Source organism: Amycolatopsis sp. NPDC026612 (assembly GCF_040638285.1).
Classification (GTDB): Bacteria; Actinomycetota; Actinomycetes; order Mycobacteriales; family Pseudonocardiaceae; genus Amycolatopsis.
This window is the reverse complement of sequence record NZ_JBEZYB010000024.1, coordinates 1-113,063: the sequence shown is the minus strand read 5'-3', so window position 1 is coordinate 113,063 and position 113,063 is coordinate 1. Positions and strand designations below refer to the sequence as shown.

83 protein-coding genes and 1 pseudogene are annotated in these 113,063 nt (G+C 72.1%); 50 read left to right on the top strand and 34 right to left on the bottom strand.

Annotation, left to right across the window (positions count from 1 at the left end):
- Positions 1–490: 490 nt before the first annotated feature.
- On the bottom strand, positions 491–3,292 hold the full coding sequence (locus AB0F15_RS22770; RefSeq protein WP_360273538.1) for a glycoside hydrolase family 2 TIM barrel-domain containing protein: 2,802 nt from the start codon (positions 3,290–3,292) through the stop codon (positions 491–493).
- Between the two features lie 119 nt (positions 3,293–3,411).
- On the opposite strand from AB0F15_RS22770, the gene AB0F15_RS22765 reads away from it, so the two are divergent.
- Positions 3,412–5,475, top strand: coding sequence for a PQQ-dependent sugar dehydrogenase (locus tag AB0F15_RS22765; protein ID WP_360273535.1), 2,064 nt, complete (start codon positions 3,412–3,414; stop codon positions 5,473–5,475).
- Positions 5,476–5,480: 5 nt separating this feature from the next.
- On the opposite strand, the gene AB0F15_RS22760 is transcribed toward AB0F15_RS22765, so the two are convergent.
- Both AB0F15_RS22760 and AB0F15_RS22755 read right to left on the bottom strand, forming a co-directional pair.
- Positions 5,481–6,770 carry an FAD-dependent oxidoreductase gene (locus AB0F15_RS22760; protein ID WP_360273544.1) on the bottom strand — a complete coding sequence of 430 codons (1,290 nt, stop codon included), beginning with the start codon at positions 6,768–6,770 and terminating at the stop codon, positions 5,481–5,483.
- 219 nt (positions 6,771–6,989) lie between these two features.
- The gene (locus AB0F15_RS22755) at positions 6,990–8,129 is read right to left on the bottom strand and encodes a mechanosensitive ion channel domain-containing protein (RefSeq protein WP_360273532.1); all 1,140 of its coding nucleotides are present in this window, start codon (positions 8,127–8,129) and stop codon (positions 6,990–6,992) included.
- 263 nt (positions 8,130–8,392) lie between these two features.
- On the opposite strand from AB0F15_RS22755, the gene AB0F15_RS22750 reads away from it, so the two are divergent.
- Positions 8,393–8,962: a hypothetical protein gene (locus AB0F15_RS22750; protein ID WP_360273530.1), complete on the top strand. Its 570-nt coding sequence runs from the start codon at positions 8,393–8,395 to the stop codon at positions 8,960–8,962.
- Positions 8,959–9,651 (top strand): PHB depolymerase family esterase, encoded by a 693-nt coding sequence (locus AB0F15_RS22745; protein ID WP_360273527.1) that lies wholly within the window; start codon positions 8,959–8,961, stop codon positions 9,649–9,651. Before AB0F15_RS22750 ends, AB0F15_RS22745 begins: the two co-directional genes overlap by 4 nt.
- Positions 9,652–9,834: 183 nt before the next feature.
- Here AB0F15_RS22745 and AB0F15_RS22740 read toward each other — a convergent pair whose 3' ends face one another.
- Positions 9,835–12,210, bottom strand: coding sequence for a tetratricopeptide repeat protein (locus AB0F15_RS22740; RefSeq protein ID WP_360273524.1), 2,376 nt, complete (start codon positions 12,208–12,210; stop codon positions 9,835–9,837).
- Between the two features lie 340 nt (positions 12,211–12,550).
- On the opposite strand from AB0F15_RS22740, the gene AB0F15_RS22735 reads away from it, so the two are divergent.
- The 4 genes from AB0F15_RS22735 to AB0F15_RS22720 all read left to right on the top strand — a co-directional run bounded on the left by AB0F15_RS22735 (position 12,551) and on the right by AB0F15_RS22720 (position 16,916).
- The gene (locus AB0F15_RS22735) at positions 12,551–13,018 is read left to right on the top strand and encodes a hypothetical protein (RefSeq protein ID WP_360273521.1); all 468 of its coding nucleotides are present in this window, start codon (positions 12,551–12,553) and stop codon (positions 13,016–13,018) included.
- A gap of 175 nt (positions 13,019–13,193) precedes the next feature.
- Positions 13,194–14,171: a hypothetical protein gene (locus AB0F15_RS22730; RefSeq protein ID WP_360273518.1), complete on the top strand. Its 978-nt coding sequence runs from the start codon at positions 13,194–13,196 to the stop codon at positions 14,169–14,171.
- Positions 14,168–16,321, top strand: a complete 2,154-nt coding sequence (locus AB0F15_RS22725; RefSeq protein ID WP_360273515.1) for a glycoside hydrolase domain-containing protein — start codon at positions 14,168–14,170, stop codon at positions 16,319–16,321. Before AB0F15_RS22730 ends, AB0F15_RS22725 begins: the two co-directional genes overlap by 4 nt.
- A gap of 16 nt (positions 16,322–16,337) precedes the next feature.
- Positions 16,338–16,916, top strand: a complete 579-nt coding sequence (locus AB0F15_RS22720; RefSeq protein ID WP_360273513.1) for a hypothetical protein — start codon at positions 16,338–16,340, stop codon at positions 16,914–16,916.
- Positions 16,917–17,130: 214 nt separating this feature from the next.
- Here the strand turns inward: AB0F15_RS22720 and AB0F15_RS22715 are convergent, their stop codons facing one another.
- A complete protein-coding gene (locus AB0F15_RS22715; protein WP_360273510.1) occupies positions 17,131–17,544 on the bottom strand; it encodes a transposase in 414 nt (137 codons plus the stop codon).
- Positions 17,545–17,566: 22 nt separating this feature from the next.
- Between AB0F15_RS22715 and AB0F15_RS22710 the strand changes: the two genes are divergently transcribed.
- Both AB0F15_RS22710 and AB0F15_RS22705 read left to right on the top strand, forming a co-directional pair.
- A complete protein-coding gene (locus tag AB0F15_RS22710; RefSeq protein ID WP_360273508.1) occupies positions 17,567–17,794 on the top strand; it encodes a hypothetical protein in 228 nt (75 codons plus the stop codon).
- A gap of 9 nt (positions 17,795–17,803) precedes the next feature.
- Positions 17,804–18,829, top strand: a complete 1,026-nt coding sequence (locus tag AB0F15_RS22705) for a hypothetical protein (protein WP_360273506.1) — start codon at positions 17,804–17,806, stop codon at positions 18,827–18,829.
- Here AB0F15_RS22705 and AB0F15_RS22700 read toward each other — a convergent pair.
- Positions 18,794–19,516, bottom strand: coding sequence for a hypothetical protein (locus AB0F15_RS22700; protein WP_360273503.1), 723 nt, complete (start codon positions 19,514–19,516; stop codon positions 18,794–18,796). The genes AB0F15_RS22705 and AB0F15_RS22700 overlap by 36 nt on opposite strands.
- A 731-nt stretch (positions 19,517–20,247) precedes the next feature.
- Between AB0F15_RS22700 and AB0F15_RS22695 the strand changes: the two genes are divergently transcribed.
- The 16 genes from AB0F15_RS22695 (at position 20,248) to AB0F15_RS22620 (ending at position 53,234) form a co-directional block, all read left to right on the top strand.
- The gene (locus tag AB0F15_RS22695) at positions 20,248–21,687 is read left to right on the top strand and encodes an amidase family protein (protein ID WP_360273501.1); all 1,440 of its coding nucleotides are present in this window, start codon (positions 20,248–20,250) and stop codon (positions 21,685–21,687) included.
- Between the two features lie 192 nt (positions 21,688–21,879).
- Entirely contained in the window at positions 21,880–23,223 is a 1,344-nt protein-coding gene (locus AB0F15_RS22690; RefSeq protein ID WP_360273499.1) for a helix-turn-helix domain-containing protein, read from the top strand.
- Complete coding sequence (locus AB0F15_RS22685) at positions 23,220–24,650, top strand: lyase family protein (protein ID WP_360273496.1); 1,431 nt, start codon at positions 23,220–23,222, stop codon at positions 24,648–24,650. The genes AB0F15_RS22690 and AB0F15_RS22685 overlap by 4 nt, the downstream gene beginning before the upstream one ends.
- A complete protein-coding gene (locus AB0F15_RS22680; protein ID WP_360273493.1) occupies positions 24,647–25,879 on the top strand; it encodes an ATP-grasp domain-containing protein in 1,233 nt (410 codons plus the stop codon). The genes AB0F15_RS22685 and AB0F15_RS22680 overlap by 4 nt, the downstream gene beginning before the upstream one ends.
- 234 nt (positions 25,880–26,113) lie before the next feature.
- Positions 26,114–26,485, top strand: a complete 372-nt coding sequence (locus AB0F15_RS22675) for a methylmalonyl-CoA mutase (RefSeq protein WP_360273490.1) — start codon at positions 26,114–26,116, stop codon at positions 26,483–26,485.
- Positions 26,482–28,797 (top strand): amino acid--tRNA ligase-related protein, encoded by a 2,316-nt coding sequence (locus tag AB0F15_RS22670; protein WP_360273487.1) that lies wholly within the window; start codon positions 26,482–26,484, stop codon positions 28,795–28,797. The genes AB0F15_RS22675 and AB0F15_RS22670 overlap by 4 nt, the downstream gene beginning before the upstream one ends.
- A complete protein-coding gene (locus tag AB0F15_RS22665; RefSeq protein ID WP_360273485.1) occupies positions 28,794–30,044 on the top strand; it encodes a glutamate synthase-related protein in 1,251 nt (416 codons plus the stop codon). Before AB0F15_RS22670 ends, AB0F15_RS22665 begins: the two co-directional genes overlap by 4 nt.
- A gap of 35 nt (positions 30,045–30,079) precedes the next feature.
- On the top strand, positions 30,080–31,054 hold the full coding sequence (locus AB0F15_RS22660; RefSeq protein WP_360273482.1) for a kinase: 975 nt from the start codon (positions 30,080–30,082) through the stop codon (positions 31,052–31,054).
- Positions 31,051–32,091, top strand: coding sequence for a pyridoxal-phosphate dependent enzyme (locus tag AB0F15_RS22655; RefSeq protein WP_360273479.1), 1,041 nt, complete (start codon positions 31,051–31,053; stop codon positions 32,089–32,091). Before AB0F15_RS22660 ends, AB0F15_RS22655 begins: the two co-directional genes overlap by 4 nt.
- Complete coding sequence (locus AB0F15_RS22650) at positions 32,088–32,309, top strand: MbtH family protein (RefSeq protein WP_360273476.1); 222 nt, start codon at positions 32,088–32,090, stop codon at positions 32,307–32,309. Before AB0F15_RS22655 ends, AB0F15_RS22650 begins: the two co-directional genes overlap by 4 nt.
- A gap of 23 nt (positions 32,310–32,332) precedes the next feature.
- Complete coding sequence (locus AB0F15_RS22645) at positions 32,333–38,626, top strand: amino acid adenylation domain-containing protein (RefSeq protein WP_360273474.1); 6,294 nt, start codon at positions 32,333–32,335, stop codon at positions 38,624–38,626.
- On the top strand, positions 38,623–49,101 hold the full coding sequence (locus tag AB0F15_RS22640; protein WP_360273471.1) for an amino acid adenylation domain-containing protein: 10,479 nt from the start codon (positions 38,623–38,625) through the stop codon (positions 49,099–49,101). The genes AB0F15_RS22645 and AB0F15_RS22640 overlap by 4 nt, the downstream gene beginning before the upstream one ends.
- Positions 49,098–50,387: an MFS transporter gene (locus tag AB0F15_RS22635; protein ID WP_360273468.1), complete on the top strand. Its 1,290-nt coding sequence runs from the start codon at positions 49,098–49,100 to the stop codon at positions 50,385–50,387. The genes AB0F15_RS22640 and AB0F15_RS22635 overlap by 4 nt, the downstream gene beginning before the upstream one ends.
- A 113-nt stretch (positions 50,388–50,500) precedes the next feature.
- Positions 50,501–51,406, top strand: a complete 906-nt coding sequence (locus AB0F15_RS22630) for an ornithine carbamoyltransferase (protein ID WP_360273465.1) — start codon at positions 50,501–50,503, stop codon at positions 51,404–51,406.
- Between the two features lie 20 nt (positions 51,407–51,426).
- Positions 51,427–52,137 carry a nuclear transport factor 2 family protein gene (locus tag AB0F15_RS22625; RefSeq protein WP_360273463.1) on the top strand — a complete coding sequence of 237 codons (711 nt, stop codon included), beginning with the start codon at positions 51,427–51,429 and terminating at the stop codon, positions 52,135–52,137.
- Positions 52,138–52,160: 23 nt separating this feature from the next.
- On the top strand, positions 52,161–53,234 hold the full coding sequence (locus AB0F15_RS22620) for a branched-chain amino acid aminotransferase (protein ID WP_360273460.1): 1,074 nt from the start codon (positions 52,161–52,163) through the stop codon (positions 53,232–53,234).
- A gap of 272 nt (positions 53,235–53,506) precedes the next feature.
- Here the strand turns inward: AB0F15_RS22620 and AB0F15_RS22615 are convergent, their stop codons facing one another.
- The 5 genes from AB0F15_RS22615 to AB0F15_RS22595 all read right to left on the bottom strand — a co-directional run bounded on the left by AB0F15_RS22615 (position 53,507) and on the right by AB0F15_RS22595 (position 57,472).
- Complete coding sequence (locus AB0F15_RS22615; RefSeq protein ID WP_360273457.1) at positions 53,507–53,974, bottom strand: hypothetical protein; 468 nt, start codon at positions 53,972–53,974, stop codon at positions 53,507–53,509.
- Between the two features lie 181 nt (positions 53,975–54,155).
- The gene (locus AB0F15_RS22610; protein WP_360273455.1) at positions 54,156–54,620 is read right to left on the bottom strand and encodes a hypothetical protein; all 465 of its coding nucleotides are present in this window, start codon (positions 54,618–54,620) and stop codon (positions 54,156–54,158) included.
- Between the two features lie 118 nt (positions 54,621–54,738).
- Positions 54,739–55,719 (bottom strand): trypsin-like serine protease, encoded by a 981-nt coding sequence (locus tag AB0F15_RS22605; protein ID WP_360273453.1) that lies wholly within the window; start codon positions 55,717–55,719, stop codon positions 54,739–54,741.
- Between the two features lie 416 nt (positions 55,720–56,135).
- Positions 56,136–56,576 (bottom strand): hypothetical protein, encoded by a 441-nt coding sequence (locus AB0F15_RS22600; protein ID WP_360273451.1) that lies wholly within the window; start codon positions 56,574–56,576, stop codon positions 56,136–56,138.
- A gap of 248 nt (positions 56,577–56,824) precedes the next feature.
- A complete protein-coding gene (locus tag AB0F15_RS22595) occupies positions 56,825–57,472 on the bottom strand; it encodes a hypothetical protein (RefSeq protein WP_360273449.1) in 648 nt (215 codons plus the stop codon).
- Positions 57,473–58,042: 570 nt separating this feature from the next.
- Between AB0F15_RS22595 and AB0F15_RS22590 the strand changes: the two genes are divergently transcribed.
- Both AB0F15_RS22590 and AB0F15_RS22585 read left to right on the top strand, forming a co-directional pair.
- The gene (locus AB0F15_RS22590; RefSeq protein WP_360273446.1) at positions 58,043–59,056 is read left to right on the top strand and encodes a cytochrome P450; all 1,014 of its coding nucleotides are present in this window, start codon (positions 58,043–58,045) and stop codon (positions 59,054–59,056) included.
- A gap of 217 nt (positions 59,057–59,273) precedes the next feature.
- Positions 59,274–60,344, top strand: coding sequence for a methyltransferase (locus AB0F15_RS22585; protein WP_360273443.1), 1,071 nt, complete (start codon positions 59,274–59,276; stop codon positions 60,342–60,344).
- On the opposite strand, the gene AB0F15_RS22580 is transcribed toward AB0F15_RS22585, so the two are convergent.
- Positions 60,292–60,711 (bottom strand): nuclear transport factor 2 family protein, encoded by a 420-nt coding sequence (locus AB0F15_RS22580; protein WP_360273440.1) that lies wholly within the window; start codon positions 60,709–60,711, stop codon positions 60,292–60,294. The two genes, AB0F15_RS22585 and AB0F15_RS22580, sit on opposite strands and share 53 nt — an antisense overlap.
- Before the next feature lie 85 nt (positions 60,712–60,796).
- On the opposite strand from AB0F15_RS22580, the gene AB0F15_RS22575 reads away from it, so the two are divergent.
- Positions 60,797–61,375 carry a TetR family transcriptional regulator gene (locus tag AB0F15_RS22575; protein ID WP_360273437.1) on the top strand — a complete coding sequence of 193 codons (579 nt, stop codon included), beginning with the start codon at positions 60,797–60,799 and terminating at the stop codon, positions 61,373–61,375.
- Between the two features lie 117 nt (positions 61,376–61,492).
- Here AB0F15_RS22575 and AB0F15_RS22570 read toward each other — a convergent pair whose 3' ends face one another.
- The gene (locus tag AB0F15_RS22570; protein ID WP_360273434.1) at positions 61,493–62,110 is read right to left on the bottom strand and encodes a TetR family transcriptional regulator; all 618 of its coding nucleotides are present in this window, start codon (positions 62,108–62,110) and stop codon (positions 61,493–61,495) included.
- Positions 62,111–62,192: 82 nt separating this feature from the next.
- Here AB0F15_RS22570 and AB0F15_RS22565 point away from each other — a divergent pair, with 82 nt between their 5' ends.
- Positions 62,193–62,663 (top strand): nitroreductase/quinone reductase family protein, encoded by a 471-nt coding sequence (locus AB0F15_RS22565; protein ID WP_360273432.1) that lies wholly within the window; start codon positions 62,193–62,195, stop codon positions 62,661–62,663.
- Here the strand turns inward: AB0F15_RS22565 and AB0F15_RS22560 are convergent.
- Positions 62,660–63,535, bottom strand: coding sequence for a helix-turn-helix domain-containing protein (locus AB0F15_RS22560; RefSeq protein ID WP_360273429.1), 876 nt, complete (start codon positions 63,533–63,535; stop codon positions 62,660–62,662). The genes AB0F15_RS22565 and AB0F15_RS22560 overlap by 4 nt on opposite strands.
- A gap of 64 nt (positions 63,536–63,599) precedes the next feature.
- Between AB0F15_RS22560 and AB0F15_RS22555 the strand changes: the two genes are divergently transcribed.
- From AB0F15_RS22555 to AB0F15_RS22545, 3 genes are read left to right on the top strand one after another with little or no spacing between them, the layout of a single operon-like run.
- Entirely contained in the window at positions 63,600–64,235 is a 636-nt protein-coding gene (locus AB0F15_RS22555) for a DsbA family protein (RefSeq protein ID WP_360273426.1), read from the top strand.
- A 36-nt stretch (positions 64,236–64,271) separates the two neighbouring features.
- The gene (locus AB0F15_RS22550; RefSeq protein WP_360273423.1) at positions 64,272–65,078 is read left to right on the top strand and encodes an MBL fold metallo-hydrolase; all 807 of its coding nucleotides are present in this window, start codon (positions 64,272–64,274) and stop codon (positions 65,076–65,078) included.
- Complete coding sequence (locus tag AB0F15_RS22545; RefSeq protein WP_360273421.1) at positions 65,069–65,482, top strand: nuclear transport factor 2 family protein; 414 nt, start codon at positions 65,069–65,071, stop codon at positions 65,480–65,482. The genes AB0F15_RS22550 and AB0F15_RS22545 overlap by 10 nt, the downstream gene beginning before the upstream one ends.
- Before the next feature lie 58 nt (positions 65,483–65,540).
- On the opposite strand, the gene AB0F15_RS22540 is transcribed toward AB0F15_RS22545, so the two are convergent.
- The 5 genes and pseudogenes from AB0F15_RS22540 to AB0F15_RS22520 all read right to left on the bottom strand — a co-directional run bounded on the left by AB0F15_RS22540 (position 65,541) and on the right by AB0F15_RS22520 (position 68,329).
- On the bottom strand, positions 65,541–65,768 hold the full coding sequence (locus tag AB0F15_RS22540) for a zinc-binding dehydrogenase (protein WP_360273418.1): 228 nt from the start codon (positions 65,766–65,768) through the stop codon (positions 65,541–65,543).
- Positions 65,769–65,793: 25 nt separating this feature from the next.
- Positions 65,794–66,042: pseudogene (locus tag AB0F15_RS22535) on the bottom strand (zinc-binding dehydrogenase); the annotation flags it as partial.
- Between the two features lie 342 nt (positions 66,043–66,384).
- On the bottom strand, positions 66,385–67,152 hold the full coding sequence (locus AB0F15_RS22530; RefSeq protein ID WP_360273416.1) for a glucose 1-dehydrogenase: 768 nt from the start codon (positions 67,150–67,152) through the stop codon (positions 66,385–66,387).
- Positions 67,153–67,167: 15 nt separating this feature from the next.
- The gene (locus AB0F15_RS22525) at positions 67,168–67,509 is read right to left on the bottom strand and encodes a cyclophilin-like fold protein (RefSeq protein WP_360273413.1); all 342 of its coding nucleotides are present in this window, start codon (positions 67,507–67,509) and stop codon (positions 67,168–67,170) included.
- Positions 67,510–67,663: 154 nt separating this feature from the next.
- On the bottom strand, positions 67,664–68,329 hold the full coding sequence (locus AB0F15_RS22520) for an SDR family NAD(P)-dependent oxidoreductase (RefSeq protein ID WP_360273410.1): 666 nt from the start codon (positions 68,327–68,329) through the stop codon (positions 67,664–67,666).
- Positions 68,330–68,457: 128 nt separating this feature from the next.
- On the opposite strand from AB0F15_RS22520, the gene AB0F15_RS22515 reads away from it, so the two are divergent.
- From AB0F15_RS22515 to AB0F15_RS22490, 6 genes are all read left to right on the top strand, one after another.
- A complete protein-coding gene (locus AB0F15_RS22515; protein WP_360273407.1) occupies positions 68,458–69,408 on the top strand; it encodes a helix-turn-helix transcriptional regulator in 951 nt (316 codons plus the stop codon).
- 130 nt (positions 69,409–69,538) lie between these two features.
- Positions 69,539–70,555: a zinc-dependent alcohol dehydrogenase family protein gene (locus tag AB0F15_RS22510; protein ID WP_360273404.1), complete on the top strand. Its 1,017-nt coding sequence runs from the start codon at positions 69,539–69,541 to the stop codon at positions 70,553–70,555.
- A 100-nt stretch (positions 70,556–70,655) separates the two neighbouring features.
- The gene (locus AB0F15_RS22505) at positions 70,656–71,876 is read left to right on the top strand and encodes an MFS transporter (RefSeq protein ID WP_360273401.1); all 1,221 of its coding nucleotides are present in this window, start codon (positions 70,656–70,658) and stop codon (positions 71,874–71,876) included.
- A 110-nt stretch (positions 71,877–71,986) separates the two neighbouring features.
- Positions 71,987–72,631 (top strand): (2Fe-2S)-binding protein, encoded by a 645-nt coding sequence (locus tag AB0F15_RS22500; protein WP_360273398.1) that lies wholly within the window; start codon positions 71,987–71,989, stop codon positions 72,629–72,631.
- A complete protein-coding gene (locus tag AB0F15_RS22495) occupies positions 72,631–73,611 on the top strand; it encodes a xanthine dehydrogenase family protein subunit M (protein ID WP_360273395.1) in 981 nt (326 codons plus the stop codon). Before AB0F15_RS22500 ends, AB0F15_RS22495 begins: the two co-directional genes overlap by 1 nt.
- Positions 73,608–75,803, top strand: coding sequence for a xanthine dehydrogenase family protein molybdopterin-binding subunit (locus tag AB0F15_RS22490; RefSeq protein ID WP_360273392.1), 2,196 nt, complete (start codon positions 73,608–73,610; stop codon positions 75,801–75,803). Before AB0F15_RS22495 ends, AB0F15_RS22490 begins: the two co-directional genes overlap by 4 nt.
- A gap of 215 nt (positions 75,804–76,018) precedes the next feature.
- On the opposite strand, the gene AB0F15_RS22485 is transcribed toward AB0F15_RS22490, so the two are convergent.
- The gene (locus AB0F15_RS22485) at positions 76,019–76,924 is read right to left on the bottom strand and encodes a helix-turn-helix transcriptional regulator (protein WP_360273389.1); all 906 of its coding nucleotides are present in this window, start codon (positions 76,922–76,924) and stop codon (positions 76,019–76,021) included.
- 101 nt (positions 76,925–77,025) lie between these two features.
- Between AB0F15_RS22485 and AB0F15_RS22480 the strand changes: the two genes are divergently transcribed.
- The 4 genes from AB0F15_RS22480 to AB0F15_RS22465 are packed head-to-tail and all read left to right on the top strand — an operon-like array spanning position 77,026 to position 80,224.
- Positions 77,026–78,387 carry an MFS transporter gene (locus AB0F15_RS22480; protein WP_360273386.1) on the top strand — a complete coding sequence of 454 codons (1,362 nt, stop codon included), beginning with the start codon at positions 77,026–77,028 and terminating at the stop codon, positions 78,385–78,387.
- 25 nt (positions 78,388–78,412) lie between these two features.
- Entirely contained in the window at positions 78,413–78,742 is a 330-nt protein-coding gene (locus AB0F15_RS22475; protein WP_360273384.1) for a carboxymuconolactone decarboxylase family protein, read from the top strand.
- 38 nt (positions 78,743–78,780) lie between these two features.
- Positions 78,781–79,188 (top strand): cupin domain-containing protein, encoded by a 408-nt coding sequence (locus AB0F15_RS22470; RefSeq protein WP_360273382.1) that lies wholly within the window; start codon positions 78,781–78,783, stop codon positions 79,186–79,188.
- Between the two features lie 49 nt (positions 79,189–79,237).
- A complete protein-coding gene (locus AB0F15_RS22465; protein ID WP_360273379.1) occupies positions 79,238–80,224 on the top strand; it encodes an aldo/keto reductase in 987 nt (328 codons plus the stop codon).
- 237 nt (positions 80,225–80,461) lie between these two features.
- Here the strand turns inward: AB0F15_RS22465 and AB0F15_RS22460 are convergent, their stop codons facing one another.
- The 4 genes from AB0F15_RS22460 to AB0F15_RS22445 are packed head-to-tail and all read right to left on the bottom strand — an operon-like array spanning position 80,462 to position 86,101.
- Entirely contained in the window at positions 80,462–81,715 is a 1,254-nt protein-coding gene (locus AB0F15_RS22460) for an extracellular solute-binding protein (protein ID WP_360273376.1), read from the bottom strand.
- On the bottom strand, positions 81,712–84,345 hold the full coding sequence (locus AB0F15_RS22455) for a family 78 glycoside hydrolase catalytic domain (RefSeq protein ID WP_360273373.1): 2,634 nt from the start codon (positions 84,343–84,345) through the stop codon (positions 81,712–81,714). Before AB0F15_RS22455 ends, AB0F15_RS22460 begins: the two co-directional genes overlap by 4 nt.
- Positions 84,342–85,163 carry a carbohydrate ABC transporter permease gene (locus AB0F15_RS22450; RefSeq protein WP_360273371.1) on the bottom strand — a complete coding sequence of 274 codons (822 nt, stop codon included), beginning with the start codon at positions 85,161–85,163 and terminating at the stop codon, positions 84,342–84,344. The genes AB0F15_RS22455 and AB0F15_RS22450 overlap by 4 nt, the downstream gene beginning before the upstream one ends.
- Entirely contained in the window at positions 85,160–86,101 is a 942-nt protein-coding gene (locus AB0F15_RS22445; protein WP_360273369.1) for a sugar ABC transporter permease, read from the bottom strand. Before AB0F15_RS22445 ends, AB0F15_RS22450 begins: the two co-directional genes overlap by 4 nt.
- 169 nt (positions 86,102–86,270) lie before the next feature.
- Between AB0F15_RS22445 and AB0F15_RS22440 the strand changes: the two genes are divergently transcribed.
- Positions 86,271–87,308, top strand: coding sequence for a LacI family DNA-binding transcriptional regulator (locus AB0F15_RS22440; RefSeq protein ID WP_360273367.1), 1,038 nt, complete (start codon positions 86,271–86,273; stop codon positions 87,306–87,308).
- Between the two features lie 10 nt (positions 87,309–87,318).
- Here the strand turns inward: AB0F15_RS22440 and AB0F15_RS22435 are convergent, their stop codons facing one another.
- From AB0F15_RS22435 to AB0F15_RS22405, 7 genes are all read right to left on the bottom strand, one after another.
- The gene (locus AB0F15_RS22435; protein ID WP_360273541.1) at positions 87,319–88,335 is read right to left on the bottom strand and encodes a LacI family DNA-binding transcriptional regulator; all 1,017 of its coding nucleotides are present in this window, start codon (positions 88,333–88,335) and stop codon (positions 87,319–87,321) included.
- Between the two features lie 75 nt (positions 88,336–88,410).
- Complete coding sequence (locus tag AB0F15_RS22430) at positions 88,411–90,963, bottom strand: glycoside hydrolase family 3 C-terminal domain-containing protein (RefSeq protein ID WP_360273365.1); 2,553 nt, start codon at positions 90,961–90,963, stop codon at positions 88,411–88,413.
- A 43-nt stretch (positions 90,964–91,006) separates the two neighbouring features.
- Positions 91,007–92,614 carry a carboxylesterase family protein gene (locus AB0F15_RS22425; protein WP_360273362.1) on the bottom strand — a complete coding sequence of 536 codons (1,608 nt, stop codon included), beginning with the start codon at positions 92,612–92,614 and terminating at the stop codon, positions 91,007–91,009.
- Between the two features lie 25 nt (positions 92,615–92,639).
- Positions 92,640–95,354, bottom strand: coding sequence for a family 78 glycoside hydrolase catalytic domain (locus AB0F15_RS22420; protein ID WP_360273359.1), 2,715 nt, complete (start codon positions 95,352–95,354; stop codon positions 92,640–92,642).
- A 788-nt stretch (positions 95,355–96,142) separates the two neighbouring features.
- Positions 96,143–96,691, bottom strand: coding sequence for a DUF4142 domain-containing protein (locus AB0F15_RS22415; RefSeq protein ID WP_360273357.1), 549 nt, complete (start codon positions 96,689–96,691; stop codon positions 96,143–96,145).
- 163 nt (positions 96,692–96,854) lie between these two features.
- The gene (locus tag AB0F15_RS22410) at positions 96,855–97,922 is read right to left on the bottom strand and encodes an alpha/beta hydrolase family protein (RefSeq protein WP_360273354.1); all 1,068 of its coding nucleotides are present in this window, start codon (positions 97,920–97,922) and stop codon (positions 96,855–96,857) included.
- A gap of 315 nt (positions 97,923–98,237) precedes the next feature.
- Positions 98,238–99,866 carry an AMP-binding protein gene (locus AB0F15_RS22405; RefSeq protein WP_360273351.1) on the bottom strand — a complete coding sequence of 543 codons (1,629 nt, stop codon included), beginning with the start codon at positions 99,864–99,866 and terminating at the stop codon, positions 98,238–98,240.
- 189 nt (positions 99,867–100,055) lie between these two features.
- Between AB0F15_RS22405 and AB0F15_RS22400 the strand changes: the two genes are divergently transcribed.
- The 7 genes from AB0F15_RS22400 (at position 100,056) to AB0F15_RS22370 (ending at position 110,183) form a co-directional block, all read left to right on the top strand.
- A complete protein-coding gene (locus AB0F15_RS22400) occupies positions 100,056–100,847 on the top strand; it encodes a helix-turn-helix transcriptional regulator (protein WP_360273349.1) in 792 nt (263 codons plus the stop codon).
- A gap of 126 nt (positions 100,848–100,973) precedes the next feature.
- A complete protein-coding gene (locus AB0F15_RS22395; RefSeq protein WP_360273346.1) occupies positions 100,974–101,546 on the top strand; it encodes a TetR/AcrR family transcriptional regulator in 573 nt (190 codons plus the stop codon).
- 270 nt (positions 101,547–101,816) lie between these two features.
- Positions 101,817–103,682, top strand: coding sequence for a CocE/NonD family hydrolase (locus AB0F15_RS22390; RefSeq protein ID WP_360273344.1), 1,866 nt, complete (start codon positions 101,817–101,819; stop codon positions 103,680–103,682).
- A gap of 33 nt (positions 103,683–103,715) precedes the next feature.
- The gene (locus AB0F15_RS22385; protein WP_360273341.1) at positions 103,716–105,278 is read left to right on the top strand and encodes an ABC transporter substrate-binding protein; all 1,563 of its coding nucleotides are present in this window, start codon (positions 103,716–103,718) and stop codon (positions 105,276–105,278) included.
- Entirely contained in the window at positions 105,278–106,642 is a 1,365-nt protein-coding gene (locus AB0F15_RS22380; protein WP_360273338.1) for a GH1 family beta-glucosidase, read from the top strand. The genes AB0F15_RS22385 and AB0F15_RS22380 overlap by 1 nt, the downstream gene beginning before the upstream one ends.
- A complete protein-coding gene (locus tag AB0F15_RS22375) occupies positions 106,630–107,571 on the top strand; it encodes an ABC transporter permease (protein ID WP_360273335.1) in 942 nt (313 codons plus the stop codon). Before AB0F15_RS22380 ends, AB0F15_RS22375 begins: the two co-directional genes overlap by 13 nt.
- The gene (locus AB0F15_RS22370) at positions 107,568–110,183 is read left to right on the top strand and encodes a dipeptide ABC transporter ATP-binding protein (protein WP_360273333.1); all 2,616 of its coding nucleotides are present in this window, start codon (positions 107,568–107,570) and stop codon (positions 110,181–110,183) included. The genes AB0F15_RS22375 and AB0F15_RS22370 overlap by 4 nt, the downstream gene beginning before the upstream one ends.
- Here AB0F15_RS22370 and AB0F15_RS22365 read toward each other — a convergent pair.
- Genes AB0F15_RS22365 through AB0F15_RS22355 form a run of 3 tightly spaced genes read right to left on the bottom strand, consistent with a single transcriptional unit; the run spans position 110,176 to position 112,914 of the window.
- Positions 110,176–111,450: a nucleotide disphospho-sugar-binding domain-containing protein gene (locus tag AB0F15_RS22365; RefSeq protein ID WP_360273331.1), complete on the bottom strand. Its 1,275-nt coding sequence runs from the start codon at positions 111,448–111,450 to the stop codon at positions 110,176–110,178. The genes AB0F15_RS22370 and AB0F15_RS22365 overlap by 8 nt on opposite strands.
- A 13-nt stretch (positions 111,451–111,463) precedes the next feature.
- Positions 111,464–112,660 carry a hypothetical protein gene (locus AB0F15_RS22360; protein WP_360273328.1) on the bottom strand — a complete coding sequence of 399 codons (1,197 nt, stop codon included), beginning with the start codon at positions 112,658–112,660 and terminating at the stop codon, positions 111,464–111,466.
- Positions 112,651–112,914 carry a hypothetical protein gene (locus tag AB0F15_RS22355; protein ID WP_360273325.1) on the bottom strand — a complete coding sequence of 88 codons (264 nt, stop codon included), beginning with the start codon at positions 112,912–112,914 and terminating at the stop codon, positions 112,651–112,653. The genes AB0F15_RS22360 and AB0F15_RS22355 overlap by 10 nt, the downstream gene beginning before the upstream one ends.
- Between the last annotated feature and the right edge of the window lie 149 nt (positions 112,915–113,063).

The window sequence follows — 113,063 nt, the reverse complement described above, 5'->3', positions numbered from 1 at the left end:
GTTCGAGCGACGAACTGCTCGTCGAAGCGTTGCGCGGCGGCGACATCCTCGCCGGCCTGGCCCCCGAGGCCGGCCGCGGCGATGGTGGTCACTCCGGCGAGGAATCTCCGTGTGAACGCCATTTCTGTTCCTCTCCCCGTCAAGCTCCGGTCGTTTCCGCAGCCCGTCGGAAGGAACTCGCCTTGCTCCAGCACGCGGTTGAGGCGGAGGGCACCGATTCACCCGAACGCCGCAACACGTGAGTCGTGCGCAGGTCGGCGTCGAAGTCACGGGCGGACCCGCCGGACAGGCGGCGACGACCCCGCCTCTGCGGGCGTCGGTGAGCCGGCGGGGGGACGATCGAGCCGGCCACCCCGGCGGGTGAGCTTTACCTGCTGATCGACCGCAAGGGGTTCATGGAGTCCACCCGCTGTGGGCCGAGGCGATCGAGGACTGGCGGGCCGGGAGGCCGAGTCGACAGAGCCCTCGCCGCTGTCCCGGCGAGGCTCGGTCACCCGTCGAAACGGAAGTACACAGTCCGGTGGTAGTCGCCGGTCGCGGCGTTCGGCCTGCTCTCCGGGCCCAGTGCCGCGGCGCCGTGGAACTTGTTCCCGATCGGCGCGATGCCGTCGAGGAGCGAGACGTTGCCCGCCGGGTAGGTGACCACGGCGTTCTGCGGGTCCGGGCCCACCGCCGGGGTGAACAACCGCAGGAACAAGCCCTCTTCCGCGGCGACCACCGTCACCGCGCCTTCGGTGGTGTCCAGCACCGCCCAGCAGGTCCGCGCGTGGTAGCCCTTGAACTCCGGGTAGGCGAACCCGCTCGCCCCGGTCGCCGTGTCGTTGTAGGGCTTGCGCCAGACGTCGGGCTGCACCCCGCGGAGCCGGTTCTTGTAGACGCGGTACGGCCCGTCGCCGAGCCACGTCAGGCCCCGGACGTTCGCCTCCGGGTAGTCGAAGTTCACGCCGAGGTGGTCGTGGTCGCCGGTGGCGCGGTAGCGGTACTCCAGCCGCAGCCAGCCGTTGGCGTCCAGGCGCCAGCGCACCGACGTCAGGTCGCCGCTGTAGTCGCACTGCACGACCCAGCCGGTGCCGTCGCGGAAGTGGCTCAAGCCGGTCAGGGCAGCCGTCCCGCCGGCCGGGGCCGGCCCGTTGGCCAGCGACACCGGCGTGCTGCCGCGGCGCACGCCGGTCAGCCGTCCGTCGGACTTGCCGATGGTGACCCGGGTGGCGCCGGCGACGAGCGTGACGCCGGTGGCCGTTTCGATCGCGGTGACGCTGCCCGTGGCCGCCGGTTTGACCAGGCTCGCCGCGAAGTCCGGCGCCTTGCGGATGCGCCACGTCCAGCTGCCGACGTCCCGGCCGGTCGGGTCCGTCACGCTCAGCCGCAGCGCGTCGGCGCCGCTCCAGCCGGCGGGCAGGCCGAGCGTCACCGCGCCGGTGGCTCCCGGGGCGACGTCCGGCGCGGCCGCCTGGCCTTGGGCGAGGACCTGGTGCCCGGTTCCTGCGCCGGGCGCGGGGAACGCGAGCAGCTGCCAGCCGAACCGGCACGCCCGGAGGTTCGTGAAGTCGTACCGGTTGACGAGCTTCACGGTCTGGTCGAACGACGCCGGGAAGACCGAGTCGTAGTAGGCCGGGCTGGCCAGCTGGACCGGGGACCAGATGTCCTTGATGGTGAAGAAGCTGCCTTCCTTTTCGCGGTACGGGCCGAGGATGCCGTCGGGCGCGCGGCTGCCGTTGGTGTCGAGGGCCCCGCCGCGGTCGTCCCGCACGACGCTTTCGTCGACGAGCGCCCAGATGAACCCGCCCGCCGAGCGCTGGGTGCCACCCATGAGCTTCCAGTAGTCGTTCAGCCCGGCCCCGGCGCCGCCGTCGTAGAGCCCGTGCAGGAACTCGGTCGGCAGGAAGATCGTGGTGCCGGCGACCTTGCTCGCGGTGCTGCTGTAGGTCTGGTAGTGGCTGGTGTCGACGCCGCTGAACGTCGTCCACGGGTGCAGCACCGGCCGCCGCTGCGGGTCGTACCGGTCGAAGTCGTCGTCCAGCGCGGTGTTCCAGCCGCCTTCGTTCCCGTTGTCCCAGAACAGGATCGACGGGTGGTTGACGTCGCGCTGCACCAGCGCTTCGACCAGCGGGGCCCCGGCACCCTCGTCGTAATGACGCTGCCAGCCGGTCAGCTCGTCCAGGACGTAGAGCCCGAGCTCGTCGCAGAGGTCGAGGAAGTACGCGTCCGGCGGGTAGTGCGACATCCGGACGGCGTTCATGTTCATGTCCTTCATCAGCCCGATGTCCAGCCGGGCGAGGCGCGGGCTCGAGGCCCGGCCGGAGGTCGGCCAGAACGTGTGCCGGTTCGCTCCTTTGAGGACGATCCGCTTCCCGTTGACGTAGATGCCGTCCCCGGCCCGGACTTCGATCGTGCGGAACCCGAAGCGCTCGACGGTGCTGTGCAGCGGCACCCCGGTGGCGCTCGTGAGCGTCAGCTCGACCTGGTGGAGGTTCGGTGTTTCGGCCGTCCACGATGCGGGCTGGGACGCGGTGGTGGTCAGGGTCGTGTCCGTGGCCCCGCTCGCCACGGCGACCGAGAAGGGGCCCCCGACGGCCGAGCCGTCGAGCCGGCTCAGCTGCGCGGTCAGGCGGGCCGCCGCGGGCACCCCGGCGAGCGCGACGTGAGCAGCGAAGGTCCCGTCCGCGCGGGCGTCGATGGCGACGCGGTCGATCCGGGCGGCCGGGTACGCCTGCAGCGACACCGGCCGGAAGATCCCGCCGAAGTTCCAGAAGTCGCCGCGACGCTCGGCGTCGTTCACCGAGTTGTCGGCCGATTCCTTGCTCACGGTCGCCTCGAGCAGGTTCGCCTCGCCGAGCCGCAGCAGCGACGTCACGTCGTAGCGGAAGCGGTAGAAGCCGCCCTGGTGCACCGGCCCGGCCGAGACGCCGTTGACCCGGACGTCGGCGTCCGTCATGGCCGCCTCGAACACGAGGAAGATCCGGCGGCCGGCCCAGGACGCCGGTGGCGTGAACGAGTGCCGGTAGTGGCCCTTCTCCGCCGGGACGAGGTCGCCGCCGTAGTGGTAGCTGCCGAAGCCGTGGCACTCCCAGTTCGACGGCGTCGGGATCGTGGCCCACTCCCCCGCGCGCCGGCCGGCCGTCACCTGGAAGTCCCAGTCGACGGTGTGGTCGGCGTCGCTGCCGGTGAGGAGCATCGTTTCGGTCACCGGGCCGCCGGTTCCGGCCGCCGAAGCGGCTCCGGACAACGGCCATCCCGCGGCGGCCGCGCCGGCCGCGCTGATCACCAGAGCCTGACGACGGGAAAGGTCCACCAGGCCTCCTGAGGTGCGATCTGATATATGACACACCGTACAACGGCAAGGCTCAACCGAGCGGACAAGCAGCCGGACAAGTCTTGACGCCGGGTCGCGGCCCTGCGAAAGGTAGGAGCATGGTCTTCTCGAACGTCCGCCGGCGTGCGCGCTTCGGCTTCCTGACCGCGGTGATCGCTGTCGCCACAGTGGTCGCGCCCGCGAGCGCCGCCACCGGCTCGACCGTGGTCGGCGTGGCGTCCGGGCGGTGCCTGGACGTCGTCGGCAACAGCACCGCGGCGAAGACGCGCGTCAACATCTACGACTGCCTCGGGCAAGCGAACCAGGCCTGGACGTACACGGCGGCCGGCGAGCTGCGGGTGTACGACGGCGCGATGTGCCTCGACGTGGCGGGCGCGAGCACCACCTCCCCGGCCGACGCGCAGATCTACCCCTGCAACAACGGCGCCAACCAGAAGTGGCGCATCAACGCCGATGGCACCATCACCGGGGTGCAGTCGGGCCTCTGCCTGGACGTCAGCGGGGCGGGCACCGCGAACAGCACCCTGGTCGGGCTGTACACCTGCACCGGCGGGGAAAACCAGAAGTGGCGGACCGCCCTCGGCGACACCCAGCCGCCGAGCGTGCCGGCCAACCCGCGGGTGAGCGACCTCGTCTGCGACGCCGTGACGTTCGCGTGGAACGCCGCCACCGACAACGTGGGCGTCGCGTTCTACGACGTCTACCACGACGGGCAGCTGATGAAGTCGGTGAGCGGAAGCACCCTGTCGACGAGCCTCACTGTCGTCGCCGGCGCGACCTGGGGCCTGTACGTCAACGCGCGCGACGCCGCGGGCAACGTCTCGCAGGCCAGCGCCACGGTGCCGGTCACGCCGCCGCCGTGCCAGCCGGACACCCAGGCGCCGACCGCGCCCACGAGGCTCACCGCCACCGCTTCCGGCACGACGGTCACCCTGAACTGGTCCGCGGCCACCGACAACATCGGCGTCCGGGCCTACGACGTCTACCGCGGCGGCGCGAAGGTCGGCGCCGTCACCGGGACCGCGACCACGCCGCCCGCGACGACTTTCGTCGACAGCGGGCTTGCGGCGAACACGAGCTACTCGTACTACGTCGTCGCGCGGGACGCCCAGGCGAACGTCTCGGCACCCAGCGCGGCCACGACCGTCACCACCGGCGCGGCCTGCGGTGCCTCCGTCTGCGCGGTGACGCAGCTGGCGACCGACACCGACATCCCGTGGGGCCTGGTGACGCTGCCGGACGGCACGATCCTCTACACCCGGCGCGACGCCCACGACATCGTCCACCTGAACCCCGCCACCGGGGCCAAGACCAGCGTCGGCACGGTTCCCGGCGTCGACAACACCGACGGTGAAGGCGGCCTGCTCGGTCTGGCCATCGCGACCGGGTTCGCCGGCGACCACTGGCTCTACATCATGCACACCTCGCCGTCCGACAACCGGATCGTGCGGATCAAGCTGGAGAACGACAAACTCGACACGGCGTCGGAACAGGTACTGCTCAGCGGGTTGCTGCGCAACAAGTTCCACAACGGCGGCCGCTTGCGCTTCGGGCCCGACGGCAAGCTCTACGCCAGCACCGGTGACGCCCAGAACGGTGACAACGCGCAGAACAAGGCCAGCCTCAACGGCAAGGTCCTGCGCCTGAACCCGGACGGCAGCGTGCCCTCGGACAACCCGTTCGGCAACCCGGTGTGGAGCTACGGCCACCGCAACCCGCAGGGGCTCGCGTTCGACTCCCAGGGCCGGTTGTGGGAGCAGGAGTTCGGCAACTCCACCATGGACGAGACCAACCTGATCACCAAGGGCGGCAACTACGGCTGGCCGGCGTGTGAAGGCACCTCCGGAACGTGCGGCACGGCCGGGTTCATCGCACCGAAGCGGACGTACCCGACGGCGGACGGTTCCTGTTCCGGCATCGCCATCGTCCGCGACGTGCTCTACGTCGCCTGCGAGCGCGGCACCCGGATGTACCGGGAAGTGATCAGTGGCAGCGACCTGACCGACGTCCAGGCGTACTTCAACGGCACCTACGGGCGGTTGCGCACGGTCGAACCCGCGCCGGACGGCGGCCTGTGGCTCACGACGACCAACAACGGCGACAAGGACAGCGTCCCCGACAACAGCAACGAGAAGATCTTCCACGTCGCGCTGGGTGGATGAGCGGGTCACGGTATGGGCAGCGGCCCTCCGTCGGACTGCTCTTCCGGCATGACCTGACGCCGGGCGGAAAGCGGTGCTCGCTCCGGACGCAACCCGACGCCGACGAGATACACCGCCAGCGTCCGCAGCACCGGCACCCACTGGGCCGCGCTCAGGAGCCGGCCCGCCGGCCCCGCCTGCCGCCCGGACACGAGGGGGCCGGCGAGGTCGGCGTGCATGAGCCGTTGCAGGACCTGCACCAGCAGCAGCGACGGCAACCGGCGCCGCCGGACCCGGGCGAGTTCGGCCCCGCTCACCGCACCCCGCCGCAGCGGGCCGGCCAGCAGGGTCGCGGTCGCGACGGCATCCTGGACGGCGAGGTTGATGCCGACGCCGCCGACCGGCGACATGGCGTGCGCGGCGTCCCCGAGGCACAGCAAGCCCTCGACGTGCCACCGGCGCAGCCGGTTGAGCCGGACATCGAGCAGTTTGACGTCGTCCATCGAAACCAGCTCGCCGACTCGGTCGGCGTACTCCGGGAGGAGTTCGGCGACATCGCGCCGGAACGCGTCGATGCCGCGGGCACGCAGCCGGCTGTCGGTGCCCTTGCGCGCGACGTACCCGATCTGGAAGTAGCCCTCCCGGGGGATGACGATCGCGAACCGTCCCGGGCCCGGCCGCCGGGTCAGCTGGCCGACCTGTTCGCCTTCACGACGTGAGAGCCGGAACCACCAGGTGTCGAACGGAACGTCGAGCTCGGTCACGGCCAACCCGGCCGCCGCGGGCAGGGCCGAATCCCGGCCGTCGCACGCGACCGTGAGGGTGGCCCGGAGCTCGCCTTCGACCTCCTCGCCGCCGGGCCCGGTCGTGCGGTAGCGGACCCCGGCGACCCGGCCGCCCTCGTGGACGAGCGAGGTCGCCGCGGTCCCCAGTTCGAGCCGGAACGCCGGTTCCGCCCGCGCGGCGCCGGCGAGCAGGTCCAGCAGGTCCCACTGGGGAACGATCGCCACGTACGGGTGCCGCACTCCCCACCGGCGCAACGCCCCGAAATCACCGATCCGCCGGACCCCGCCGTCCCCGTCGGGCAGGACCACGTCGGTGATCCGGGTCTGGGGCAGCCGCGCGAACCGCTCCCCCAGTCCCAGCTCGTCGAGCAGCTGCAAGGTCGCCGGGTGCACGGTGTCACCGCGGAAGTCGTGCAGGAAGTCCTCGTGCTTCTCGAGCACCGTGACCTCGACCCCGGCCCTCGCGAGCAGCAGCCCCAGCACCATGCCCGCCGGCCCGCCCCCCACGACGCAACACGTCGTCCGCTCCACCGCGCCCCGTTCCCCGTCGATCACCGGCAGGCCGATGCCCCCTCCCCACCTTCTACACCGGACGTGACGACAACCTGGAGACGGTGGCACGAACGAGAGTCTTCAGGGCAGCTTTGCCGCACGAACGACGGCGAATCGGCGCAGCGACACCGGTGCGCGACCGTCTCGCTCCACGGCGGGCCGCACCCGCTCCACCGGGAGTGGTGTCGAGAAGCCGCGTCACCGGCCGTTGAAGGTCCGCTCCCGCGTTCGGCCGTCGGCGCTGTCGCCGAAGAGGCGGGAGCCCTGGCCCGGGGCGGGATCTGCCGGCTTCGGGGCCGGGGAGGCCGGCAGGTGTTCCGTGCGCAGCCGGGGCAGGGCGGACGGATGGGTGCGGCGGACCCACTGCACCAGCTGTTCGCGGACCAGGCAGCGCAGGTCGAACAACGTCGGCGCGTCGGCCGCGCTCACCAGCGCACGGACCCGGACCAGGGTGTGCACCGCGTCGGTCACCTGCAGCACGCTGACCCGGCCGTCCCAGAGTTCGGTGTCCTCCAGGATCCGGCGCAGCTCCTCGCGCATCTGCTCCACCGGCACCGACCAGTCCAGATCCAGCTCGACCGTGCCGAGAAGCGCCGCTTCGCGCCGGGTCCAGTTCTCGAACGGGTGGGACATGAAGTAGGACGTGGGCATCACGAGCCGGCGGTCGTCCCACAGGTGGATCACCAGGTAGGTCAACGTGATGTCCTCGATGCGGCCCCACTCGTTCTCGACGATCACCACGTCGTCGAGGCGGATGGCGTCGCTGAAGGCGATCTGCATCCCGGCGAACACGTTGCCGAGCAGGGACTGCGCGGCCAGCGCGGCCACCGCGCCGACGACGCCGGCCGAGGCGAGCAGGCTGGTGCCCGCGGCACGAGCGGCCGGGAAAGTCATCAGCATCGCCCCGAACGCGATCACCGCGACACCCGCGACGGTGATCCGGCGGACCAGGGTGACCTGCGTCTGCAAGCGGCGGGCGTGCCGGTTGTCCGGCACGTCGACCCGCAGCCGCGACAACGCAGCCCGCTCGATCGACGTCAGGGTCCCGGCCACGAGCCACGCCCCGGCCCCGATCAACGCCAGCCCCAGCCCGTGGCTCACCCGCTCCCGCCACGGCCCGTCCGGAAGGCCGAAGGTGCCGGCGCCGCGCAACGCGATCACCGCGGCGAACCACAGGAGCGGCCGGTGGGCGTGCACGGTCAGCTCGGCCAGCACCGCGGACCGCCGGCTTAGCCGCCGGACCACCCGGCGGAAGAGGTGCTCGAGCACGAGGAAGAGCCCGAACGCCGCCGCCGCGCCGACCACCGCGGGCACCAGCCGCCCCCACCCGTCGAACACTCGCAGCCTCCCGTAGTCGCACGTCCCGTGGGGCGTACCCAGCCCGGCCGGGTGCCGACACGGTGGCTGTTCTCACAGCGCGCGCCCGAGGTTCCCGGTGACCGGGAACTGGCTCAGGAAGCCCTGGCACCCGATCCCGGTGACGTGGACAACGGGCCGGGCGCCGTCGAAAATGGTTCACACACCAGCACCCGCACACGCGACTCGGGTCCGACGAGGCCTCGCCCGGTCTTCCGCACGGAGACCCCTACGGAGGAGTTCGCATGGACAAGGCTCTTGGCATGGACACGGTCTTCAGCCGCCGGACCGCGCTGGTCACCGGCGCGGGCCTCTCCGCCGGCCTCGCGTTGCCCGGCGTCGCCCTGGCCACCGGCGAAGACAGCGTGGGTTTCACCCTCGACGCCGAGACGCTCGACGGCGGGGAACAGATCACCTCGATCACCCTCGGCACCGCCCGGATCGGACCGATCGACCCCGCGAGCCTGACCACCGGCACCTTCCGCGTGCACGCGAAGGCCACCAGCCCGATCGACACCGGCGGCCCGGACGTCGGCTACGACCTCGACCGGCCCGTCACGGCCGCGCGGCTAGACCCGCACGGGAACATCGTGCTCGAGCTGAGCCACGGGGAGGGCCAGACCGGCGCCGGCACCCTCGGCTACCTCGCCGGCAAGAGCCGCAACGTCCGGCTCGACCTCGTCTACACCGTCACGCAGACCGCGCCCGTCCGCCCGCGGCACGGCCGGCCGGTCACGTTCACCCGTTCACGCAAGGCAGGCCGGCCAACCCCGAGGTCGACGCCTTCAGCCACCACACGTCCCGCTCCGGGATGAAGTACCGGCTCTACTCCCCCGCCTCGCAGCACGGCCGGCGGCCCTTGATCGTCTGGCTCCACGGCGCCGGCGAAGGCGCTTCGCTGCCCGATGGCTACTACGACAACGAAACCACGTTGCGCGCCAACCGCGGCGCACTCGGCATCGCCACCCGCGAAGCGCAAACGATCTTCGACGGCGCTCACGTGGTGGTCCCGCAGAGCACGTCCGTCTGGATGGACGACGGCCCCCGCTTCGCCCCGCTCATCCACGAGATCATCCGGGAGGTGCAGCGCACGCGGCCGGTCGACCCCGGACGTGTCCACGTCGCCGGCTGCAGCAACGGCGGCTACATGACACTGAAGATGACGACGACCTACCCCACCGCGTTCGCCGCGTCGGTCCCGGTCTGCGGTGTCGTCACCGCCCGGAAGGAGGGCGACCCACCGCTGGTCCCCGACGCCGCATTGGCCGCGATCGGCACCCCCACCTGGCTGGTCGCCTCCCGCGACGACGACACGGTGGACCCGCTGGCCAACACCGTCCACGCGCACGAGCTGATCCCCCGCTCGACGCTGACGCTCTACGACCACGTCGTCCGGAACGGGTACCGGTTCCCCGGTCACTGGTCGTGGATCTACGTGGCCCGCAACGACCCGGGCACCGGCGGCACCCACCTCTGGCAGTGGATGGCGCGCCAACGCCGCTGAACTTCGCCCGCGGCGGGCGTCGGTTGAAGTACTCGCGGGTGAGGGGCGAGCGGGCGCCGACGCGACGGGCAGCCAGCGCGGCGGTGATGACCGCTTGGGCGCACCGTCGCAACCACCACCCCGGCCGCGATTCGTCCAGTCACACACCGTCCGGCCGGCCGGGGATGGATCGCCTGGGCCCGATCACCCGCCCCCCGGTAGGCGTTCGCGAGGGTGTTGCGGCAGGCCGGAGTGGTGAAGTGGTCCGTACCGAGCACGCGCCGGCGGTCGGCGGCGACGGTCGTCGGGGTCGTGGAGCCTGGCACGGACTTGCTCTGCGTCGGGGTGGTGGAGCTCGTCGAGGATGGTGAGTGCCTGCTGCCATGTTGCATGGGCGGCGTGGTGGTTGCCGAAGGTCTGGTAGGCCTCGGCGAAGTGGGAAAGGGTGTCGGCTTCCAGATAGCGGTCTCCGGCCTCACGGAACAGGGCGAGTGCACGCTGGTAACAGGTGATCGCTTGCTGGTGTTGGCCGAGGTGATGGTAGGCGTAGCCGAGGCTGTCCCAGGTCGAGGCTTCGCAGTGACCGTCGTCAAAGCGCCGGACCAACGCGAGGGCGTCGTGACAGTAGCCGAGAGCCTGCTCGTAGTCGCCGAGCCGGGCGTGCAGCCAGCCGATCCCGTTCAGTATTTGAGCCTGCCCTGACTGGTGACCGGCTGCGGCGAACAGGCTGAAAGCTTGGTGAGCGTGGTGGAGGGCGGCGGCGGAGTGGCCCTGTCGGCCGAGTACGTAGCTGAGACTGTCGTGAGCGCGTGCTTGCCCGATGGGATCGCCGAGTGCTCGATAGAGGCCGAGGGCGTGCCGCAGGTGGGTGTGGGCGTCGTCGTAGCGGCACTGTTTGAGGTAACCGCGGGCGAGCGCGTGGTGTGCACCAGCCGCGGCGGCCTGGTCGCACAGCCGCTGCGCGGCGACGAGGGCGCATTGTTGCGCGGTGGTGTGCTCGTGCCAGAGCCCTTGCCGGGTCGCGAAGGTGCTGAAGGTCCACGCCAGACGCCAGGTGTGACTGTCGAATCCATTGTGGACGGACTGTCGGACGATGGCCGTCAGTGCCGGGTGTTCGGTGGTGAACCAGGCCAGTGCCTGCGCCTTGTCCGCCGGGTCGGCCAGCGTGACCCCCGGCCGGCACGGAAGCAGCGTGATGGGTTCTCGGGTCGGTTCGAGTAGCCGAGCGGCGCTGTGTGCGGTGTGCAGGTAGTGGTCGAGGACCCGGCGCAGCGCGGCACGGCGTTCGGGAGCCGGGTCGTGAGTGCGGGTCAGTTCGGTGGCGTAGGTGCGCAGCAGGTCGTGGAGGCTGTATCGGCCGGCGATGTGTTCGGTGATCAGGTGCGTACGGGTCAGCTCGGACAGCGGCGGCCGTATGTGCGCTGGCGGGACTGCCAGCAGGTTGGCTGCGGCCACGCAGGTGATGTCCGGGCCAGGGTGCAGGCTCAGCAGCCGGAACAGCCGCGCGGACATGTCGTGGAGGGCGCGGTAGGACCAGGACAAGATCTTCCGCACGTCGATCTCGGCGTCGGCGGTGAATGGATCCAGGTTGTCGTGGGGCGCACGCAGCTCCTCGGCAAGCGCAGCCAGGGACAGGGGGACGCGGAGGCTGGCGCGGGCAGCCAGGACGGCCAGGGCGAGGGGCAGCCGCGCGGACAGCGCGATGAGGTCGTCAACCGCGTCGGATTCGGCGAGCGCACGTTCGGATCCGAGCCGGTGTGCCAGGAACTGCCTGGCTTCGCTCGCGGTGAACAGGTCCAGCGGGAGCAAGCGGGCCTCGTGGGTTGCGACGACGCCGGTGAGCTGGGTGCGGCTGGTGACCATGACGAGGCAGCCCGGAGAGCCCGGGATCAGCGGGTACACCTGCGTGAGGTCGCTCGCGTTGTCGAGGACGACCAAGACTCGTTTGTCAGCCAGCAAACTGCGGTAGAGACCGGCCTGTGCTTGAGGATCAGCGGGGACGCGGCCCGGAGGCACGTCCAGTGCGGCGAGAAACGCGCGGATGGCCTCTTCCGGGCTCTTGACCGCGCCGGCGGGGCCGAAGCCACCCAGGTTCATGAACAATTGGCCGTCGCCGAACCGTTCGGCCACCCGGTGGGCCCAGTGCACGGCGAGCGTGGTTTTGCCGACGCCGGCGGGGCCGGTGACGACCACGACCGCTGGTCCCCCGCGGTGCTCCGCGAACGCGGTGAGCCGCCGTAGGCTGTCGCCCCGGCCGGTGAAACCGGCCATGTCAGCCGGCAGCTGAGCAGGTCTGGGCCACCGGGGTAGCCGGCCGGCCGGGAAATCGGTGGCATCCGCTTCAGCGGCGGCAGGACCGCTGCCCGGGTCGGCGAGGGCAGCCTGGTGGAAGGAGTCGCGTTCCGTCCCGCACAGGGCGAACGCGTCCGCAAGCAGCCGGACCGTGCCGGGGCGAGGCCTGGCGATCCGACCGGCCTCGATGTTGCGAATACTGCGCTCGCTCACGCCGGTCTTGCCGGCCAACTCGGCCTGGGTGATGCCGAGCCGCTGCCGGTGAGAGCGCACGATCTGGCCGAACACCCCATCCTCCCCGGCTGGGTATCTGGTCTTCGGTACGGCGACAAGGGTGCCACCTCACGGTCCATGATCGGTACCTGCCAACCGGTCGCAAGTTGCCGGTCAACTGCCGGTGTACGACCTCGTGACGTGGTGGAGGGCGCTGCCACAGTGAGAATCTGTTGCGCAAGCCATTCATCCGCAACACGGACCCGGCCGAGCAAGCAAACCAAGCGATCATGGACCAGGCGTCGGAACGGAATGGACAAACCTGCGCCCCGAATGGCATCGCCACCGCCGCTCGGACATCGTGCTCCCATTTCCGGAGGGAAATATGAGAAAACCACTGACCCCGCTCCGCACCGTGGCCGCTATCACGCTCGGACGTGCCACACTGACGTTGATCTGCGCAATCGCGCTCATCGCAGCATCGGTCCTCACCGGGGCGATGCCGGCCCAGGCCACGACAAGCGCCGTCAGCGCGGCCGAGAAGAACGCCAAGGCCCACTCGCCGTCGACCGCGCACGCCGCCGCCGTCACCTGCAACAATTTCTGGAACGGGTACGACTCCGCCGGCGCGGTGTTCAACCGCAGCGACGCCGCGGTCCGGACTGGCGCCAGTACGTCCTGCACCGCAGTCGGCCGGATCTACAACCAGTACACAGTCTGGTACGACTGCTTCACCGAAGGTCAGAACCCCGGCACGGGCTGGTCGACCTGGACCCACCTGCACTACTGGCTGAACAATGCTTGGCACAACGGATGGGTCAACGACGGCCTGTTGCCGTATCAGAACGGCACTCAGGGCAGCACGTGGGACTGCCTGCAGTAAGCAGGCAAGCGAAACAGCAGCCTGCCGCCGGAATGAGTGCTTTCGAGATTGTGACCTGGTGCACCGCAATGAGGCCACGGTGCGGCGTTCGGCCCACATGGAACGGTCCGCCGGGCCGGCGCGCCCGCGCGACCCCATCAGACGGAAAACCCACCGATCCACTCGGGAGACGAAAATGACCCCCCAGAATCGCGGCCTCACCATCGCTGCCGTCCTGGTCACGGCGTCCGGCCTGATCGCCGGGGCGGCCGAGGCGTCGGCGGAGCCTGATGCCGCAACCGAGTTCGCGGCCGCAGTGCTGCCCGCGGCACAGGCCGCCTTCGCCGACGCAACGCTGGTGCACACCGATCACGAGGTGCTTCCCGGTCAACTGCCGGGCACCACGGTGGACCTCACCGCCGCGATGTTCAAAACCGGGCCGCGGGGCTCGGCGTTGGTCACGCGTCAGGTGGGCGGGGTCACTGCGGTGAACACCACCGGCCGGGACGCACAGGTGTCGCGCACCGCAGGCGGCGAGATGACGAGTCTGCGCTGGACCGAGCGGGCCGGTGTGAACTACCAGGTCACCGTACGCGGCGAAGTGCAGCCGGAGACACTACGTACGCTGGCTCGTGCGCTGCCGGCGGATCACAGCACGCCGTCGGCCGGCGAGGCGGTCGCTCCCGCGACCGACATGATTCCGGCGGGTACGGGCGACGGCTTCGTCGCCGGCGCCGGAGCATGGACCGACGACCTGGACGACGAGGCGGACCTGTCCCGGACCTCGTCGTACCGGCACAGCAACTATGTCGGTGTCTGGCAGATGATCCTCCAGGTCGACGCGCCCCACCTCCCGCCAACGGAGGTCGACTGCGACTTCGGCCCAACCACCGAGCAATACACAAAGTACTGGCAGAACTGGCAGAACATCGGTCCGTCCGGCGCACTGGACGCCAGCACCCGGAAGCGGGCCCAGCGGTTCCTCGCCCTTGAGTACACGGTGTCCGATGGCAGCGACTACGGCTACTACCTCGGCCTCGAGTCCAACATCTTCATTCACCGGCACGGGCCGAACATCTCGCCGGCATACCGCTGGGACGTCCAAAGCGTGAACCACAACGACTGGCACGGCGCGGCGTACGGCTACGCCAACTTCCTCGGTTGCAGAGCATGACCCTCACCATTCAGCCCCGCTCGGCCTGGGGGCAGTACGTATCGCTCGACAGCGATCTCTACGAGATGGCCAACCATCCGCCGAGGCCGAGTCTCAATCCGGACTGGAGTCCCGTGATGGGGGTGTTCATCCACCACCGCGGGCCCGGGTCGGCCGACCTCCCGGACGAGACCGCCTGCCGGCTGGACATCGCCATCGTGTTCCTCGCCCATGCTCAGGGGTCCGACTACTTCGGCGACATCGCCTACAACTGGCTGATCTGCCCGCACGGAAACGTGTACACCGGCCGCGGATACGAGCGTGGGGAGGCCAACTACGGCAAGGGCCCGAAGATCGAAGGGTACGGCCGCAACGAGGGCTTCTACTCGATCTGCGCCCTGATGCGGTCGGACAACACCGCCACCGTGGAGATGCTCCAAGCCTACCGTGACCTCATTCACCACCTGCGGTTCGTGGGGGACAACGGGTCCCGGCTGACCGGCGACCGGATCTACCCGCACCAATACGAGTATCCCGAAACGGAGTGCCCCGGCAACCTGCTGATGTACGCCCAGCCGGGCTCCACCATCGACCCGGCCGCGCCCTGGACCGGCCTGGCCGACATCGACGTCTTCGCCGCCCAGCGATGGGTCAACGCCACGTACACCGGGGTCGCGGACGGCTACGTCCGGTGCCCGGAGAACGGCCGGACCGGGTGGCCCACCGTGTTCTCACTGACCCAGGGCCTGCAGCACGAGCTGGGCATCTCCCCCACCGTGCAGAACTTCGGCCCGGGCACGTTCGCCGCGGTCAAGAACCGCGGCCGGCTCCCGTCCGTGGAGACCAACGAGAACCTCCTCCGGATCTTCAACGGCGCCTTGTGGTGCAAGGGCTATTTCGCCTCGCCGGACCAGCGCTACTGGAGCGTGAGATCCCAGTCGTCGCTGATTCAGCTCTACGCCGACGCCGGGTTGTCCTACGAGTCGATGTCGTTGACCATGTGGCCGCACGTGTGCCGGGGACTGCTGCGCATGGACCAGTTCCGGCTCATCCCGCAGGGCGACGTCACGATCCAGCGGGTCCAGCAGCGCCTCAACTCACGGTACGTGGCCGGTGTCGGCATCCCGGCGATGATTCTCGTGCCCTGCGACGGCGTCTACACCCGCGACGTGCAGCAGGGCTTCATGATGGGCCTGCAGTACGAACTGGGGTTGGCGGTCAGCTCGATCAACGGCAACTTCGGGCCGGCCACGCAGGCCGCTCTCAAGGGCCGGGGCTCCGGCCGGCTCGTCGGCGACCTGCGTTACTTGTTCCGGGCGGCGTGCTACTTCAACTCGCCGACGCCAGGCCCGAACGGGCAGCTCATCTACCGCCCGGACGACATCGGCACGGACGACGACACCGCCAGTCACCGCGGCTGGCTGCGTGCCTTCCAGACCTTCTGCCAGCTGCCGGCGACCGTCACCAACGACTACGGCACCTGGGCGCAGCTGCTGATCTCGACCGGCGACGCGGAGCGGACGGTGGCCGGTTGCGACTGCGTCAAGGAGATCACCGCTGTCCGCGGGCAGGCGCTGAGGTCGGCCGGGTACCAGATCGTCGGGCGGTACCTGGACGAGGACGTGCCGGCCGACGACCCGCGCTATCTGGGCAAGGCGCTGAAACCGAGCGAACCGCAGACCATCCTGGACGCCGGGCTGCGGTTCTTCCCGCTCTTCCAGTACTACGGCCGGGTGCTGTCCAACTTCACGTACGCGAAAGGCCTTTCCCACGGCCAGATCGCCACCGACAAGGCGGCTGGCTACCGCATCCCGGCCGGCTCGTGCCTCTATTTCGCGGTCGACTACGACGCGCTGGACGTCGACATCGACAGCAACATCAAGCCGTACTTCCAGGGCGTCAGGGAGGGGATCCGGCAACGCGGCGACCGCTACCGGTACGGCGTGTACGGCTCGCGTCACGTGTGCAGCCGCATTTCTCACGAGGTCGACGCCCAGTACTCGATGGTAGCCGCCATGTCCTGGGGTTACTCGGGCAATCTCGGTTTCCCGATGCCGGAAAACTGGTCGTTCAACCAGGTCAAGGAGTTCGACTTCCAGAGCGGCTGGGGGCTCGACAACAACGTCTGGCGCGACGCCGGCGACCTCGGCGTGTCCTCCCTGTCCGGCTGACCAGCGGGAGCCGAAGATGATCAACAGACGCAGCCTCCTCATCGCCGCGGCCGGCGCCGGGACACTTCTTCTCGTGCCGGGCGTTCCGGCGTTCGCCGAGGACAAACGGCCAACGGCGGATCCGGGCGCGATCGGCACGCACCGGATCGAAGGGTCCTCAGCCTCGGTGGCGGTGCGCAGCGGCGCGGCGGCGATCGTGCTCCTGCACATCGCCCGCCGGTGGCACTACGAGATCGGCCCGCTCGGCACGGGCGAGGGAACCGTGTCGAGCTTCCCCTCGGGCACAGCGATCGCGTTGTACCCGAACGCGTACCCAGCCGGGGGCACCGAGCGGCTCCGGCCGCACGAGGAACTGATCGTGCGCGACATCCTCGCCGACTGCGCGGGGATCGTGACGTGGGGTGGTGACCTCGACCCGGCCGCGCCGTCACATTTCCGCCTCGCGGTGGGCCCGGCCGATGCGGCGCTCGCTCATGTGGCCGGCCGACTCGACCCGAACCGACCGCCGGAGCACCGTTCGCAGCTCCCGGGCATGGTCGCCGACCCGGCGGACCCGGCCCGGCGGGCGCTGGTGCAGCAGGTCCGGAGGCGGTGAGGCGTCACGGATCTCTGTCTGCGTCCTCGATGAATGTGCAAGGCCGCCGAACCCCGGTTGCGCTGAGTAGCTGAGAGCGGCAGTTGTCCCTTCGACGCCAGGCGGCATGAGGTGCGTGCCCCCAGCGGTGGTGGCGTTCGCGGCGTGGGGCGGCGAGGACGTCAGGGTGGCGTGCGTTGTCACTGTTCCGAAGTGGTGACCACGGGGGCTCAGGTCAGTCAGGAGCCGCCCACGAATGTCCTCCCGAGCCTGCCGCTACGCGCTCGGCGTCGCGGGGCATCCGGCGACAGACGACAGCCGGCGTTTCAGGCACCGCATCGCTTGCATCCTGGTCTTGCCCTCTGCCAGCCTCCGCTGGTAGCAGGCGCGACCGGGGTGTCGTGAGGGCGCTGGACAATGGCCGGTGCCGACGACGATCACCAGACGATGCCCCCGACGGCGCTGTGCCGTTCCAGGGCGGGAACCGCCCCTTGTCGGCGAACCGGCCGACATCACCGATGTCACCCCGGAGACGAGCAGCGCCCGGCGGGCCGATTGCGAACAGCTCCAGGCGGCCGCGGTGGCCGCGGCTCGCGGCTGAGTCCGAAGGCGGCCGTCTCCCGGACTGCCCGCCCTTGCCGATCGCCATATCCGGGTCGGATACTGCTTCGATGAGACGCGGCGGCCAGCGACGAACGCTGCTGCGCCTTGTGCTCGCGATGATGACGTCCGACTCGAATCACCTGAGCCGCGGCGGGACGAACGGCAACCGCTACCTGTACCGGTGCCCGAAAGGACACGAGCAACGCCTGCGCCACCACAAGACCGAAGCGCCGCGCTGCCGGGTGAGGGGATGCGGCCAGCAGATGGAGTACATCCCGGCGTCGGATCGGCCGTAGGAGGCGGGCATGCTCAACGAGCTGGGCCAGCAGGTGGCCAAGCTGTTCGGTGGCCGGTTCAGCCTCACCAACCTGCTGCCGGTGACGGTCCTGGCCGCGCTCGTGAGCCTGCTCGTCGCAGCCGGCGCGTACACCGATCATCCGGCCGACGTCGTCGCTGTGGTGGTCCGGTTGGGGAAGCACCCCGTTCAGGCCGGTCTCGTGGTGTTCGGCGTCGTCCTAGCCGGGGTGCTGTTGCGGCCGTTCCAGGTGGCGCTGGTCCAGTTCCTGGAGGGGTACTGGCGCACCCGCGCGCTCACCCTGCTGAACGAGGTGGCGACCGAGCAGCACCGGCGCCGGCGGCACAGCGCGGAAATCGTGTCCCGCTTCGAGGGAACGGACCCGGAGAGCGGCTCCTTCGAAGCAGTCGTCGCGCAGGCGCACCGGAACTGGCGCCTGGAACGCGCAGCCGAGCGCGCGGAACAAATTTTCCGCAGATATCCGAAGGAAGAAGGTCGGCTGATGCCGACACACATCGGCAACGTCCTGCGGGCGGGCGAGGACGCCGCGGGAGCCCGCTACGGCCTGCAGCTCAACGCGATCACCGAACGCCTGTGGCCGTCGTTGTCATCGAGGATGAGTGGCTCGATCTCCCGCAACCTCGACACGATCGACACGATGTGCGCGCTCTGCGTCGCGCTGGCGGCCGCGACGGTCGCAGCGCTGCCGACACTGCGGCACCCGAGCGGCTGGACGTGGATCCCGCTGTTCACCGCGATCACGGCGGCCGTCGCCTACCGAGCGGCACTGCGCGCGGCCACCGGTCATGCGCGGTTGCTGGCCGCCGCGGTCGACCTGCACCGGTTCGACATGCTCACCGCACTGCACCTCCCGCTTCCGTTTTCGCCCGTCGAGGAAATCCGGTTCAACAAGGCGTTGTCGGCCTTCCTTGGCGAGACGGACGGCACGCAGCCGCAGGTTTTTCCCGGAATGCTCGTTCCGTATGAGCACCCGGCGCCATCAGTGCCCGCGCCGAATTCCGACGAATCCGCCTAGCCCCTGCAGATTGAGCACCACCCGCCGATCGACACGTTTGTCCAGCGCTTCGAGAGCGCCGTCGTACTGCATTCGCCGGGCGAGTTCCACCCGGCCCGCTTGCACCTGCCAGCCTGCTGGAACAGCGAGCGTGACCCGGCCGAACCACACCGTGATGTCCACGACGATGCCCCCGCTGTCGACCGGGTATTCCGCTGCGGACAGGTCGATGTGGACTGTACCCCCGAAAATGGCTCGCACCGCGCATTTTCCCGGTGCTTCGTCGAAGATCCGCAGCTCTCTCTTGCTCAGCAGGACGGCGCTGCGGCGGCGGATGATCGCGTCGAGTTCGTGGTGCACGCGGCGGCGGGACAACGCCAAAACCAGGCCACCTCCCGTCACCGCGAACGCCGCGGTACCGGTCAGGTTAGCCGTATTCACCCACCCGAACACCAGGGCCGCCGCGAACAGTCCCCCACCGGCGAGCACTAGCAGCATCACGGGTCCGGCGACGGTACCGGCCGGCATCGCCGCCCGCACCACCATGACGACGGCGACCACGACGAACATGGCCGGGAGGACGATCAGGGCGAGCCGGCCGAGCCGGAGGATCTGGTCCCAGCTGCCGACCGACCAAGTCGTCCCAGCCACGGCGACGAGCAACCCGGCCGCCACCCTGTTCCGGCTGAGCACCGGCCCGTTGTCCATGCCTGTTGAGATAACACAACGTGGCGGTGCGGGCGCACACGGGCCCACCGGAAGCGTCATACCTTCACCAGACCCGTGTCCTCTCCGCCAGCGCCGCCGGCCCCTCGCGCGCCCGCGCTTCGTGCGCCGGACTCAGTGTCGGCCCTCAGCGCGTCGCCGCGGGAAGAGAAGGCTTCAAGGCGAGAGCGTCGCAGAAAGGCTCGAGACACGGCGGCAAAGTTTCACCGGGGAGCCGGAAGTCTTCGCGGTTTCGGTGCCCCCGCCGTGGTGATCAACCGCACGTGAGCACTCGGCCCGCGGCCGGTTCCCGGTCGGTGCAGCACGTCACTGTCCGCGCCCGCACGAACATCCCGTCACGGGCTCGAGGTACGCGCGGTCCAGACCTCCGGGCCGCGTTGTCGACGGATTGCAAACGGCCTGTGCGACCGTGGCCCGGTCCGCACACACCGGCTCCGGCGCGTCCGGCGGCCCGAGTGAAGGGGAGCCGCGTTGCCCGACGTCTTCCGGCCGCCCGAGGTGGGCTGCCCCGGTTCGAGGACCCGCCCGCGGAACGCCGCGCCGGCGGGGGCTCCGGCCGGGGCAGTTCGCGAGGGCGAAGCCGCCTCGATTCTGCCTCCGCGCGTTCCCGAGCGCCCCGGAACGGACGCTTATCGTCTGCGCATGTGCTGTGGTGAAAAGGATTTTCGGGCCATTGGGGGTATCCGGTGACGGCCGGACGGCGGTGGCCGAGCTTGCCGGCACTGCGCCGTTCGCTCGATGACCGGCAGCAGACCAGCGTGGCTCTCGTGCGGCGGTGCCTCGACCGCATCGCGGCCGTCGACCCGCTCGTCCACGCCATCATCGCCGTCGACGAGGGCGCCCTCGACACCGCCGCCGAGGCCGATCGGCGCGCGGCCGCCGGGGAGGCCGCCGGTCCGCTGCACGGAATTCCCGTCCTGGTGAAGGACAACATCGACACCGCGGGCCTGGCCAGCACGGCGGGTTCGCGGCTGCTGGCCCGCACGCCGCCGGAGCGGGACGCCGCGGTGGTGAGCCGGCTGCGCGCCGCGGGCGCCGTCGTGGTCGGCAAGACCAACCTCTCGGAATGGGCGAACCTCCGCTCGGTCGACGGGATCGAAGGCTGGTCGGCCGTCGGCGGGCAGACCCGCAACGCCCACCTGCCCGGCCACAGCCCGTGGGGGTCGTCCGCCGGTTCGGCCGTGGCGGTCGCGACCGGGATGGCCCCCCTCGCGCTCGGCACCGAAACCGACGGCTCCATCGTCTGCCCCGCCGCCGTCAACGGCGTGGTGGGCGTCAAACCGGAACCGGGCCTGCTCCCGCTCGACGGGATCGTGCCGGGATCGGCCGACCAGGACAGCGTCGGGGTGCTCGCCACGCGCGTGGGCGACGCCGCGACCTGCCTCGACGTGCTCGCCGGCGGCGGTCTGCTCGGCGAGCCGGTGCCGCTCGCCGGACGCCGGCTGGGGCGCTGGCGGCCACCCGGCATGGACGCGGCCGCCGAGCGGGTCGCCGACGACCTCTGCGCGCGCCTGTCCGCCGCCGGTGCCGTCATGGTGCCGGTCGACCTGCCTCTCGACGCGGACCTGCTCGAGGACGGGATGACCGCGCTGATCGCCGAGCTGCGTCCCGGGCTCGAGGCCTACCTGCGCTCGCGCCGTGACGTCCCGGCGACGCTGCCGGAGCTGATCGCGGCCCACCGCGCCGACCCGGTGGAGCTGAGCCTGTTCGGCCAGGACCTCTTCGAGGCGGCCGCCGCGGTCTCACCCGCGGACCGGATGGTGGCCCGGGTGCTGCGGGAGCGCAGCCGGCGCCGGGCCCGCGCGCTGATCGACGGCCTGCTCGCCGACCACCGGCTCGACGCCGTGCTCGCCCCGACCGGGCCGCCGTCGTGGCCGCTCGACCACCACTCCGGCGACCCGCGGGTGCGCGGCAGCTCCACCCCGGCCGCGCTGGCCGGCTACCCGGCCGTGTCCGTGCCCGCCGGCTACGCCGGCGCGCGGCCGGTGGGCGTCTCGGTGTTCGGGCCCGCCGGGACGGCCCGCACGCTGGCGCTGGCCGGGGCCGTCGAACGCGCGGCCGCGCCGCGCACGGGCGCGCGTCCGCGAGAGGAGCGCGCTCCACGCCCCGACACCGCGAACCGGGTGAATTCGGCCCGTTCTTTTCGCGATTAATCGCGAAGAATTTGATCTCCACTCACCGAGTTTTCCGCCGTCCGTGCCTTTTTCGGCGGTTTTTCCGTGATTCGCCGGCGGCTGCGGGTGCAATTACCGTCGTCGTCGCTCAGGCCCTCTGGCAACGTCGGCGGGCCACTTCTGCCATGGTCCTCATGATTTCGGACCAGACATCGATGACGGGGGAACAGCATGTCGGGACCGGTCACCCCGCACTCGCGGAGAGCGAGTGAGGAGCCGCGCGAAACACCGCACTTCGGCGAACTGCTCCGGTGGCACCGGATGCGCCGGGGCGCGACCCAGCGCCAGCTGGCCGATCTGTCGACGGTCAGCGTGCGGGCGATCCGCGACCTGGAGCTCGGCAAGGCCCGGCCGCGCCGCGACACCGTGCACCTGATCGCCGACGGGCTCGGGCTGACCGGGCAGGAGCGGACCCACTTCGAGAAGGCGGCCGGAGGGGCCGGCCAGGAGCTGAAGCTGAGCTACGACGCCGGGCCGGTGCCCCCACCGGCCCCGATGGACACCCTCGTCGGCCGGGAAGCCGAGGTGTCGATGCTCGGCGACCTGCTCGGCGCCGGCAACCTGCGGCTGGTCACCGTGACCGGCCTGCCCGGGGTCGGCAAGTCCCGGATCGCCCTGGAGATAGCCGGGGTCCTGCACCGGGAACACCGGCTGCCGGTGCTGTGGAGCTCGGCGTCCGACCAGTCCGCGGCGACCCGGGACACCGGCTCGGACCCGGTGTCGGCGCTGGTCGCCCTGGCCCTCGGCCGCCCGGCCGTGGCGGCGGCGGGCACCGCGCTGGCCGAACTGCGGGGACTCGTGGGCGACCGGCTGACGCTGCTGGTCATGGACGGCTACGAGCAAGCCGACGTGGACGCCGACGCGTTGTCCGGCCTGCTCCGGCACTGCGGCCGCCTGCGGGTGCTGATCACCGCCCGGACGCCGTTCCAGCTGCCCGGCGAGCGCGAATTCCCGCTGGAGCCGCTGGCGGTACCGCACCGGCGGGCCGACCGCGATCCGGCCGAGCTGGCCCAGGTCGGCTCGGTGCAGCTGCTCACCCGCTGCATCGGCAGGACCGGCTTCCAGCTGACCGCCGTCAACTCCCCGGCCGTCGCCGAATTGTGCCGCCGGCTCGACGGCATCCCGGCCCCGCTGCAGGTCGCCGCGTCCTGGTTCATGGTGTGCTCCCCGGAAACCCTGCTGCAGTACCTGCGGGACGACCCGTTCGCGTTCGTCGGGCCGGAGCTCGGCGACGCCGGGCGCTCGGAGCTGAGCGCGCTGGCCGACGACGAACGGGCCCTGCTGGACCGGCTGTGCGCGGTCGAGGGGTGCTGGTCGATCGCCGACGCCGTGGGGCTCGGCAGCCTGGCGCCGGCCGCCTGCGCCCGGCTGGTCCGCCGGCTGCTGATGCGCGGAGTGGTCCGGACCTCGACCGAGCCCGGCTCGGGCGGCTTCGCCGTGCTGGAACTGGTCAAACTGCTCCACGCCGGCCGCCCGGCCGGCGTGTCGTACCTGCGCGACGAGGCCACCGTATGACCGCCACCGGCCGGCTCCGGCGCGGCCTGCGCCCGCGCACCGCGCGGATGGTGTTCGGCTCGGCCCCCGGCGAACTCGCCGAGGAGCTCCGGCTGACCTCGCAGGTCGACCTGGCGCACGTCGTGATGCTGCACCGGTGCGGGCTGCTCGGCCCGGCGCCGTCGGCCGCCCTGCTCCGCGGCATCCTCGCCCTGCGCGCCGACGACTTCGCCGAGCTGCACGGGGTGCCTGCCCCGCGCGGGACGTACCTGATGTACGAAGGCCAGCTGGCCGAGCGGCTCGGCGAGGCCGTGGGGGGCGCCCTGCACACGGGCCGGTCCCGCAACGACCTGAAGGCGACGATGACGATGCTGCGGATCCGGACGTGGCTGGCCGGGTTCCTGTCGGAGGCGATGCGGCTCGAAGCGGTCCTGCTCGGCCGCGCCCGCGCCCACCGCGACGTCGTCATGCCGGTCCACACGCACTTCCAGGCCGCGATGCCGGTGACCTACGGGCACTACCTGCTCGGCGTCGCGATCGCGCTGGGCCGGGACCTCGACGCCGTCGCCGCGGCCGCCGCCGGGCTGGACCGCTGTCCCATGGGTGCGGGCGCGGTCGCCGGCACCGACCTGCCGCTGGACCCGGACCTGGTCGCGGTCCTGCTCGGGTTCGAACGCGGCCCGGCCCACGCGATCGACGCGGTGGCGAGCCGGGACGTGCTGCTGCGGCTCCTGGCCGCCGTCGCCGGGCTCGGGATCACGCTGTCCCGGCTGGCCACGGACCTGCAGCTGTGGAGTTCGGCCGAGTTCGGCTTCGTGGTGCTCCCCGACCACCTCGTCGGCGGCAGTTCGGCGATGCCGCAGAAACGCAACGCCTTCCTCTTCGAGCACGTCAAGGCCAAGGCCGGGGCCGCGATCGGCGCGTGGACGGCCGCCGCGTCGATGACGAAGTCCACCCCGTTCACCAACACCATCGAGGTCGGCACCGAAGCCGTCGCGGCGGCCTGGCCGGGACTGCACGCCGTGGCCGACGCGGTGCTGCTGAGCCAGGTGCTGGCCGGGGGAACCGCGCCGGTGCCCGCGCGCATGCGCCGGCGCGCGGAAGAAGGCTTCACCGTGGCCACCGCGGCCGCCAACCGGATGGTCCGCCGCGGTGTGCCGTTCCGGCGCGCCCACCACGAGGTGGGGGCCGCGGTGCGGGCCGCGATCGAGGGTGGGGAGACCACTTTGGACGGTGCGGGACTCGACGTCGCCGCGGTGGCCGCGGCCACCGCGACCGGCGGCGGTCCCGGTGCGTTCGCGGCGACGTTCGCCGAGGCGCACCGGGCCGCGGCACGGCGGGCCGCACGGTGCCGCGAGCGGCGCGACCACCTGCGGGCGGCCGCCGACGGGCTCGACCGGGCGGTCGGGGAGGTCCTGGAGCGGTCCGGCCGGGACTCCGCGTCGTGACGGCGTACCCGTGGTTCGTCCTGGTCGAGAGCAACACCACCGGTTCCGGCCGCCGGTTCTGCGCCGTGGCGCGCACTCGCGGCCTGCGTCCGGTCGTGCTGGCCGCGGATCCCGGCCGGTACCCGTACCTGACCGGCGACGGCGTCGACCACCTGACCGTCGACACGGGTGACCAGGACGCCGTCGACGGAGCCTGTGCCCGCCTCGCCCGCGACGGCGTTGCCGGTGTCACGTCCAGTTCGGAGTACTTCATCGCCGCCGCGGCGGCCGCGGCCGCCGGGCTGGGGTTGCCGGGCCCGTCCGCGACGGCCGTGCGGGACTGCCGCGCCAAGGACCGGCAGCGGGCCCTGCTGGTGGCCGGCGGCGTCGCGGTTCCCGCGTTCCGCGTGGTGGACGGCGCCGCCGGGGCCGCCGACGCGGCGGCCGCGCTCGGGCTCCCGGTGGTCGTGAAGCCGGTCGCGGGATCGGGGTCGACCGGGGTCCGGTTGTGCGCCACCGCCGCCGAGACGGCCGACGCGGTCGCGGGCCTGCTGGCCGGCGCCGACGAGCGGGGCACCCCGCGCGAACGGCGGGTGCTGGTCGAGGAATACGCGCGCGGGCCCGAATATTCGGTGGAAACGATCGGCGACGCGGTCGTCGGGGTGACCCGCAAGCACCTCGGGCCGGCCCCGTTCTTCGTCGAGACGGGGCACGACTTCCCGGCGCCACTGGCCGAGGCGGAGCGGACCGCGGTGGAACGGACCACCCTGCGGGCGTTGCACGCGCTGGGGCTCGGCTGGGGCGCCGCGCACACCGAACTGCGGGTGACACCGCGGGGACCCGTGCTGATCGAGGTCAACCCCCGCCTCGCCGGGGGCATGATCACCGCCGTCGTCGAAGAGGCGACCGGGATCGACCTCGTCGCCTGCTGCGTCGACCTGGCCTGCGGGCGGCCCCCCTCGCTCGCCCCGGCCCGCGCGGCGGCCGCCTCGATCCGCTTCCTGGTGGCCGAGCGGGCCGGGGCGGTCACCGCCGTGCGGGGAATCCCTGCCGCGCAACGGATGCCGGGCGTCCGCGCGGTGGCCGTCACCGTCGAGCCGGGAACGCGGATCGGCGAGCTCACGCAGTCCTTCCGCGACCGGCTGGGCCACGTCATCACCACCGCCGGAGACGTCGCGCGGGCGGCTTCGGTAGCCGAGTCGGCACGGGCCGCGATCGTCGTCGAGCAGTCGCCGTCCGCTGCCGGGTGACCGCCGCCGTCCTGCCGCCGCAACTGCCTTCACCGGCGTCGCGCGCGGCCTAGGTTCTTGTTTCATCGACGTTACCGAGGCGTCGGAGGAAATCACCGGCACGACTCGGACGGCGGACGTTCTTCCTCGTCCGCCGATCGCCCGCCTCCATCGAGAACGACGCGAGAGCCCTCAATGAGATCCTTTTTCCCTGGTCCACCGATCGTGGTCAGCAGCACCATTTCCGACTCTCACATGTGGAATCTCGTCTTCCTCCAGTTGCTCATCGAAGAACTGGGCCACCGGGTGCACAACCTCGGCGCCTGCGTGTCCGAAGCGCTGCTGGTCGAGGAATGCCGCGACGTGCGGCCCGGCCTGATCGTCGTCAGCAGCGTCAACGGCCACGGCGTGAACGACGGCGTGCGGCTGGCCCCGCTCGTGCGGGACTGCCCGGAACTCGCGCGGACGCCGCTGGTGATCGGCGGGAAGCTCGGCGTCGACGGCGCGGGCAACGGCAGCGGCCGGGCCGCGCTGGAACGGGCCGGGTTCGACCGCGTCTTCGACGAATCGGACGTCCCGGCGTTCCGCGACTACCTGGCCGCGCTGCCGGCCATGGCGATGTCGTGACGCGGCAGCCGTCGTTCGGGGCGTTCGTGGCGCGGGCGCACGCGGCGGGCAGGCTGGTCGTGCAGCCGCGGATGGGGTTCGCCGCCCCGGACCGGATGCGCGCCGGGCTGGCCGCCACCCGGCGGGTCTCGGCGACCACCGTCGGCACGGTGACCCTCGACAGCTACACGCGGCTCAACGAACTCGCCGCGGCCGAGCGGGCGCTGGCCGAGGGCGTCCCGCTCAACGGCTACCCGATCCTCGCCCACGGCCGCGCCACCACCCGGGCGGTGCTCGACGGCATCCAGGACGCCCAGTTCCCGGTCCAGGTCCGCCACGGCGCGGCCCGGCCGCAGCACATCATCCGCGCGCTGATCGACTCCGGCCTCGACGCCACCGAAGGCGGTCCCGTCTCCTACTGCCTGCCCTACAGCCGGATACCGCTGCGCGAGTCCGTGGAGCACTGGGCGCGCTCGTGCGAGCTGCTGGCCGCCCTCCGGGACTCCGGTGCGGCCCCGCACGTCGAGACGTTCGGCGGTTGCATGCTGGGGCAGCTGTGCCCCCCGAGCATGCTGGTGGCGATCAGCGTGCTGGAGGGGCTGTTCTTCGCCCAGCACGGGCTTCGCAGCCTCTCGTTGAGCTACGCCCAGCAAACCGACCCCGAGCAGGACGAGGAGGCCATCCACGCGCTGCGCCGGCTGGCCGGGGAGCTGCTGCCCGGGATCGACCTGCACGTGGTGGTCTACGCGCACATGGGGATGTACCCGCGCACCGCGGGCGGGGCCCGGCGGCTGCTCGCGGACGCCGCCCGGCTGGCCGTGCGCTCGGGGGCCGCCCGGCTGATCGTGAAGACCGTCTCCGAGGCCCACCGCATCCCCACGATCGAGGAGAACGTCACCGCGCTCGAGCTCGCCGGCCGCGTCGCCGCGGCGACGACCTGGGCGTCCCCGCGGCCCGACCCGGCCGACACCGTGGTCTACACCGAGGCCCGCAGCCTCGTCGAAGCGGTGCTCGACCTCGACGACCGGCTGCGGGTCGCGCTGCCGCGGGCGTTCGAGCTGGGCCGCCTCGACATCCCGTACTGCCTGCACCCCGACAACCCGCGCCGCGCGACCTGCGCGATCGACCGGACCGGGCGGCTGCGGTGGGCCGACGTGGGCTCGCTGCCGCTCCCCCGGCCGCCGGGCGCCGCCGCGAAGACCCGGCCCACCTCCGCCGGGTTGCTGGCGTCGCTGTCCTACGTGCAACGCAAGTTCGACCTCGAAGCCGGTCCACGGGCAGCGTCCCCGGCCGGCCCCCAGTCGCCGCCAAGATCGGACGGAGCCGTCATGGAGCCCAGCCCGCACACCACCCCGCGCTACCTCCCGCCGCCGCCGTCGGAGCACCTGGCCTCGGCGGTCACCCGGACGGCCCTGCGGGTGCAGCAGCAGATCCTCGTCGCGGCGCGGGCCTTCCTGCACGGCGACGGCTTCACCGAGCTGCTCCCGCCGGTCATCGGCCCGGTCACCGATCCCGGCATCCGCGGCTCCAAGCAGCTCGACGTCGACTTCTACGGGCACCGGTACAAGCTGATGACCAGCGGGATCCTCTACAAGCAGGCCTCGCTGCTGGCGTTCGACAAGCTGTTCTTCATCGCGCCGAACGTGCGCGCCGAACCGCCGGAAACCAGTTCCACCAGCCGGCACCTCGTCGAGTTCCACCAGATCGACGTCGAGATCTCCGGCGGCACCCGTGCCGACGCCCGGCGCGTCGCCGAACGGCTGCTGGTCCACATCGTGCGGCACGTGCTCGAAACCGTCCCCGACGAGCTCGCGAGCCTCGGCCGGGACCCGATGGTGTTCACCGAACTGCTCTCGGAGCCCTTCGAGGTGCGGACCCACGCCGAGGCCGTCGCCGCGCTGCACGACTTCCAGCACCCGCAGAACCCGGACGCCGAAATCGACTGGCAGGGTGAGGAGCTGTTGTCGCACAAGGCGCAGCGGCCGTTCTTCATCACCGACTACCCGAAGGGTTCGCGCGGCTTCTACGACCGGGAAAGCACGACGCGGCCCGGCGTGCTGCGCAACTTCGACCTGATCGCCCCCGGCGGCTACGGCGAGCTGGTCAGCGGCAGCGAACGCGAATCCGACTACGCCACGATCGTCACCCGGATGCGGGAAACCGGCGAGAACCCGGCCAAGTACGGCTGGTACCTGGACATGGTCCGCGCGGGCATCCCGGCCAGCGCCGGCTTCGGCATGGGGCTGGAGCGGCTCACCCGGTACCTGACCGGGCTCGACTCGGTGTGGCAGGTCAGCGCGTACCCGAAGATCCCGGGCCTGGTGTCCCCGTGACCGGCCTGCGTGCCGACGGCTTCCCGGAAGCGGAGGTGCGGTACCGGGCCCGCACCGGCCCCGAAGCCGCCTTTCCCGCGCTGAAGTCCTACGGCCACGAAGTCTTCGGTGCGAGCGCGACCGCGGACGCGGACGGCGACCTGATCGACCGCGCGCGGCTGGTGCCGCCGGTGTTCGTGCCGCGGCGGCTGGAGAAGCTGATCGAGCTCGGCCGGGAGCCCTTGTTCTCCGATGTCGACCTGCGCACCGAGATCGGCGGGTTCGCCTCGGCCCTGCCGGTCTACCTGTCCGGGTTCGGCTCGACCGAGCTCGGCAGCACCGAACTCGGGGTGGCCGCCGCGCGCCAGGCCGGCGCGCTCGGGATCCCGATGGTGATCGGCGAGAACGTCGTCCCGGCCAACGGCTACGGGCGTGGGCCGTCCACCGCGCAGCCGGCCCTGCTGACCCGGGTCCGGGCCTACCTCGACGCCGGGACCGGGAGCGAGGGCGGTGTGGTCGTGCAGCAGAGCACCGAGGACGCCGACGCCGAGGTGTGGAACCTCGTGTACAGCGACCCCGGCGTGGCGCCGCTGCTGGCCACCGGCCGGCTCGGGTTCGAGCTGAAACTGGGCCAGGGCGCCAAACCCGGGCTCGGCGGGATGACGGTCGTCGACACGGCGAGCTCCGCCCGGTTGCGCGACCGGTACGCGATGAGCGACGTCTTCGACGGCGAATCCGGGCGCGTGCTGCGGTCGGCCAGCCCGGGGACGTTCACCGGCGAGATCCTCCGGCAGCAGGTCCACTTGATGCGCAACAACTTCCCGCGCGCCCGGGTGTGGGTGAAGCTGCCGCCCGGCCGGGACGTCGGCGCGGCGGCCGCCGTCGCCTGGGCGGCCGGGGCCGACGCGGTGACCGTCGACGGCGCCGAAGCGGGCACCGGCTGGGCGCCACTGTCCTTTCTGGACCACGTGGGGCTGCCGCTGGCCGAGTGCCTGCGGCGCGTCGGCCCACCGGCGGGCTGCCTGCTCGCCAGCGGCCGGATGTGGGCCGGCGCCCGCGCGGTCAAGTGCCTGGCGCTGGGAGCGCGCGCGGTCGGCCTCGGGCGGGCGGCGCTCGTGGCCGTCGACGAGGACCCGGGCCACGGCCTCCACCGGCTCGTCGACGCCCTGGCGTTCGAGGCGCGGCTGCTGATCAGCGCCCTCGGCAAGTACGCGGCAGGCGACCTCGGCGCGGAGGACGTCTGGCAGGACGGCGGGACCGGCCGGTGACCGGACGGACGACAGCGAACATCGGAGACCACGAAATGGGTGAGCAGCGGGAAGCCGTCGTGGACGGCTGGAGGGAACCGGTGGCCGCCGGCGTCGCGCTCGGCGTCGTCGAGCCGGTTCGGACCGCCACCGCCACGACGACCAGCCACCACGGCGAAATCCTGCAGGGCGTCTTCGCCGACGCCGACGGCAGGCTCCGGCGCGGCCTGCTGTCGATGCCGTGCCACCTGCACTCCGCGCGGGCGAGCTTCACCCCCGCCCCGGGTGCCCCGCTGGTCGTCGAGCCCGCGGGCAAGCTGAAGGCCCGGCGGGCCGCGGAAGCGACCCTGGAACTGCTCGGGCACGGCGACGTCGGCGGCTACCTGGAGCTGGCGGGCACGGTGCCGGCTTCCCGCGGGTTCGGCTCGTCGACCTGCGACGTGCTGGTGGCCGTGCGGGCGGTGCAGGGCGCGTTCGGCCGTGAGCTGCCCAGCGCGGTGATCGCCCGGCTGGCCGTCCAGGCGGAGATCGCGTCGGATCCGCTCATGTTCGGCGGGAACCCGGTGCTGTTCGCGCAGCGGGACGGCATCGTGCTGGAGGACTTCGGCTGCCGCCTGCCGCGGCTGGCCGCCATCGGGTTCGGCACCAGCGCCACCGGCACCGGGATCGACACGCTGTCCCTGCCGCCGGCCGAGTACACCCCCTCGGACGTCGCCCGCTTCCGCGACCTGCGCGACCAGCTGCGCGGCGCGCTGAGCGGCGGTGACCCCGCCGCGCTCGGCGCGGTCGCCACGGCCAGCGCCGAGCTCAACCAGCGGAACCTGCCCATCCCGGGGCTCGACCGGATCACCGCGCTGATCCGCCGGACCGGCGCGGCCGGGCTGCAGATCGCGCACAGCGGCGACGTGGCGTCCCTGCTCTTCGACGCCCGGCAGCCGGACGTCGAACGGCAGCGGGAACGCGCCCGGCTGCTGCTGGCCGACCTCGGCATCAAGGACGTCTGGCGCTTCACGGTGGGGGGTCCGCGATGACCCGGCAGATCGGCCGCGCGTTCGCGTCGGTGGTCGAGGCGAACGAACTGCCCCGGATCGTCCGGCTGGAGGAGAACCTCTACGCCGCGGTGTTCACCCTGATGAAGCTGCTGCCCGCGCGGTACATCGTCGACCGGGCGCGGAGCAGCGGCGAGCTGGCGCCGGGCGCGACGGTGATCGAGACGTCCTCGGGCACGTTCGGGCTCGGGCTGGCGCTGGTCTGCCGGCTGCGGGGGCACCCGCTGATCGTCGTCGGCGACCCGGCGATCGACCGGAACCTGCGGACCCGGCTGGAGTTCCTCGGCGCGCGGGTCGAGCTCGTCGACGCCTTCGACGCCCCCGGCGGGATCCAGGGCGCGCGGCTGGCCCGCGTCGCGGAACTGCACCGGGCGCACCCGGGCAGCTACGTGCCCGACCAGTACGAGAACCCGGACAACCCGGGCGCCTACGGGATGGTGGCCGACCAGCTGCTCGGCACGCTGGGCCCGATCGGCAGGCTGGTCGGCCCGGTCGGCTCCGGCGGCTCCACCGGCGGCCTGGCCGCCGCACTGCGACGGTCGGGCGGCGACACCCGGCTGACCGGGGTGGACACGCCCGGCAGCGTCATCTTCGGCCACCACAACGGGAAACGGCTGCTGCGCGGGCTCGGCAGCAGCATCCACGCCGGCAACGTCCGGCACACCGCCTACGACGACGTGCACTGGGTCGGCGCGGCACCGGCGTTCTGGACCACCCGTGAGCTCTACGCCGAGCGGGCGATCTTCGCCGGGCCGACGAGCGGCGCGTCCTTCCTCGCCGCGCGGTGGCACGCCCGCCAGGAGCCGGATTCGGTGACGGTCGCGCTGTTCCCGGACGACGGCTACCGCTACCTCGACACCGTCTACTCCGACGACTGGCTGCGCGAACAGGGCGTCGACCGGCTCCCGCCGCCCGCCGAGCCCAAGCCGGTCACCGCCCCCGACGACCTCGACGAACACTGGTCGCACCTCGTGTGGGGGCGGCGGCCGCTCACCGAAGCAAGGAGATTCCCGTCATGAGCAACCCCTTCGACGACGACACCGCCGCGTTCCTGGTGCTGGTCAACGCCGAGAACCAGCACTCGCTGTGGCCGGCGGCGATCGAGGTGCCCGCCGGCTGGACGGTCACGCTCGGGCCGGAGCCCCGCCAGGTGTGCCTCGACCACGTCGACCGCCACTGGACGGACCTGCGCCCGGCCAGCCTGATCGCGGCCATGGGCGAGTCCGGCCGTTCCTGATGTCCGTCCCGAGGGTGGGTTCCGTGTTTCCTCTGTCATTCGCGCAGCAACGGTTGTGGTTCCTCGATGAGCTCGAAGGGCCGAGTTCGACGTACACCGTGACGCTGTCGGTCCGGCTGCGGGGGCCGGTCGGCCGCGGGGCGCTCGCCGCGGCCTTCGACGACGTCGCCGAGCGGCACGAGCCGCTGCGGACCGTGTTCCCGGCGGAGGACGGTGTCCCCCGCCAGCACGTGCGGTCCGGGGTGTCGGTTCCGGTGTCCTTTGTGGATACCGAGGACGTCGAGGCCGGTCTCGCGGCCGCCGCCAAGCACGTCTTCGACCTGGCGGCGGAACTGCCGGTGCGCGCCTGGCTCTTCTCGGCGACGGCGGCGGACCACGCGCTGCTGATCAGCGTGCACCACATCGCCTGCGACGGCTGGTCGCTCGACCCGCTGCTGCGCGACCTCGGCACCGCCTACGCGGCGCGGCTGGCCGGCGCGGCGCCGCAGTGGGCCCCGCTCCCGGTCCGGTACCGGGACTACACGCTGTGGCAACGGGAACTGCTCAGCCGGGAGGACGACGACCAGAGCACCATCGCGACCCAGCTGGCGTTCTGGCGGGAGACGCTCGCCGGGCTGCCGGCCGAGCTGGCGCTGCCGCTGGACCGGCCGCGGCCGGCCACGGCGGCCCACGCCGGCGGCACCGTCGCGGAGCCGATCCCGCCCGCGCTGCTCGACGCGCTGACGGCCCTCGCCGAGGAGCACGAGGTCACGCTGTTCATGGTGCTGCAGGCGGCGGTGGCCGTGCTCTACACCCGGCTCGGGATGGGCACCGACATCCCGCTCGGCACGCCGGTCGCCGGCCGCACCGACGACGCGCTCGACGAGCTGGTCGGCTTCTTCGTCAACACGCTGGTGCTGCGGACCAGCACCGCGGGCAACCCGTCGTTCCGCACCCTGCTGGAGCGCGTGCGCGAGACCGACCTGGCCGCGTTCGCCCACCAGGAACTGCCCTTCGAACGGCTCGTGGAGGTCCTCAACCCCGCGCGCTCGAGCGCGCGGCATCCGCTGTTCCAGACCATGCTCACCCTGCAGAACACCGCCCCCGTCGAGCCCCGCTTCGCCGGGCTGACCGCGACCCTGGAGCACCGCGACGCGGGCACGGCGAAGTTCGATCTGCACTTCGAAGTGAAGCCGGCCCCCGCCGGCGACCGCGGGCTCGTCCTCTCGGCCGACTACGCGAGCGCGCTGTTCGACGCGGAAACCGTGCGGGCCCTGGTGCGCCGGCTGCTGCTCGTCCTGCGGCAGGCGTGCGCGGACCCGGCGCGGCCGCTCGACCGCGTCGACGTCCTGCTGCCCGGCGAACACCACGAACTCGTCGTCGCCTACAACGACGTCGCCGCCACCGAGGCGCCCGCCGCCCTCGGCGAGCTGTTCGAGCGGCAGGCACGGCGGACGCCGGAAGCCACCGCCGTGGTGTGCGGGGCGGAGGAGCTGACCTACCGGGAGCTGGCGGCCCGCGCCGCCGGGTTCGCCGGCGCACTGGCCGGCGCCGGGGCGACCGGATCGGTCGCGGTGCTCCTGCGCCGCGGGGCCGACCAGGTCGCCGTGCTGCTCGCACTGGCCCGGCTCGGCGCGGTCTACGTTCCGCTGACCGCCGGCTTCCCGGCCGGGCGGACGGCCGCCTTCCTGGCCGCCACGGACGCGCGGGTGCTGGTCACCGACGCCGCGCACCGGTCGGACGAGACGGTCGCGCACTTCCCCGGAGCCGTGTTGTACGCCGAGGACTTGCCCCGGACCGGATCGGCGCCCGCGCCGGCCGTCCACCCCGGCTCGCTCGCGTACGTGATGTTCACGTCGGGTTCGACCGGCCGCCCGAAGGGGGTGGCGGTTTCCCACGCCAACGTCGCCGCCCTCGTCCGGGAACGCTGCTGGGCCGGCGGGAACCACCGCCGGGTGCTGCACCACTCGGCACTGGGGTTCGACGCGACCGTGTACGAGGCCTGGGTGCCGCTGCTGTCCGGCGGGACCATGGTGATCGTGCCGGACGCGCGGGTCGGCACCGCGACGCTGGCCCGGGCGATCGTCGAAGGCGGGGCCACCGCGGCGTACCTGACGACAGCGCTGTTCGCCGCGATGGCGCAGAGCGAGCCGGCCGCGCTGCGGCACCTGCGCGAGATCTGGACCGGCGGTGACGTCCTGCCGGCGGCATCGCTGCGGCAGGTGCTGGACGCGTGCCCGGAGCTGACCGTCGCGCACGTGTACGGGCCCACCGAGACGACGGTGTTCTGCAGCCACGAGACCTTCGGCCCCGGACGCCCGTTCGCCGGGAACCTGTCCCTCGGCCGCCCGATGGCCGGCACCGGGATGTACGTGCTGGACGACGCGCTCCGGCCGGTCCCGGTCGGCGGCACCGGCGAGCTGTACGTCTCCGGCTCGCACGTCGCCCACGGCTACCTGGGGCAGAGCGGCCTGACCGCGACCCGGTTCGTCGCCTGCCCGTTCGGCACCGGCGAGCGGATGTACCGCACCGGCGACCTCGCGCGCTGGCGCGCCCCGGGCGTGCCGGAGTTCGCCGGGCGGGTCGACGGGCAGGTCAAGATCCGCGGCTTCCGCATCGAAACCGCCGAGGTCGAACGCGCGCTGACGGCCTGCACCGGAGCGCAGGCCGTGGTGGTGGCCCGGGAGGACCGGCCCGGCGACAAGCGGCTGGTGGCCTACCTCGCCACCGGCCGTGCCCCCGACCGGCGGGCCCTGCGCGAGGAACTCACCACGATGCTGCCGGAGTACATGATCCCGGCCGCCGTCGTGGTGCTGGACCGGCTGCCCCGCACCGGCAACGGCAAGCTGGACCGGGCGGCCCTGCCCGCGCCGGAGTTCCACGGCGAAGGCGGCCGCGACCCGCGCACGGTCCGGGAAGAGCTCCTGTGCGGCTTGTTCGCCGAGGTGCTCGGCGCGTCCGCGGTGGGTCCCGACGACGACTTCTTCGCTCTCGGCGGGCATTCCCTGCTGGCGACCCGGCTGATCAGCCGGGTCCGCACGGTGCTCGACGCGGAGCTGGGCATCCGCGACCTGTTCGCCGCACCGACCCCGGCCGGGATCGACCGGCGGCTCGGCGGCCCCGGCCCGCGGCGCCCGCCGGTGGTGCCGTCGGACCGGCCCGGGCCGCTGCCCCTGTCCTACGCCCAGCAACGGCTGTGGTTCCAGCACGAGCTGGAGGGGGCGAGCGCGACCTACAACATCCCGCTGGCCCTGTGGCTCTCGGGCGAACTGGACCGGGACGCGCTGCGGCTCGCCGTGGCGGACCTGCTGGAGCGCCACGAAACCCTGCGCACGGTGTTCCCCGCCCGGGACGGTGTGCCGTTCCAGCGAGTGGTGGACCGGCCGCCGGTGCCGCTCACCTTCGAGGACGTCCCGGGCATCGGGGACGGCGAACTGGACGGGCGGCTCGCGGCCGCCTCCCGGTACGCGTTCGACCCGACCGGTGAGGTTCCGCTGCGGATCCACGCGTTCAGCACGTCGGCCCGGCGGCACGTCGTGCTCGTCCTGGTGCACCACATCGCCTGCGACGGCTGGTCGCTGCGGCCGCTGCTGGCCGACCTGAGCACCGCCTACACCGCCCGGCGGGGCGGCCAGGCTCCACAGTGGACACCGCTGGGCCTGCGGTACGCCGACTACACCTGGTGGCAGCGGGATCTGCTGGGCGCGGAGGACGAGCCGGGCAGCCTGCTCGCCGAGCAGTCCGCGTACTGGACGAAGGCGCTGGCCGGTCTGCCCGGGGAACTGGTCCTGCCCACCGACCGGCCCCGGCCCGCGGTGCTGTCCCACCGCGGCGACGTGGTGACGTGCGAGATCGACGCCGCCCTGCACCGGAAACTCGGGGAGCTGGGCCGGGCCCACGGCGCCACCCTCTTCATGGTCCTCCAGACCGCCCTCGCTGTCCTCTACACCAAACTCGGCGCCGGCACCGACATCCCCCTCGGCACCCCCATCGCCGGCCGCACCGACGAAGCCCTCGACGACCTCGTCGGGTTCTTCGTCAACACGCTCGTCCTCCGCACCGACACCACCGGCAACCCCACCTTCACCGAACTGCTCACCCAGGTCCGCGAAACCGACCTCGCCGCCTACGACCACCAGGACCTGCCCTTCGAACGGCTCGTGGAGCTCCTCAACCCCGAACGCTCCACGACCCGGCACCCCGTCTTCCAGACGATGCTCGTCCTCCAGAACGCCACCCCCGCCGGCTTCTCCTTCGCCGGGCTCGAGACCACGCTGGAGTCCCGCGACGCGGGCACGGCGAAGTTCGACCTCACCTTCGCGGCCGCCGAGACCGCCTCGGGGGCGCTGGCGCTGACCGTGGAGTACAGCACCGACCTGTTCGACCGGGCGACGGCCGAACAGCTCGGCCACCGGCTCGTGCGGGTGCTCGCCTCCGCCGCCGAGGACCCCGCCCGCCGCCTGGCCGACCTCGACGTCCTCGGCCGGGCCGAACGCGAAACCGTGCTGCGCGGCTGGAACGACACGGGCACGCCCCACGCGGCCACCACGGTGGACCGGCTCTTCGCGGAGCAGGCCGCCCGGACCCCGGCGGCCACCGCGCTCGTCTTCGGCGATCGGACGATGGGGTACGCCGAGCTCGACGGCCGGGTGAACCGGCTCGCCCACCACCTCGTGGCCCGGGGCGCCGGCCGCGGCCGGATCACCGCGATCCACCTCGAGCGCGGCCCGGACCTGGTGGTGGCGCTGCTCGCCGTCCTCAAGGCCGGCGGCGCGTACACCCTGCTCGACCCGGACCACCCGCCCGCGGCGACCCGGGCGGTGCTGGCCGAGGTCGGCAGCGCGGTCGTGGTCGGCCGGTCGGCGGCGGCCGCGCGGATCCGGGACGACGGGCTCACCGTGGTCTGCCTCGACGAGGAGGCGACGGCGATCGCGGCCCGGCCGGACACCCCGCCACCGCCCACCGCCGGCCCGGACGACCTGGCCTGCGTCATGTTCACCTCCGGCTCGACCGGCCGCCCCAAGGGCGTCGCCACCCCGCACCGGGCGCTGGCCGGCACCATGGTGGGCCAGGACTTCGCCGGCTTCGGCGTCGACGAGGTCGTCCTGCAGTGCTCGCCGATCTCGTGGGACGCGTTCGCGCTGGAACTGTTCGGCGCGCTCCTGCACGGGGCGGCGTGCGTGCTCCAGCCGGGTCAGCGCACCGAGCCGGCGGTGATCGCCGAGCTGACCGCCCGGCACCGGATCACGACGATGTACCTGTCGTCGAGCCTGTTCAACCTCATGCTCGACGAGTACCCCGAGACCTTCCGCGCGGTGCGGCAGGTGATGACCGGCGGCGAGGCGCTGTCGGTGCCCTACATCGCGAAGGCGATGGCCGCGTACCCGGGGCTGCGGATCGTCAACGGCTACAGCCCGCTGGAGAACACGATCTTCACCGTCTGCCACACCGTGACGCCCGAAGACCTCGCACGACCGTCGATCCCGGTCGGCCGGCCGATCGCCGGCAAGTCGGTCTACGTGCTCGACCCGATGCTCCGGCCGGTGGCGCCCGGGGCACCCGGTGAGCTGTACATGGCCGGGCTGGGCCTGGCCCGCGGCTACCACGGCCGCGCCGCGCTCACCGCCGGCCGGTTCGTCGCGTGCCCGTTCGGCCCGGCCGGCGCCAGGATGTACCGCACCGGCGATCTCGTGCGCTGGGCCGCCGACGGCAGGCTGGAGTTCCTCGGCCGGGTCGACGACCAGGTCAAGCTGCGCGGCTTCCGGATCGAGCCCGCCGAGGTCGAACTGGCGCTGACCCGCTGCCCCGGCGTCGGCCGGGCCGCGGTCGTCGTCCGGGAAGACCGGCCGGGTGACAAGCGGCTCGTCGCCTACCTGGTCGCCGACGGCGAGCCGGACGTCGACGGGATCCGCGAGTCGCTGGCCGCCGCCGTGGCGGACCACCTCGTGCCCGCCGCGTTCGTCGTGCTCGACGCGCTGCCGATCACGGCCAACGGCAAGCTCGACCGCCGGGCGCTGCCCGCGCCCGACTACGCGGCGGACGCCGGCGGCCGCGAGCCGCGGACCCCGCAGGAGGAAGTCCTCTGTGGACTGTTCGCCGAAGTGCTCGGGCTGCCCGGGGTCGGCATCGACGGCCACTTCTTCAAGCTGGGCGGGCATTCGCTGCTGGCGACCCGCCTGATCAGCCGGGTCCGCACGGCACTGGGAGTCGAATTGAGCATCCGGGACCTGTTCGCCCACCCCACGGTCGCCGGGATCGTGCCGTTGCTGGCCGGCCTCGGCCGGGCCCGCCCCGCCCTGCGCCGGCGCGTGCTGACCGAGCCGGGTGAGCTGTCGTGACCGGCGCGTCCGCGATCCCGCTGTCCTTCGCCCAGCGGCGCCTCTGGTTCCACGACGAGCTGGAAGGAGCGAGCTCGACCTACACCGTGACCGTTTCCCTCCGGCTCGAAGGGGAGCTGGACCGGACGGCGCTCGAACGGTCGTTCGCGGACGTCTGCGAACGGCACGAAGTGCTGCGCACGGTGTTCCCGGTGACCGGCGGCGTTCCCGCGCAGCGCGTCCTCGAGCCCGCCGCGGCCGCCGTCCCCGTCCACCTCGAGGACGTCGCCGAAGCCGACCTCGAAGAGACGCTCGCCGCCCGCGCCCGGCACGTGTTCGACCTCACCACCGAGCTCCCGCTGCGGGTGTCGTTGCTCGCGCTCGGCCCGGCCGTGCACGTCCTGCTGGTCGTCGTCCACCACATCGCCTGCGACGGCTGGTCGCTCGGACCGCTGCTGCGGGACCTGGCGACCGCCTACCGGGCCCGCTGCGCCGGCGGGGCGCCGGCGTGGCCACCGCTTCCCGTGCAGTACGCGGACTACACCGTGTGGCAACGCGACCTGCTCGGCGGCGAAGACGACCCGGACAGCGTCCTGTCCGCCCAGCTGGACTTCTGGCGCGAACAGCTGCGACACCTGCCCGAGGAGATCCGCCTGCCGCGCGACCGGCCGCGGCCCGCCGTCGCCTCGTTCCGCGGTGACGTCGTCCCGATCGCCCTCGGCGCCGCCCTCCACCGCGGGTTGCTGGCCCGGGCCGCGGCCCGGGACGCGACCGTGTTCATGGTGCTGCAGGCCGCGCTGGCGGCTCTGTACACCAAGCTCGGTGCGGGCACCGACATCCCGCTCGGGGCGGCACTGGCCGGCCGGACCGACGAGGCGCTCGAAGACCTCGTCGGGTTCTTCGTCAACACCGTCGTGCTGCGCACGAGCACCGCGGGGAACCCGGCGTTCGAGGAACTGCTCGACCGCGTCCGGGAGACGAACCTGGCCGCGCACGCCCACCAGGACGTCCCGTTCGAGCGGCTGGTCGAGGTGCTCAACCCGGCCCGGTCCGCGGCGCGCCACCCGCTGTTCCAGACCCTGCTCACGCTGCAGAACACCGGCGGGGCCGCGGCGGAGCTGCCCGGACTGGCGGTCACCGCCCTCCCGGTGGCGGTGCCGGTGGCGAAGTTCGACCTCACGATCGCGTTCGCCGAAGTCACCGGGGCCGACGGCACGCCGCTGGGCATCGAGGGCGGCATCGAGTACGCCACCGACCTGTTCGACCGCGCCACCGTCGTCACCCTGCTCGGCCGGCTCGTGCGCCTGCTGGAGCAGGTCGTCGCCGACCCGGGGACACGGCTGGACCGGCTCGACCTGTTCGACGGCCCGGAACGCGCGGCCCTGCTGACGGCCTACAACGACACCCCGCCCGGCCCGCCGGTGCGGCTGGGCCTCGGTGAGGCGTTCGACCGGCAGGTGGCGGCCACCCCGGACGCGATCGCGCTGCACCACGAGCAGACCCAGCTGACCTACGCCGAGACCGGCGCGCGCACCGACCGGCTGGCCCGGCACCTGCGCACCCTCGGCGCCGGGCCCGGCCGGTGCGTCGCGCTCGCCGTGCCGCGCTCGCCCGACGCGGTGATCGCCCTGCTCGCCGTCATCAAGACCGGGGCGGCGTACGTGCCCCTCAGCCTGGGCGACCCCGCGGCCCGGCTGGCCCACGTGCTGGCGGTGACCACGCCCCGGGTGATCGTGACCACCTCGGCCGCCGCCGTGCTGCTGCCGCCGGCCACGGTGCCGAAGTGCGTCCTGGACGACGTCGTGCTGCCCGCCGAGGGTCCCGCCCCCGGTGCCGCCACGGTCGCCGTACCCCCCGCGGCCCCCGCCTACGTCATGTTCACCTCCGGCTCCACGGGACGGCCCAAGGGCGTCGCGGTGACCCACGCCAACGTCCTGTCCCTGGCCGGGGACCCGGGCTGGGACGGCGGCCACCACGACCGGGTGCTGCACTACTCGGTGCAGGGTTTCGACGCCTGCGTCTACGAGATCTGGGTGCCGCTGCTGCGCGGCGGGACCGTGGTGATCGCGCCCGACTGCCGGGTCGACACCGACCTGCTGGCCCGGACGATCCGGGCGGGCGCGCCGTCGGCCGTGTACCTGACGACCGCCCTGTTCGCCGCGATGGCCCAGGACGAACCCGCGGCGCTCGGCCGGTTGCGCGAAGTGTGGACCGGCGGTGACGTCCTGGCGCCCGCGGTGCTGGCGCGGGCGCTGCGGGAGTGTCCGGAGCTGACGGTCACGCACGTGTACGGGCCGACCGAGACGACGGTCTTCTGCAGCTACGAGACGTTCGGCCCGGACCGCCCGCTCGACGGCGGCCTGTCGCTCGGGCGGCCGATGGCCGGCACGGCGATGTACCTGCTGGACGAGCACCTGCGGCCGGTCCCCGTCGGAGCAGCCGGCGAGCTCTACGTCTCGGGCGCCCACGTGGCCCAGGGCTACGTGGGCCAAGGCGGCCTGACCGCCACCCGCTTCGTCGCCTGCCCGTTCGGCCCGGGCCGGATGTACCGCACCGGGGACCTGGCCCGGTGGCGCGCCGAAGGCGTGCTGGAGTTCCTCGGCCGGGTGGACGGCCAGGTGAAGCTGCGCGGGTTCCGGATCGAGACCGGCGAAGTCGAGCGGGCGCTCACCGCGTGCCCGGGCGTCGGCCAGGCCGCGGTGGTCGTGCGCGAGGACCGGCCGGGCGACAAGCGGCTGGTGGCCTACCTCGTCGCCGCGTCCGGGCTCGACCTCACCGCGGTCCGGGACCGGATCACCGAGGTGCTGCCCGGGTACATGGTGCCGTCGGCCTTCGTCGTGGTGGCCGCCCTGCCGCGGACCGGCAACGGGAAGCTGGACCGGGCGGCCCTGCCCGCCCCGGAGGTCCGGGGCGGGGGCCGGGCCCCGCGCACGGCCCGGGAAGAGCTCCTGTGCGGCCTGTTCACCGAGGTGCTCGGGGTGCCCGGCGTGGGTCCCGACGACGACTTCTTCGCCCTCGGCGGGCATTCCCTGCTGGCGACCCGGCTGATCAGCCGCATCCGCACGGTGCTCGACGCGGAACTGGGCATCCGCGACCTGTTCACCGCGCCGACCCCCGCCGGGATCGCCCGCCGGCTCGACCGGGGCCGGGCCGCCCGGCCGAAACCGCGGGCCCGGCCTCGGCCCGCGCGGCTGCCGCTGTCCCCCGCCCAGCAGCGGCTGTACTTCCTGGACGAGTGGGAGGACGCGAGCGGGGCCTACAACGTCGCGACGGCCCTGCGGATCTCCGGCGAGTTCGACGCCGGCGCCGTGGTCGCGGCGATCCACGACGTCGTCGACCGGCACGAGGTGCTGCGGACCGTCATCGACCACGACGGCCCCGGCCAGGTCGTGCTGAGCGCCGGCACGGCGGTCCCGGTGACCGTGCGGAGCGTCGCGGCGGCCGGGATCGACGCGGCGGTGGCCGCCGTGACGAACCCGGCGTTCACCCTGACCGGCGAAATCCCGGTCCGTGCGGCGGTGTTCGCCGTCTCGCCGGCCGACCACGTGCTGGTGCTCGTGGTGCACCACATCGCCTGCGACGGCTGGTCGATGGGGCCGCTGCTGGCCGACCTGGCCACGGCCTACCGCGCGCGCCGGGCCGGTGCCGCGCCACAGTGGACACCGCTGCCGGTGCAGTACGCGGACTACACGCTGTGGCAGCAGGAACTGCTCGGCGCCGAGGACGATCCCACCAGTGTCCTCAGTGGACAGATCGCCTTCTGGACGGCGGCGCTGGACGGGCTGCCGGCCGAGCTGGCCCTGCCCCGCGACCGGCCGCGCCCGGCGACGTCGACGTCCGGCGGCGCGGTGCTCCCGGTCGAGATCGACGCTTCGCTGCACCAGGGCCTCCTGGAGCTGGGCCGGGCCCACGGCGCCACCCTCTTCATGGTCCTGCAGACCGCTCTCGCTGTCCTCTACACGAAACTCGGCGCCGGGAACGACATCCCCCTCGGCTCGCCCATCGCCGGGCGGACCGACGAAGCCCTCGACGACCTCGTCGGCTTCTTCGTCAACACCCTCGTCCTGCGCACCGACACCGCCGGCAATCCCACCTTCACCGAGCTACTGCACCGGGTGCGGGAAACCGACCTCGCCGCCTACGACCACCAAGACGTCCCCTTCGAAAAGCTCGTCGAACTCCTCAACCCCGAACGCTCCACCGCGCGGCACCCCCTCTTCCAGACCATGCTGGTGCTCCAGAACACCAGCCCCGCCGACTTCTCCTTCGCCGGCGGGGAAACCGAACTGCTGCCGCTGCCCGCCCAGACGGCCAAGTTCGACCTGTCACTGGCCTTCGCGGAGACGCTCGACGGCGACGGCAAGCCGGCCGGCCTCAGCGGCGGCGTCGAATACGCCACCGGGCTGTTCGACCGGGCCACCGTCGAAGCGATCTTCGCGCGATTCCTGCGGGTGCTGGCCCAGGCCGTCGACCGGCCGCGGACCACCGTCGGCGAGTTCGACGTGCTGAGCGCGGACGAGCGCCGGATCCTGCTGCTGGAGAACAACGACACCGCGGCGGACTTCCCCGACGTGACCCTGCCGGAGGTGTTCGAGGACCGGGCCGCCCGGATGCCGGACGCGGTCGCGCTGGTCTTCCGGGACACCGTGCTGACCTATGCCGAGCTCAACGGCCGGGCCAACCGGCTGGCGCGCCACCTGGTGGCCCAGGGCGCCGGCCCCGAACAGCCGGTCGCGCTGGCGCTGCCCCGCTCGGCCGAGACGGTCGTCGCCCTGCTGGCGATCCTCAAGGCCGGCGCGGTCTACCTGCCGGTCGACCCGGACCTGCCGCCGGACCGGCTCACCTACCTGCTGACCGACGCGAACCCGCTGCTGATGCTGGAAAAGCCGGTCGGCGAAGAGGTCCTCGCCCGGTACCCCGCCACGAACCTGGCCGATACGGACCGGACGGCCCCGCTGCGGCCGTCGAACGGCGCCTACATCATCTACACCTCCGGCTCGACGGGACGGCCCAAGGGTGTCCTGGTGGAGCACCGGGCCCTGACCAACCTGCTGCTCAACCACCGCGGCGGCCACGTCGTCGGCGACCCGGGACAGCGGCTGCGGGTCGGCCTGAGCGCCGTCTTCCCGTTCGACACCTCGCTGGAGGGCCCGCTGCTCATGGCCGAGGGCCACGAACTGCACGTGCTCGACGACGAAACCCGCCAGGACCCCCGCGCGACCATCGACTACGTGGAACGCAACCGGATGGACCTGCTGCACACCACCCCGTCCTACGCGCAGCAGCTCGTCACGGCCGGGCTGCTGGCCGGCACCGGGCCCCGGCGGAAGATCGGGCTCAGCGCGAAGTTCTCCTTCGACACCTCGCTCGAAGGCCCGCTGCTCATGGTCGAAGGGCACGAACTGCACCTGCTCGACGACGAAACCCGGCGGGACCCGCGGGCCATGGTCGACTACGTGGACCGCCACGGCGTCGACTTCCTCGACCTCACCCCGACGTACGCGCAGCAGCTGATCACGGCCGGGCTGCTGACCGGGGGACGGCACCACCCCCGGATCCTGATGCTCGGTGGCGAAGCCGTGCCGCAGGCGCTGTGGGACGCGGTCGCCGAGGCCCCCGGCGTCACCGGTTACAACGTCTACGGCCCGACCGAGTGCACGGTCGACGCCCTGTCCCGGCGCATCGACGGCGGGGGCCGCCCGTCGCTGGGGCTGCCGCTGCGCAACCTGCGGGTTTACGTGCTCGACGACGACCTCCGTCCGGTGCCGCCCGGTGTGCCCGGCGAGCTGTACCTGGCCGGCCGTCAGCTCGCGCGCGGTTACGCCGGCAAGGCGGCGCTCACCGCGTCGAGGTTCGTGGCCTGCCCGTTCGGCGCGGCCGGGACCAGGATGTACCGCACCGGCGACCTAGTCCGCTGGCTGCCGGACGCGACGCTCGAGTACCTCGGCCGCACCGACCACCAGGTCAAGGTGCGCGGCTTCCGGATCGAGCCGGGCGAGATCGAGCACGTCCTCGGCGAACAGCCCGGCGTCGCCGAGACGGTGGTGGTCGTCCGGGAGGACCGGCCCGGGGACCGGCGCCTGGTCGCCTACGTCGTCGCCGAGGACGGCGCGGACCTCGACCCGGCGGCCCTGCGGCGCACCCTGTCGGCGTCGTTGCCGGACTACCTCGTACCGTCGGCCTTCCAGCAGCTCGACGCGCTTCCGCTGACGGCGCACGGGAAACTGGACCGGCGGGCACTGCCGGCGCCGGACTACGGGACGGCCGCGGGAGCCCGGGAAGCCCGTTCACCGCGGGAGGAGATCGTCCGCGGGTTGTTCGCCGAGGTGCTCGGCCTGGCCGCGGTCGGCACCGAGGCCGACTTCTTCGCCCTCGGCGGGCATTCGCTGCTGGCCACCCGGCTGATCAGCCGGATCCGCACGGTGCTCGGCGTGGAACTGGGCCTGCGGGACCTGTTCGCGGCGCCCACCCCGGCGGGCCTCGACCGGCGGCTCGGCGAAAGCGCGGCCGCCCGGCCGCCGCTGCGGCCGCTCCCCCGGCCCGGACGGCTGCCCCTGTCCCCCGCGCAGCAGCGGTTGTGGTTCCTGACCGAGCTCGACGGGCCGGACGCGGGCTACACCATCTCGACGGCGCTGCGGCTGACCGGCGAGTTCGACCCGGCGGCCCTGTGCGCGGCGCTCGACGACGTCGTCGACCGGCACGAAGTGCTGCGCACGGTCTTCGTGGCCGACGACGGCAGCCCGCGCCAGGAGGTGACGGCGCTCGGCGCGGACGTGCGGGTGCTCGACGTGTCCGCCGAAGACGTCGGCGCCCGGGTGGCGGGCGCGGTCCGCGCCCGGTTCGACCTGGCCTCGGAGATCCCCCTGCGCGCCTGGGTGTTCGCCGTTTCGCCGGTCGAGCACGTCCTGGTGCTGCTCGTGCACCACATCGCGTGCGACGGCTGGTCGATGGGCCCGCTGCTGGGCGACTTGGCCGAGGCCTACGGCGCCCGCTCGGCCGGCCGGCCTCCCCAGTGGACGCCGTTGCCGGTGCAGTACGCGGACTACACGCTGTGGCAGCGCGAACTGCTGGGCTCAGCGCACGATCCGGCCAGCGTCGTCGCCGGGCAGGTCGAGTTCTGGACGCGGACCCTGGCGGACCTCCCGGCGGAGCTGGCCCTGCCGCTCGACCGGCCCCGGACGTCGCCGCGGTCCCCCCGCGGCGGAGTGCTGCCGGTGGCCTTGGACGCGGCGCTGCATGAGGAACTGCTCGCACTGGCCCGCGCCCAGGGCGCGACGCTGTTCATGGTGCTGCAGGCCGCCCTCGCGGCGCTGTTGACCAAGCTGGGGGCCGGCACCGACATTCCCCTCGGCACCCCCGTCGCCGGCCGCACCGACGAAGCCCTCGACCACCTCGTCGGCTTCTTCGTCAACACCCTTGTCCTCCGCACCGACACCGCAGGAGACCCGACCTTCACCGAACTGCTGCACCGCGTCCGGGAAACCGACCTCGCCGCCTACGACCACCAAGACGTCCCCTTCGAAAAGCTCGTCGAACTCCTCAACCCCGAACGCTCCACCGCCCGCCACCCCCTCTTCCAGACCATGCTGGTGCTCCAGAACACCGACGCCGGCGAGCTGGCCTTCCCCGGCGTCGAAGCCACCCCGCTCCCCCTGCCCGCCGAGACCTCGGCGTTCGACCTCTCGCTGGCGTTCGCCGAGAACCGCGACGCCGACGGCCGGGCGGCCGGGATCACCGGCGGCATCGAGTACGCGGCGGACCTGTTCGACCGCGGCACCGTCCAGGCCGTGGCCGACCGCTTCCGCCGGGTGCTGGAGCAGGTCGTGCGCCGCCCTTCGGTCACGGTGTCGCGGCTGGACGTGCTCAGCGCGGCGGAACGCCACGACCTGCTGGTGGACCGCGCCGGCACCGGCACCGCGTTCGCCGGGCTGACGTTCGCCGAGACCTTCGAGCGCCAGGCGGCCCGCACGCCGGAGGCGGTCGCGCTCGTCTTCCGGGACACCGCCGTCACGTTCGGGGAACTGAACGCGCGGGCCAACCGGCTGGCCCGGTACCTGGCCGGCCGGGGCGCCGGCCCGGAAGCGGTCGTCGCGCTGGTCCTGCCCCGGTCGGCCGAAGTCGTCGTCGCGGTGCTCGCGATCTTCAAGGCCGGCGCGGTCTACCTGCCGGTGGACCCGGACCTGCCGCCGGACCGCCGCGCCTTCATGCTGCGCGACGCCCGCCCGGCCGTGGTCCTGGACCGCCCGGTCGACGAGGCGGACCTGGCCGGGCTGTCGCCGGCCGACCTGACCGACGGCGACCGGACGGCCCCGCTGCACCCGGCGCACGGCGCCTACCTCTGCTACACCTCCGGTTCGACCGGCCGCCCCAAGGGCGTCCTGATCGAGCAGCGGGCGCTGGCCAACCTGCTGGCCAACCACCTCGGCGGGCACGTCGTCGGCGGCAAGGACCGGCGGCTGCGGGCCGGGCTCAGCGCCGCCTTCTCCTTCGACACCTCGTTCGAGGGCCTGATCCTGCTGGCCGAGGGCCACGAGCTCCACCTGCTCGACGACGACACCCGCCACGATCCCGACGTGCTGGTGGACTACGTCGCCCGGCACGCGCTGGACATCCTGGACCTCACCCCGTCGTTCGCGCGGCAGCTGCTCACCGCCGGGCTGCTGGGCGAAGGCCACCACCGGCCGGGGATCGTGCTGCTGGGCGGCGAGGCGGCGCCGCCGTCGTTGTGGGAGGAGATCGCGCGCACCTCCGGTGTCACCGGGTACAACATCTACGGCCCCACCGAGTGCACGGTCGACGCGCTGTCGTGCCGGCTCCGGGCCGCCGAGCCACCGGGGATCGGGCTGCCGCTGCGCAACGTGCGGGCCTACGTCCTCGACGACGCACTGGGCCCGGTGCCGCCCGGCGTCCCCGGGGAGCTCTACCTCGCCGGGGCCCAGCTGGCCCGCGGCTACGCGGGGCGGGCCGCGCTGACCGCGTCGCGGTTCGTCGCGTGCCCGTTCGGCGACCCCGAAGACACAGCAGCGCGCAGCGCTTCCATGGGGGGTGGTGGCCGGGCGACGGGTGAGAGGATGTACCGCACCGGGGACCTGGTCCGGTGGTCACCGTCCGGCACCGTCGAGTACCTCGGCCGGACCGACGACCAGGTCAAGCTCCGCGGGTTCCGCATCGAACCGGGCGAGATCACCGAGGTCCTGCTCGGCAGGCCCGAGGTGGCGCAGGCCGCGGTGGTGCTGCGGGAGGACCACGGCGACCGGCGGCTCGTCGGCTACTTCGTGCCGGTGGGCGAGGCCGATCCGGCCGCGCTCCGGCGCGAGCTGACCGCGGTGCTGCCCGCCTACATGGTGCCGTCGGCGCTGGTCCCGCTGCCCGCACTCCCGCTGACCAGCAGCGGAAAGCTCGACCAGCGGGCCCTGCCGCTGCCGGAGGCACCGGCGGCCGCGACCGGGCGGGAACCACGGACACCGCAGGAGCGGGCGCTGTGCGAGCTGTTCGCCGACGTGCTGGGTCTGCCGCGGGTCGGCGTGGACGACGGCTTCTTCGACCTCGGCGGCCATTCGCTGCTGGCGACGCGGGTGGTGAGCCGGGCCCGCGCGGGCATCGGCCTCGACCTGAGCGTGCGGCTGCTGTTCCAGGAGCCGACCGTGGCCGGGCTGTGCGCCCGGCTCGGCGGCGAGCACGGCGGCCTCGAAACGCTGCTGCCGCTGCGGCCGCGGGGCACCGGCTCCCCGCTCTTCTGCGTCCACCCGGCCATGGGCATGAGCTGGTGCTACGCCGGGCTGCTCCGCCACCTGCACCCCGAGACGCCAGTGTACGGCCTGCAGACACCGGTCCTGACCGATCCGGGGCGCCTGCCCGGCAGCGTCGGGGAAATCGCCGACGAGTACGTCCGGGTGATCCGCGCGGTCCGGCCGCACGGGCCGTACCACCTGCTCGGCTGGTCGTTCGGCGGCGTGGTCGCCCAGGCGATCGCGACCCGGCTCCAGCGGGACGGCGAGACCGTCGGCCTGCTCGCGCTGATGGACGCCTACCCCACGGCATCGGGAACCGCGGATTCGCCGGCCGAGCTGCTCGACGTCCTGCTCGGCGACGTGGACCGCGCCTTCCTGGCCGGCCTGCCGATCGACACCGTCGCCGACGTGGTGACCGCGGCCCGCCGGGGCAACCCGGTGCTCGGGTTCCTCGAACAGCACGAGGTCGAGGCGCTCGCGGCCGCCGCGGCCCGGCACTCGGCCGTGGCCCTCGCCCACGAACCCGCCCGGTTCCACGGCGACGTCCTGCACTTCACGGCCGTCGCGGGCGCCGGCGGAAGCCGCCCGGACGCCGACCGCTGGGCCCGCTACACCGCGGGCGAGGTCGAAGTGCGCGAGCTCGACTGCCACCACCTGGAGATGACCAGACCGGAACCGCTGGCGCTGATCGCCGACGCCGTGCGCGACCGGATCCACCCGCCGGCGCCGATCCCGGCCCCAGCCACGCAGGAAGTGCGGAGATGACGAATACGGTGCGGAGCGGCGAACAGAACACGCCGGCGGAGGTGGCCCCGCCGCTGTGGCGGGACCGATCGACCCTGGGCTGGGCCTTCGCGAGAGGCGTGTCCGAGGTCGGTGACGAGATCTGGTTCGTGGCACTGGCCTTCAGCGCCGCCCAGCTCGGCAACGCGGGGCTGGCGGGGCTCGTGCTGGCCTGCGCCACCATCCCGCGGGCCCTGCTGATGCTGGTCGGCGGCGCGCTCACCGACCGGTTCGACGCCCGGCGGATGATGATCTTCTCCGACGTCGCCCGGATCGTGGTGCTCGGCGTCTCGCTGGCCGTCTTCGCCGCGGAAGGCGTCTCGGCGACGTTGCTGATCGCCATCGGGTTCCTCTTCGGCGTCGCGGACGCCTTCTACGGCCCGGCCGCCAGTGCCTTCCCCCGGCAGCTGGTACCCCGCCGGGAACTGGGCAGGCTGGCCGCCCTGCGACAGCTCATCGGCCGGTTCGCCGGGGTGGTCGGTGCCCCGCTCGGCGGTCTGCTCGTCGCCGGCTACGGGCTCGGCGGCGCGATCACGACGAACGCGCTGTCGTTCGCGGTCGTGCTCCTGGTGCTGATCGCGGTGCGCCCGCGCTGGCCGCGGGCGAAGTCCACCGGTGCGTCGGTGCGCGCGGACGTCAAGGACGGGCTCGTCTACCTGAAGCGGACGCCCCGCGTCCGCGATCTGATCATCGCGCTGTCGGGCCTGAACATCTTCGTTTCGCCGGTGCTGTCGATCGGGCTCGCGCTGCACGCGACCCGCAGCGGCTGGGGCGCGACCGGGCTCGGCTGGCTCACCGGCAGCATCGGGGTGGGCGCGGCGCTCGGCACCCTGGTCGCCATGCGCTGGCGGCCGGCCTACCCGGTGCGGACCGCGCTGCTCCTGTTGTTCGTCCAGGCCGCGTCGCTGGCCATGGTCGGGTTCGCGCCCTTCGGGCTGACGCTGGCCGCGATGATTTCGGTCGGGGTGGTGGCCGGGCTGGCGTCGCCGATGCTCTCCGGCGCCTTCCAGGCCACGGTGGACGACGAGTACCAGGGCCGGGCGAGCGCGGTGCTGAGCATCGCCGACGACGGCCTCGCTCCCCTGGCGATGGGCGGCTTCGGCGCGCTCGCCGCGCTGACCGGGCTCGCCACCGCGTCGATCGGCTTCGGCCTGGGCTTCGCGGCTCTGCTGGCCTTCTCGCTCTCCCGTCCCCACGTGCGGGCCATGCGGCTGGACGGCTCGACCGACGCCGAGGGCGCGCCCGGCGCACCGGAAGAGCGGCCGTGAGAACTGCCGCCGTTCTGCCCCAGCAGGCGCCGTCCGCCCGGATCGCCCGGGCATACGTTGCCGGACAGGGAGTTCCAGCCGGACTTCGACGGAGAAAGACGCAGAGGTGTGCCATGCGCAGCTTGATCTCACTCTCGGACATCTCGACGGGCGACCTCGCGGCGCTCGTCGGCCGGGCCGTCGAGTTCGGCGCCGGAGCCACGGCCACCCCGCTGGCCGGGCGGGCGGTCGGCACGTACTTCCGCCGGTCCTCCACCCGGACCCGGACCTCCTTCTGGCGCGCCGCGACCCGGCTCGGCGCGGACGTCATCACCTACGGCCCGGACGACCTGCAGCTGATCACCGGGGAGTCGCTGGCCGACACCGCGCGCGTGCTCTCGGGCTACCTGGACGCGCTCGTGGTGCGCACCAACGGCGACGTCGCCGAGCTGCGCGAGCTGGCGCAGGCGCCGGACCTCGCCGTGATCAACGCCCTCACCGAGTTCGAGCACCCGACGCAGGCGCTCGCCGACTTCGCCACCGTCGCGGAGGAGTTCGGCGAGCTCGCCGGACGGCACCTGCTCTACGTCGGCGAGGGCAACAGCACGGCGGCGGCCCTGGCGAAAGCGGCCGCGCTGACCCCGGACTTCGAGCTCACCCTGCTGACCCCGCCCGGGTACGGCCTGGCCGCCGAGGCGTTCGACGGCACCGGCGGCCGGGTCCGGCAGCACCACAGCCTCGACGACGTCCCGAAGCCGGTCGACGTCGTCTACACCAGCCGGTGGCAGACGATGGGAGTGTCCAAAGCGGACCCCGACTGGCGGACCGCGTTCGACCCGTACCAGGTGAACGCCGGTCTGCTGGAACGGGTCAGTTCCGCGTGGACGATCTTCCTGCACGACCTGCCCGCCGTCCGGGGCCAGGAAGTGACCGACGAGGTGCTGGACGGCTCGCGCAGCCGCGCCTGGCGGCAGGCCTACCACAAGATGACCGCCGCGATGGCCGTCCTCGAGTGGTGCACCGCCGCCCGGCCGAGCTGACCGGCCGGGAGGAGCCGCCGATGTCCCTCACCCACCCGCTGCCGGCACCCGCCCGCCGGAGCACCCCCGTCTCGCGGGCCGATCGCCTCGCGCTGCTGCACCGCGAACTCGAAGCACTCCAGGCCCGGTCGGACCGCAGCGACCCGCTGGACGAAACCCTGCTCTGCCTGACCGAGGCGGCCGCCCACGCCGCCGCGGCGGCGGAGCGGCTGCAGGCCTTTCCGCTGGACGGCGCCGAACGGACGGCCGAGCTGGGCAAGCTGCTCGCCGCCGCCCGGGCGGCCGTCGTCTGCGCCACCTACGCGATGGCAGACGCCCCCGCGCGACCCGATCGGAGCCGGACCATGAGCCAGCCGACCACGACGGCGGCCACCGAAGTGAGCGGGGCCGACCTGGCCCGGCGCTTCTACGAGTGCGTGGACGCGGGCGACTTCACCGCACTGGTCGCCCTGTTCACCGAAGACTGCGAATACCACCGGCCCGGCTACCGGCCCTGGTTCGGCCGGGCCGGGCTGACCACCTTCTACCGCGAGGAGCGCGTCATCAGTTCCGGCGCCCACACGCTGACCGCGGTGCTCGCGGACGGCCCGCACGTGGCCGTGCACGGCCGGTTCGACGGACTGCTGCGGACCGGGGCGGAGATCAGCATCGGGTTCGCGGACTTCTTCGAGCGGGACGGGACCGGCCTGTTCCGCAGGCGTCACACCTACTACTTCGCCCCGCTGGCCTGACCGCCGCCCGGAAGGAACACACCGTGACCCAGCAGATGACCGAACCGGCACCCGGCTTCGCCCGGCCCGGCCACGGCGATGCGTTCACCCCGCACGTGGTGACCATGACCTGGACCGAGGAGGGCGGCTGGCACGACCGGGGAATCGGCCCGCTGGAGCCGATCCCGATGCACCCGGCGATGATCGGCCTCCACTACGCCCAGGTGATCTTCGAAGGCCTGAAGGCGCACCGGCAGCCGGACGGGTCGGTGGCGGTGTTCCGCCCGGACCGCAACGCGCTGCGGTTCCGGCGTTCGGCGCGCCGGCTCGCCATGCCGGAACTGCCGGAGGAGGCCTTCCTCGCGGCGATCGACGCGGTCGTCGCGGCGGATCAGCACCTGCTGCCCGCCGACCCCGGCCTGAGCCTGTACCTGCGTCCGCTGATGTTCGCGACCGAGGCGAACCTGATGCTGCGGCCGTCGACGGAGTACCGGTTCCTGATGATGGCGTTCGTGGCGGGCGGCTTCTTCGGCGACGACGTGCTGGCGCCGGTGTCGGTGCTGATCAGCCGTGAGCACAGCCGCGCGATGCCGGGCGGCACCGGGGACGTGAAGTGCGCGGCGAACTACGGGCCGTCGTTCGCCGCGCAGCGGCTGGCCCAGGAAGCGGGCTGCCAGCAGGTGGTCTGGCTCGACGCCGTCGAACACCGCTGGGTCGAGGAAATGGGCGGGATGAACCTGTTCTTCGTCCGCGAAACCCCGGATGGCCCCCAGCTGGTGACCCCGGCGCTGACCGGCACCTTGCTGCCGGGCGTGACCCGGGAATCCTTGCTGGTGCTCGGAAAGCGGCTCGGCTACGACGTCCGGGAGGAACGCGTTTCCGTCGACGGCTGGCGAGCGGAGTGCCGGTCGGGCCGGATCACGGAGGTGTTCGCCTGCGGAACGGCGGCAGTGGTCACGGCGGTCGGCCGGGTCCGCGACCGCGAAGGCGACTGGACCGTCGGCGACGGCACACCGGGCCCGGTCACCCGCCGCCTGCGCCAAGCCCTGATCGACGTTCAGCACGGCGAGGCCCCCGACCCGGGCGGCTGGCTGCGGCGGGTACTCCCGGCCGGCTGAGGGGATCCGGCGACGTCGGAGGCGTCCGGACCGGCGAGGAGCGCGCGGCTGGACCGACGCGGGGTGGAGCGAGCCGAGCGCCGGGCCGGCGGACACCCAGGGCGCCGCACGGCGGACGAACCCGATCCACACGATGCTCGACATCGGCCTGGACGCCGAGCACCGCACCCAGGGCTTCCCGCACGGTCTGGGTCTCCTCGACCTCTCCGGGCACGTCGGGGACGGCGACGGCCGCCGCACCCCGGGGACGCCTGGGCACCACCGGTTCGCCGCTAATTCGGAATCGCGTCGACCAAAGGAAGCACGGCGAAGACCACCAACCCGCATGACGTCAGCAACCATTGCTTGAGCAGCATGCCGAGCGTTGCCTTCCCTCCGGTGGCCTCGACCACGCAGCGCAGGCCGACGAGCGCCCGGCCGGTCGTGGCGCCCCACCACCACTGCAGCGGGACCCGGTGGACGAACGACACCACCGAGTACGCCGCGACGGCCGTGAACAGGAACGGGAAGTCCAGCCGCGACGCGGCCAGGAGGGCCACCGTGAGGTGCAGCGCCAGGTCGGCCACGAGCGCACAGTTCTCCTGCCACCGGGCTGCCTCGCCGAAGTCCCGACGGCGCACGACCTCCAGCGACCCCTCGTCGGTCTGCGGTTCCGTCGTCTCCATGCCTCCCTCACGCGTGAACCCGCCGTTCGGTTGCCACCGCTCGGCCGCCGGTTGCACGGTGACCTCGATGATCATGTCCTCCTCCCCGCGCCCGTGCCAGAACAAAGGGGGACCCCCGCACCCGTCAGAGGCCGCCTGTCCTTGCCGCCTTCCGGCCCTGGGGAAATTCACAGGACGCGCAAGGCGACTACGCCGTTCGGCGCCGTCACCGCATCGCGCACCCGTGTTGGCTTCGGACGGGGGGAAAACCAGGCATTCAGGAGGCGAGGAGCCGCTGGATCCGTTCGTACTCCGCGGACATCTCCGGGGTGGCGAGTACGTCGTCGAGATCGGCGCTCACCTGGAAGTCGACGTCCTCGATCGAGCGGATGGCCAGTTCGTAGAGTTCGCCTCGGCGCCGGCCCCGGAGGTAGCTGTTCCAGTGCATGAGTGCGGTGATCGCGGCGACGATCCCGCGATCCAGGTCGTCGTCCACGAGGATCCCGGCGTCGATCCGGGCGATCAACGTCTCCAGTTCTGCGGCGTCGATGGTCAGGATCGACTCTCGGGCGCGGGTCAGCGCGGCCCAGGCATCTTCGGTGAGCTCGTCCTGCCCCGCGTCGGCCAGGACCTCGTCCCGGAGCAGCCGGGTGATCGTCGCGGCGCCGAAGGCCTCGGCGGCCTCGGCGCCGGCGGCGATGACGAGCCGCAGGACAGCCGCCTCCAGTTCCGGATACTTCACACCCCGGACCCTATCGGTCCGAGCTCGTGGCGCTTTCGCCAGGAGCAGGATCGAGGGGCCACCCGGCGGTGTCCGGAATGGACGCCCGCCACGGTGACCCCTCGCCGGGTCCGTGCCCTCAGAAGCCGGCCGCCTGGGCCGCGTTGAGCACCGGCACCCAGGTGTTCGACGCAGCGCGCGCGTAGAACGCGTTGGTCGACCGGTCGCTGCCGGAGGTGACCGCCAGCAGCTGGTTGCTGCTGTTGATCACCGGACCGCCGCTCCAGCCACCGAACGCGACGCAGTTGTTGGTGAACAGGTAGGTGTCGCCGTTGAAGCCGCCGACGTCCCGGCCGTTGCCGATGCAGTGCAGCTGGTTCTGGCCGCCGTACAGTTCCTGCGGGTAGCCGTGGGTGTCCCAGCCGTTGATGGCGCCGGAGTTGTTCGGCACCCAGCCGAGGCCGCCGACCACGTTGGTGATCTTGGACGCGCCCTGCGCGGCGATCGCCACGGATGCCACGTCGTCCTCATGGGTGACGCCGTCGTTGCCGTGGTTGAAGTACGTCGTCGGGATCCAGAAGGTCGCGGCGTTCCAGGTGCCCAGCGGCCGGCTGTTGTTGTCGTAGGACGGGATGAAGATGAAGTTCTGGCTCCACACCGCCTGGCCGGCCGCGCCCTGGAACACGCAGTGCGCCGCGGTGGCGACCACGCTCTTGCCGGTGGAGTTGATCACCGAACCGGAACAGACGTAGGTCAGGCCGTCCCGGGGATCGACGAAGAACACCTTCCCGGTCACCCGCGACTTGAAGTCCGCCGTGTAGGGCCGGGCGACCTGCGCGTTCCCGAACTGATCCCCGCCGGGGGTCAGCACCGGCGAGGCCGACTCGGTCCTCGCCGCGACCTTCGGCGTGTCCTGGGCCACGGGTCTGGCACTGCGCAGCCGCTCCGGCGTCCAGAACTCTTCCTTCTGCCCCTGGGTGGACCGGTCGAACCGCGGAGACTGCACGACACCGTCCGCCGACGCCGCGGACGCGACCGGCGCAGACCCGACCAGCGCGCCGCCGGCCACCAGGCCGACCACCGCCAATAACGTCTTCAGCCGCAAAGCACGGATTCCCATATATCCTCCTCGAAATGGATGCGATTTCCGCCGCGGAAACAGGCATGACGCCCTCGCGGAATGGCACCGGATGCAACGACGCGATCAGTGGATTCGACAGCCCCGTCGATGTGACGGCACATCGTGTGCCGCCGCACAGTGTTCCAAGCAGCCACAAGAAATGTCAACACGAGGACGATGATCGGTAAACCGCCATGATTCTTTTCTCGGCGAGCCTCGCGAACAAAACGTGAAACTTTCGAAGCCGATTCGGCCGATGAGTCCAACCCTTTGAACACAACAGGACGACGCGAGGCGCGCTCGATTATCAGGGTCGCGGGTTTACTGTCAACGCCCGAGAGGGCACTACTTCGGGGAGGATTTCCCGGCCGACGATGCCCCGCTTTTGCCTGCTTTTGGCTGCGGACGCGGCCAAGTCAGCGCCCGGTCGAGCCGGCCGCCGTGCCCGGATCGCCGCGCAGAGCGAGCCAGGTGCACAGTCCGGCCAGGGCCAGTTCCGGGACCGCACTGACGAGAGCCTGGGTGAATTCGGCGCCGGGCCGGGCGGTGAGGACGTCGAACCAGGCGTCCATCCCCATGAGTGCCGCGACCGCCGAGGCCGACAGGCGAGCGCGGCCATCGCCCCGGTGGTACCACCGGGCGGTGGTCGCGCAGCCGAGCGCCACGGCCAGGTCGAGTCCGATCCACGCGGCCGGCCAGTGCCGCACCTCGGTGGTCTCGGGCAGCGTCCGGCCCAGCACGAACACCCACGGCACCAGGCCCGCCGCCACCACGCCCAGCACACCAGGCACCCACCTGGGCCGGCCACCCGGCGACGTTGCCGTGCGTGGCGACCAGAGCATCGTCTCAACGGTCATGAAAACTCCTCCACCGAACGTCGTGCTGATGCTGCCGACGCCGGTGCGGGGCAGCTCTGCGGCAAAACCTTGCCGCCGGAACCGGCCGAGATCAGTAGCCCGTGGTTCCGACTTCGCGGTGGTGCCTGCTACCGCACCGATCCGGATGGCTGCAGGATGGTGCCGCCGGTCCCGGCTCGACTACCGTCGGATCACCGCGACCCCTTTACGCGCGGAATGGTTCGCCACCGGCACGGTGACTGCGTCGATCACGCGGCGTGCCCGGTGCTCGTGGCGGCGGACCGGGCCGCCACGGCCCGGCGGCGATGCCTGGCGAGCACGATGGCGGCGGCCACCGTCCACACCATCGACAGGAACCGGCCGATGGGCAGGAGAGCGCTCGCGTAGTAGAACACCAACGACAGCACCGAGAGCGTCGCCAGGGTCCCCGCGACGTAGCCGAACCAGCGGGCCGGCGCACCGAGGAAGCCGTCGCGGGCGAGGATGGTCGCGGCAACCAGGACGAACAGGCCCAAGGTGACCACATTGACGACCCCGCCGGCGTAGAAGCTGCCCAGCCGCAGCGTCTGGACCGCGGCCAAGGACGTCGAGCCGGCGACGATCGCCAAGGCGAGGGAAAGGGCGCACGACACCAGCATCGCCAGCACGGAAATTCCCGCGGTACCGGCGAGCAGGCGCGCCCCGGCCGGTTCGGTGACCGGGATCCGGACGACGGCGCGGGCGAAACCGGCGAAACCGAGAACGGAGACGGCCTGCAGCAGGGCGACGGCCACCGTGGCCGCGGGGTTGGCGGCGTAGTACGCCGCGACGTCGACCGCCGGTGCGCCGGGCAGAGGCAGGCTCCGGTCACCGAGGACGCCGGCGAAGTTCACCGACAGGTACGCAATGAGGAACACGATCGCCCCCGTCAGGGCCCACCGCGACGGGGCAGGCACTGACGGGGCAACAGATTCCGGCGTGGACCTCATGATCCATTCCCCCTTCGGGAGTCTTTGCTGCAGAAGACTCCCGACTGTGCCGCAGGCACCGGCGTTCCGCGTCGGCATGGGAGCGGCCATCGGAGATACGCGCGCTGACGTAGGAGACGCTGTCACAGTCGAGTTCCGTATAGGTCGTTATACACTCCTATGAGTACCGCATGTCCACAATAGACAGTGCGCGCCGCGAGGTCGTTCTTGACGAAATCCGGGCGAGGAGAGCAAGATGGGATGGCTACCTCAGTTGATGATGTAGACATCGGTGCGGCTCCAAGGGGAGGAGGGCCCGGTCGTGACGCTGACCCAACCGGCTTCCGGAAGGCCGGTCCACGATGAGGTCACCCGCGGCAGGCACCCACGAAACGACTTTCCCGCCTCATGAGAACCGGCTACCGGCGCGGGCTCAGGCAGGATCCCTTTGCATACCTCCAGGACCTTCGCCGCCGCACCGCGACGGGCATCATCCGGCTTCCCTGGCGTGGCTGGTGCGTGAGCGATCCGGGTCTGGCCGGCGAACTGCTGCGGAGCCCGGAATTCAACAGCGGCACGTCCGGGTTCTTCCGGGACCTGCTGGCGACGCGGACAGCGCAGGTCGCCGTCGGCCAGGCGGCGCGGAACCTCTTGCGGACACGGGTTCCCGAGTACCGGGACGCACTCGCCGATGCGGTGGCAGATCTCCCCGTGGCCAGTCGCTGGCCGGCCACGGCGTCGGACCTCGTGTACCGCGGCCTGGCCAACGTACTGCTCCACCCGCGGACTCCGGCCGGGACACGGCGATTGCTGGATCAAGCCCTCCACGGCGGCGTCATGTTCCGGTCGCCACACGTGTGGCAGCGGGTGCGGGCGGAAGGGCTGCGCGGAAAGCTGATCACAGCCGTCAGCGAGGAAGCGGGCTGTCGCAGGGAAGGCCCCGCCGGCGAGTCGCGTGATGTACTGGACGCCGTGCTCGGCGCGTGCCCGGACGACCTGGCGGACCGGACGGTCGCCGAGGTCTTCCTGGTGCTGTTCCGGTCGATCGTGGCACCCGTCAGCTCCACGCTGGCTTGGTCGGTGCTGCTGGCGTGCCTGCACCACACGTCGGATGCGCCGTGGCCGTGGCCCGCCACGTGGATCGTGCGCGAGGCGATGAGGCATCGCCCGATGGTCTGGATGGTCGGCCGTACCGTCGCCCGGTCGACCGAATTCGGCGGCCTCCCCTTCCAGCCCGGCGACATCCTCTCGGTCAGCCCGTTCCTGCTGCACCACGACCAGGACCACTGGCCCGACTCCGATGTCTTCCGGCCCGAGCGGTGGGCGGAATCAGGTGAGCGCGGCCCCTACGTCCCGTTCGGTGCCGGGCCGTACACCTGCGTCGGCGCGTCGGTGGCGCTGACCTTGATGACCGAAGCGCTGACAGCTCTCACGAAGGACGCCCGGCTGACCGTCACCGGGGCCGACGCCCGCCCGGCCATGGTCGAGGGTGCCGTTCCCCGGCCCTTCGCCGTCCTCCGCACCCCCACCTGAGACGGAGACCATCGACAACGAAAGGAGGTGAACGCGATGATCGCCAAGCTGCGCCGCATCCTCGGCACCAAGCCGCCCGGACGGTGGCGGTGGTAGGACCTGACAGCCGACCCGGAGCTCGGGGGCTCGATGACACCGCGAAGCCGGCATCGAGCCCTCCCGAGCGCCGGTGTCCACCGCACCGAGGTGACGTCGAAGGTGGAGGAAAACGGGCAGCATGGCGACATCCGAGACTCCGGCGACCGGACAGGGCACAGGCAGGCGGGAATCGGGGCGGAGCCTGCGGGAGCTCGCCGATCTGATCACCCCGATGGCGATCAGGGTGGCCGTCACCCTGCGCATCCCGCAGCAGGTTTCGGGAGGCCGGCTGACCGCTCAAGCGCTGGCGGCGAACACGAACACCGATCCCGATGTGCTCGAACGCATCCTCCTCCACTTGGCCGCCGTCGGAGTGCTGACCCGGGACGACGGCGGTCTGTTCGGATTGACCCCGGTCGGCGCCCAGATGCTCGTCGAAAACGACATGGTCGCGAATCCGGACTTTCTGGACCTCAACACGGTCGCCGGCCGCGCCGAGCTGTCTTTCGTCCACCTGTTGGACGTCGCCCGGAGTGGCGACACCGTGGCTTACTCGGCTCAGTACGGCACGAGTTTCTGGGACGACCTCGGCAAAGAACCGTCCTCGGCCGTCCACTTCGACCAGGTGATGGCCGACGGCATGAAGAAGCGAGTCCAGGAAATCGCCGAGGCCTACGACTGGGGAGCACTCGGGAACGTCGTGGACGTGGGTGGCGGCAACGGCACCCTTCTCGTGGGCTTGCTGCGAGCACATCCGGGTCTTCGCGGGACCGTCGTGGACCGCGATGCCGAGCCCGCCACCCGCGCTTTCCGCGACGCCGGGTTGAGCGACAGAGCGGCGGCGCTCAGCGGAAACTTCCTGGAACCCCTGCCCCCAGGAGCCGGCGGATACGTGGTGTCGCGTATCCAGAGCGACTGGAACGACGCCGACGTCCGGACCATCCTGGGCCACTGCGCCGACGCCGCCGGAACCCGGGGCAGGGTCGTCGTGGTCGACGAGTTCGCGGCCGAGGAAGGCGTCCGGACCGACTCCGAAACCGACCTCCGCATGCTGATGTACTACGGAGGAAAGGAACGGACGATGGAACAGGTGCGCCAACTGGCCGCGGACGTGGGGCTGTCCGTGACGTCGCTCCGCCGCGCCGCCGATTGGACGATCATGGAGTTGTCCCGCGCCCCGCGAGGATATCGGCCAGTACCAACGGGTTGAGGTAGTCGCGGTACGAGACGACCAGGCCGTCCCTGATCCGGAGGACCGCGATGATGGTCTGCAGCAAGGGCGCGCCGGTCGGGATCACGGTGCCGTGGACGGTGTATTCGACGATGACCACCTCGGGGTCGGTGGTCTCGTGGATCACCGTGTCGCGGTATTCGTCGAACCGGACGAGACCCTTGGCTTGAGTGGTCATGAACTCGCGAATCTGTTCCCGCCCCTCCAGCCGCCCAGGCAGGCCGGGCAGCTGGTACGGCCACTCGACGTAGCCGTCCGGCGCGATCAGGCTCACGAACGTGTCGGTGTCCATCTCGCGGCTGGCGCGCAGGACCTGCTCGACGACTTCGCGTGACGTGGCGGTCATGGCCGGCTCCCTTTCGTTGAACGCTTGTTGATTGAACAACCGTAGAACGAAACGGCTCGCCGGTCAACGGCCGTAGAATGAACCGGTGACCGACTCGAGCGCCCGTCCGACCAGGGCGCAGCAGCGCCGCCGGAGCGAGGAACGCATCCTCGACGCGGCCCGCCGGATCTTCGCCGAGCTCGGCTACGACCGGACCACCATCCGGGCCGTGGCCTCGGCCGCCGGCGTCGACGGCGGCCTGGTCATGCACTACTTCGGGAGCAAGGAACTGCTCTTCGCCCGCGCCTCCGAGGTTCCCGCGGACGAGTTGCCCGGTGGCACCTCCGACGAGGTCGCCGAGGCACTGCTCACGTCGCTGGGCAAGCGCCTGACCGACGAGCCGACGGCCTCCTTGGCGGTGCTGCGCTCGGTGCTCACGAACGCCGATGCCGCCGATCGGTACCGGGCGGCCGCGGAGCCGCAGCTCGACCAGCTCGCCGAGGCGATCTCGACGCCCGACGCCGACCTGCGCGCAAGCCTGCTCAGCGCGATCGTCCACGGTGTGCTCGCCGAGCGGTACCTGCTGCGGCTCACGGGCCTCGCGGACGCCTCACCCGAGCAGATCGTCGACCTGCTGCGCCCGTGTTTCCAAAGCCTGGCCACGCCCCGCGACCCGAACCCGTAGGCCGCGGTCGTCCCGGATACCGCGTCCGGCAGGTGGGGAAACCGCGGACCAGCCTCGCTCGCCTCAGCGGTGGCCGGACGGCCGGCCCGGATCATCGCAGGGCGCGACGTGCTGCCGTCACCGGCCGGCGACCGCCGGACCCGCGGGGTAGTCGAGGCCGGCGGACAGCAGGTCGAACGCCTGCCTGGTCAGCTCGGATTCCGCCGCTTGGTGGCCTGCCGCTCGCCAAGCGACGACGGTCGTCGGCACCGCGCACAACGCCACCGAGGCCACCAGGTACGGCCGGGGGTCCGCGACCGGGTCGACGCCCATCCGGGCGCCGGCCAGAGACGCCACCTCGGCGAACCGGGCGGTCGCCCGCTCGACCCGGGCGGCCGTCAGCGCGGGATTGACCGAGATGACGTCCTGCAGGCTGTGGAAGCGCGCGTCGGTCTCGTACGTCCGGATGACTTCGACCGCGGCCGTCCGCAGCGCGGTCAGCACCGGCAGGTCGGCCGGTTGCGCGGCGAACGCTTCGAGGACCGCCGTGATCTGGTCGTCCGCGAGGGCCAGCGCGACGTCCTCCTTGGAGGTGAAGTACCGGAAGAACGTCCGCGGTGAGACCTCGACCGATCCGGCGATCTGGTCGATGGTCGTGGCGTCGAAGCCGTGGGCGCAGAACAACGCCTGGGCGGCGTCGATCAGCGCTTCGCGCGTCCGCTGCTTCTTCCGTTCCCGCAGGCCGGGCTTCTCCATGGCGGCCAGCATACGGTAATCACGTCATCGGCAGACTCTTGTCAGTTGACGCCAAGTGTCACTTACTGACACTATCGGCGTCATGCCCAAGCCTCCCCCGCCGACGTCTCGCTACTGGAAACTGCAGCGACAGTTCGCACGGCTCAACACGTTCCTGTTCCGCAAGACCGGCGGCAAGGTGGGCGGGTCGTTCTTCGGCGGCGCGCCCGTGCTGCTGCTCCACCACGTCGGCCGCAAGTCCGGCGAGGCCCGAACCAGCCCGCTCATCTACGTCGACGACTCGCCACGGCTGGTCGTCGTCGCCTCGAAGGGTGGCGTGGACGCCCATCCGGCGTGGTTCCACAATCTGACGGCGATGGCGACCACCGAGGTGGAGCTGCCCGGCGGCGAACGTCGTCGAGTCCGGCCGCGCGTCGCCGAGGGCGCGGAGCGGGACTCCTTGTGGGAGCGGGCGGTGGCGATCTACCGGCCCTACGCGGCCTATGCGACCTACACCGAGCGGAAGATTCCGGTGGTCGTCCTCGAACCCGCGGACACCCCACCCGCCGGCTAGCTTTGCGGTCTGACGCGGTCCCGGAAGGCTGCCGGCGTCATCCCCGTGCGGTACAGGAAGTACTTGGAGAAGTTGGACGGGTCGTCGAAGCCGAGCTGTCCGGCGGTCCGGGCGATCGTGTCGTGCCCGTGGGCGAGCAGGCGCTTGGCTTCGAGCACGACGCGTTCGTCGATGAGCTGCTTGGCGGACAGGCCGGTGTTGTCGCGGGCCAGGCGGTTGAGGGTGCGGGTCGAGTAGCCCAGGCGGGCGGCGTAGTCGGCGACCTTGTGCCGGGTGCGGAAGTGCGCCTCGAGTTCGTCGCGGAACCAGAGGAACGCCTGGTGCGTCGGCGGGCGGTGGCCACTGCCTTCCTGGCCGGCCAGGACGAGGAGCAGCAGCGCCGCGGCGAGGGCGCGGGCCAGCGCGGCTTCGCGGAGCCCTGCACCCGGCGGTGCCGCGGCGGCGGCCAGTGCGGCGTCGAGGGCGGCGGCTGCCGGGGTGCCCGTCATCGTGGCGGCGGTCCAGTGGTTGGGGGTGGCGACGTTCGCTGCCCGGATCAGGTCCCCGGTCCCGCTGTCGATCGCGGCCGGGGTGACCAGGAAGACCTGGCCCTCGAGGCCGTCGATGGCTCCCCACTGCTGCACCTGCCCGGCTCGCACCCAGATGACGTCGCCGGGCCCGAGCGGGTAGCCGGTGAAGTCGACGGTGTGCACGGCGCGGCCCGACTCGAGCCGGATCAGCAGGTCGAAGCCGAGGCGTTGCGGGGCGACGAACTCCTGCGGGCCGCCACGGACCCGCATGCGCGCGAGCGAGGTGAGCTCGATCTCACCGGTCACGCCGGGCGGCGGGTCATACCGGACAGACCGGATGGCGCCCCGCGGAGGATGTCCCATTCTTACCAGGGTACGTCCCGTCACCACCGTGAAAACCGCAGGTCGGCTTCCTAGGCTGAGATTCATGAAAGCCAGATTGACCTACGTGTTCGACGCCTACTGCGGCTGGTGCTACGGCTTCGGTCCGGCGATCCGCGACTTCGCCACCGCGAACGCCGGGCGGATCGAGCTCGAAGTCGTCAGCGGCGGCCTGTTCACCGGGGCCCGGGTCGCCCCGATCGGCACCATGCCGCACGTGGCCGGCGCCAACGCGCGCATCGCCGAGCTGACCGGAGCCGAGTTCGGGCCCGGTTACCGCGCCCTCGTCGCCGACGGCCGCTTCGAGATGGACTCCACGGCGGCCGCCACCGGGTTCGCTGCCCTGCGGGCGGCCGCGCCCGGGCAGGCGCTCGACGCCGCGGAAGCGATGCAACGGGCGTTCTACTTCGACGGGCTGAGCCTGTCCGAGGCCACGACCTACCGGCACGTCGCCGAACAGCGGGGGCTGGCCGCCGACACGGTGCTGACCGCGTTCACCGCCCGCCTCGCCCCCACGCCGGCGGCCCAGGACTTCACCCGCGCCGCCCGGCTGGGCGTCACCTCCTACCCCACCCTGCTGCTGCACACCGGGACCGGCGTGCTGCGGCTGGGCGGCCCGACGGCCACGGCCACGCAGCTGACCGCCGCCCTCGACCGCCACCTCGCCTCCATTTCTCACTGACACTGCCCACTGACACCGCGAAAGCAGGACCCGACCATGAGCTCCCTGAGCTACCGGATCATCGACGCCGCCGACACCTCGCTGAACAAGACCAGCGTGCTGGTCACCGGCGAGACCGAGGCCGTCGTCGTGGACGCGGCCTTCACCCGGGCCGACGGGCACCGGATCACCGCCGCGCTGCTCGACTCCGGCAAGCGGCTGACCACCGTGCTGGTCACCGCCGGCGACCCGGACTTCTACTTCGGCGCCGAAGTCATCGCCGACGCCTTCCCGGAGGCGGTGTTCCTCGCACCGGCCGACGTCATCGAGCACATCCGCGACACATACGAGAAGAAGCTGGCCGCGTGGGCGCACCTCGGCGCCAACCTGCCGACCCGGCTGGTCGACATCGCGCCGCTGCCCACGTCCTCGGTCGCCGTCGACGGGGTCGAGATCGAAGTACGCCGCGCCGGCACGGCGCTGGGCGACCGCTCCTGGTACCTCTTCGAGCCGGGCGAACGCGCCCTGTTCGGGGGCGTGCTCCTGTTCGAGGGCCTCCACGTCTGGACCGCCGACGCCGCGAGCACCGACCAGCGCGCGGAGTGGCTCCGCGTCCTCGACGAACTCGAAGCGCTCGAACCGACCTTCGTCGCCGCCGGCCACCGCGTGGCCGGGGCGCCCACCGACTCGACCGCGATCCGGCACACCCGCGAATACCTGCGGTTCTTCGAAAAGACCGTCGCGGACGCGACCGACGCCGCGGCGGCCGAGGAAACCCTGCTGGCCGCCTACCCGGACGCCGGGCTGAAGATCGCCGCCTCGCTCGGCACCAAGGTCGCGAAGGGCGAGCTGACATGGGGCTGACCACGACCGACGACACCGCACCGGCCGCCGTGGTCCGGCGGCAGTACCTCGCCTCCGCCGCCGGCGACCTCGCCGCGCTGCGGGCGACCCTCGCCCCGGACGTCGAGTGGACGGAGATGGCCGGGTTCCCGCTCGCCGGCACCTACCGCACCCCGGACGGCGTGACGAGCGGGGTCATGGAGAAGCTGGCGCAGGACTGGGACGGCTGGGCGGCCCACGACGACACCTACGTCGTCGACGGCGAGAACGTCGTCGTGCTGGCCCGCTACACCGCGACCCACAAGGCGACCGGCCGGGCGTTGAACGTCCGGGTGGTCCACCACTTCACGGTGCGCGGCGGGCTGATCGTCCGGTTCGAACAGTTCACCGACACCGCGCTGGTCCGCGACGCGGCCACCGCCTGACGGCGACGCCCGGCGGCAGGGCCACCGAAGCCCTGCCGCCGGGCCGGTACGACCACCGTCAGCTGTCTTCGGGCACGATCGACACGACGACCTTGCCCGCCTTGGTGCGCCCCTGCTCGACGTGGGCCAATCCCTCGAGCGTCCTGTCGAACGGGAAGATCCGGTCGACGACCGGGCGAAGCTCCCCTTTGTCGTAGAGGGAGCCGAGCTCGCGCAGCTGGGATCCGTCGGCCTGCATGAAGAAGAACTGGTAGCGCACGCCTCGGGCCTCGGCCCGTCTGCGCACCTTTGCGACTGAGCAGCTTCATGGCGACCACGGCGTCCGGCGGGCCGGCGACGCCGATCGCCAGGCCACCGGGCTTCAGCACCGTCAGCGACTTCTCGAGGTTGGCCCCGCCGAGGGAGTCCAGCACCAGGTCGTAGCCGGACAGCACCGTTGAGAAGTCTTCCTTGGTGTAGTCCACCACGACACCGGCGCCGAGGTGCTGGGCGAGCTGGATGACGGTCGATCCGAGGCCACCGGCACCGGCGTGGACGAGGACCTTCTTCCCCGGTTTCACGTCGGCGCGGTCGACGAGGATCTGCCAGGCGGCCAAGGCCACCAGCGGCACCGCGGCCGCTTCGGGGAAGGTGAGCGATTCCGGCTTGGGTGCGACGTCGTCCTGGTCGATCGCGATGAACTCCGCAAACCCCCCGATCCACAGGTCACGTGGACGCGCGTACACCGCGTCGCCGACCTCGACGAGGACATGGCTTTGGCGATATCAGGCCGGTTCCCGACGTGGCCGCAGGCGCGGCACACCAGCCGACGAGGCCACCGGGCCCACCGGTTCCGTCCCGGCGCATGCCATTTCCGCAGGTGTCCGGCAGCGCCGGTCGAGACCGTCCCGAATGGACGGCCGTCAGCGGGCGACGTAGCCGCCGTCGACGGGCAGGGCCACCCCGACGACGAACCCGGCTCCCGGGCTGCACAGCCACAGCACGGCCTGGGCGATCTCCTCGGCGGTCCCAAGCCGGTTGATCGGCTGGTTGGCCTCGGCTTCGGCGCGGTCGAGCTCGCCCTTGGCGATCATGTCGCTCACCATCGGGGTGTCGATGGTGCCGGGGCAGATCGCGTTGACGCGGATGCCGCGCGGGGCGTACTCGAGCGCCGCGCTGGTGGTCAGGCCGATCACCCCGTGCTTCGACGCGTGGTAGGACGCGCGGCCCGGGAGGCCGACGAGGCCGCCGAGGGAGGAGCAGTTGACGACGGCGCCGCTGCCCTGCGCCCCCATGTGCCGCAGTTCGTGCTTCATGCAGGCCCACACCCCGCGCAGGTTGATCGCGTTCACCCGGTCGAACCGCTCGGCGGGTTCGTCCGCGGCGTCGCTCGGCGGGATCTGGATGCCCGCGTTGTTGTACGCCAGGTCGAGCCGGCCGAACGTTTCGACCGTGCGGTCGACCGCGGCGGCGACCTGGTCCTCGTCGGTGACGTCGCACGTCAGCGTGAGGACCCGGTGGCCCGCGGCGGTGAGCTCCCGCTTCGCCGCGTCGAGCGCGGCTTCGTCGACGTCGGTGAGCGCGACGGCCGCGCCCGACTCGGCGAACGCGCGGGCCGTGGCCAGTCCCATCCCGGAGCCGGCGCCGGTGACGAAGGCAACCTGGTCGCCGAAGTCGTAGGTGGGGTTCATCTCGTGTTCTCCGTTTCAGCGTTCGATGGTGACCCGGCCGGCGGTGGCGAGCACCTCGGCGCCGCCGTCGGCCAGGCGGCCGAGGATGACCACGCCGTCCGCGCGGGGAGCGTCGCGGTAGTAGATGGCCAGGTTGCCCCAGGGGGCGTAGAAAGCGACGTCGCCAGCCTCCGGGTCGGCGCTCGCCGGGGCGCCGGCGGTGGCCAGCCGGCGGGGCAGGTCGGCGATCCGCTCCGTCTCGTGGAAGTCGCTCAACTCGAGCGTGAGCGGGAGCAGGGAGGCGAAATCACGGGCGGCCGCACTGTCGTTCAACGTCGCGTTCACGACGCGGCCGTCGGTGGTGAGGCGGATGTTCACGGCGGTGGTGCTCCCAGTCTGGGGTGCGGAGGTGGTCGAGGGCGCTCGAGGTGCCGGAGACGGCGAAGTTGGCTGCGGTTCGGCGCTGCAGGCGACCGCGGCCAGCACAACGGCAACCGGGATCGCGCGGGTGAAGAGCACGGGGATCTCCCGGTCAGTTCGGCATGGGTTCGGCGAAATGACGGAAGCCGTCACGCTTCTGATGGATGCCGAACAGAAGTTCGGCCAGTGCGTCCGGGCTGCTGTGCTCTGCGTCCGGCCGGATGGCCCCGGGGACGATCAGCTGGGCGACGTGGATGTTCTCCGGGGCCAGTGCGTCGTGCAGCATGCGGGCGTAGGCGCTTTCCGCGGCGAACGCGATCGAGGTGCCGGCGACGGCGGGGTTCGGCCGCACGGCGCTGCCGCCGTTCACGAACAGGACGGTCCCGTGCCCCAGTGCGCGCATGCCGGGCAGCACGGCGGTCACGGCCGTGACCGGCCCCTTCACGGAGAACTCCAGCGGCGCGTCGAGGTCGTCGACGCTCGTGTCGAGGACCGGCTGCATGAAGTCGGCGCGGGGCACCGGGCTGAACTGGAGGATTTCGACCGGTCCGAGAGCGTCGGCCGCGTCCCGCAGCGCAGCGGTGAGCGACGCACGATCGAGCACGTCGGCCGGGAAGGCGCGGGCCTGGATCCCGGCGCGTGACAGGCCGGCCGTCAGCTCCTCCAGGCGCCCGGCGTCGCGGGCGAGCAGGGCGACGGCGTGACCGGCGGCTCCGAAGCGCCGCGCGGTGGCGAGCCCCAGGCCGGGGCCGGCGCCGACGAGGGCGAAGGTCGACATCGTGACTCCTTGGTCGGAAGTGCTTCCGGTTCCCAGGGAACCAGGGACCCGCGTGAGCAGGGAGGTTCTCTCGAAAGGTGTACTGGCAGAGCACCCTTCTCCCGGGTGAGCGGACTTAGGGTGGCGAGGTGGACAATCGTCAGGAAATCCGCGAGTTCCTCGTCTCGCGGCGAGCCAAGATCACCCCCGAGCAGGCCGGGCTGCCCGCCGGGACCAAACGCCGGGTACCCGGACTGCGGCGCAGCGAGGTCGCCATGCTGGCCGATGTCAGCGTCGAGTACTACGCGAAGCTCGAACGCGGGAACCTTGCCGGCGTCTCGCCGTCCGTGCTGGACGCGGTGGCCCGGGCGCTGCAGCTCGACGACGCCGAGCGGGCCCACTTGCTCGCCCTCACCCGCGCCGCCGACGGCACGAGCGCCATCCTGCGGCGGCGGCCGAAGGCCAAGCAGTGGGCCCCGCGCCGAAGCCTGCAATGGGTCCTCGACGCGATCACCGAAGGACCGGCGTTCGTCCGCAACGGACGGATGGACCTGCTGGCCGCGAACCGCCTGGCGCGGGCGTTCTATTCCGAGGTCTACGCCAGCCCGCAGCAGCCCCCGAACATCGCCCGGTTCCAGTTCCTCGACCCGGCCTCGTACCGCTTCTACCCGGACTGGAGCTTCTTCGCCGACGTCTGCGTCGAGATCCTGCACATCGAAGCGGGCCGCAACCCGTACGACAAGGGCCTGCACGACCTGATCGGGGAACTGTCGACCCGCAGCGAGGAGTTCCGCGCCCGGTGGGGCGCGCACAACGTCCGCCACCACGGCAGCGGATCGAAGACCTTCCACCACCCGGTCGTCGGCACGCTCACCCTCGCCTACGAAGGCCTCGAACTGGCCGCCGAACCCGGGCTCACCCTGACCGTCTACACCGCGGAGCCCGGCTCGCCGTCGGCAGAGGCGCTGCAGCTGCTCTCCTCCTGGACAGCGACGCAGGAAGCAGAACACGCCACTGTGGACAGCGAGCGCCCCTCGGCCACGGGCAGGGACGCGAGCAGCTCCGAGCGTGCGGAAGGCGAACGCGGTTCGGCGAGGTAGCCCGGCACCCCACGGTGGGGTGTACTGCCGGTACACCTCTCGTCAGTGACTCGCTGCCCGCGCGAAAACGCGGTTGCCTGGAAGTCCAGGGGCCGTCCGGCCCGCAACCGCCACCGCAGAGGAGTCACCCATGCGCGGAGCTGTCATCCACGCCCCCGGCGACGTCCGTTTCGAACAGCTCGACGACCCGAAGATCCAGCAGCCGACCGATGCGATCATCCGCACCGTCGCCACCTGCGTGTGCGGCTCGGACCTGTGGCCCTACCGCGGCATCGAACCGATCGGCGACCCGCACCCCATGGGCCACGAGTACGTCGGCATCGTCGAAGAGGTCGGCAGCGAGGTCACCGCGGTCAAGCCCGGCCAGTTCGTCGTCGGCTCCTTCGCCACCTCGGACAACACCTGCGCGAATTGCCGCAACGGCTGGCAGTCCGCCTGCCTGCACCGCGAGTTCATGAGCACCTGCCAGGCCGACCACGTCCGCATCCCGAACGCCCAAGGCACCCTCGTCGCCACCCCCGAGCACCCGGACGAGAAGTTCGTGCCCAGCCTGCTCGCCGTGTCCGACGTCATGGGCACCGGCTGGTACGCCGCCCTCGCCGCCGAGGTCAAGCCCGGCGCGACCGCCGTCGTCGTCGGCGACGGCGCGGTCGGGCTGTGCGGCGTCATCGCGGCCAAGGAACTCGGCGCCGAGCGCATCATCGCCATGAGCCGCCACGAATCCCGGCAGAAGCTCGCCACCGAATTCGGCGCCACCGACATCGTCACCGAACGCGGCGACGACGGCGTCGCCGCCATCAAGGACCTCACCGGCGGGATCGGCGCCGACGCCGTCCTGGAATGCGTCGGCACGGCCGAGTCCATGCAGCAGGCGCTGCACTCGGCCCGCCCCGGCGGCAACGTCGGGTTCGTCGGCGTCCCCCACGACGTGCGGATCGCGGGCGAAGAGCTCTTCTTCACCCACGTCGGCCTGCGCGGCGGCCCGGCGCCCGTGCGCCGCTACCTGCCCGACCTGATCGACCGCGTCCTCACCGACCACATCGACCCCGGTCCGGTCTTCGACCTCACCCTGCCCCTGGACCAGGTCGCCGAAGGCTACCGGGCCATGGACGAGCGGCGCGCCATCAAGGCCCTGCTCACCCCCTGACCGGAGCCCCCTGACCGGAAGACAACGGACGACCGGTCCCGGCCGCAGCGACGGCGGTGCGGCCGGACCGGCGCCCTCCAGTACCCGAAGGAGATTCACCATGCCCACCGGGACCACTCCCGGCAAACTCCCCGCCGTCGTCTGGGTGCTCGCCGCCGGCACGTTCCTGATGGGAACCACGGAGTTCGTCATCGCCGGGCTGCTGCCCGAACTGGCCGGTGACCTCGGCGTCAGCGTCTCGCAGGCCGGTTTGCTGATCACCGCGTTCGCCATCGGCATGATCATCGGCTCCCCCACGATGGCGCTGGTCACCCTCCGGCTGCCGCCACGCCGCACCCTGGTCCTGGCGCTGGCCGTGTTCAGCCTCGGCCACGTCGTCGCCGCACTCAGCGGCTCGTTCGCGATCATCCTCGCCGCCCGCGTCGTCACCGCGCTGGCGACCGGCGCGTTCTGGGCCGTCGGCTTCGTCGTCGCCACCGCCGCGGCCGGCCCGCGGAACTCCACGCGCGCCATCGGCGTCATGATGGGCGGGCTGACCCTGGCCAACGTCGTCGGCGTGCCGATCGGCTCCTTCGCCGGCCAGCTCACCGGGTGGCGCGGTCCGTTCTGGGCCCTGGCTGCGCTTTCCGCGCTCGCCGCCGCGGTCATCGGCCGGTTCATCCCCACCCGCGAGCAGCGCGCCGAGGTGTCCGTCCGAGCCGAGATCCGGTCGCTGCGCCAGGGCCGGTTGTGGCTGGCGCTCGCCGCCGCGATGTTCGTCATGGGCGGGGTCCTGGCCACCTACAGCTACCTCACCCCGCTGCTGACCGGCCGCGCCGGCATGCCGGCAGCCGCCGTCCCGCTCGCCCTGATCGCGTTCGGCGCCGGCGCCCTCGGCGGCACCACCGCCGGCGGCCGCCTCGGCGACCGCCGGCCCATGGCCACCACCATCCCCGCGGCCGCGGCCACCGCTGTCGTTCTCCTCCTGCTGATCCCGCTGTCCACCAGTCCGGTCGCGGCCGTCGTCCTGGTCTTCCTGATGGCCCTGACCGGGTTCACCGTCAACCCGGTCGTCACCGCGCTCGCCGTCCGCTTCGCCGGCAACGCGCCCACCCTGACTTCGGCGCTGAGCACGTCCGCCTTCAACACCGGCATCGCGGCCGGGACCGCCATCGCGGCCACGGCACTGGACTCGCCCCTCGGGCTGGTCGGTCCACCCCTGATCGGAGCGATCACCACCGCGCTGACACTGCTGCCCCTCGGCGCCCTCGCCCTCCGCGCACGACGCGCGAAGCCGGCGGCCCCCGACCGGGAGAAAGAGCAGGTGGCGGCGCCGTGCTGAGCAAGGCAACCGACCACCATACGAGTGATCCGGCCTGTTTACGAGGTACTGCCGGTACACCCTTTGTCAGGCACTCCCACCCCCCGCGGGCACCTGGTTCGGTCGACTCCATGTCCCCCGAAGATCCTCACGCAGCCGGGAACCCCGAGGCGGACTCGCCGACGGCCCACTCCCGGCGGACCTTCCTCGCCGCGTCGGCGGTCAGTGGTGCCGTCGCCGTGGCCGGGCCGGTGCTGGACGCCGAACCCGCCGCGGCCGGCACCGCCGAGGCCGCCGCCCCGAGCAGCCGGGTTTCGTTGACGGTCAACGGAACCCGGCACACCGTCACCGTCGACAACCGGACCTCGCTGCTGGACCTGCTGCGCGAGCACTTCGGGCTGGTCGGCACCAAGAAGGGCTGTGACGCCGGCGCCTGCGGCGCGTGCACGGTCCTCGTCGACGGCCGGCGCGTCAACGGCTGCCTGACCCTCGCGGTCCGGCTCGAAGGCGCGCAGGTCACCACCATCGAGGGACTCTCCCCCGGTGACAACGGGCCGTTGCACCCGTTGCAGCAGGCGTTCATCGACCAGGACGCGTTCCAGTGCGGGTACTGCACCCCCGGCCAGATCATGTCCGGCGTCGGCTGCATCCAGGAGGGCCACGCCGGATCGCCGGCAGAGATCCGGGAATGGATGAGCGGCAACATCTGCCGCTGCGGCTGCTACGTCAAGATCGTCCGGGCGGTCGAGCAAGCCACGACCCGGAAGGGACACTGATGGACCCCTTTGCCTACACCCGGGTCTCCGACACCCGCGCCGCCATCGCCGCCGGACGGCAGGGTGGCCGCTACATCGCCGGCGGCACCACCCTGGTCGACCTCATGCGCGAGACCGTCGAACGCCCCGGCAGCCTCGTCGACATCAGCGCGCTGCCCCTGCGCGACATCACCGTCACCCCCGGCGGCGGCCTGCGGATCGGCGCTCTGGTCCGGATGGCCGACGCCGCCGCCGACCCGAAGGTGCGCAGCACCTACCCGGTCATCGCGGAGTCGCTCGAACTGAGCGCGTCGGCGCAGCTGCGCAACATGGCCACCATCGGCGGGAACATCATGCAGCGGACCCGCTGCACCTACTTCCGTGACGTGACCGCCAACTGCAACAAGCGCTCCCCCGGCTCGGGGTGCGCCGCGCTGGACGGGATCAACCGCAGCCACGCCATCCTCGGCGGCTCCGACGCGTGCGTCGCCACGCACCCCTCCGACGTCGCGGTCGCGTTCGCCGCTCTGGAGGCGACCGTGCGCCTGCTGGGGCCGGACGGTGAGCGCGCTGTCCCGTTCGCCGGCTTCCTCCGGCAGCCCGGCAGCACCCCCGACCGGGAGCAGGCCCTCCGCCCGGGCGAGCTGATCACCGCCGTCGAAATCCCCGCCTTCCCGCGCCCGCTGCGGTCCGGCTACCTCAAGGTGCGGGACCGCCAGAGCTACGAGTTCGCCCTGACCTCGGCCGCGATCGCGCTCCAGGTCCAGGACGGCGTGATCCGCGTGGCGAAGGCCGCCGCCGGCGGCGTGGGCACCGTCCCGTGGAAACTCCCCGCCGTCGAGCAGCACCTGCTCGGCAAGCGGCCATCGGACTCGCTGTGGGCCGAGGCCGCGCAGCGAGCGGCGGACGGCGCCCGCCCGCTGCGGCACAACGGGTTCAAGGTCGAACTGCTCAAACGCACGGTCGAACGCCAGCTGCGCGTCGTGGGAGGCACCCGATGACACAACCCCGCACCGCCGTCGGCACCCCGCAGTCCCGGGTGGACGGCCGCCTCAAGGTCACCGGGCGCGCCCGGTACGCCGCCGACCACCCGACCGACGGCGTCCTCTACGCGGCCGTGGTCGACAGCAGCGTCGGCCGCGGCCGCATCACCGGCATCGACGACGGTGCCGCCCGCGCCCACCCCGGTGTTCAGCGGGTGATCAGCCACCTCAACGCACCCCGGCTGCCGTACCTGGACAACCCGGGATCGAACAACCCGGCGCCCGGCTCGCGGCTGCGGGTCTTCCAGGACGACCGGGTCCGGTTCTTCGGTCAGCCGGTCGCCGTCGTGGTCGCCACCACCCACGAGGCCGCTCAGCAGGGCGCCCGCCTGGTGAACGTCACCTACGCCGCCGAGCAGCCGGTCACCGACCTGACCACCGCACCCGCTGACGAGCCGACGACCTACGCGCGTGGCGACGCCGAAAGCGCGCTGAACACCGCACCGGTCCGGCTGGACCTGGCCTACCGGACCGCCCGCAACCACCACAACCCGATGGAACCGCACGCCACCATCGCCCAGTGGAACGGCAGCCGGCTCACGGTCTGGGACAAGACCCAGTGGGTGGTCGGCGGCACGCAGCAGGAACTCGCCGCCGTGTTCGGCATCCCCCAGACGTCGATCCGGGTGATTTCGCCCTTCGTCGGCGGCGCGTTCGGCAGCGGGCTGCGAGCGTGGCCGCACACGACCATCGCCGCGCTGGCCGCCCGTGAAGCCGGCCGCCCGGTCAAGCTCGTCCTCTCGCGCCGGCAGCTGTACTTCGGGACCGGGTTCCGGCCCGCGTACTCCTACCGGTTGCGGCTGGGCAGCGACCGCGCCGGGCGGCTCACCGCGATGACGCACGACATCCGCGGTGAAACGTCCAGCTACGAGACGTTCACCGAAGCGATGCTGGCGCCGGGCCAGATGCTCTATTCGTTGCCGAACGTCCGTCAGGCGTACGCGACCGTACCGCTGGACGTCAACACCCCGATCTGGATGCGCGGCCCCGGCTACGCCTCCGCCGCCCTCGTCATCGAATCCGCGATGGACGAGCTCGCGCACCGGCTCGGCATCGACCCCATCGAACTGCGCAAGCGCAACGAACCGGCGGCCGACGAATCCACCGGGCAGCCGTTCTCCACCCGCCGGCTGCGCGAGTGCTACGACGTCGGCGCCCGGGAGTTCGGCTGGCAACGCCGCAACCCGAAGCCGGGCGCCACCCGCGACGGCGACTGGCTGATCGGGACCGGCATGGCCGCCGCGGTCTACGACACCGCCCGCGCGCCCGCCCAAGCCCACGTCCGGCTCTCCGCCGACGGCACCGCCCTGGTCCAGGCCGCGACCAGCGACATGGGCCCCGGCACCTACACGTCCATGCCCCAGGTCGCCGCCGACGCGCTCGGCCTCACCATGGAGACCGTGGAATTCCGGCTCGGCGACTCGCTCATGCCGCCGACCCCGCCCCACGGCGGCTCCATGACCATGGCCAGCGTCGGCTCCGCGGTCCAGGACGGCTGCGACAAGGTCCGCCGCCAGGCGATCACGCTCGCGGTCAACGACCCGCGATCACCGCTGCACGGCGTCGATCCCGGCGCCATCATCGTCCGCAAAGGACGGATGTCGGTCAAGAACGACCCCACGCGCGGGGAGACCTACCGGCAGCTGCTGGCCCGCGCCGGCCGCGACCACCTCGAGGTGATCGGGTCCTGGGCGCCCTCGGAGCAGAACCGGTTCTCGATGTACGGCTACGGCGCCGTGTTCGCCGAAGTCGCCGTCGACGCCCGCCTGGGTCTCGTCCGGCTCCGCCGCATGCTGGGCGTCTACGACGCGGGCCGGATCGTCAACCCGGAACTCGCCGACAGCCAGGCCCTCGGCGGCATGGTCGGCGGCATCGGCGCGGCCCTGCTGGAGCACACCGCCACCGACCCGCGCGACGGCCGCATCGTCAACGCCAACCTCGCCGACTACCTCGTCCCCGTCAACGCCGACATCCACGACCTGCGCGCCATCTACCTCGACGGCGAAGACCGCGAAGCCGACCCCCTCGGTGTCAAGGGCCTGGCGGAGCTCGTCCTCGTCGGCGTCGCGCCGGCCATCGCCAACGCGGCTTTCCACGCCACCGGCCGGCGCGTCCGCGACTTCCCCATCACCGCCGACGCCCTGCTGTGATGACGGCGTCGACCGCCGGCCGATCTTCCGCTCGCCGCACCTCGTCGCCGGTGAAAGGGTCCATGGAAACCCGCACTGACAGCACCTTCTCCGGGAAAACCGCCTTCATCACCGGCGCCGCTTCCGGCATCGGCCGCGCGTCGCCACCCGGGCCGCCACCGGCCCGTGGACCGAGAGCGGCAGATCTGCTCGGCGGAGCGGGACCTTCGACGAGCTCAGCGGTCGACGTCGGCTTCGGCGAGCGTCGTGGTCGCGGCCCAGCTCGCCAGAAGCTGGAGTCGTTCGGCCGAGGGCGAGTCCGGGCGGGCGGCGTAGGCGGTGAGGGTGAGCCCTGTGTCGGCGGACAGCGCCATGGCTTCGAAGTCGAGCGTCAGCTCACCGACCACCGGGTGACGGAACTCCTTCGTCCCGGTGCGGTGCAGGCGGACGTCGTGGGCGGCCCAGCGGGTGCGGAAGTCCTCGCTGCGCGTCGACAGCTCGCCGATGAGGTCGGAAAGGTCGCGGTTGTGGGGGTCGCGGCCGGCTTCGGTGCGCAGGATCGCCACCGAGGTGTGGCAGGACTTGCCGTAGTCCGGGAAGTAGTCGCGGGCAGCCGGGTCGAGGAACCCGAAGCGGGCGAGGTTGGGCAGGGAGACCGCGCTGGTGCGCGTCGGGCTGTCGAACACCGGCGAGTACAGCGCGCGGCCGAGCGGGTTGGTGGCGAGGATGTCCAACCGTCCATTCCGGACGAACGCGGCCGTCGTCGTCATGCTGTCGAGGATCTGCTGCACCACCGGCCGCACCCGCTGCGGAGAACGGCGCCGTTGCCCGGAAGCCGAGCGCGGACGCCCGGCCGCGTTGGCGGCGCGGGCGAGGTCGAACAGGTACACCCGCTCTGCCTCGTCGAGCTGCAGCGCTTCGGCGATGGCGTCGAGGACGCTGTCGGAGACACCGGCGAGGTTGCCCTTCTCGACGCGGGTGTAGTAGTCGGCGGAGACCCCGGCGAGCATGGCGACCTCTTCCCGGCGCAGGCCCAGGACGCGGCGGTTGCCGCCGTAGTGCTGCAACCCGGCCTGCTCGGGGCTGATCTTGGCCCGGCGGGTGACCAGGAAGTCGCGGACCTCGGTGCTCTTGGCGTTCACGCCCTCCACCGTACGACGGGCCGAACGCGTGAGGGGGGTTCTGTCGTGACCCGGCAAGACGCGACCTCCCGCGCGGCCGCGAACAGGCGTTCTCTCGAAGCGTGACCACTTCCGAGAAGACCACCGCAGCCACCGGCAGCGCCGTCGCGACGCTCGTCACCGCGTTGCTCGGCTTCTTCGTGGTCACCCTGGACGCGGTCGTCGTGAACATCGCCCTGCCGGACATCCGGACCGACCTGGGCGGCGGCATCGCGGGCTTGCAGTGGGTGGTCGACGGCTACACGCTCATGTTCGCCGCGGCCCTGCTCTCGGCCGGCTCGCTGGCCGACCGGATCGGCGCCAAGCGGGCGTTCGGGCTCGGGATCGCGGTGTTCACCGTGGCGTCGCTGGCGTGCGGGCTGGCCCCGCAGCTCGGGGCGCTGGTGGCGTTCCGCTTCGTCCAGGGGCTGGCCGCCGCGGTGGTGATGCCCTCGTCCATGGCGCTCATCGGCCAGGCCTACCCCGACCCGGTGCACCGGGCCCGCGCGGTCGCGCTGTGGGCGATGGGCGGCGCCGCGGCGTCTTCGGCCGGCCCGCTCCTGGGCGGCGTCCTGACGACGGTGAGCTGGCGGTGGATCTTCCTGATCAACCTCCCGGCCGGGGCGGTGGCGTTGCTCCTGCTCCGCCGGGTCGCCCGGTCGGACCACCACCGGGTGCCGTTCGACGGCGCGGGTCAGCTCGTCGGCGCCCTCGCGATGGCCGCACTGGTGTTCGGCGCCATCGAAGCCGGTCAAGACGGCTTCGGCCGGCCCTCCGTGCTGGCGGCGCTCGGGATCGCCGTCGTCGCGCTGGCCGCGTTCCTGCTGCTGGAGGCCCGGGGCGCGCATCCGATGCTCCCGCTGGAGCTGTTCCGCTCCCGCACCGTGGTCGCGACGGTGGTCATCGGGTTCGCGTTCATGATCGGCTACTACGGGATGCCGTTCGTGCTGAGCCTCGTGCTGCAGGACCGCGGCCTGTCGGCCCTGGACACCGGCGTGGTGTTCCTGCCGATGATGCTGGCCGGGCTCGTGCTGACCCCGGTCGTGCCCCGAGTGATCGAACGAACCGGCGCCCGGCCCGTGATCGTGACCGGCCTGGCGCTGATGACGGCCGGCCTCGCGGCCCTTGCTCTCCTCCCCGCCACCGCACCCACCTGGGTGACCGCCGCAGTGATGGTTTCGGTCGGGCTGGGCGGCCCCACGGTCATCCCGCCGGTGATCGCGGTGCTCCTCGCCTCGGTGCCCGCGCAGCGGGCCGGGACCGCGAGCGGACTGCTCAACACCAGCCGCCAGCTCGGCGGCGCGCTGGCCGTCGCCGTCTTCGGCGCCCTCCTGGCCGCACCCGCGGGTTTAGCGGCCGGGATGCGGGTCAGCCTGCTGCTGGCCGCGGCCGTCGCCGCCACGGCCGCCTTGACCGCGGTCGCGGGCCTGCGTACTCGCCACTAGAACAAGTTCGATGAAAGGAACCACGATGACCGACCACACCCGGCCCGAGCCGTCCGGCGCGGAGAAGATGTTCGGGGACTTCGCGCCCGCGCTGGTGCACTTCACCGACGACGTCCTCTTCGGCGAAGTGTGGAAGCGCACCGACCTGACGCCCAAGGAACGCAGCCTCGTCACGGTCGCCGCGCTGACCACCAACGGCAACACCGAGCAGCTCGGCTACCACCTCGGCCTGGCCAAGGAGAACGGCAACACCGAGGCCGAGCTGATCGAAGCGATCACCCACCTGGCCTTCTACACCGGATGGCCGCAGGCGATGGCCGCCATGGCCGTCGCCAGGAAGGTCTTCCAGAGCTGACCTGCCACCCGTTCGAGCAAGAATTCAGGAGAACCACGATGCAGCACATCCCCGTCAACGACACCGTCAAGACCCCGGCCGAGCGCTTCACCGGCGACGTCTACCTGACCATGATCAAAACTCCCGAGCCGCCCTCCCGCCTGGTCGCCTCCCTGGTCCGGTTCACCCCCGGCGCCCGCACCAACTGGCACTCCCACGCCGTCGGGCAGACCCTGCACGTCACCGACGGCGTCGGCCTCGTCGTCAACCGCGACGGCCAGGTCATCCGCATGCGTGCCGGCGAGACCGTCTGGACCCCGCCCGGCGAGGAGCACTGGCACGGCGGCACCAACACCACCTGCATGAGCCACATCGCCATGCTGGAGGGCCCCGAAGAAGGCGGCGACGGCACCACGTGGCTCGAACCCGTCACCGACCAGCAGTACCAGGACGCCCACCAGCAGTAGCGGACGCGGGTCGACGGCCGAGCCGCGGCCCTGAATCGAGGAGGACCCCATGCACACACGAACCCTCGGCCAAGGTCTGCGGGTCTCGGCCATCGGCCTGGGCGCCATGGGCATGTCCCAGAGCTACGGCCCCAACCCCGGCGACCGCGACGCCATGATCGCGGTCTTGCGCGGCGCGGTCGAGCGAGGCGTCACGTTCTTCGACACCGCCGAGGTCTACGGCCCCTACGTCAACGAAGAACTCGTCGGCGAAGCGCTCTCCCCGCTGCGCGACCAGGTCGTGATCGCCACGAAGTTCGGCTGGCGGATCGAGGACGGCCGGCCGGTCGGACTCGACAGCCGTCCCGACCGGATCAAGCGGGTCGCCGACGCCTCACTGCGCCGCCTCGGGATCGACACGATCGAGCTGTTCTACCAGCACCGCGTCGACCCCGACGTCCCGATCGAGGACGTCGCCGGCGCCGTCGGCGAGCTCGTCCAGGCCGGCAAGGTGCGGCACTTCGGGCTTTCCGAGGCCGCGGCGGCCACCATCCGCCGCGCGCACGCCGTCCACCCCGTGACCGCCGTGCAAAGCGAATATTCGCTGTGGACCCGCGATCCCGAAGCGGAGGTGCTGCCCACCTGCGGCGAGCTCGGCATCGGCTTCGTGCCGTTCAGCCCCCTCGGCAAGGGCTTCCTCACCGGCTCCGTCACCGCCGCCACCCGGTTCGCCCCGGACGACGTCCGCGCCGGCATCCCACGCTTCACCGAGGACAACCGCAACGCCAACCAGGCCCTGGTCGGGCACGTCACCCGGCTGGCAGGCGCCAAGGACGCCACCCCCGGCCAGATCGCCCTCGCCTGGCTGCTCGCCCAGCACCCGTGGATCGTGCCCATCCCCGGCACTCGCCGGCTCGAACGGGTCAGGGAGAACGCCGCCGCCACCCAGGTACCGCTTTCGGCGGACGAACTGACCGATCTCGACCACCTCGCCGCGCGGGTCGGCGTGCAGGGCGACCGGTACAACGAGCAGCACATGTCCCTCGTCGGCCGCTGACCGCGGCCGGCTCCGGCCGCCGGAGCCGAGCTCTCCGGCCGTGCCGTCCAGCTCTCCGGCAGGGACCGCGGCAGCGCCTTTTCGTTGGCCTCCAGTATTTCGAGTGGCGGGTGGCTCAACGGATCGCGCAGCCGCCGTCCGGGCGTCGACACTCCCGCAACTGACGTGAGGCACACTGATCACCGCAGCCCATGACCGGCGGGGTAGGCAAGCACCGCTGGAACGGTAAAACTCAAGCTAGGCGCCGGACTTGTAGTCGGTGTCCATCGCCGCCAGCACCTTGTCCGGAGTGGACTGCTTGCTGAAGACCTCCTGGATGCCGGTGAGCATGGTCTGCTGCACCTTCGGGTTGGGCCACAGCTGGTCCATGAACGGGACCGTCTTGTTCTGGGTGATGAACGTCGACAGCTCGGTGAGCGACGGGTCGAGCTGGTAGCCGGTGTCCGAAAGGGACGGCAGGCCGCCCTGTTTGCCCGCGAACAGGTTCATGCCCTGCGGGGACATCACGAAGCTGATGAACTTCATCGCCAGTTCCGGGTTCTTGGCCTTGGCGTTGACACCGTAGCCCGCGCCCGCGGCGGCGGGCACGATGGTCTGGCCCGGGTCGTCGGTGGCCGGGAGGGGCTTCAGGGTGAACGTGGCGCCGGGGTTCTGCTTCTTCAGCAGGGAGATCACCCAGTTGCCCTGGATGATGCCCAGGGTCTTGCCGGTCGCGACCAGTTTCTGGCTGGCCTCGTAGCTGGTGCCCAGCGGGTTCTGCTGGAAGCAGCCCGCCTGGTCCAGCTCGCCGTACTTCGCGAACGCCGCCGCCCACGGTGAACTCGCGAAGGACGTCTGGCCGGCCGCCATCTTCTTCTCGAAGTCCCGGTCCGGGCCGTACACGAGCGTGGCGGCCAGTGGGTACAGGGCCACCTGGGTGACCCAGTTGTCCTGGATGCCCAGCGCGAACGCGGGCGTGCCCTTCTCCTTGGCCGCGCGGCAGAACGCGAGCACCTCGGTCCACGTCGTCGGCGCGGTGAGACCGGCTTTGCTCATCGCCTCCTGGTTGTAGATCGCGCCGATGCCGTTGATCCCGTAGATCGCGTCGTACGTCTTGGCCTGGTACTGGGCGACGTCGCTGACCACCTTCGGGAACTTGCTCGCCCACGGCTGGTCCGACAGGTCGCGCAGGTAGCCGCCCTTGGCCAGGACCGTGACGGTGGCGGGGTTGCCGTTGCCCGGCCACACCGACATCACGTCGGGGGCGGTGCCGGACGCCAGCTGGGTGCGGATCTGCTGCTGGAACTGGTCGGCGCCGCCGGTCGTGAAGTTCACCTTCACCCCCGGATTGGCCGCCTCGAAGGCCTTGACGACGTCCTCGACCGAGCCCTGGTCGACCGAGGCGAGCGAGAGGGTGGTGTTGTTGCCGGAGTTCGTGGCGTTCGTGCCGCCGCTGCAGGCGACCAGCGCGGCTCCGGTCGTCACGGCCAGCAGGACGTGGCTGATCTTCATGGCAGCTCCTTCGAGAAGGTTGCGGTGACGACGTGGTGACCGGAGCTCAGCCGGAGGGTGCGGCCGGTCCGGTCCAGCGCTCCTGGCCGGCCCGTGATGCTCGCCGGGTCGGTGGTGGGGACTTCCAGCACGGCGGTCGTTCCCGGCGGGACGAGGGCGGTGACGGTGATCCGGTCGCCGTCCAGGGACCAGCCGCACGCGACCCGGCCGCGGGCGGTTTCCTGCTCGGCGCGGGCCCAGGTGAGCGTTCCACCCGGCAGCGGGCGCAGCAGGAGTTCGGAATAGGCCACCGATCCGGGCGTCTGGTCGATGCCGGCGACGCGGCCGAAGAGCCAGTCGCCGACGCTGCCGAGGCTGTAGTGGTTGAACGAGTTCATCGCGGCGGCCTGGAAGCCGCCGTGCTCGGTCCAGCCGTCCCAGCGCTCCCAGATCGTGGTGGCACCGTGGCGGATCGAGTAGCCCCAGGAGGGGAACTCCTCCTGCTGCAGCAGGGCGTACGCGAGGTCCGCGCGGCCGTGCTCGGCCAGGACCGGGCAGAGCAGCGCGACCCCGAGGAATCCGGTCGTCAGCCGGTTGCCCCGCTTTTCGACGTCGGCCGCGAGGTGGTCGGCCGCGGCCGGGACCAGGTCGTCCGGCACGAGCCCGAACGCCAGAGCCAGCAGGTACGCGGTCTGGGTCCCGCCGTAGACGGAGCCGTCGTCGTCCACATAGGACTCGATGAACGCGTACCGGATCGCCTGGTGCAGCGCCCGGTGTCCGGCCGCGACGTCTGGCTGGCCCAGCACCTCGGCGGCCTCGGCCACGATCTGCGCGCTGCGGGCGAAGTACGCGGTCGAAAGCACATCTCGTGGCGTGGTGACGTCGATCTGCAGCCAGTCGCCGTACGAATTGCCGGTCCGGTGCCGCCAGCGCAGGTCCGGGTTGTGCCGGTGGATGTGCGCGACCCAGGCGACCATCGCGTCGAAGCACCGCTCCAGCACGCGACGATCGCCGTAGGTGCGCCACAGGTGCCACGGGATGATCACCCCGGCGTCCCCCCAGGCCGGTGCGGCCTCGCGCAGCATCGCGATGCGCGGGGCGACGTCGCCGAACGCGCCGTCGGCGTCCTGGCCGTCGACGACGTCGGCCAGCCAGCGAGCGAAGAACGCGCCGACGTCGGCGTTGCGGCTCGCGGTCGGGGCGAAGATCTGCGCGTCCCCCAGCCACCCGAGGCGCTCGTCGCGCTGGGGGCAGTCGGTGGGCACCGCGACGAAGTTTCCTCGCTGGCCCCACGAAATGTTGGCCTGCAGCTGGTTGACCAACGGATCGGAGCACTCGAACTGCCCGGTCCAGGGCGTGTCGTTGTGCAGCACGCGGGCCACCATGTCGTCCGGGGAGACGGCACACCCGCTGACTTCCAGGTACCGGAAGCCGTGCACGGTGAACCGCGGCTCGAACACCTCGACGGCCTCGCCGCCGGTGACGTAGCTGTCGGTCGCGGCGGCCCTGCGCAGGTTCGCCACGTACAGCTCGCCGTCGTCGAGGGTCTCGGCGTGCCGCAGCACGATCCGGTGTCCGGCCGGAACCCCGCGGAGGGTCAGCCGCACCCGGCCCACCAGGTTCTGCCCGAAGTCGACGACGAACCGGCCGGACTCCCGCTCGGTCACCGAGATCGCCGGCACTTCGCGGGTGACCCGGATCGGCGGATCCGGCTCCGCCACCACCGGACCCGGATCGTCGTCGAGCACCGCCACCGGTCGCCACGGTCCCTCCACGAGGGACGCGTCGACGTGCTCCCCCATCAGCAGGTCCGCGGCGCGGACGGCGCCGGGACGCTCGGTCCAGGCGGCATCGGTGGCCACCACCTGCCTCGACCCGTCGGCGAAGTCGACCACGAGCTGGGCGAGGAAACCGGGGTGGTCGCCGTAGTGGCGGGCCGGCTGTCGCTCGTCGAACCCGGCGAACCCCGACCACCAGCCGTCGGCGATCACCGCGCCCAGCGCGTTGGCCCCCTCGCGCAGCAACGCGGTGACGTCGTAGGTCTGGTACTGGAGACGGTGGTGGTACTCCGTCCACCCCGGCGCCAGCTCGACGTCGCCCACGCGGACGCCGTTCAGCGAAGCCTCGTAGACACCGTGCGCGGTGGCGTACAGCCGGGCCCGCACCGGTTCCCGCGCCAAGCCGAACTCGCGGCGCAGGTTCAGCGGCGGCTCACCGAGCGGCTCGTACTCCTCGGTCGGCGGGTCGAACGGCGGCTGGGCGTGGGGATCGCGGCCGATCCACGCGGCCACCCAGTCGTCGCGGTGCAGCAGGCCGGTCTCGAACCAGCTCTCCCCCGTGCCCGCCGCGGCGCCCGTCTCGTCCCACACCTCGACGCGCCAGTGGTACCGGGTGGCCGAGCGCAGGACCGGACCGTCCCACGGCACGAGGACGGTGTCGCCCGAGTCCCGGCGTCCGCTGTCCCAGAGCAGCCGGGCCGGGTCGTCGAGATCGGCCGGGCGGTCGGCGGCGGTGATCCGGTAGGCGCTCTGCGCGGCGCCGTGCCGGGCACTTTCCAGCCGCCACGACAGGCGGGGGCGCGGCTCGCCGAGGCCGAGCGGTTCGTGCCGCTGTTCGGTGCGCAGTCCGTACGGGCGTAGCGTGTCCGTCATCCCTTGAGCCCTCCGGCGAAACCGTTGATGATGCTGCGTTGCAGCGCGAAGTAGACGACGAGGATCGGCACGATGCTGATCACCAGCGCGGCGAAGATCAGGTTCCAGTCGGACACGTACTGGCCGACGAACCCGGCGATGGCGACCGGCAGGGTCTGCTGGGCACCGCCGCTGAGGTAGAGCAGCGGGGTGAAGAAGTCGTTCCACACGGCCACCGCGTTGAGCACCAGCGCGGTGACGGTCACCGGCTTCAGCATCGGCAGGACGACGTACCGGAAGCCCTGCAGCGTCGTGCACCCGTCGATCAGGGCCGCGTCTTCGAAGTCACGCGGGACCGCGCGCAGGAACCCGACGTACAGGAACGTCGTGAACGGCACCTGCAAGCCGGAGTAGAAGAGGATCAGCGACCACGGCGTGCCCAGCAGGCCCAGGTCGCGCATCGTCTGGTAGAGCGGCAAAGCGGCCAGCTGGAACGGCAGCACCAGCCCCAGCATGATCAGCAGGAACGTCCAGCGCGACCAGCGTGCGGCGACCCGGGCCAGCGGGTACGCCGCCAACGCCGAGACAGCGAGGATGATCACCACGGAACCCACGGTGACGAGCACGCTGTTGGCCAGCGCCCCGCCCAGCGCGCCCTGCTGCCAGGCCTGCGAGAAGTTGTCGAACGTGGGCGACGTCGTCGGGGCGAGCGGTGACGAAGCATCCGACGGTGGCCGGAGAGCGAGATTCACCAGCACGTACACCGGGAAGGCGAAGACGAGCCCGGCGGCGATCATCACCAGTTCGAGGGTGAGTGTGCGGGCGCGGTAACGGTTCACGACGCGGCCTTCTCGGCGCGGGACAGCCCGAGGTACTGCCCGGTCGACGCCACCGAGACGACGACGGTCAGCACGACCGCCAGTGCGATGCTGTAGCCGAACTCCCCCAGGGTGAAGGCGTCTTTGTAGATCAACGTCGAGAGCGTGTCGGTCGCGTGCCCCGGCCCGCCGCCGGTGAGCGCGTACACCTGGTCGAACAGCTTGAGGCCGCCGATGATCGACAGCATCAGGTTGATCGTGAACGCCGGTGCGAGCAGCGGCCGGGTCACCGACCAGAACCGCCGGACCGCGCCGGCACCGTCGATGGCGGCCGCCTCGTGGATTTCCCGCGGGATCGACTGCAGCCCGGCCAGGAAGATCACCATCGAGTAGCCGGCGTACTGCCACACGATCACGCCCACGACCGACCACAGCGCGATGCCGGGGTCGCCCAGCCAGTCCTGCCGCCACGAGTCCAGTCCGACGAGACCGAGCAGGCTGTTCACGGCGCCGTCCGGGCCGAGCAGGTTGCGCCACAGGTAGGCGGCCACGATCGGCGTGACCAGCGCCGGGGCGAAGAGGAAGACCCGCAGTACGTTGCGGGACTTGATCGTGCTGTTGACGCCGAGGGCCAGCAGCAGGCCGATCCCGTTCTGGAGCAGCGTGATCGCCACCGCGATCACCAGCGTGTGCCAGAGCGCCTGCGTGGCTGCGGGGTCGTGCAGCATTTCGGCGAAGTTGCCGAAGCCCACCCAGGCGAAGTCCGGCGACAGGCCGTCCCAGTTCGTGAACGCGTAGTACACGCCGCGCGCACTGGGCACCAGGACGACGAAGGCGAACAGCAGCAGGGCCGGCACGGTGAACCACCAGGGGACGCCCCGGCGGCTCAGTCGGCCGCGCGGGCGGCCCGGCCGGGCCGCGACGGCGTCCGCACGCCGGTCCTTGATGGCGGCAGTCATTGGCGCCCACCTTGTTTAAACGTTTCAACATTGCGGCCGACGAATCGGCCCTGGTCGAGGAGCTATGGGTAACGTTGCCCATTATTGGGTGCCGGTGACTCTAAGAGCCACTGCAGGACACGTCAAGGTGCCCGTTGCTCTGGCGAGTCGGGCAGGTAACGTTTCCCATATGGACAGAGCAGCGGGGCCCGATCCGCAACGACGGGTGACGATCGTCGACGTGGCGCGCCACGCCGGAGTCTCGACGACGGCGGCGTCGAAGGTGCTGCGCAACGCCTACGGCGCCAGCCCCGCGATGCGCGCGAAGGTCCAGCAGGCGATCGAGGAGCTCGGCTACCGCCCCTACGCGGCGGCCAGGGGTCTGCGCGGCCAGACCTACACCATCGGCGTGCTGCTGCCGGACATCCGCAACCCGTTCTTCCCGGACATCATCGACGGCATCACCGACGCGCTCCGCGACACCGACTACCACGTCCTGCTCGGCCCGAGCTGCGACAACGAGAAGGACGAAGCCAAGATCACCGACGCGATGGTCGACCGTGGCATGGACGGCATCGTCCTGATCGCCCCTGTCATGTCACCGCGGCGGCTCGAGCGCCTCGCCAAGACCATCCCGGCCGTCGTGGTCGGGCGGCACAGCCGTTCGGCTCACTTCGACACGGTGACCGACGACGACGTGGCCGGCGCGGCACTCGTCGTCGACCACCTCGCCGACCTCGGGCACCGCCGCATCGCCCACATCGAGCACCACGAGACCGACCCCGTCCACCTCGCCGAAATGCCCAACGCCGTCCGCGCCGACGGCTACCGGAAAGCCATGCGCGCCCGGGGGTTGGCGGTCGACATCGCTTCGACTTCCTACACCCAGGAGGGTGGCTACCTGGGCGCCCGTCAGCTCCTGGCCCGTCCCCAGCGGCCGACGGCCATCTTCGCCGGCGCCGACATCGTCGCCATGGGCGTGCTGACGGCGCTGTCGGAAGCGGGTTTGTCCGTCCCCGGGGACATCTCCCTGGCCGGCTACGACAACACCAGCTTCGCCGCCCTCGGCCCCATCTCCCTCACCAGCGTGGACCAGGCCGGGCACCACATCGGTGCCCACGCCGCCCGGCTCCTGCAGGAGCGCATCGGTGACCGGTCCCGGCCGGCGGCTCAGGTGAAGCTCTCGCCGGCGCTGGTGCCCCGGCGCACCACCGCTCCCCCGCCCTGACCGAACCCGGTCAGGCGGTCGAAGCCCGTACCACCAGCTCGGGAGAGAACTCGATCTGCGGCCGGGGCAGGGAGACGCCGTTCACGCCACCGGCCGAGCCGAGCGCGTCGATTTCGGCGAAGAGCAGGTCGGCCACCGCGGTGCCCAGCTCCGCGTGGGGCGTGCGGACGGTGGTGAGCGGCACGATCGTGGACCGGGCGAACTCGATGTCGTCGTAGCCGACCACGGCGATGTCGGCCGGCACGCTGACGACCTTCGAAGACACGAACGCCTGGACGACGCCGATGGCCAGCAGGTCGTTCGCGCAGAACAACGCGTCGGGACGCTCGGCCGGTGTTCGCCGGGCGATGGCGTCCGCGCAGGCGATGCCGGCCTCGACCGAGCGCTCGGGCACGGGGATGACTTCCAGGGTGACGCCGGGGGCCGAACGCACCGCCGACAGCGCGCCGTTGAGCCGGTCGGCCACCTGCTTCAGCTCGAGCGAGGAGGAGACGAACCCGATGCGCCTGCGGCCCCGCTCGATGAGGTGGGCCCCCGCCAGCTCGCCGCCCGCGACGTGGTCGATGGACACGGACGCCTGCGCGGGCGACTCGGCGTGCCGGGCGCTGAGCACGCTCGCGATGCCGAACGAGCGCATCCGCGCCAGCTCGGTCTCCACGTTGCCGACCGGAGCGATGATGACCCCGCTGACCAGCTGCTTGGCGAACAGCTGCAGGTAGCTGCGCTCCCGCTGCTCGGACCCGGTGTCGTTGGCCATCAGCATGTACCTGCCCTCGGCCGCCACGCGCCGCTCGATCGCTTCGGCGATCTCCGGCGTGGTGGCGGCCGCGAGTTCGAAGGCGATGTAGCCGATCACCGGGCTGACGCCGGTCCGGAGGGTGCGGGCGGCGTCGTTCGGCACGAAACCGAGGGCGTCGACCGCCTGCTGGATCCGCTCCCTCGTCGCTTCGGACAGCTTCCGCGGCTTGTGGAAGTAGTTCGACACCGAAGCGGGCGAAACCCGGGCCAGCTCGGCGACGTCGCGAATCGTGACCCTGTTCAGCCGACCGTTCCTCTCCCGCGCTCCCCGGACCGCCCATCTTAGTGCAGGCGAAAGCCCGGTTCAGGGCAGCGTGATACGCCCTCTCAGCGGAAGGTCGGCCGACGAAGTCCCGGCCCCGACGGTGTAGTTGCCCGGCACCACTGTCCATCCCGTACCGGAGTTCGACCAGACCGCGAGCTCGTCCACCGGCACGTCCAAGGCCACCGAGATGGTCTGGCCCGGCTGGAGAGTGACTTTCGAGAACGCCTTGAGCTGCTGGGCCGGCTCCTGCGCCGCGTCGGGAGCCGCGACGTAGAGCTGGACGACCTCCGAGCCGGTCCTTCGCCCGGTGTTGGTGATCGTCACCTGGGCGCGGAGACCGCCCGGCGTCCGGGACAACCGCAGGCCGCCGAGCCGGAAGGTCGTGTACGACAACCCGAACCCGAACGGGAACAGCGGCTTCTCACCGGAGGCCTGGTACCAGCGGTACCCCACCGCCAATCCCTCGTCGTAGAAGACGTGGACCCCGTCGCCCGGGAACTCGACGCCGGTTTTGGCCGGCCCTTGCCGGTCGGACGCCGGGAACGTCTCGGGCAGGCGGCCGCCCGGTTCCGCGTCGCCGAACAGCAGCGCGGCGACCGCGTTCCCCTGCTCCTGCCCCGCGTACCAGTTGGCGATGACCCCCTTGACGCTCCCGAGCCACGGCATCAGCACCGCGCCGGAAGTGTTCAGCACGACCACCGTCCGGGGGTTCGCCGCCGCGACGGCCGCGACGAGTTCGTTCTGGTCGGCAGGCAAGGCGAGCGTCGAGCGGTCCATGCCCTCGCTGGTGACGTCGGCGAGGACCACGACGGCCACGTCCGCCGCGCGCGCGGCCGCGGCAGCCTCCTGGTGCAGCCGGTCGTACCCGGCCTGGGAGCCGAGCACCAGCGACGTGCGTGGCGTGCGCCCGCCGGTCGGCGCCGCCGAGACGTAGGTGACCTCGATGGCGTGGTCGCCCGCGGTCAGCGCCGCGAACGCGTTCCGCACGGACTCCCGGCCCGGCACGTACGTGAGCACCTCCTTGCCGTCGATGCGCACCGTGGCCTGCCCACCGGCGGTGAGGCTGAACCGGTACCGCGCCGCGGTATCGGCGTGGAAGGTGCCGGTGTACCGGGCCGACCAGCCGTCCGTCTGGCTCGCGACCGGCGCGGGGGCGGCGGTGACGTTCAAGTTCGGGACCGTCTCGGTGCCGAGCGGCTCACCGGTCAAATCCGTCGACGCGTAGTACGTCGCCGTCAGTCCGGCACCGAACGCGGACGCGGGGACGACCGGCAACGCGGCGATCCCGAGCGTCCCCCGCGCGTACGTCACCGGGATCGAGCCCGCGCGAGCGCGGATCCCGGCCAGCGGCGTCACGACGGGGCCGTTCGAAGAGACGCTGCCGGAGCCGCCGCCGTGGGTCTGGGCGCCCGCGTCGGCGGCGTCGCCGATCACCGCGATGCTGCGCGGCCGCGCCAAGGGCAGGACGCCGTCGTTCTTCAGCAGCACACTGCCTTCGACGCCGATGCGCCGCGCCAGGTCGAGGTGCGCCGGGGTGGAGACCACGGTGCCGACCACCGTGGCCGGATCGGGCAGCGGGTGGTCGAACAGCCCGACGCGGAGCATCGGCGTCAGGACCTGGGTGACCATGGTGTCGAGCTGAGCTTCGCTGACGCTGCCGTTCTGCACGGCCGCCTTGAGCGGGTCGCCGAGGTAGGTGCCGCCGGGCATCTCGGTGTCCGAGCCCGCCTTGGCGGTCTGGACGGTGCTGTGGGTGCCGCCCCAGTCCGACATGACCCAGCCGTCGTAACCCCACGCGTCGCGCAGCGTGTCCTGCACGGTGACCCGGTTCTCGTGGGCCCACGTCCCGTTGACCTTGTTGTAGGACGTCATGACGGCGCCGGCCCGGCCCTCCCGCACCGCGGCCCGGAACCCCGGGTAGTAGATCTCGTGCAGGGCCCGCTCCGAGACGACCACGTCGATCGAGTTCCGCAGGATCTCCTGGTTGTTGGCCACGAAGTGCTTCACCGTCGAGATGACGTGGTTGGCCTGGATGCCGCGGATCGTCGCGGCGGCCAGCCGGCCGTTCAGGAACGGATCTTCGGTGTAGGTCTCGAACGAGCGGCCCCAGTGCGGCAGCCGGAGGATGTTGATGCAGGGCGCCAGTGCGACGTTGTGACCCTTGGCCGCCTGCTCGGCGCCGTAGGCCCGGCCGTATTCCTCCGCGGTACCCGGGTCCCAGGTGGCGGCCAGGGCCTTGGAGTCCGGCCACTGGGTGACGCCGACGGATCCGTTGCCGACACCGCTGGGCCCGTCGGCGAGCCGCAGCGCCGGGATGCCGAGCCGGGTGTTGGCGGGGATGTGGCCGGTGAAGCCCTGCGTGGCGGGAATGCCGTGGCAGTAGGCGATCTTTTCGTCGAGGGTCATCCGGGCGACCAGCTGACGGGCCCGCTTCACCGCCGCCTGGGACTCGGCGGAAGCGGCGGGTGCCGCGTGGAGCGAGCCGCCCGGCGGCGCGGCCTCCGCCGGCCCGCCGGGGGCCACGGCCACGACGCCGGCCGCGACCACGCCCGCTCCCGAGAACTTCAGCATCGACCGGCGGGTGACATCCATCTTGACACTCCTTTGTGCTGGATGGGGTCGGAGAAGCCGCGTCTCAGGCGTGGTTCTGCCAGAACAACCTTTCGGCCTTGTCGGGATCGTCGACGATCTTGCAGTCGGCGTCGAGCCACATCGTGGAGCGGTTCTTCGGCGTGTAGGCCGGCCACGCCGGCACGCCTGGCGCGGTGGGACGACCATGGTGGGCGAAGCCCGCCCACAGTGCGCTCATGTGCCGCGCGGTCGCCTGCTGTCCCGGCAGACCGTTCCCCGTGTTGGCGAACTTGAGGGGGATGTCCGACGCGTGCGGCGAGCCGAGGGGAAAATCGGTGCCGGGCACCAAGGTCGGGTTCTTGTAGGCGAGCTGGTACATGAACACCGGTGCCGCGTGCTGCGCCGCTTTGGCCTCCGCGATCTTGATCGAGTCACGCCAGATCGGCGAGGTCGTGATCGCGAAGTAGAGCTGCGCCGCCGTCGCGCCGGGCCGGGACCGGTGGAAGGTGTCGATGACCCGGTCCAGCTCGGCGCCCTGGTACGTGGTACTCAGTTCCCGGCGGAGGCCGGCCTCGTCGATGCGGAAGATGTCGGGCGGCCCGAAGAGGCTGAAGAACACCATTTCGTCGCGGCAGGTGCCGCACATCAGTGGCTTGCCGGCCGAGAACGGTGCCACGCCGTCGGCGAAGGGGTGCCGGGGAATGACGCGGCCGTCGACGAAGGCGCCGAAGCCGGGGAGCGGGTCGGGGTCGCCCCAGGGTGCGACGCCGTTGGCGGCTTCGGACTGCTGGATCTCCAGCAGCCTTCCGGCCGGGATTTCGTGCAGCTCGGGGATGTCGGCCGTGCTCATCCCCAGTAGGTCCAGCGTGCGCCTGGCCCGGGCGGTGGCGCCGTCGCGGGTGGGGAAGCGCAACGGCGCGGCGCTCTCGATGGAGGCCTTGTGGAACAGGGGCGCGGCCGCCGGCATGGTGTGGACGGCCGCGGTCTTGGCGCCGCCACCGCTCTCGCCCCACACCATGATGTTGTCGGGATCGCCCCCGAAGTTCTCGATGTTCTCCCTGGTCCAGCGCAGCGCGGCGAGGATGTCCAGCATCCCCTGGTTGGCGGCGTAACCGTCGCCGGCGAGGTCACCGAGGAACAGGTAGCCGAGCAAGCCGAGCCGGTGGTTGGACTCGACCACCACCACGTCGTACAGCTGCGCGAGGTGGGTGCCGTCCTGGACCGTGGCGGAGCCGGAGCCGATCATGTAGCCGCCGCCGTGGTTGTAGAACATCACCGGCCGCCGCTTGCGGTCCGCGGCGGGGGTCCAGATGTTGAGGTAGAGGCAGTCCTCGGAGGGGGCCGGCATCCGGCCGTTGCCGTTCGGGCCCATCTCGTTGCCGGCCGCCTGGAAGCTCGGGTTGGGAAAGCTCACCGCGTCGCGCACACCGTGCCAGGGCTTGAGCGGCTTCGGGGCCTTGAACCGAAGGTCGCCGAGCGGCGGCGTGGCGTAGGGCACGCCGAGGAACTTCACGATGCCGTCCTCGCGTTTCCCGCGCACCTTGCCGTACCGGGTCGCCGCTTCGGCTGTTCTCGCCGCGCCGAGCGCCAGTGCCGGCGACGGCAGGCACAGCCCGGCGACGACGGAGAGCGAGCCGCCGATCATCGCTCTGCGCGAAACTCCTGAGCCCATCAACGGGCCTCCTTCTCGAGGGTGATCAGATCGAAGTCGTGAAGGTGTGCTTGCCGGAGCCGACGGTCTGCGTGGCCGGGCTGCCGGGAAGGTGCACGGTCGCCGTGGCGCCGGGCGGCACGGTGACTTCCAGCCGGAACCGGTGCGCGGACTTCGTCCAGCTGCTGCTGACAGTGCCGAGCGGGGTCCGGTAGCTGCCGGAGACGCGCGCCAGGTCGCCGACGGGGGCCGGGGCGATCGTCAGGGTGCGGTACCCGACCGAGCCGGGCGCCTGCTGGATGCCGGCCACCCCGCGGACGAACCAGGCGTCGACCTCGCCGAGGAAGTGGTGGTTCTGCGAGCCGCTGCCGTCGAGACTCTCGGACAGCGTCGTGTGCCCGCTCGCGATGAGATAGCCATAACCCGGCGACGTCGGGTTGACGACCATGTCGTAGATGACGTCGTCACGGTGCCCGGCCTGCAGCGCCCGGAAGAGCGGCGCCAGCGCGACCGAACCGGTGGTGATGTGGTTGCCCGCCTTGCGCACCGAGGCGACGAGCCGGTCGAGCACCGCGCCACGGTCGGCCGGGGCGACGAGTCCGGCGTCGAGGGCCATGGCGTTGGACGCTTCGCTGTCGCTGCCGTAGTAGACGCCGGTCGCGTCGACGTGGCGGAACCGCGCCGTGAACTCCGACGCGAGCTGCGTGGCCAACGCGCTGTACTTGGCGAGATCGGCCGCCTTGCCGAGAACCTTCGCGATGTCGGCCATGGTGCTCGCGGCCGTGTGGTAGCCGGCGGTGATCGCCAGCTGCATCGGCGTCGTGTTGTCCGTCGCGGACCAGTCACCGAGCCCGGGGACGTCCCCGTTATTGGCGGCCTTGTTCGCGGCCTCGTAGTCCAGCCACGCGACCATGTTGTCGTAGTAGGTCGCCATCGTCCGGTTGTCGCCGTAGGTCAGGTAGAGCTGCCACGGGATGCGGATGATCGCGCCACCCCAGTTGACCTCGTCGAGGAACTCGATGGTGCCCTGCGGGTACTGCAGCTTGACCGGGGCGACGCGGTGGAACTCCGGCGCGATGTTCGCGATCAGGCCCGGGGATTCGTCACCGGGCTTCCGCTGCGCGGTGGCCATGTTGCGGACGAGCTGGGGCTGGAAGGCCGACATGTCGTAGTCGGTGAGCAGCGCGTCGATGTTGTGCAGGTTGTCGCCGGTGTAGGGCCCCTTCTCCCGGTCCGGGCAGTCGGTCAGGACCGACGTCATGTTGCTCTCGATCGACCGCTCGGTGATGGCGTGGATCTGGTTGAGCAGAGCGCTGGACGAAGTGAAGTCGCTTGCGCTCGGGTTCGCCACGTGGACGACCTCCATGGTCACGGTGTCCTTCGCGGGTGCGGTGCGCAGTCCGCTCACCTGCAGGTAGCGGAACCCGCTGTAGGTGAACTGCGGGTGCCACTTCTCGAGCCCGTGCCCGGCCAGGGTGTAGCGGTACGCGATCTGGTTGCCGGGTTTCGCGCCGGTGCTGCTGGTGTCCAGCGTGCCGTCCGCGGCGAGCTTCTCGGCGGGGATCATGGTGACGGTGTCCCCGGCGCGGCCGGCGACCGAGACGCTGGGCCAGCCGGACCGGTTGGCGCCGAAGTCGAGGAGGTACGAGCCATCGGCGAGCCGGCGGATTTCGCTGGGCCGCACGGTTTCCGCGACGGTGATCGGCGGACGCGGATCGGCGCGCAACGGTGTCGTGTCGCGAGGCGTGGTGGTCTGCGACAGCCGCACGATGCCCGCTTGCTGCCATCCCGCGCCGGTCAAGGTCGACGTCGGCGCCTGGCTTTCGCGGCGCGCGTCGTACTCCTCGCCGCTCCACCACGACGAGAACGTGGTGGGCCCGAGTGCGGTGCGCCAGGTGCCGTCGCTGGAGACGATCTCCCGGCGGCCATCCTGGTAGGTGATTTCGAGCTGGGCGATGACCTTCGGTTCGCCGTAGACGGTGTACTGCTCGAGGCCGCCGCCGAAGAAGTACCGGCCGGGGGTCTTCACCCGCTGGTAGGTGCCGCTGCCGGTCTGCAGGCCGATCGTGTTGGCACCGGGTCGCAGCGCCCAGGTGAGGTCGTAGGTGCGGTAATCGACCTCGGCGGCGTAGGTGGTTTGGCCGGGTTCGAGCACGGCGTCGCCGACCGGACGGCCGTTGAGCGTGGCCGCGTACATGCCGAGACCGGTCGTGTAGAGCCGCGCCTGCTTGACCGGCCCGCGCACGGGGAACGCCTTGCCGAACACCGGCAGCGGCGTCTCCTTGCCGTCGGGCCGGGTGTAGTCGTACGCCGGGTTCTCGATCCAGCGTGCCGACCAGTCGGCCGCGGACAGCAGTCCCATTTCCCAGCTCGACGGCGCGCTCCACGGCGAGACCCGCCCGGTGGTGTCCCAGGTCCGGACCTGCCACCGGACGTGCTCGCGGGCGTGCAGCGACGGGCCGCCGTAGGCGATGTTCGAGGTGCCGGCCGAGCGGACCTTCCCGCTGTCCCAGAGGTCACGCGGCCGGGACGGGGTGTCGAGCGTCGCGCGGATCTCGTAGGCGGCCTGCCCCTGCGCCGGCGGGAGCCAGCTGAGCAGCGGCCGGGCCGCGTCGATCCCGGTCGGGTCGACGAGATTTTCGGTCCGCAGGGCGGTCGGCTGCCCGGTGCGGCCACCGCCGGGTGCGGCGGCGGCCGCCGGCCCGGACGCGGCGAGCAGCACCGCGGTCAAGAGGGTGAGCAGGGGGCGCCTGCGGTTCATCGGCTGTCCTTCCGGGACGGCGGGGCTACGCGCGGTTCACGATCCGGACCGGTCCCCCGATGCCGGTCGGTTTGTCCTGCGTCTCGGGCCGGGACGCCGTATCCGCCGGTGTCGCCGCACTCCGCTTAAAACGATTCACTTTCAAGGCGGGCCTGGGCGAGGAAGTCGGGCGTCTGCGCGCAAGCACGTCCGGCACGGGTTCGGCCACCACGAACGGAATGTCGATCTACCCCAGGGAAAGGCGGGCCGGCCATCGAACGGCGGCGCGACTCCTCGACACGCCGAGGGTCGCCGGAACCGGATCCTGTCGCGTCATCGCGCCCTCCGGGGTGATTAAAAGGTTTCAACGTTCGCGCAGTGACGCTACTATCCACCACAAAGGCAAGTCAACGCCGCGCGGCGATCCGGTGGTAAAACGTTTTTCCCCCGGCCCGGCTCCGGCTCCCGCTCGAGGGGTTCGGCACCTCGGCGGTGTGACGGGCGCGGTCCGGGGTGAGGCACTGAGGCAGCACCGGGCCGCGGACCCGGGCCATCGGCACCCCGGCCCGCAGCCCACTGGATTTCGCCGACCGCGACCACGTCGGCGCGATCGGCATCGGCGGCTCCGGCGGCTTCGTCCTGTCCGCAGCGCAGGCCAACCGCCGCCGTCGTCCTGTACGACGTCGGCCGGCTCACCGAGCGCGGCGTCCTGGACTCACTCACCGAAGCCGACCGCAACGCCGCCTGGACACGGTGGCCCAGCAGCGGTACGCCGACTTCGAAGGCGGCGTCCCGGCCCGAAAATTCGCTCACGTGGCGGCGCAGGCCTCGATCGCTGCCAACGTCTCGTCCAGGTGGTGCCGCAGGACCGGCTCCGAGCGGGCGGCCAGTGCCTTCACCGCGGACGACCACCCGTACCGCGTTTCCCACTCGCCCAGTGCGGTGGCCCGCAGGTGCGCGGCGACCTGGTCGCGCAGCCAGGCCGTGTCGAAGTCCCGGCCGGACCGCGCCGCCAGGTCGGCGATCTGCGTGAGCTGGTCGTTGTCGGGCACCGAGTACAGCATCACTCCCGTCCCGGTCGCGACGGCGATCAGGTCGGCGTCGAGGGCCGTGTGGTGCTCGGCGAACCGGGGTCCCAGCTCCCGCACGCGGGCACAGCCGCCCCGCTCCGCCAGGGTGCCGGTGACGATCTCGTAGAGGTTGTTCTGGTGCGTCCGGTTCAGGTACTCGCGGTCCTGTGCGGACACGTCGGCCTGAGCAGGACGCGCCGCCGGAGCCGGTGCGGCGGCCGCGGCCGGTGCGGCGGCCAGCAGGGCACCCAGCACCGCGGCGGCGAACAACGTGGACCGTGCTTTCATGGCGTTCTCCCTCGGTCGGAGTTCGGGGAACCTCGGGATCGATCGTCGTGGAACGGTTGCGTCGCGGGCAATCCGTGCCCCGAACGGGCGCGTCCGATCCGCGCTCACCCCGGGAATCCTCCGGCCGGCGCGGGACGCCGGCCGGAGGACGGGGGAAGAGCCGCTATCCGCCCACGCGCAGCGGCTGCGTCAACAGGGGGTACGACGCGTGGAAAGAACGCTGCCACCACGGCCAGTTGTGCGTGCCGGGACCGTAGAAGTCGGTCGTGACGTTCGCGCCGACCTCCCGCAGCCGCCGCGCGAACGCCGTGTTCATCTCGGCGCACAGCGGCTCGATGAACAGGTCCGGCGGGGTGCCCGGCGGGTCCAGCACCCCGGGTGTCCCGTTGCCGCACGCGAGGTACAGCGGAATGCCGGTCAGGTTACGGGCCAGGTCGTACGGGTTGTGCGCGGCCCAGACGTCCGCGTTGAGGTTGGGGTCGCCCCACAGCGCGGTCGGGTCGTAGCCGTCCTTCACCAGCACGCCCTGGATCAGGCTGGTGCCGCGGGCGCTCTGGTACGTCGTGTGCACCACACCGCTGTAGGCCGCGGCCGCGGTGAACATCCCCGGATGCCGTCCCGCGTAGGCCATCGCACCCAGCCCGCCCATCGACAGGCCGGCGATCGAACGGACGGTCCCGGCGCCGTAACCCCGCTCCAGGATCTGGCGCAGCTCGGTCAGGTGGAAGGTCTCCCAGCGGGGCGCACCGCCGGCCCCGCGGTTGAACCAGTCCGAATAGAAACCGTCCCGGCCGCCGGAAGGCATCACCACCAGCATCTCCGCACCCCGGGTGAAGGCTTCGATGTCGGTCGAGCGCGTCCACGACGTGTAGTCGTCACCGGCCCCGTGGAGCAGGTACAGGACCGGCCACGTGGCCGCCGTACCGGGTGTCCAGCCCGCCGGGTGCAGCAGCCGCACCATCGCCGTGGTGCCCAGGGCCGGGGAATCGACGGTCAGGTCGAGCATCGTGGGATCGAGCCGGTGTTCGGCGATCACCCGTGCGCCGCTGTCGGCCACCGCCCGCGGCGCCACCGCGGCGCCCGCCGTGCGCGGCATCGCAACGGCGAGCGCGGACAACCCCGCGGCGGCACCGAGAACGAATTTCCGCCGGGACACCCGCGAGGACACGGGTCCCCGTTCGAGTGCCGCCGCGTGGGGCTGGAACTGCCGGTCTTCGACGGGCCTGGGCATCGTTGCCTCCAGGGTGGGTGGGAGGGGGAACCTGGCGTCCCCGGGCTTGCTCGGCCGCGCCGGTGCGACCGGCCCGGGGACGCCAGGCGCAGGAGAGCAGACCGCTCTCCCGGCCCGCGCCGGGCGGGGGCCGGCGCGGGAGTCGGGGTCCCGGCCGCTCAGGGCGTCCGGGACCGGCCCGCGCGCCGGGAAACCGCGCGTGGGCAGGAAAGCTCACCCGGGAGCCGGTCAGGGCCACCCGGGGTTCGCCGGTGCTCGGTACTTGCCACGCCTCGCGCCGGGCTACGGCCGCCTTCACGAGGTGACGCGCGAAGACTATCGGGAAGGGCGTTCGGCGTAGCGGAGCGCCGACCGCTGGAGCTTGCCGCTCGGTGTCTTCGGCAGCTCCGGGACGAAGTGGACGATCCGCGGGTAGGCGTGCGCGGCGAAGCGGGTCTTCACCAGGGCCTGCAGTTCCTCGGCCAGCTCCGGGCCCGCAGCCCGCCCGGGACGCACGACGACGTGCGCCGCGACCACTTCGCCCCGCAGCTCGTCCGGGACGCCGACGACCGCGGCCTCCGCGACGGCGGGATGGCCCAGCAGCACCGATTCCACTTCGGACGGTCCGATCCGGTAGCCCGCCATCAGGATGATGTCGTCGTCCCGGGCGGTGAAGTGGAAGTTGCCGTCGGCGTCGCGCGCGGCCGTGTCGCCGGTGAGGTACCAGCGCCGGTCCGCGGTGAACCGTTCGGCCGTGCGCCCGGGCGCGCTGCGGTAGCCGGTGAACCACATCAGCGGGCTGGCGGCCACGTCGACCGCGAGCTGCCCGCGTTCCCCGGTGGCGGCGGGCTCGGCCGACGCCGGCCGCAGCGCCTCCAGCCGCCAGCCCGGCAGCGCCCGGCCCATCGACCCGGGCCGCCGCTCGGTGCGCAGGTCCGGGTGCCAGGCGTTGGCGACCGCCATGCCCAGTTCCGTCTGCCCGTAGTGGTCCAGGACCGGGACACCGAGCACCCCTTCCGCCCAGTCGCTCACCTCGGGCGGCATGGGCTCCCCCGCCGACGAACAGTGCCGCAGCGCCAGGTCCGGTGGCACCAGGTGCTCCGCGGCCCGCAGCGCGCGGTACACCGTCGGACCGGCGGTGAAGTTGGTGACGCGGAAGGCGGCCAGCACGGCGCAGGTCCGTTCGGCGGAGAATCCACTGTGGAGCAGCAGGCTGCGCCGGCCAAGACCGAGCGGGCCGAGGATCGCGTGGTAGAGACCGTACGCCCAGCCGGGGTCGGCCGCGTTCCAGAACACGTCGGACTCCTGGTGGTCGAGCCCGAACTCCTGGTAGACGAGCATCGACGACACCGCCCACAGGGGGACGCGGACGCCCTTCGGTGCCCCGGTCGTCCCCGAGGTGAAGAGCTCGACGAGCGCCGCGTCACCGCCCATCGCCACCGGGACCGGCTGCGGCGGCGCCTCCAGCAGGCGCTCGAAGCAGTGGTCACCGGGGTGCTCCGCGGTGGCGCCGGTGGTGATCACGGTCAGCCGCCACGCCGCCGGGATGTCGTCGTGCGGGCCGAGCTTCGCGCGTTGCGCGGGTTCGGTGACGACGATCCGCGCACCGCTGCCGCCGAGGCGGGTCGCGATGGCCGGCGGCGCCAGCGCGGTGAACAGGGGCACGTGGACGGCGCCGATCCGCCAGATCGCGAGCACGGTCACGACCAGCTCGGCGGACTTGCCGAGCAGCGTCGCGACGCGGTCGCCCGGGCCGGCGCCGAGTTCGCCCAGTGCCGTGGCCAGCCGCGCGGACCGGGTCCGCAGTTCGCCGAAAGTCCAGTCACGCCAGGAAAGGTCCGGCTCGACGACGGTGAACGCCACGGCGTCCGCGGGGTGCCGGTCGCACAGCAGTTCCGCGGCGCAGGCCTGCGGCCGGTCGAAGAGCGCAAGCAGGTCTTCGACTCGGCGGGCGGTGCTCGTCAACGGTGCCTCCAGGAGCTACGCGATACCGCCGCAGTGCCGTACCGTGGACCAAATGTCCCATCGGGACGGGGACCCAGCTACCCCCGGGTGAGGGGTGCGGGATCCGTTCGTGACCTTTGCGAGGAGGCGGGCGTGCATCCCAACGCCGCGGCCGACGACCGACCCGAGATCCACCGTGCGCTGGCCAGAATGCGTGACGCGACCGGCCTGCCGCTCACGTTCGGCGGCGAGGTCGTCGCCGGACGGCGGCTGAAGCTGAGCCAGCTCTCCGGCCCGCACTCCGGGGCGCTCCGCGGAGTCGGTCTCGAGTACGGGCGCGGGCTGGGCGGGAAGGCGGTGGCGCACCGGCGGCCGGTCGTCGTCGACGACTACGTGCGTTCACCCGGCATCAGCCACCACTACGACCACATCATCGTGGCCGAGGGACTGCGCGCGATGGTGGCCGTGCCGGTGGTGGTGACGCGGACTGTGCGCGGCGTGCTCTACGGCGCGCTGCGCAGCTCGATGCCGCTGGGCGACCGCGTGGTCCAGTCCGTCGTGGAGTCGGCGCGCGAGCTCGAACAGACCCTGGCCGTCCGCGACGAGGTGACCCGGCGGCTCGCCTGGCTCGACCGGTACGACACGACCGACTGCACCCGGCCGCAGTGGGAGCTGGTGCGGGAGGCCTACGCCGAACTCCGGATCCTGACCCAGAGCGTCGACGACCCGGTGCTGCGCGGCCGGGTCCGCGCGGTGTGCGAGACCCTGTCCGGCATCACCGGCCGCCCGGCCCGCACCGGGCCGGTGCCGGAGCTGTCGGCGCGGGAGCTCGACGTGCTCGCGTGCGTCGCCCTCGGGTGGACCAACCACCAGATCGCCGACGATCTCGGGATCACCACGGAGACGGTGAAGAGCTATTTGCGCAGCACCATGCGCAAGCTCGTGACCCGCAGCCGGATGGAGGCCGTGGTCAGCGCCCGGCGGTTCGGTCTTCTCCCCTGAGGGTACGGGGCGGGGTACGGTAGTACCGTGCGCGGCCCCACGCCGGGTATGCGAGGCTACGGAACCATGACCGCGAAGCCACCTTGGATGACGCCACCGGGAGCGCGCACGGCTCGGAGCCGACGCATGTCCGACGCCAAGCGCGAGGAGCTGATCCTCCGCCTGGAAAGGCTTTTCCTGGACGAGGGTTTCGCGCGGCTGACCGTCGACGACCTGGCCAGCAGGCTGCAGTGTTCGAAGTCGACGCTCTACGCGGTGGCCGGCAGCAAGGAACAGCTCGTCGTCGTCGCGATCCGGCACTTCTTCCAGGAGGCGGCCGCGCGGGTCGAGGAGAAGACCGGGCCCGTCACCGACCCGCCGCAGCGCATCGCCGAGTACCTCGCCGGGCTGGGCGCCGAGCTGCGGCGGATGTCGCCGGAGTGCTACGCGGACCTGCTCAGCTTCGAGGCGACCGCGGAGCTGTACGCCCGGCACTCGCTCGCGGCGGCCCACCGGGTGCGGGAGTCCATTCAGGACGGTGTCGCCTCCGGCGCGTTCCGCGCGATCAACGCGGACTTCGTCGGCGCGGCGGTCAGCCTGCTCATCGACGGCATCCAGCACGGCGAACTGCTCGACCGTTCGGGACTGTCCATGGCCGACGCCTACACCGAACTCGGCGCACTGGTGCTGGCCGCCCTCGCGAACCCCGCGGGGAAGTAGCCACCCGCCGCCTGGCCGCTCGAGCACGATGCCGCGCCGCCTGATCGCGGTGCGGTGCCACCTGATCGCGGTGCGGTGCCACCTGATCGCGGTGCGGTGCCGGCGGTCGTGCCCGGCTCGTCGACGCACCCGGAGCCGGTGCGACCTCGCCATTTCGTGTCCGAGAGGGCTTGCGCCGTGGCCGCGCGTGTGTCTAACGTACGGAATCCGGTACTGAAGTATTCTATCTCGTACCCACATCGGTCCGGTGTGGGCGGAGCGGAGGCGGCGTTGCCTGCACGCACGGAGACCGATCGGCGTCATGGAGTCGTGCTCCGGCGCGACGTCCGGATCCCCACGCCCGATCCGGGAGTCACGCTTTCCGCCAACCTGTTCCTGCCCGAGGGCCCCGGACCGTTCCCGCTCCTGGTGACCGTTCTCCCCTACCGGCGGGACGTCGCGGCGCTCAACGGGTCGCCCACCGAACGGTGGTTCGCCGAGCGCGGGTACGCGTCCCTGCTCGTCGACCTGCTCGGTACCGGCTCCTCCGACGGCGTGCAGCGGCCGCCGTTCGACCCAGCCGACGCCGACGACGCGCTCGACGCGATCCGCTGGGGCGCCGCCCAGTCGTGGTGCACCGGGGCGGTCGGCATGTGGGGTGGTTCCTACGGGGCCATCACGACACTCCGCACCGCCGCCCGCCAGCCGGCGGCGCTGCGCGCGATCATCGCGCTCGAAGGTCCGACCGACCCCGGCCGCGACTTCGTGCACCCCGGTGGTTCGCGCGGCGCGTTCTCCCCGCTGGCGTCGTGGGCGGTGAGCACGCTGTTCAACCAGCTGCTGCCCCCGGTGGACGACTTCGCCGACCCGAACGAGCAGGCGCGCTGGCGCCGGCGCCTGACGTTCCCGCCCTACCTGCTGGACATGGTCCGCAACGGCCCCGGCTCCCCCGTGTGGGCCCGGCGGCGGATCGACGTCTCGACCGTCGAAGTACCCGCCCTCTGCGTCGCCGGCTGGCGGGATCTGTTCGTGGACGGGGCGATCCGCGCGTACGAAGGCCTGCGCACGACCAAGGCCCTGCTCGCCGGGCCGTGGATGCACGTCATGCCACAGGAATGCCCGTTCACGCCGATCGACTTCCTCGAGATCGCCCGGTCCTGGTGGGACCGCTGGCTGCTCGGCGTGCCGAGCACGCAAACCACTCCCCCGGTCCGCGTGTACGTGCAGGGGAACCGGCCGCGCTGGCTCGGGTTCGCCGCGTGGCCGCCGGAAGGCACCGTCCGGACCGAGGACCTGGCGGGCTGGCAGCGGTCCGCGCCGTCCGCGCCCGACCCGGCCGTGGGCCTGCAGTCCGGGTTGTGGGCGACCCCGGCCGGCCAGTTCGGGCTGCCGCTGGACCAGCACGGCGACGACAGCCACAGTCTCTGTTACACCTCGCCGCCGCTGCCGGGGCCCCTGCTCGTCAGCGGCCGCCCGGCGGTGAAGCTCACCGGGACGTGGCCGCGGGTGTCGGTCAAGCTCACCGACGTCGACCCCGCCGGCCGGTCCCTGCTGATCTGCGCGGGGCTCGAGTCCACCGACGGTGGTGAGCTCACCGTGCCGCTGACCCCGACCACGTACGAACTGGCCGCGGGGCACCGGCTCCGCGTCGTCGTCGCCCCCGGCGACTTCCCCCGGGTCTGGCCGCAGGAGCCGCCCGAGGGCTGGCCCGCCGTGCGGACGCTCCGGCTGCCGGTCGCCGATCCCGCGAGCGGGCGTGACTGCCCGGTGCCGGAACCGGGCGAGCCCACGCCCGCGGACCTGGAGGAACGGCTCGACGGCGATCCCGAGGACCAGACGGCGTCCTGGGAGATCACCGAAGACCTGTTGCACGAGAGGGTTTCCCTACGTCTGGCGGGCAGCAACCGGATCCGCACGGAGGGCGGTCCCGGCGGGCGGCACACCCTGCGCGTCGACCAGGAACTCGTCGCCACCGCGCACCGCATCGACCCCGCCGAGTCCACCGTCACCGGGCGCATCACCGGCACCGTCGCCACCGCGACCGGCGCCCACGTCACCGTCGACCTCGAGGTCACGGCGACCGCGACCACGATCGACGCCTCCGGGAAGGTCGTCCAGGACGGCGTTTCCCTGCTCGACCGGCACTGGCGTGGCTGAAAGCCCACCGGTCCGCTAGCCGAAAGGTGCACCATGTCGTCCCGCCCTGTCCTGTCCCGCCCTGTCCTGTCCCGCCGCGAGTTCACCCTCGGCGGCCTCCTGCTCGCCGCCGGGCTCGCCGCCGGCGCGTGCGGCGGGCCCTCCGGCTCACCCGCCGCGAACGGCACCCTGCGCATCGGCCAGTACTGGCCGCCCACCAGCCTCGACCCGGCGAAGGCGGGCGGGGAGTCGCAGCTGTTCCTGCAACCCGCGTACGACCCGCTGATCCACCGGGCCGCCGATGGCAGTTACCAGCCGGGGCTCGCGACGGCGTGGCGCTACCTCGGCACCGGCAACAAGGCGTTCGAGATCACGCTGCGGGACGGTGTGACCTTCGGCGACGGCAGCCCGCTGACCGCCGACGGCCTCAAGGCGAGCATCGAGCACTTCCGCCGGTCCGCCGGGCAGGCGGCGGCCTTCCTGGCACCGATCGACACGATGACCCCGCAGGGCCGGCTCGTCCTGCGCCTGGCGCTGAGCGAGCCGCACCCGCTGCTGCCGTCGCTGTTCACCCAGGACTTCCTCGCCGGCTACGTGATCAGCCCGGCCGGCCTGGCCACGCCGGCGGAGCTGGCGACCCGGACCTTCGGCGCCGGGCCGTACGTCCTGCTCCCCGCCGAAACCGTCGCCAACGACCACTACACCTACGGTCCCGACCCGAAGTACTGGAACTCGTCAGGCCGGTTCTACGACAAGATCACCATCAAGGTGCTGCCGAACGAGAACACCGCGCTGGCGGCGCTGAAGACCGCGCAGGTCGACGTCGTCGCGGGCAGCTACACCATCGCCGACGGCGCGAAGGCCGCCGGGTTCGAGGTGACGTCGAGCCCGGCCATCGTGATGGGCCTGCAGCTGAACGACCGGGCCGGCACGCTGTGCCCGCCGCTGGCCGACGTGCGGGTGCGCCAGGCGCTCAACCACGCCGTCGACCGGGTGAAGATCACCACGGCCCTGCTCGGCGAGTACGGCATCCCCGTCGACCAGCCGTCGGCTCCCGGCGAAGACGGCTACAGCGAACGACCCTTCTACACCCACGATCCGGGCAAGGCGCGGCAGCTGCTGGCCGAAGCGGGCTTGACCGGCGGGTTCACGCTGCCGGTGGTGGTCCCGTCCACCCCCGCGTTCCCCGGGGACCTGGCACAGGCCATCGCGTCGGACCTGCAGCAGGTCGGTGTCACGCTGCGGATCACGGCCAAGGAGCCGGCGTCCGCCAACACCGCGCTCACGCAGTTCCCGGCCTCCAGCATGGGCTGGGGTGTGCTGCCGGCCTACTTCATGGGGCGCGGGCTCTGGCTGCGGGACGCCATCGGCATGAACCCGTTCCACAGCAGCGATCCCGAGCTGGAACGGCTCGACCAGGCCGCCGCGGCCGCCGACGCCCAGGCCCGGACCGCACTCGACAAGCAGATCATCCGGCGCGTGGTGGAACTCGGCTGGTTCCTGCCGGTGTGCCTGAGCCCGGGGATGCTGTTCTACCGCGACACCGTCGGCGTCGACCCGGTGCCCGGCAAGCCCTTTCCCAGCGTCACCGCCTGGCACCCGGCCGGTCGAGCGTGATGGACGAACTCGCACCGGCGTTCCCGCCGGAGTTCCGGTGGGGCGTCGCCACGGCCGCCTACCAGATCGAAGGCGCCTGGAACGCGGACGGGAAGGGACCGTCCAATTGGGACACCCGGGCCCACCGGCCCGGTGGCCTGGCCGGCGGCGCCACCGGCGACGTGGCCTGCGACCACTACCACCGGACGGCCGAGGACCTCGACCTGCTGGCCGGTCTCGGCGTGGACAGCTACCGCTTCTCCGTCTCCTGGCCCCGGGTCCAGCCCACCGGGCGCGGCCGGTGGAACGGCCGCGGCGTGGCCTTCTACGACCGGCTGCTCGACGGGCTGCTGGCCCGGGGCATCGAGCCGATGCTCACGGTGTACCACTGGGACCACCCCCAGCCGATCGAGGACGCCGGCGGGTGGGCCGGCCGCGACACCGCGGCCCGGTTCGCCGACTACGCCGAAGGGCTCGCCGTCCGGTTCGGTGACCGCGTCACGCGCTGGATCACGGTCAACGAACCGCTTTCGGTGGTGCACGACGGGATGGCCGGCCTGCCGACGGCGTCGGCGCGCGGTCACGGGCTGCGGGTGGCCCACCACCTCCTGCTGGGGCACGGACTGGCCGTCCCGCGGCTGCGGGCGCACGCTCCGGCCGGGGAGATCGGCATCAGCCTCAACCTCGCCGGGACGACCCCCGCCACCGAGGGGCCGGAAGACGTCGCCGCGGCTGCCAGGGCCGAGGCGTACGAAGACCGGCTGTTCCTCGATCCCCTGCTGCGCGGGGACTACCCCCACCTCGACGGACGGCCGGTCATCGAAGCGGGCGACGCCGACCGCGCGACCATCGCCGCTCCGCTGGATTTCCTCGGCGTCAACTGGTACGCCCCCGCGCGGATCGCCGCGTCGGCGTCCGGGGTGTTCGGCTACACCCGGGTGCCGGTCCCCGGCGCGAGCACCAACCTGCTCGGCTGGCCGGTGGCGCCGGAGACGTTCGGTGCGCTGCTGGCCTGGCTGCGGGCGGCCTACCCGGACCTGCCGCCGATCCACGTCACGGAGAACGGCTTCCCCGGCCTCGACGAACCGGACGGCACCGGCCCGGTCCACGACCCGCGGCGCATCGCCTACCTGCGGGCCTGCCTGCGCCAGGTGCACGCCGCGCTCGAAGCGGGCTCGGACATCCGCGGTTACCACGTCTGGTCCCTGCTGGACAACCTCGAGTGGGACCACGGCTACCGCCCGCGCTTCGGGCTCGCGCACGTCGACTTCACGACGCTCGCCCGCACCCCCAAGGCGTCCTACCGGTGGTACCGGCAGGTCATCGCCGCCCACCGTGGTGCCGGGACCGGGCGTGACGGGAAGGAGCGGGCGTGCTCCGGCTGATCGCGCACCGCCTGGTGGTGTCGGTGGCCCTCGTCTTCGTCGTGTCACTGGCCGCCTTCCTGCTGCAGTCCGCCGCCCCGGGCGACCTCGCCCGCGCCATCCTCGGCCAGAACTTCAGCGTCCCGGCCTACGAAGAGCTGCGTCACCAGCTCGGCCTCGACCAGCCCGTGCTGACGCAGTACTGGAACTGGCTCCGGGACGCGGTGCACGGCGACCTCGGCTCGTCCCCGATCAGCGGGCTCTCGGTGGCGGACGAGATCTCCCACCGGCTGCCCGTCACGCTGTCGCTGATCGGCTGCGCCACGGTGGTGACCACCTTCGCCGGCGTCGCGCTCGGCGTCGTCAGCGCGGTCCGGGGTGGCCGGATCGGCCGCGTCGTCGACGTGCTTTCGCTCGTCGGCTACGCGCTGCCCAGCTTCTGGTTCGCGCTCACGATGGTGACGCTCTTCGCGGTCACCGTCCAGCTGCTGCCCGCCACCGGCTACGTCCCGCTCGGGACCTCGCCCGCCGGGTGGGCCCGCAGCCTGGTGCTCCCGGTCGCGACCCTGGCGCTGCCCGGCATCGCCGTGTTCGCCAAGCAGACCCGGGACGCGATGCTGGACGCGCTCTCCCGCGACTACGTGACGGCCTTGCGGGCCAACGGCGTCCCCGAGAGGTCGGTGGTGCTGCGCCACGCGCTGCGCAACGCGGCGATCCCGGTGGCGACCCTGGTCGGGCTGACGTTCATCGGCCTGCTGAGCGGGACGGTGTTCGTGGAGTCGGTCTTCGCCATGCCGGGCCTGGGCGGCTTGGCCGTGCAGGCCACGTCGCTGCACGACATCCGGATGATCCAGGGCGTGGTGGTCGTGTTCACGGTGATCGTCGTCGCCGTCAACCTGCTCGTGGACCTGGCCTACGGCCGGCTCAACCCGAAGGCGAGGATCCGGTGACCGCGGGAGTCGAAGAGTTCGTCGCCCGGGGCGTCCGGCCGGGACGCCGGTGGCGGGCCGCGCTCCGGCGCCCGCTCGCCCTGCTGCCGCTGGGCTACCTCGCGCTGCTGGTCGCCGGTTCGGTACTGGCGCCCGTCCTCGCGCCCGCCAGCCCGGTGGCGACCGACCTGGACCACGTGCTCGCCGGGCCGGGCGCGGCCCACCCGCTCGGCACCGACGCGCTCGGCCGCGACGTGCTGTCCCGGCTCATGTACGGCGGCCAGGTCAGCCTGCTGCACGCCGCGATCGTCGTCGTCACGGTGATCGGGGTGGGTGTCACGAGCGGGATCGCGGCGGGCTACCTGGACGGCTGGTTCGACCGGGCGTTCACCTGGGTGGTCGACGTCCTGCTCGCGATCCCGGTCCTGATGACCCTGCTGGTGGTGCTGGCCGTCGTGGGCGAGCACCAGACCGTCGTGATGGTCACGCTCGGTGTGCTCGTCTCCCCCGGCCTGGCCCGGGTGGTGCGGGGCGCGACCCTGGCGGTGCGCAAGGAGCTCTACATCGCCGCCGCGCGGGTGAGCGGGCTGCCCCACCACCGGATCGTGACGGCGCACGTGCTCCCGCGGATCGCCGGCCCGATCATCGTCCAGGTCTCCCTGCTCGCCGGCGGGGCGCTGCTCATCGACGCCGGCCTGAGCTACCTCGGGTTCGGCGCGCAACCGCCGGACCCGACCTGGGGCGACATGATCGCCCAGGCAGCCTCGGTGATCGACCGCCAGCCGTGGCTGCTGGTGCCGCCGGGGGTCGTGCTCGGCCTGGCGATCCTGGCCTTCGGCCTGCTGGGCGACGTCGTCCGGGACGCGACCGCCGAGCCCCGGCGCAACCGCCCGCACGGCGCACACCGGGCGCCCGCGCCGGCACTGACCCCGCGGGAAGAGCGTTCGACGGCGCTGCTTTCGCTGCGGGACGTCGAGATCACCCTGCCCGGTGGCCAGGTCCTGGTGGAGGACCTCGACCTGGACATCGGCCGCGGCGAGACCGTCGCGCTGGTCGGTGAATCCGGCTGTGGCAAGTCGATCACCGGCCGCGCGGTCCTGGACCTGCTCCCGGCGGGCGGCGCGGTCACCGCCGGGAGCGTTCTGTTCGACGGCACCGATCTCGCCCTCGCCGGGCCGCGGGCGATCCGCGGGCTGCGTGGCTCGCGGATCGCCCTGATCTCGCAGGATCCGGTGGGCGCGCTCGATCCGGTGTTCACGGTGGCGCACCAGGTGAGCGAGCTGGTCCGCCTGCGCCACGGCGGGTCGCGGGCTTCGGTGCGGGAGCGGGCTCTCGGTCTGTTGCGCGACGTGAACCTCCCGGAGGTCGTGGCCCGCCGCTACCCGCACGAGCTGTCCGGTGGCATGGCCCAGCGCGTCGCGATCGCCATGGCGCTGGCCGGGGAGCCGAGCCTGCTCATCGCCGACGAGCCGACCACGGCACTCGACGCCACGGTCCAGGCCGAGGTGCTCGGCCTGCTCCGGCGGCTGCAGGAGGACCGTGGGATGGCGATCCTGCTCATCACGCACGACTGGTCGGTGGTCGCTTCGTCCTGCCGGCGGGCGTACGTCATGTACGCCGGTCACATCGTGGAATCCGGGGCGGTCGGCGACCTGCTCGCCCAGCCGCGGCACCCCTACACCGAAGGGCTCCTCGGCGCGATGCCGAGCCGCGCCGAGGCAGGGGGACGGCTGGCCGCGATCCCCGGCACCGTACCGGAACCCGCGCACTGGCCGCGTGGCTGCCACTTCGCCCCGCGGTGCCCCCTCGCGACGGCCCAGTGCCGATCGCGCCGATCGCCGTGTTCGAACCCGCCACCGGGCACCGCACCCGCTGCCTGCACCACACCCAGCTGTCCCCCGGGGGAAACCGTGCCTCTGCTTGAACCGCCACTGCCCGAACCGCCACTGCTCGAAGTGCACGGACTGCGCGTCGGGTACCGGCCGCACCAGCCGGTGGTCGACGGGGTCGATCTCGTGGTGCGGCCGGGGGAAACGCTCGGGCTGCTCGGCGAGTCCGGCTCGGGGAAGTCGACGATCGGGCACGCGATCGTGGGCCTGGTCCGGCCGGCCGGCGGCCGGATCCTGTTCCGCGGCGCGGACATCACCCACGCGGGTGCCCGGCAGCGACGCGCACTGAGCACCCACCTGCAGGTCGTGTTCCAGGACCCGCACGGATCGCTGAACCCGTCCCGCACCGTCGGCAGCACCCTCGCCGAACCGCTGCGCGTCGTCCGCCGGCTACCGCGCCGGGTGGCCGAGGCGCGGGTCACCGACGTCCTGAAGCGGGTCGGCATGCCCGCCGCCGCGGCGACCCGCTACCCGGCCGCGTTCTCCGGCGGCCAGCTGCAGCGCATCGCCATCGCCCGCGCGCTGGTGCTGGAGCCACAGCTGGTCGTCTGCGACGAGCCGACCAGCGCCCTCGACCTGTCGGTGCAGGCCCAGATCCTCAACCTGCTGCTGGACCTGCAGCAGCAGCTGGGGTTGAGCTACCTGTTCATCTCCCACGACATCGACGTGGTGCGGTTCGTGTGCCACCGGGTCGTGGTGCTGCGCGGTGGCCGGATCGCCGACCACGGTCCGGTGCCTACGTGAGTGCTTCCAGCACCTTCACCGCGTGCCCGGTCCCGTCCTCGGCCCGGATCAGCTCGCCCAGTTCCTTCGCCCGGGCCGGTGCGGTGCCGGTGAGTGCGTGGGTGATCGCGTGGGCCAGGCCGGTCGCCGTCAGCTCCCGCAGTGGCTGGGGCCGTGGTGCGACGCCCAGTGCGGACAGCCGGCGCCCGAAGAAGGGCTGGTCGAACATGAACGGGCAGACCACCTGCGGGCGCCCGGCGGCCAGCGCGGCACCCGTGGTGCCCGCTCCCCCGTGGTGCACGACCGCGGCCGTGCGCGGGAACAGCCAGTCGTGCGGGGCCTGGGTCAGGCAGTACGCGTCCCGCCCGAGGCCGTCGGGCCGGATGCCGCCGCGGCCGAGCGCGACGACCGCCCGGACCCCGGCCGCGCGCAGGGCGGCGGCGGCGATCTGCCCGGTGCGGTCCGGGTCGCTGCCGACCATGCTGCCGAACCCGAGGTAGACCGGCGGTTCACCGGCGGCGAGGAAGGCCGCGAGGCCGGCCGGGGGTGTCCACGGCAGCCGGGACCGCAGGAAGAAGAACCCGGGGGTGTGCACGAACTCCGGGTACCGGGCCCACGGCGGCAGCACGTGCCTGCTGAACGCCTGCAGCACCGGCGCCGGGGTGCCGTCGGGGCGCCGGAGCGGGTCGTGGGCGAAGCGGCGGCGGGGCAGGCCGAGCCCGTTGCGCCGGAACCGCGCCGCGTTCCCCGTGAGGGCCCGGACGAACGTCCTGGTCGAGCGGTAGGAGGCCTCGTTGAGCGCCGCCGGCAGCCGGTACGGGAACAGCGGGTCGGCGAACGACGGCGTCGGCACCCAGAACGGCTGCAGGCACACCGGCACCGCCGGTACCCCCAGCAGCTCGGCGATGGCGTGCCCGGGCACGTTGACCTGGTGCACCACGACGTCGATGTCGTCGTCCTCGGCCAGCACCCGGCCCAGCGCCGCGAGATCGCCGAACACCCCCCGCATGGCGACGCGGTTCTGGCGCAGCAGCCGCAAGCCCAGCCGTTTCCCGCGCAGGCCGCGGAAGTTGCGTTCGACCGCCTCCCACGCCGCCTCGTCACCGACCAGCTTGTTCGTCCCGTCGTCGAGCGGGAGCACCCGGGTGCAGAAGGGTTCGGCCACCGCGGCCGACGACGCCGGCACGGCCAGCACCACCTCGTGCCCGGCGCCGGTCAGGGCGGCGGCCAGCGCGGCGAACGGCTGGACGTCGCCGCGGCTGCCGTGGGTCAGCAACAGAGCCTTCACGAACCGTCCCTCCCTAGGCCGAGGCGCCGATGATCAGCAGCTGCTCGTGCAGCTCGCGGACGAGCCGGTCGACGTCGCCACGGGTGAAGAAGCGATCGGTGAAGATGTGCAGCACCGTCAACCGGTCCCGGTACGTCGAGACGTAGTAGCCGGGGAAGAACGTGTCGCCGACGGTGTTGAGGATGTGGATCTCGGTGAACGCAGTGCCGGACGGGGCCGGGAACTCCGCGACCACACCGAGGTTGCTGATCAGCGCGTAGGAAAGGTTGCGGCCCAGGGTGTCCTCCATCGGGACCGCGTCGCGGCCTCCCTCCAGGCCCGCGAGCACCTCGTCCATCCGCGCCTTGACCTCCCGGCCGATGAGGACTGGGCTCAACCGCGGGGACACGCCCGTTTCGGCGACGTAGGACATCATGAAGTTGGTCGTTTCCAGCTCGCCGACCGGCGGATCGACCCGACGCCGGAAGTCGACCGGCGATACGCAGTACATCGGCACGGTTTCCCGCCCGCCGGCCAGGACGCGCTGGGCGAGCAGGATCGCGCCGGCGACCAGGCCGTGCACCGTGGTCTCGTAGCGGCGCGCCGCGCGCTTGAGCCACTGCGTCTCCTCGGTGCCGAGCCGCAGGTAGCCGCTGATCAGGCCCGCGGTCCCGGCCGGCGGCTCCGGCGGGGTCGCGGAGTGGAACAGCCTGCGGTCGTACGGGATCAGGCCGAGCCGTTCGTGGAACAGCGCGGCGGGCGGCGCGGGCAGTGCCGTGCCCGGCTCGCTCACCGGCTCCTCCCCCGCTGCGAACGCGGTGAACAACCGCAGCAGCTCCCGGAAGGTGCCGAGCCACGCGTTCGCATCGGTGATCGAATGGTCCGTGCGCAGGGCGACGAACCCGTGCCCGTCCCCCTGGACGAGCACGAGGTCGGCGACCCCCGCCGTGGCATCCCACGGCAGCTCGGTGATCTTCGTCAGCACGTCCGGCACGTCCTCGAGGACGAGCACATCCGGTTCGTGCTCGGGTGACACCGCCAGCACGGCCTCCGGCGCGGTGCCGCGGATCCGCGCCCGCAGCACGGGGTGCACCGCGCACAGGTGCCGGAACGCCCTGGTGAGCGCATCGGCGTCGAGGTCTCCATGGTACTCCGCGGCCATGATCACGACCCGGTCGAGGTGGGCCAGCTCCAGGTAGTTCAGCGGACGTTCGAGCACGGTCAGGTCCATTTCCACTCCCGCGTGAAGAACTGCGTCCCGTTGACGAGCACCTCGGCCGTGACGGCCGCGTCAGCGGCCCCCATGTCGATCCCGGCCCGGACGACGACCCGGTCGCCGTCCGGGGTTTCCGCGGTCTTCTCGCCGCTCGCCGTCATGCGCGTTCCCGCCGGGTGGTGCTCGGGCACGCCGAGGTCGACCTGCGTGGTCATGGCGAGGAAGTCGCGGTCGGCCCCCGGGTACCGGATCCGGTCCCGCTTCTCCACCGTCAGCCGGACCGACGAGCGGAGGTGGTCGCGGGCGATCTCCCACCGGTCGCGCCGGGGCCCGGCACCAGTTCGCAGGACGCGTCGAGGAACGTCCGGATGTCTTCGATCTCGAGCTCGAACGACGCGTAGCCGTCCGGTGACTCGAT

Bases quoted from the DNA above. Each gene is read 5' to 3' on its own strand.
- AB0F15_RS22425 (WP_360273362.1), bottom strand. From the start codon at position 92,614: ATGGGCTCAGGAGTTTCGCGCAGAGCGATGATCGGCGGCTCGCTCTCC.
- AB0F15_RS22725 (WP_360273515.1), top strand. From the start codon at position 14,168: ATGACCCTCACCATTCAGCCCCGCTCGGCCTGGGGGCAGTACGTATCG.
- AB0F15_RS22650 (WP_360273476.1), top strand. From the start codon at position 32,088: ATGAGCAACCCCTTCGACGACGACACCGCCGCGTTCCTGGTGCTGGTC.
- AB0F15_RS22360 (WP_360273328.1), bottom strand. From the start codon at position 112,660: ATGGACCTGACCGTGCTCGAACGTCCGCTGAACTACCTGGAGCTGGCC.
- AB0F15_RS22565 (WP_360273432.1), top strand. From the start codon at position 62,193: ATGCCCAAGCCTCCCCCGCCGACGTCTCGCTACTGGAAACTGCAGCGA.
- AB0F15_RS22615 (WP_360273457.1), bottom strand. From the start codon at position 53,974: ATGATCATCGAGGTCACCGTGCAACCGGCGGCCGAGCGGTGGCAACCG.
- AB0F15_RS22720 (WP_360273513.1), top strand. From the start codon at position 16,338: ATGATCAACAGACGCAGCCTCCTCATCGCCGCGGCCGGCGCCGGGACA.
- AB0F15_RS22500 (WP_360273398.1), top strand. From the start codon at position 71,987: ATGTCCCCCGAAGATCCTCACGCAGCCGGGAACCCCGAGGCGGACTCG.
- AB0F15_RS22395 (WP_360273346.1), top strand. From the start codon at position 100,974: ATGTCCGACGCCAAGCGCGAGGAGCTGATCCTCCGCCTGGAAAGGCTT.
- AB0F15_RS22550 (WP_360273423.1), top strand. From the start codon at position 64,272: ATGAGCTCCCTGAGCTACCGGATCATCGACGCCGCCGACACCTCGCTG.
- AB0F15_RS22445 (WP_360273369.1), bottom strand. From the start codon at position 86,101: ATGACTGCCGCCATCAAGGACCGGCGTGCGGACGCCGTCGCGGCCCGG.
- AB0F15_RS22580 (WP_360273440.1), bottom strand. From the start codon at position 60,711: ATGACCGCCACGTCACGCGAAGTCGTCGAGCAGGTCCTGCGCGCCAGC.
- AB0F15_RS22380 (WP_360273338.1), top strand. From the start codon at position 105,278: ATGGACGAACTCGCACCGGCGTTCCCGCCGGAGTTCCGGTGGGGCGTC.
- AB0F15_RS22765 (WP_360273535.1), top strand. From the start codon at position 3,412: ATGGTCTTCTCGAACGTCCGCCGGCGTGCGCGCTTCGGCTTCCTGACC.
- AB0F15_RS22685 (WP_360273496.1), top strand. From the start codon at position 23,220: ATGACCGCCACCGGCCGGCTCCGGCGCGGCCTGCGCCCGCGCACCGCG.
- AB0F15_RS22605 (WP_360273453.1), bottom strand. From the start codon at position 55,719: ATGGGAATCCGTGCTTTGCGGCTGAAGACGTTATTGGCGGTGGTCGGC.
- AB0F15_RS22545 (WP_360273421.1), top strand. From the start codon at position 65,069: ATGGGGCTGACCACGACCGACGACACCGCACCGGCCGCCGTGGTCCGG.
- AB0F15_RS22625 (WP_360273463.1), top strand. From the start codon at position 51,427: ATGTCCCTCACCCACCCGCTGCCGGCACCCGCCCGCCGGAGCACCCCC.
- AB0F15_RS22520 (WP_360273410.1), bottom strand. From the start codon at position 68,329: ATGTCGACCTTCGCCCTCGTCGGCGCCGGCCCCGGCCTGGGGCTCGCC.
- AB0F15_RS22465 (WP_360273379.1), top strand. From the start codon at position 79,238: ATGCACACACGAACCCTCGGCCAAGGTCTGCGGGTCTCGGCCATCGGC.
- AB0F15_RS22600 (WP_360273451.1), bottom strand. From the start codon at position 56,576: ATGACCGTTGAGACGATGCTCTGGTCGCCACGCACGGCAACGTCGCCG.
- AB0F15_RS22700 (WP_360273503.1), bottom strand. From the start codon at position 19,516: ATGGACAACGGGCCGGTGCTCAGCCGGAACAGGGTGGCGGCCGGGTTG.
- AB0F15_RS22730 (WP_360273518.1), top strand. From the start codon at position 13,194: ATGACCCCCCAGAATCGCGGCCTCACCATCGCTGCCGTCCTGGTCACG.
- AB0F15_RS22440 (WP_360273367.1), top strand. From the start codon at position 86,271: ATGGACAGAGCAGCGGGGCCCGATCCGCAACGACGGGTGACGATCGTC.
- AB0F15_RS22400 (WP_360273349.1), top strand. From the start codon at position 100,056: ATGCGTGACGCGACCGGCCTGCCGCTCACGTTCGGCGGCGAGGTCGTC.
- AB0F15_RS22430 (WP_360273365.1), bottom strand. From the start codon at position 90,963: ATGGATGTCACCCGCCGGTCGATGCTGAAGTTCTCGGGAGCGGGCGTG.
- AB0F15_RS22635 (WP_360273468.1), top strand. From the start codon at position 49,098: ATGACGAATACGGTGCGGAGCGGCGAACAGAACACGCCGGCGGAGGTG.
- AB0F15_RS22715 (WP_360273510.1), bottom strand. From the start codon at position 17,544: ATGGCGATCGGCAAGGGCGGGCAGTCCGGGAGACGGCCGCCTTCGGAC.
- AB0F15_RS22655 (WP_360273479.1), top strand. From the start codon at position 31,051: ATGACCCGGCAGATCGGCCGCGCGTTCGCGTCGGTGGTCGAGGCGAAC.
- AB0F15_RS22585 (WP_360273443.1), top strand. From the start codon at position 59,274: ATGGCGACATCCGAGACTCCGGCGACCGGACAGGGCACAGGCAGGCGG.
- AB0F15_RS22420 (WP_360273359.1), bottom strand. From the start codon at position 95,354: ATGAACCGCAGGCGCCCCCTGCTCACCCTCTTGACCGCGGTGCTGCTC.
- AB0F15_RS22710 (WP_360273508.1), top strand. From the start codon at position 17,567: ATGAGACGCGGCGGCCAGCGACGAACGCTGCTGCGCCTTGTGCTCGCG.
- AB0F15_RS22385 (WP_360273341.1), top strand. From the start codon at position 103,716: ATGTCGTCCCGCCCTGTCCTGTCCCGCCCTGTCCTGTCCCGCCGCGAG.
- AB0F15_RS22705 (WP_360273506.1), top strand. From the start codon at position 17,804: ATGCTCAACGAGCTGGGCCAGCAGGTGGCCAAGCTGTTCGGTGGCCGG.
- AB0F15_RS22530 (WP_360273416.1), bottom strand. From the start codon at position 67,152: ATGAACCCCACCTACGACTTCGGCGACCAGGTTGCCTTCGTCACCGGC.
- AB0F15_RS22560 (WP_360273429.1), bottom strand. From the start codon at position 63,535: ATGGGACATCCTCCGCGGGGCGCCATCCGGTCTGTCCGGTATGACCCG.
- AB0F15_RS22410 (WP_360273354.1), bottom strand. From the start codon at position 97,922: ATGCCCAGGCCCGTCGAAGACCGGCAGTTCCAGCCCCACGCGGCGGCA.
- AB0F15_RS22690 (WP_360273499.1), top strand. From the start codon at position 21,880: ATGTCGGGACCGGTCACCCCGCACTCGCGGAGAGCGAGTGAGGAGCCG.
- AB0F15_RS22415 (WP_360273357.1), bottom strand. From the start codon at position 96,691: ATGAAAGCACGGTCCACGTTGTTCGCCGCCGCGGTGCTGGGTGCCCTG.
- AB0F15_RS22660 (WP_360273482.1), top strand. From the start codon at position 30,080: ATGGGTGAGCAGCGGGAAGCCGTCGTGGACGGCTGGAGGGAACCGGTG.
- AB0F15_RS22630 (WP_360273465.1), top strand. From the start codon at position 50,501: ATGCGCAGCTTGATCTCACTCTCGGACATCTCGACGGGCGACCTCGCG.
- AB0F15_RS22470 (WP_360273382.1), top strand. From the start codon at position 78,781: ATGCAGCACATCCCCGTCAACGACACCGTCAAGACCCCGGCCGAGCGC.
- AB0F15_RS22495 (WP_360273395.1), top strand. From the start codon at position 72,631: ATGGACCCCTTTGCCTACACCCGGGTCTCCGACACCCGCGCCGCCATC.
- AB0F15_RS22455 (WP_360273373.1), bottom strand. From the start codon at position 84,345: ATGACGGACACGCTACGCCCGTACGGACTGCGCACCGAACAGCGGCAC.
- AB0F15_RS22750 (WP_360273530.1), top strand. From the start codon at position 8,393: ATGGACAAGGCTCTTGGCATGGACACGGTCTTCAGCCGCCGGACCGCG.
- AB0F15_RS22460 (WP_360273376.1), bottom strand. From the start codon at position 81,715: ATGAAGATCAGCCACGTCCTGCTGGCCGTGACGACCGGAGCCGCGCTG.
- AB0F15_RS22675 (WP_360273490.1), top strand. From the start codon at position 26,114: ATGTGGAATCTCGTCTTCCTCCAGTTGCTCATCGAAGAACTGGGCCAC.
- AB0F15_RS22505 (WP_360273401.1), top strand. From the start codon at position 70,656: ATGCCCACCGGGACCACTCCCGGCAAACTCCCCGCCGTCGTCTGGGTG.
- AB0F15_RS22490 (WP_360273392.1), top strand. From the start codon at position 73,608: ATGACACAACCCCGCACCGCCGTCGGCACCCCGCAGTCCCGGGTGGAC.
- AB0F15_RS22510 (WP_360273404.1), top strand. From the start codon at position 69,539: ATGCGCGGAGCTGTCATCCACGCCCCCGGCGACGTCCGTTTCGAACAG.
- AB0F15_RS22475 (WP_360273384.1), top strand. From the start codon at position 78,413: ATGACCGACCACACCCGGCCCGAGCCGTCCGGCGCGGAGAAGATGTTC.
- AB0F15_RS22570 (WP_360273434.1), bottom strand. From the start codon at position 62,110: ATGGAGAAGCCCGGCCTGCGGGAACGGAAGAAGCAGCGGACGCGCGAA.
- AB0F15_RS22745 (WP_360273527.1), top strand. From the start codon at position 8,959: ATGAAGTACCGGCTCTACTCCCCCGCCTCGCAGCACGGCCGGCGGCCC.
- AB0F15_RS22555 (WP_360273426.1), top strand. From the start codon at position 63,600: ATGAAAGCCAGATTGACCTACGTGTTCGACGCCTACTGCGGCTGGTGC.